The 112,557-nt window shown below is 64.7% G+C and carries 105 protein-coding genes and 1 tRNA gene (1 of these 106 only partly in view); 64 read left to right on the forward strand and 42 right to left on the reverse strand.

Annotated elements, in window-relative coordinates; genetic code table 11:
• The first annotated feature begins 483 nt into the window (after positions 1-483).
• From fliD to PCLY_RS00060, 8 genes are read left to right on the forward strand one after another with little or no spacing between them, the layout of a single operon-like run.
• On the forward strand, positions 484-1,779 hold the full coding sequence (gene fliD, locus PCLY_RS00025; RefSeq protein ID WP_061237104.1) for a flagellar filament capping protein FliD: 1,296 nt from the start codon (positions 484-486) through the stop codon (positions 1,777-1,779).
• Positions 1,779-2,177 (forward strand): flagellar export chaperone FliS, encoded by a 399-nt coding sequence (fliS, locus tag PCLY_RS00030; RefSeq protein WP_061237106.1) that lies wholly within the window; start codon positions 1,779-1,781, stop codon positions 2,175-2,177. Before fliD ends, fliS begins: the two co-directional genes overlap by 1 nt.
• Complete coding sequence (locus tag PCLY_RS00035) at positions 2,161-2,478, forward strand: hypothetical protein (protein ID WP_061237108.1); 318 nt, start codon at positions 2,161-2,163, stop codon at positions 2,476-2,478. The genes fliS and PCLY_RS00035 overlap by 17 nt, the downstream gene beginning before the upstream one ends.
• 3 nt (positions 2,479-2,481) lie before the next feature.
• Positions 2,482-3,555, forward strand: a complete 1,074-nt coding sequence (locus PCLY_RS00040) for a flagellar hook-length control protein FliK (RefSeq protein ID WP_061237110.1) — start codon at positions 2,482-2,484, stop codon at positions 3,553-3,555.
• A gap of 28 nt (positions 3,556-3,583) precedes the next feature.
• On the forward strand, positions 3,584-4,054 hold the full coding sequence (locus PCLY_RS00045; RefSeq protein ID WP_061237112.1) for a flagellar basal body-associated FliL family protein: 471 nt from the start codon (positions 3,584-3,586) through the stop codon (positions 4,052-4,054).
• Between the two features lie 16 nt (positions 4,055-4,070).
• A complete protein-coding gene (locus tag PCLY_RS00050) occupies positions 4,071-4,805 on the forward strand; it encodes a FliA/WhiG family RNA polymerase sigma factor (RefSeq protein WP_061237114.1) in 735 nt (244 codons plus the stop codon).
• Position 4,806: 1 nt separating this feature from the next.
• Complete coding sequence (gene motA, locus PCLY_RS00055) at positions 4,807-5,679, forward strand: flagellar motor stator protein MotA (protein ID WP_061237116.1); 873 nt, start codon at positions 4,807-4,809, stop codon at positions 5,677-5,679.
• Positions 5,676-6,617, forward strand: coding sequence for a flagellar motor protein MotB (locus tag PCLY_RS00060; RefSeq protein WP_061237118.1), 942 nt, complete (start codon positions 5,676-5,678; stop codon positions 6,615-6,617). Before motA ends, PCLY_RS00060 begins: the two co-directional genes overlap by 4 nt.
• 10 nt (positions 6,618-6,627) lie before the next feature.
• Here the strand turns inward: PCLY_RS00060 and PCLY_RS00065 are convergent, their stop codons facing one another.
• From PCLY_RS00065 to glcD, 10 genes are all read right to left on the reverse strand, one after another.
• Positions 6,628-7,104 (reverse strand): hypothetical protein, encoded by a 477-nt coding sequence (locus PCLY_RS00065; RefSeq protein WP_061237121.1) that lies wholly within the window; start codon positions 7,102-7,104, stop codon positions 6,628-6,630.
• Complete coding sequence (locus PCLY_RS00070; RefSeq protein ID WP_061237123.1) at positions 7,101-7,937, reverse strand: winged helix-turn-helix domain-containing protein; 837 nt, start codon at positions 7,935-7,937, stop codon at positions 7,101-7,103. Before PCLY_RS00070 ends, PCLY_RS00065 begins: the two co-directional genes overlap by 4 nt.
• A 325-nt stretch (positions 7,938-8,262) precedes the next feature.
• A complete protein-coding gene (gene lafA / locus PCLY_RS00075; RefSeq protein WP_037004255.1) occupies positions 8,263-9,162 on the reverse strand; it encodes a lateral flagellin LafA in 900 nt (299 codons plus the stop codon).
• 192 nt (positions 9,163-9,354) lie between these two features.
• Positions 9,355-9,522, reverse strand: coding sequence for a rubredoxin (locus PCLY_RS00080; protein ID WP_003242223.1), 168 nt, complete (start codon positions 9,520-9,522; stop codon positions 9,355-9,357).
• 113 nt (positions 9,523-9,635) lie between these two features.
• Entirely contained in the window at positions 9,636-11,336 is a 1,701-nt protein-coding gene (locus tag PCLY_RS00085; RefSeq protein WP_061237125.1) for an L-lactate permease, read from the reverse strand.
• A 268-nt stretch (positions 11,337-11,604) separates the two neighbouring features.
• Positions 11,605-13,782, reverse strand: coding sequence for a malate synthase G (locus PCLY_RS00090; protein ID WP_061237127.1), 2,178 nt, complete (start codon positions 13,780-13,782; stop codon positions 11,605-11,607).
• A gap of 109 nt (positions 13,783-13,891) precedes the next feature.
• Positions 13,892-14,290, reverse strand: a complete 399-nt coding sequence (locus tag PCLY_RS00095) for a heme-binding protein (RefSeq protein WP_061237129.1) — start codon at positions 14,288-14,290, stop codon at positions 13,892-13,894.
• Positions 14,291-14,379: 89 nt separating this feature from the next.
• On the reverse strand, positions 14,380-15,597 hold the full coding sequence (gene glcF, locus PCLY_RS00100) for a glycolate oxidase subunit GlcF (protein WP_061237131.1): 1,218 nt from the start codon (positions 15,595-15,597) through the stop codon (positions 14,380-14,382).
• Positions 15,598-15,600: 3 nt separating this feature from the next.
• Positions 15,601-16,656 (reverse strand): glycolate oxidase subunit GlcE, encoded by a 1,056-nt coding sequence (glcE, locus tag PCLY_RS00105; protein WP_061237133.1) that lies wholly within the window; start codon positions 16,654-16,656, stop codon positions 15,601-15,603.
• Complete coding sequence (gene glcD / locus PCLY_RS00110; protein ID WP_061237135.1) at positions 16,656-18,155, reverse strand: glycolate oxidase subunit GlcD; 1,500 nt, start codon at positions 18,153-18,155, stop codon at positions 16,656-16,658. The genes glcE and glcD overlap by 1 nt, the downstream gene beginning before the upstream one ends.
• A 237-nt stretch (positions 18,156-18,392) precedes the next feature.
• Here glcD and glcC point away from each other — a divergent pair, with 237 nt between their 5' ends.
• Positions 18,393-19,166, forward strand: coding sequence for a transcriptional regulator GlcC (gene glcC / locus PCLY_RS00115; protein ID WP_061237137.1), 774 nt, complete (start codon positions 18,393-18,395; stop codon positions 19,164-19,166).
• A gap of 98 nt (positions 19,167-19,264) precedes the next feature.
• On the opposite strand, the gene flgA is transcribed toward glcC, so the two are convergent.
• Positions 19,265-19,879: a flagellar basal body P-ring formation chaperone FlgA gene (flgA, locus tag PCLY_RS00120; RefSeq protein ID WP_269451507.1), complete on the reverse strand. Its 615-nt coding sequence runs from the start codon at positions 19,877-19,879 to the stop codon at positions 19,265-19,267.
• On the opposite strand from flgA, the gene PCLY_RS25100 reads away from it, so the two are divergent.
• From PCLY_RS25100 to madM, 24 genes are all read left to right on the forward strand, one after another.
• Complete coding sequence (locus tag PCLY_RS25100) at positions 19,878-20,072, forward strand: hypothetical protein (RefSeq protein WP_231740091.1); 195 nt, start codon at positions 19,878-19,880, stop codon at positions 20,070-20,072. The two genes, flgA and PCLY_RS25100, sit on opposite strands and share 2 nt — an antisense overlap.
• An 89-nt stretch (positions 20,073-20,161) precedes the next feature.
• Positions 20,162-20,515: a flagellar biosynthesis protein FlgB gene (gene flgB, locus PCLY_RS00125; protein WP_061237139.1), complete on the forward strand. Its 354-nt coding sequence runs from the start codon at positions 20,162-20,164 to the stop codon at positions 20,513-20,515.
• A gap of 2 nt (positions 20,516-20,517) precedes the next feature.
• Positions 20,518-20,946 carry a flagellar basal body rod protein FlgC gene (gene flgC, locus PCLY_RS00130; RefSeq protein WP_061237142.1) on the forward strand — a complete coding sequence of 143 codons (429 nt, stop codon included), beginning with the start codon at positions 20,518-20,520 and terminating at the stop codon, positions 20,944-20,946.
• The gene (gene flgD, locus PCLY_RS00135; RefSeq protein WP_061237144.1) at positions 20,946-21,623 is read left to right on the forward strand and encodes a flagellar hook assembly protein FlgD; all 678 of its coding nucleotides are present in this window, start codon (positions 20,946-20,948) and stop codon (positions 21,621-21,623) included. The genes flgC and flgD overlap by 1 nt, the downstream gene beginning before the upstream one ends.
• Before the next feature lie 36 nt (positions 21,624-21,659).
• A complete protein-coding gene (gene flgE / locus PCLY_RS00140; RefSeq protein ID WP_061237146.1) occupies positions 21,660-22,847 on the forward strand; it encodes a flagellar hook protein FlgE in 1,188 nt (395 codons plus the stop codon).
• Positions 22,848-22,856: 9 nt separating this feature from the next.
• Complete coding sequence (locus tag PCLY_RS00145; protein ID WP_061237148.1) at positions 22,857-23,588, forward strand: flagellar basal body rod protein FlgF; 732 nt, start codon at positions 22,857-22,859, stop codon at positions 23,586-23,588.
• A 129-nt stretch (positions 23,589-23,717) separates the two neighbouring features.
• Positions 23,718-24,503 (forward strand): flagellar basal-body rod protein FlgG, encoded by a 786-nt coding sequence (flgG, locus tag PCLY_RS00150; protein ID WP_061237150.1) that lies wholly within the window; start codon positions 23,718-23,720, stop codon positions 24,501-24,503.
• A 5-nt stretch (positions 24,504-24,508) separates the two neighbouring features.
• On the forward strand, positions 24,509-25,171 hold the full coding sequence (gene flgH / locus PCLY_RS00155) for a flagellar basal body L-ring protein FlgH (protein ID WP_061237371.1): 663 nt from the start codon (positions 24,509-24,511) through the stop codon (positions 25,169-25,171).
• A 9-nt stretch (positions 25,172-25,180) separates the two neighbouring features.
• A complete protein-coding gene (locus PCLY_RS00160) occupies positions 25,181-26,275 on the forward strand; it encodes a flagellar basal body P-ring protein FlgI (protein ID WP_061237153.1) in 1,095 nt (364 codons plus the stop codon).
• A 3-nt stretch (positions 26,276-26,278) separates the two neighbouring features.
• Positions 26,279-27,403: a lytic transglycosylase domain-containing protein gene (locus tag PCLY_RS00165; protein WP_061237155.1), complete on the forward strand. Its 1,125-nt coding sequence runs from the start codon at positions 26,279-26,281 to the stop codon at positions 27,401-27,403.
• Between the two features lie 3 nt (positions 27,404-27,406).
• Positions 27,407-28,774 (forward strand): flagellar hook-associated protein FlgK, encoded by a 1,368-nt coding sequence (gene flgK / locus PCLY_RS00170; protein WP_061237157.1) that lies wholly within the window; start codon positions 27,407-27,409, stop codon positions 28,772-28,774.
• Positions 28,775-28,797: 23 nt separating this feature from the next.
• Positions 28,798-29,715 carry a flagellar hook-associated protein FlgL gene (gene flgL / locus PCLY_RS00175; protein WP_082767984.1) on the forward strand — a complete coding sequence of 306 codons (918 nt, stop codon included), beginning with the start codon at positions 28,798-28,800 and terminating at the stop codon, positions 29,713-29,715.
• Positions 29,716-29,730: 15 nt separating this feature from the next.
• Positions 29,731-30,756: a hypothetical protein gene (locus PCLY_RS00180; protein ID WP_061237373.1), complete on the forward strand. Its 1,026-nt coding sequence runs from the start codon at positions 29,731-29,733 to the stop codon at positions 30,754-30,756.
• 301 nt (positions 30,757-31,057) lie between these two features.
• Entirely contained in the window at positions 31,058-31,840 is a 783-nt protein-coding gene (locus tag PCLY_RS00185) for a type IV pili methyl-accepting chemotaxis transducer N-terminal domain-containing protein (RefSeq protein WP_061237159.1), read from the forward strand.
• A 78-nt stretch (positions 31,841-31,918) separates the two neighbouring features.
• Positions 31,919-32,890 (forward strand): sensor domain-containing diguanylate cyclase, encoded by a 972-nt coding sequence (locus PCLY_RS00190; protein ID WP_061237160.1) that lies wholly within the window; start codon positions 31,919-31,921, stop codon positions 32,888-32,890.
• A gap of 105 nt (positions 32,891-32,995) precedes the next feature.
• Positions 32,996-34,657 carry a malonate decarboxylase subunit alpha gene (gene mdcA, locus PCLY_RS00195; RefSeq protein ID WP_061237162.1) on the forward strand — a complete coding sequence of 554 codons (1,662 nt, stop codon included), beginning with the start codon at positions 32,996-32,998 and terminating at the stop codon, positions 34,655-34,657.
• Positions 34,657-35,535: a triphosphoribosyl-dephospho-CoA synthase gene (locus PCLY_RS00200; protein ID WP_061237164.1), complete on the forward strand. Its 879-nt coding sequence runs from the start codon at positions 34,657-34,659 to the stop codon at positions 35,533-35,535. The genes mdcA and PCLY_RS00200 overlap by 1 nt, the downstream gene beginning before the upstream one ends.
• 1 nt (position 35,536) lies before the next feature.
• Positions 35,537-35,836: a malonate decarboxylase subunit delta gene (locus PCLY_RS00205; protein ID WP_061237166.1), complete on the forward strand. Its 300-nt coding sequence runs from the start codon at positions 35,537-35,539 to the stop codon at positions 35,834-35,836.
• Positions 35,829-36,680, forward strand: coding sequence for a biotin-independent malonate decarboxylase subunit beta (locus PCLY_RS00210; protein WP_061237168.1), 852 nt, complete (start codon positions 35,829-35,831; stop codon positions 36,678-36,680). Before PCLY_RS00205 ends, PCLY_RS00210 begins: the two co-directional genes overlap by 8 nt.
• A 2-nt stretch (positions 36,681-36,682) precedes the next feature.
• Complete coding sequence (gene mdcE / locus PCLY_RS00215) at positions 36,683-37,489, forward strand: biotin-independent malonate decarboxylase subunit gamma (protein ID WP_061237169.1); 807 nt, start codon at positions 36,683-36,685, stop codon at positions 37,487-37,489.
• Positions 37,490-37,498: 9 nt separating this feature from the next.
• Entirely contained in the window at positions 37,499-38,131 is a 633-nt protein-coding gene (locus PCLY_RS00220) for a malonate decarboxylase holo-ACP synthase (protein ID WP_061237171.1), read from the forward strand.
• Positions 38,128-39,054: a malonate decarboxylase subunit epsilon gene (mdcH, locus tag PCLY_RS00225; protein WP_061237173.1), complete on the forward strand. Its 927-nt coding sequence runs from the start codon at positions 38,128-38,130 to the stop codon at positions 39,052-39,054. Before PCLY_RS00220 ends, mdcH begins: the two co-directional genes overlap by 4 nt.
• Before the next feature lie 62 nt (positions 39,055-39,116).
• The gene (gene madL / locus PCLY_RS00230; RefSeq protein ID WP_061237175.1) at positions 39,117-39,518 is read left to right on the forward strand and encodes a malonate transporter subunit MadL; all 402 of its coding nucleotides are present in this window, start codon (positions 39,117-39,119) and stop codon (positions 39,516-39,518) included.
• A gap of 5 nt (positions 39,519-39,523) precedes the next feature.
• Positions 39,524-40,288 carry a malonate transporter subunit MadM gene (madM, locus tag PCLY_RS00235; protein WP_061237374.1) on the forward strand — a complete coding sequence of 255 codons (765 nt, stop codon included), beginning with the start codon at positions 39,524-39,526 and terminating at the stop codon, positions 40,286-40,288.
• A 90-nt stretch (positions 40,289-40,378) separates the two neighbouring features.
• Here the strand turns inward: madM and PCLY_RS00240 are convergent, their stop codons facing one another.
• Positions 40,379-41,056, reverse strand: a complete 678-nt coding sequence (locus PCLY_RS00240; RefSeq protein WP_061237177.1) for an RraA family protein — start codon at positions 41,054-41,056, stop codon at positions 40,379-40,381.
• 648 nt (positions 41,057-41,704) lie between these two features.
• Between PCLY_RS00240 and dctP the strand changes: the two genes are divergently transcribed.
• The 13 genes from dctP (at position 41,705) to PCLY_RS00305 (ending at position 55,112) form a co-directional block, all read left to right on the forward strand.
• Entirely contained in the window at positions 41,705-42,691 is a 987-nt protein-coding gene (dctP, locus tag PCLY_RS00245; protein ID WP_061237179.1) for a TRAP transporter substrate-binding protein DctP, read from the forward strand.
• 15 nt (positions 42,692-42,706) lie between these two features.
• Positions 42,707-43,228 carry a TRAP transporter small permease gene (locus tag PCLY_RS00250; protein WP_061237181.1) on the forward strand — a complete coding sequence of 174 codons (522 nt, stop codon included), beginning with the start codon at positions 42,707-42,709 and terminating at the stop codon, positions 43,226-43,228.
• Positions 43,225-44,523: a TRAP transporter large permease gene (locus PCLY_RS00255; protein ID WP_197432109.1), complete on the forward strand. Its 1,299-nt coding sequence runs from the start codon at positions 43,225-43,227 to the stop codon at positions 44,521-44,523. The genes PCLY_RS00250 and PCLY_RS00255 overlap by 4 nt, the downstream gene beginning before the upstream one ends.
• 4 nt (positions 44,524-44,527) lie before the next feature.
• The gene (locus tag PCLY_RS00260) at positions 44,528-45,466 is read left to right on the forward strand and encodes an SMP-30/gluconolactonase/LRE family protein (RefSeq protein ID WP_061237183.1); all 939 of its coding nucleotides are present in this window, start codon (positions 44,528-44,530) and stop codon (positions 45,464-45,466) included.
• 149 nt (positions 45,467-45,615) lie between these two features.
• Positions 45,616-46,320: an IclR family transcriptional regulator gene (locus tag PCLY_RS00265; protein ID WP_061237185.1), complete on the forward strand. Its 705-nt coding sequence runs from the start codon at positions 45,616-45,618 to the stop codon at positions 46,318-46,320.
• Between the two features lie 339 nt (positions 46,321-46,659).
• Complete coding sequence (locus PCLY_RS00270; RefSeq protein ID WP_061237187.1) at positions 46,660-47,640, forward strand: hydroxyacid dehydrogenase; 981 nt, start codon at positions 46,660-46,662, stop codon at positions 47,638-47,640.
• Between the two features lie 133 nt (positions 47,641-47,773).
• Positions 47,774-48,745, forward strand: a complete 972-nt coding sequence (locus PCLY_RS00275) for a Bug family tripartite tricarboxylate transporter substrate binding protein (protein ID WP_197432110.1) — start codon at positions 47,774-47,776, stop codon at positions 48,743-48,745.
• Positions 48,742-49,218: a tripartite tricarboxylate transporter TctB family protein gene (locus PCLY_RS00280; RefSeq protein ID WP_061237189.1), complete on the forward strand. Its 477-nt coding sequence runs from the start codon at positions 48,742-48,744 to the stop codon at positions 49,216-49,218. The genes PCLY_RS00275 and PCLY_RS00280 overlap by 4 nt, the downstream gene beginning before the upstream one ends.
• Before the next feature lie 15 nt (positions 49,219-49,233).
• A complete protein-coding gene (locus PCLY_RS00285; protein ID WP_061237192.1) occupies positions 49,234-50,718 on the forward strand; it encodes a tripartite tricarboxylate transporter permease in 1,485 nt (494 codons plus the stop codon).
• 2 nt (positions 50,719-50,720) lie between these two features.
• Positions 50,721-51,521: an amidohydrolase family protein gene (locus PCLY_RS00290; RefSeq protein ID WP_061237194.1), complete on the forward strand. Its 801-nt coding sequence runs from the start codon at positions 50,721-50,723 to the stop codon at positions 51,519-51,521.
• Between the two features lie 597 nt (positions 51,522-52,118).
• A complete protein-coding gene (locus tag PCLY_RS00295; protein ID WP_061237196.1) occupies positions 52,119-53,099 on the forward strand; it encodes a Bug family tripartite tricarboxylate transporter substrate binding protein in 981 nt (326 codons plus the stop codon).
• Between the two features lie 55 nt (positions 53,100-53,154).
• Entirely contained in the window at positions 53,155-53,598 is a 444-nt protein-coding gene (locus tag PCLY_RS00300) for a tripartite tricarboxylate transporter TctB family protein (RefSeq protein ID WP_061237198.1), read from the forward strand.
• A gap of 11 nt (positions 53,599-53,609) precedes the next feature.
• The gene (locus PCLY_RS00305) at positions 53,610-55,112 is read left to right on the forward strand and encodes a tripartite tricarboxylate transporter permease (RefSeq protein WP_061237200.1); all 1,503 of its coding nucleotides are present in this window, start codon (positions 53,610-53,612) and stop codon (positions 55,110-55,112) included.
• 12 nt (positions 55,113-55,124) lie between these two features.
• On the opposite strand, the gene PCLY_RS00310 is transcribed toward PCLY_RS00305, so the two are convergent.
• Positions 55,125-56,036, reverse strand: coding sequence for a LysR family transcriptional regulator (locus tag PCLY_RS00310; RefSeq protein WP_061237202.1), 912 nt, complete (start codon positions 56,034-56,036; stop codon positions 55,125-55,127).
• 340 nt (positions 56,037-56,376) lie between these two features.
• Here PCLY_RS00310 and PCLY_RS00315 point away from each other — a divergent pair, with 340 nt between their 5' ends.
• The 9 genes from PCLY_RS00315 to PCLY_RS00355 all read left to right on the forward strand — a co-directional run bounded on the left by PCLY_RS00315 (position 56,377) and on the right by PCLY_RS00355 (position 71,446).
• Entirely contained in the window at positions 56,377-56,982 is a 606-nt protein-coding gene (locus PCLY_RS00315) for a glutathione S-transferase (RefSeq protein WP_061237204.1), read from the forward strand.
• Positions 56,983-57,428: 446 nt separating this feature from the next.
• Positions 57,429-60,200 carry a bifunctional glycoside hydrolase 114/ polysaccharide deacetylase family protein gene (locus PCLY_RS00320; protein WP_061237206.1) on the forward strand — a complete coding sequence of 924 codons (2,772 nt, stop codon included), beginning with the start codon at positions 57,429-57,431 and terminating at the stop codon, positions 60,198-60,200.
• Positions 60,178-63,780 (forward strand): tetratricopeptide repeat protein, encoded by a 3,603-nt coding sequence (locus PCLY_RS00325; protein WP_061237208.1) that lies wholly within the window; start codon positions 60,178-60,180, stop codon positions 63,778-63,780. Before PCLY_RS00320 ends, PCLY_RS00325 begins: the two co-directional genes overlap by 23 nt.
• Before the next feature lie 27 nt (positions 63,781-63,807).
• Positions 63,808-64,326: a hypothetical protein gene (locus PCLY_RS00330; protein ID WP_061237377.1), complete on the forward strand. Its 519-nt coding sequence runs from the start codon at positions 63,808-63,810 to the stop codon at positions 64,324-64,326.
• A 5-nt stretch (positions 64,327-64,331) separates the two neighbouring features.
• The gene (locus PCLY_RS00335; RefSeq protein WP_061237209.1) at positions 64,332-65,699 is read left to right on the forward strand and encodes a PelD GGDEF domain-containing protein; all 1,368 of its coding nucleotides are present in this window, start codon (positions 64,332-64,334) and stop codon (positions 65,697-65,699) included.
• Positions 65,677-66,666, forward strand: a complete 990-nt coding sequence (locus PCLY_RS00340) for a HEAT repeat domain-containing protein (RefSeq protein WP_061237211.1) — start codon at positions 65,677-65,679, stop codon at positions 66,664-66,666. The genes PCLY_RS00335 and PCLY_RS00340 overlap by 23 nt, the downstream gene beginning before the upstream one ends.
• Positions 66,663-68,189 (forward strand): GT4 family glycosyltransferase PelF, encoded by a 1,527-nt coding sequence (gene pelF, locus PCLY_RS00345; RefSeq protein ID WP_061237213.1) that lies wholly within the window; start codon positions 66,663-66,665, stop codon positions 68,187-68,189. The genes PCLY_RS00340 and pelF overlap by 4 nt, the downstream gene beginning before the upstream one ends.
• Entirely contained in the window at positions 68,190-69,560 is a 1,371-nt protein-coding gene (gene pelG / locus PCLY_RS00350) for an exopolysaccharide Pel transporter PelG (RefSeq protein WP_061237215.1), read from the forward strand.
• A gap of 302 nt (positions 69,561-69,862) precedes the next feature.
• Entirely contained in the window at positions 69,863-71,446 is a 1,584-nt protein-coding gene (locus tag PCLY_RS00355; RefSeq protein WP_061237217.1) for an aldehyde dehydrogenase (NADP(+)), read from the forward strand.
• A gap of 112 nt (positions 71,447-71,558) precedes the next feature.
• On the opposite strand, the gene PCLY_RS00360 is transcribed toward PCLY_RS00355, so the two are convergent.
• The 23 genes from PCLY_RS00360 to paaF all read right to left on the reverse strand — a co-directional run bounded on the left by PCLY_RS00360 (position 71,559) and on the right by paaF (position 95,378).
• On the reverse strand, positions 71,559-71,753 hold the full coding sequence (locus PCLY_RS00360) for a hypothetical protein (RefSeq protein WP_061237219.1): 195 nt from the start codon (positions 71,751-71,753) through the stop codon (positions 71,559-71,561).
• Between the two features lie 278 nt (positions 71,754-72,031).
• Complete coding sequence (locus PCLY_RS00365) at positions 72,032-72,589, reverse strand: hypothetical protein (protein ID WP_061237221.1); 558 nt, start codon at positions 72,587-72,589, stop codon at positions 72,032-72,034.
• Between the two features lie 15 nt (positions 72,590-72,604).
• Positions 72,605-73,126 (reverse strand): methylamine dehydrogenase light chain, encoded by a 522-nt coding sequence (locus tag PCLY_RS00370; RefSeq protein WP_061237223.1) that lies wholly within the window; start codon positions 73,124-73,126, stop codon positions 72,605-72,607.
• Between the two features lie 16 nt (positions 73,127-73,142).
• Complete coding sequence (gene mauD / locus PCLY_RS00375) at positions 73,143-73,754, reverse strand: methylamine dehydrogenase accessory protein MauD (RefSeq protein WP_061237225.1); 612 nt, start codon at positions 73,752-73,754, stop codon at positions 73,143-73,145.
• Positions 73,755-73,757: 3 nt separating this feature from the next.
• On the reverse strand, positions 73,758-74,297 hold the full coding sequence (locus tag PCLY_RS00380; RefSeq protein WP_061237227.1) for a MauE/DoxX family redox-associated membrane protein: 540 nt from the start codon (positions 74,295-74,297) through the stop codon (positions 73,758-73,760).
• 9 nt (positions 74,298-74,306) lie between these two features.
• Positions 74,307-75,464 (reverse strand): amine dehydrogenase large subunit, encoded by a 1,158-nt coding sequence (locus PCLY_RS00385; protein ID WP_061237230.1) that lies wholly within the window; start codon positions 75,462-75,464, stop codon positions 74,307-74,309.
• A gap of 257 nt (positions 75,465-75,721) precedes the next feature.
• Positions 75,722-77,866, reverse strand: coding sequence for a methyl-accepting chemotaxis protein (locus PCLY_RS00390; protein ID WP_061237232.1), 2,145 nt, complete (start codon positions 77,864-77,866; stop codon positions 75,722-75,724).
• A gap of 47 nt (positions 77,867-77,913) precedes the next feature.
• Positions 77,914-79,239: an alginate export family protein gene (locus PCLY_RS00395; RefSeq protein WP_061237233.1), complete on the reverse strand. Its 1,326-nt coding sequence runs from the start codon at positions 79,237-79,239 to the stop codon at positions 77,914-77,916.
• Positions 79,240-79,463: 224 nt separating this feature from the next.
• Positions 79,464-81,524: a phenylacetic acid degradation bifunctional protein PaaZ gene (gene paaZ, locus PCLY_RS00400; protein ID WP_061237234.1), complete on the reverse strand. Its 2,061-nt coding sequence runs from the start codon at positions 81,522-81,524 to the stop codon at positions 79,464-79,466.
• 58 nt (positions 81,525-81,582) lie between these two features.
• Entirely contained in the window at positions 81,583-82,815 is a 1,233-nt protein-coding gene (locus tag PCLY_RS00405; RefSeq protein WP_061237235.1) for an OprD family porin, read from the reverse strand.
• Between the two features lie 28 nt (positions 82,816-82,843).
• Positions 82,844-84,487 (reverse strand): cation acetate symporter, encoded by a 1,644-nt coding sequence (locus PCLY_RS00410; protein ID WP_061237236.1) that lies wholly within the window; start codon positions 84,485-84,487, stop codon positions 82,844-82,846.
• The gene (locus tag PCLY_RS00415) at positions 84,484-84,792 is read right to left on the reverse strand and encodes a DUF485 domain-containing protein (protein WP_061237238.1); all 309 of its coding nucleotides are present in this window, start codon (positions 84,790-84,792) and stop codon (positions 84,484-84,486) included. The genes PCLY_RS00410 and PCLY_RS00415 overlap by 4 nt, the downstream gene beginning before the upstream one ends.
• Before the next feature lie 164 nt (positions 84,793-84,956).
• A complete protein-coding gene (gene paaE / locus PCLY_RS00420) occupies positions 84,957-86,033 on the reverse strand; it encodes a 1,2-phenylacetyl-CoA epoxidase subunit PaaE (protein WP_061237240.1) in 1,077 nt (358 codons plus the stop codon).
• A 51-nt stretch (positions 86,034-86,084) separates the two neighbouring features.
• Positions 86,085-86,609: a 1,2-phenylacetyl-CoA epoxidase subunit PaaD gene (gene paaD, locus PCLY_RS00425; RefSeq protein ID WP_061237242.1), complete on the reverse strand. Its 525-nt coding sequence runs from the start codon at positions 86,607-86,609 to the stop codon at positions 86,085-86,087.
• Positions 86,596-87,357, reverse strand: coding sequence for a 1,2-phenylacetyl-CoA epoxidase subunit PaaC (paaC, locus tag PCLY_RS00430; protein WP_061237244.1), 762 nt, complete (start codon positions 87,355-87,357; stop codon positions 86,596-86,598). The genes paaD and paaC overlap by 14 nt, the downstream gene beginning before the upstream one ends.
• A gap of 10 nt (positions 87,358-87,367) precedes the next feature.
• Positions 87,368-87,649 (reverse strand): 1,2-phenylacetyl-CoA epoxidase subunit PaaB, encoded by a 282-nt coding sequence (paaB, locus tag PCLY_RS00435; RefSeq protein WP_061237246.1) that lies wholly within the window; start codon positions 87,647-87,649, stop codon positions 87,368-87,370.
• Between the two features lie 50 nt (positions 87,650-87,699).
• Positions 87,700-88,692, reverse strand: a complete 993-nt coding sequence (paaA, locus tag PCLY_RS00440; protein ID WP_061237250.1) for a 1,2-phenylacetyl-CoA epoxidase subunit PaaA — start codon at positions 88,690-88,692, stop codon at positions 87,700-87,702.
• 414 nt (positions 88,693-89,106) lie between these two features.
• A complete protein-coding gene (paaK, locus tag PCLY_RS00445; protein ID WP_061237251.1) occupies positions 89,107-90,423 on the reverse strand; it encodes a phenylacetate--CoA ligase PaaK in 1,317 nt (438 codons plus the stop codon).
• Positions 90,424-90,594: 171 nt separating this feature from the next.
• On the reverse strand, positions 90,595-91,800 hold the full coding sequence (pcaF, locus tag PCLY_RS00450; protein ID WP_197432112.1) for a 3-oxoadipyl-CoA thiolase: 1,206 nt from the start codon (positions 91,798-91,800) through the stop codon (positions 90,595-90,597).
• A gap of 7 nt (positions 91,801-91,807) precedes the next feature.
• A complete protein-coding gene (gene paaI, locus PCLY_RS00455) occupies positions 91,808-92,257 on the reverse strand; it encodes a hydroxyphenylacetyl-CoA thioesterase PaaI (RefSeq protein ID WP_061237255.1) in 450 nt (149 codons plus the stop codon).
• A complete protein-coding gene (gene paaH, locus PCLY_RS00460) occupies positions 92,244-93,767 on the reverse strand; it encodes a 3-hydroxyacyl-CoA dehydrogenase PaaH (protein WP_061237257.1) in 1,524 nt (507 codons plus the stop codon). Before paaH ends, paaI begins: the two co-directional genes overlap by 14 nt.
• 4 nt (positions 93,768-93,771) lie before the next feature.
• Positions 93,772-94,563 carry a 2-(1,2-epoxy-1,2-dihydrophenyl)acetyl-CoA isomerase PaaG gene (gene paaG, locus PCLY_RS00465; protein ID WP_061237259.1) on the reverse strand — a complete coding sequence of 264 codons (792 nt, stop codon included), beginning with the start codon at positions 94,561-94,563 and terminating at the stop codon, positions 93,772-93,774.
• A gap of 41 nt (positions 94,564-94,604) precedes the next feature.
• Positions 94,605-95,378, reverse strand: coding sequence for a 2,3-dehydroadipyl-CoA hydratase PaaF (paaF, locus tag PCLY_RS00470; protein ID WP_061237261.1), 774 nt, complete (start codon positions 95,376-95,378; stop codon positions 94,605-94,607).
• Between the two features lie 398 nt (positions 95,379-95,776).
• Between paaF and paaN the strand changes: the two genes are divergently transcribed.
• The 5 genes from paaN to PCLY_RS00495 all read left to right on the forward strand — a co-directional run bounded on the left by paaN (position 95,777) and on the right by PCLY_RS00495 (position 100,678).
• Positions 95,777-97,486: a phenylacetic acid degradation protein PaaN gene (gene paaN, locus PCLY_RS00475; RefSeq protein ID WP_061237263.1), complete on the forward strand. Its 1,710-nt coding sequence runs from the start codon at positions 95,777-95,779 to the stop codon at positions 97,484-97,486.
• On the forward strand, positions 97,473-98,072 hold the full coding sequence (paaY, locus tag PCLY_RS00480; RefSeq protein ID WP_061237265.1) for a phenylacetic acid degradation protein PaaY: 600 nt from the start codon (positions 97,473-97,475) through the stop codon (positions 98,070-98,072). The genes paaN and paaY overlap by 14 nt, the downstream gene beginning before the upstream one ends.
• Before the next feature lie 91 nt (positions 98,073-98,163).
• On the forward strand, positions 98,164-99,087 hold the full coding sequence (gene paaX / locus PCLY_RS00485; RefSeq protein WP_061237267.1) for a phenylacetic acid degradation operon negative regulatory protein PaaX: 924 nt from the start codon (positions 98,164-98,166) through the stop codon (positions 99,085-99,087).
• A 74-nt stretch (positions 99,088-99,161) separates the two neighbouring features.
• Entirely contained in the window at positions 99,162-100,082 is a 921-nt protein-coding gene (gene feaR / locus PCLY_RS00490) for a transcriptional regulator FeaR (RefSeq protein WP_061237269.1), read from the forward strand.
• Positions 100,083-100,291: 209 nt separating this feature from the next.
• Positions 100,292-100,678: a c-type cytochrome gene (locus tag PCLY_RS00495; protein WP_061237271.1), complete on the forward strand. Its 387-nt coding sequence runs from the start codon at positions 100,292-100,294 to the stop codon at positions 100,676-100,678.
• Between the two features lie 111 nt (positions 100,679-100,789).
• Here the strand turns inward: PCLY_RS00495 and PCLY_RS00500 are convergent, their stop codons facing one another.
• The 3 genes from PCLY_RS00500 to PCLY_RS00510 form a co-directional block, all read right to left on the reverse strand.
• A complete protein-coding gene (locus tag PCLY_RS00500; RefSeq protein ID WP_061237272.1) occupies positions 100,790-102,277 on the reverse strand; it encodes an aldehyde dehydrogenase family protein in 1,488 nt (495 codons plus the stop codon).
• 142 nt (positions 102,278-102,419) lie between these two features.
• Positions 102,420-103,481 (reverse strand): extracellular solute-binding protein, encoded by a 1,062-nt coding sequence (locus PCLY_RS00505; protein ID WP_061237274.1) that lies wholly within the window; start codon positions 103,479-103,481, stop codon positions 102,420-102,422.
• A gap of 396 nt (positions 103,482-103,877) precedes the next feature.
• Positions 103,878-103,954, reverse strand: a tRNA-Arg gene (locus PCLY_RS00510).
• Positions 103,955-104,300: 346 nt separating this feature from the next.
• Here PCLY_RS00510 and gabD point away from each other — a divergent pair.
• Together gabD and gabT are read left to right on the forward strand one after the other, a co-directional pair.
• Positions 104,301-105,752 (forward strand): NADP-dependent succinate-semialdehyde dehydrogenase, encoded by a 1,452-nt coding sequence (gabD, locus tag PCLY_RS00515; protein WP_061237276.1) that lies wholly within the window; start codon positions 104,301-104,303, stop codon positions 105,750-105,752.
• Positions 105,753-106,012: 260 nt separating this feature from the next.
• Complete coding sequence (gene gabT, locus PCLY_RS00520) at positions 106,013-107,293, forward strand: 4-aminobutyrate--2-oxoglutarate transaminase (protein WP_061237278.1); 1,281 nt, start codon at positions 106,013-106,015, stop codon at positions 107,291-107,293.
• 204 nt (positions 107,294-107,497) lie between these two features.
• Here the strand turns inward: gabT and PCLY_RS25270 are convergent, their stop codons facing one another.
• On the reverse strand, positions 107,498-108,583 hold the full coding sequence (locus tag PCLY_RS25270) for a methyl-accepting chemotaxis protein (RefSeq protein ID WP_082767986.1): 1,086 nt from the start codon (positions 108,581-108,583) through the stop codon (positions 107,498-107,500).
• A 167-nt stretch (positions 108,584-108,750) separates the two neighbouring features.
• Positions 108,751-109,110 (reverse strand): cupin domain-containing protein, encoded by a 360-nt coding sequence (locus PCLY_RS00530; RefSeq protein WP_061237282.1) that lies wholly within the window; start codon positions 109,108-109,110, stop codon positions 108,751-108,753.
• A gap of 255 nt (positions 109,111-109,365) precedes the next feature.
• Here PCLY_RS00530 and PCLY_RS00535 point away from each other — a divergent pair, with 255 nt between their 5' ends.
• Both PCLY_RS00535 and PCLY_RS00540 read left to right on the forward strand, forming a co-directional pair.
• The gene (locus PCLY_RS00535) at positions 109,366-110,859 is read left to right on the forward strand and encodes an aldehyde dehydrogenase (protein ID WP_061237284.1); all 1,494 of its coding nucleotides are present in this window, start codon (positions 109,366-109,368) and stop codon (positions 110,857-110,859) included.
• 194 nt (positions 110,860-111,053) lie between these two features.
• Positions 111,054-112,211: an MFS transporter gene (locus tag PCLY_RS00540; RefSeq protein ID WP_061237286.1), complete on the forward strand. Its 1,158-nt coding sequence runs from the start codon at positions 111,054-111,056 to the stop codon at positions 112,209-112,211.
• A gap of 6 nt (positions 112,212-112,217) precedes the next feature.
• On the opposite strand, the gene PCLY_RS00545 is transcribed toward PCLY_RS00540, so the two are convergent.
• Positions 112,218-112,557, reverse strand: the 3' end of a protein-coding gene (locus tag PCLY_RS00545) for an aminotransferase-like domain-containing protein (protein WP_061237288.1). 1,115 nt of this gene lie beyond the right edge of the window; 340 of the gene's 1,455 nt are visible here — the last part of the coding sequence; the start codon falls outside the window, past its right edge — the gene reads right to left on this strand; the stop codon is at positions 112,218-112,220.

Below are 112,557 nucleotides of genomic sequence, written 5' to 3' on the forward strand. Positions count from 1 at the left end.
TAAGCGGCAGGTGTTGGAAGGCTTCAGTTGCGCTTGCTCAAGTCGCGGCGAAAGCTCCTCCCACGATTCGGCGCAGTCTTCCTTCCCGCCTCAGGCCCGCGTTTGTAGGAGCGGATTTATCCGCGATCAGGGGTCGCAGCGTTGTCCGCCGTATCGCGGCTGAAGCCGCTCCTACAGGGATGGGGGTGTTCGTTGCGCTTGCAGGCAGCGCGCTTGCTCAAGTCGCGGCTAAAGCCCCTCTCACGATTCGGCGCAATCTTCTTTCCCGCCTTTCCCTTAAGCCATGGCGCTGCTGTGTCGCCTGGGTAAGAAGCACGTCCGTCTTTTGCGCGATGCGGGCGGAAGCAGGCCTTCCGCTCGTTGTTCGTCGCCCAGTGAGCGGAAAGGATCTTTCACCTGGCGGTTCTCGGAAACCCCTCTAGATCAAGGGTTTCAGCTGTTGGCACCGCTATTGCTATCTCTCAGGAAAACGGGTGTCCGACTATGGCTATCGATTCAGATTACGTTCAAAGCATGGCGACCCAGCTGGCCCAGTATGAAGTTCAGGGCCAGTTGGCCAAGGCCAATCGCAACGAGGCGGCATACAAGGCGCAGCTAGGCGCTCTGACCACCCTGGACACCGCGTTGAAGACCTTCAAGACGGCTGCCAGTGGCCTCAAGCTGGCTGGCAGCAGCATGTTGGTCAACAGTGCGAGCTTCAGTCAGGAAGGCTATGCCAGCGCCACCGTAGGCACCAAGGCAGTGGCCGGCAGTTACGACTTCTTCGTTCAGCAGCTGGCCAGCAAGAGCCAGGTGACCTTGCAAGGCCTGCAGGACGGCAACCTGGGCAGCGGTAGCCTGACCATCGGCCAGGGCGGCGACTCGTTCAATATCGACCTCGGCTCCGTCGCCACCCTCGACGAACTGGCCGCGGCCATCAATGGCGCCGATGGCAATAGCGGTGTCAAGGCGACGCTGGTGCGCAGCAATGGCCAGGTCAACCTGGTGCTTACCAGCGAGAAGACCGGTGCCGACCAGGCCATCAACCTGAGCGCTGCGGGCAACGGCGCATTCGAGGGCGCGGTCGCCGCGCGTCAGGAGCTCTCGGTCGCCAAGGATGCCATCGTGCGTCTGGGCGGCGAGGCGGGTATCGAGCTGACCAGCACCAGCAACACCTTCGATAACGTCATCGACGGCGTCAGCCTGACCTTCAACAAGACACACAAGAGCGGTGACGCACCGCTGACCATGGCGGTTGGCCAGGACCAGAAAGCCACCAAGGAGAAGGCGCAAACCTTCGTCAGCGCTTTCAACGCGTTGATGAGCAGTTTCGACACGCTCACCGCCAGTGGCGGCGAAAGTGGTACCCGTGGAGTCCTGGCCGGTGATGCCAGCATTCGGGCTATCGAGAGCATGCTCAACCAGCTGGTGCGCACGTCCTTCGGTGGCGTCAGCCTGACCGAGTTCGGCATGGTCGCTGACCGCAACGGCAAGCTGACCATCGACAACGCCCGCTTCGAGAAGGCCGTGGCCGCCAATCCGGAAGGCTTCGAGAGGCTGTTCACCGACAAGGGCAACCTGCTCGACACCCTGGACAAGAACCTGGCGGTTTACACCAGCAGCGCCGGTGGCCTGCTGAGCAACCGCAAGGACACCCTCAACAGTCAGCTGCGGCGTGTCGATCAGCAATTCGACACCATCCAGAAGCAGTACGACTCCTACTACAGCCGCTATCTCCGTCAGTACACCAGTCTCATGCAGACCATGGCGGCGATGGAGCAGACCTACGGAATGTTCTGATGAGTGCCTACAACTTCAACGAAAGTTACGACAGCTATCGCACCGTGGACCTCGAGGCACGCGCCGCTGCGGCTTCGCCATACGAGCTGGTGCTGGTGCTGTTCGACGGCCTGCTCGACGAGCTGGCGCGTGCCCGTGGCCATATCGAGGCCAAGCGCTACCAGCAGAAAGGTCAGTCGCTGGAGAAGTGCCTGAACATCCTCAACGGCCTCAATGGCGCCCTTGATTACGAGAACGGCGGCGAGCTGGTACAGGGCCTGGCACGGCTCTACGACTACTGCATCTATCGCCTCTCCGACGTCAGCGTCAGCCTCTCGCTGGAAGGGCTGGATGAAGTGGTCGGCCTGCTCGGCGTGCTGCGTGAAGGCTGGGAAGGCGTGAATGCAACGCGCAAGTGAATTGCGTGCGCTGCAGCAGTTGCACGGCCAGCTGGCCGAAGCCCTGCAGCAGGGCGACTGGGCGCGACTCGGCGAGATCGATTCGCTGATCCGCACCTGCCTGAAGCTGCTGGCCGGGCTGCCGAGCCTCAGCGACGAGGTGCGCGAGGCCAGGGAGCAGTTGCGGCAGTTGCACGGGCAGGCGCGTATCGCCTGCGCCGAGGAATGCGAGCGGGTGCGTCGGCTGCTGCTGACGCACCTGGAATACGCCGAAGGGCGCAGCGCCTACATGCGCGTCGATCTGTACCAGGGTGGGAGATAAAGGGTGCTGCAACCGATCAATAGCAACGCTCAGGTCAATCTGAACGAGGCCGTCGGGCAAGGTCTGCCGGCCGGCTTCGCCCAGGTTCGGAGGAGCGCCGACGCGTCAGCGGCCTTCGATCTGCAGCTGGCCGTGCAGGCGTTCAGCGCCGCCGAGGTACAGGCCCCGCTGGGTGAGGATGGCGCTCCCGCTGCGTTCACTCTCAGCGAGGCCGATGCCGAGCAGTGGCTGGCCAGCGTGCTGAACCAGCAGGCGGCGCGTATCGAGGCCCGCGAATCGCCGGAGACGGCAGCGCATGAGCGCACGCATCAAGAAGAACAGGCCGAAGCCGTCGCACAATCGCCAGTCGCGCCGCTAGGCCTGGTGCAGGTATTGCCGCGCGAGCAACTGCCGGCTGATTCAGCACCTGTGGCGTCAGTGGCCGCTCAGCGCGCAATGCTCCCGACGACTCAGGCCCAGGCTGCACCGGCCGCGCAGATGCCCGTCGAGGCCATGCTTCAGGCGGCCTTGCCAGGCGCAGCGAGCGACATGATCGACGCGACCACCCTGGAGCGACTGCCAAGCCCGGCTGCCGAAGGCGACCGGTCCGCGCCAGTGACGGCCACCTCCAGCCAGGCGACGCCTGCACTGCTGACTGCCGAGCGCCACCTCAAGCTACAGGCGCCGCAGGCGCAATGGGGTGAGCAGATGCTGGCCAGTCTGCGTGAGCATGTCGACCTACAGATCAATCAGCGTATCCAGAACGCGACCATCCGCCTCGACCCTCCGGAGCTGGGCAGCCTGGAAATCTTCCTCAGCCACGAATCCGGCCGTCTGAGCGTGCAGCTGTCGGCCGCCAATGCCGATGTCGCTCGCCTGCTGCAGCAGACCAGTGAGCGCCTGCGCCAGGAGCTGGTCGGGCAGAACTTCGTGCAGGTCAATGTGCAGGTCTCTGCCGATGCCCAGGGCGGCCGCCAACAGGGCCAGCCGCGTCAGGCCTGGCCCGCAGAAGAGCCGGTGCAGGCCGCGAGTGTGGCTGCATCAGGCCGCGAGCGCGGCAACCCGGATTCCACCAGCGACGTGCTGGTCACCGTTTAACCCTTTGCAAGTGGATCGAGAATCAACCATGACCATGCCGCGCATCATCCTGTTGCTGCTGATCTTCAACACCCTGGTGGTGATCGGCGGTAGCGTCTTCAACTACGCGATGCTGCGCTCGATGCAGTCCGGGCAGCCGCTGCTCGGTCTGTCCACGGGCAGTGGCGAGGCCGAGGAAGCGACCAGCGAATACCGCTTCTTTCCCATCGAGAAGGTCATCGTCAGCCTGAAGGGCGAAAGCCGCGAGCACTACTTCGTGCTCGACCTGGTGCTGCAGGCCGACCTCGAAACCGATCCCAAGAAGCTCGAGCAGATCGATCCGATGGTGCGCAATTCGGTGGTCGCCCACCTGTCCGCGATGACCTTCGAGAGCCTGCGCGCGATGCCCATCCCCGAATTGCAGGGCAAGCTGGAAAGCGCGCTGTTCGATGACTTCGCCAGCAAGAAGCTGGCGATACCCTTCGCCAACGTGCTGGTCAGCAAGCTGATCGTCCAGTAGAGAGCAGGGCCTGCCCATGAACGCCAACTGCGCCGTCGACTACCGCTATGCCGCCGAACAGGGCGGTGCCGCGCTGTTCGCCCCCGGAGCCGAGCAGAAATGGCTGCTGCAGTACCTGCCGCTGGTCAAACGCATCGTCAGCCAGCTGGCGTTGCAGGCCAACCAGGTGCTCGATCGCGAGGACATGGAGCAGATCGGCCTGATGGGCCTGCTCGACAGCCTGCGCCGCTACGGCACGCCGGACGAGCAGTTCGGTCGCTTCGCCGCGCTGCGCGTACGCGGCGCGATTCTCGACGAGCTGCGTCGCCAGGACTGGCGCCCGCGTCAGGTGCGCCAGCAGACCCACAGGATTCGCGATGCCATCCGCCAGCTGGCGCGGCAGTTGGGCCGCGCGCCGCAGGAAGAGGAAATTCTCCAGGCCGCCGGCATCAGTGCCAAGGACTACCAGGAGTTCCTCCAGGCCGACGCCTGCGAGGCCATCGAGAGCCTCGACGAGCTGCTGCAGAACGGTCATGAGGGCTTCGCCTGTGGCGCCAGCGGCGTCGAGGATCGCGTGCTCAAGGAGCGCCTGCTGGCCCAGGCACTGAGTCAGCTCAGCGAGCGTGAGCGGCTGGTGCTGACCCTTTACTACCAACACGAGCTGAGCCTCAAGGAAATCGCCCTGGTGCTGGAGCTGAGCGACGCCCGCGTCTGTCAGCTGAGCAAGCAGGCGATCGCCAAGGCCAGCCGCTACCTGAACGAGAGAGGCTAGGGTGCAGAAGTTATTAGGTGCATTGATCATCGTCGCCTGCGTGCTCGGGGGCTACGTCATGGCCCATGGCGAGCTGGCCATGCTCTGGCAGCCGGCCGAGGTGATCATCATCGTCGGCGCAGGCTTTGGCGCCCTGGTGGTGGCCAACCCCAAGGACGTGCTGATCGAGATGCTGCATCAGATCAAGGGTGTGTTCGTCTACAAGAAGCGCGGCGAGGAGTTCCAGCGCCAACTGCTGATGCTGCTCTATGAACTGCTGGAGATGGTCGACGTCGGCGGTCTCAAAGTGCTCGACGCGCATATCGAGGAGCCGGAGCAGAGCGATCTGTTCGCCAAGTACCCGTTGATCCGCCAGGAAAAGAACCTGATGGCCTTCATCGCTGACAACTTCCGCCTGATGGCCATGGGCAAGATCAGCGCGCACGAGCTTGAGGGCTTTCTCGAGCAGGAACTGGAGGCCATGGAGCATGTGCTGCTGCAGCCCTCGCGTTCGCTGCACAAGATCGGCGAAGCCATGCCCGGTTTCGGCATTCTCGCGGCGATCCTCGGCATCGTCATCACCATGGGCAACATCGGCGGTTCGGTGGCCGAGATCGGTGCCCACGTGGCGGCAGCGCTGGTCGGCACCTTCCTCGGTATCTTCATGTGCTATTGCGTGATGGAGCCGCTGTCGAGCGCCATGGGGCAGTGCATCAAGACCGAGATGTCGGCGCTCGAATGCGTGCGCACCACCCTGGTTGCGCATGTCGCCGGCAAGCCCACGCTGCTGGCGGTGGATGCCGGGCGTAAGCTGATCGAGCAGGACGTCAAACCGGCCTTCAAGCAGCTGGAGGTCTGGGTCAACCGTTACGAAGATGAAAGGGACGCTGCATGAAACCGCGCGGCGGCGAAGGCCACGAGATCATCATCAAGCGGCGTGGCAAGAAAGGTGGCCACGACGAGCATGGCGGTGCCTGGAAGGTGGCCTTCGCTGACTTCACCATGGCCATGATGGCGTTGTTCATGGTGCTGTGGATCATCCAGCCGCAGACCCAGGATGCCAGCCGCGCCAATGCCGACATGCTGAACAACCCGTTGGTCGATGGTGGTGCCGGCATCTTCGACGGGACCAGCACCACGCCGCTGGACCTCGATGGCGTGCCGGTGCAGGTCGCCCCGCGCCGCGACCCCGAGAACCGTGCACGCACGCCGCAGGAAGATCCTGGCGCGGCCCTGGGCGAGGGCCAGCCCGGCGAGCCGCGGCGCCCGCATTTTGCCGAGCCGCTGCAGATGCAGGAGCTGGCCAAGCTGATGGAAGAGCTGGCGCTGCAACTGGATGCCGAGGCCAATATCGAAGTCCAGGTGGTGCCGCAGGGCCTGCGTATCCTGATCAAGGATGACCAGCAGCGTTTCATGTTCTCCCGCGGCAGCGCCCGTCTCGATCCACATTTCGAAAAGCTGCTGCAGCGTCTGGCCGGCATTCTGGGGCGGGTGGAAAACCACCTGATCATCAGTGGCCACACCGACTCCATGCCCTATCGCGGCGTGGTCGGCGGTTACAACAACTGGAACCTCTCCGGGGATCGTGCGCTACGGGCGCGCAACGTGCTGGTCGAGGCCGGCCTGCCGACCGGCCACGTGCTGCAGGTGGCCGCCCAGGCCGACGGCATGCCCCTTCTGCCGGATGATCCGGAGAACGGTGCCAACCGGCGCATCGAGCTGCTGCTGCTGACCAGCCAGGCCGAAGGCCTGTATCGCGAGTTGTTCGGTGAGGCGCAGGTGCGGGCGGAATATCGAAGCGATGGCGCCCGTTTCAGTGCGCCGGACGCCTGACATGTGCCCGTTACAGGTGCTTAGCGCCGGGAGCGGGGCAATAGATCTGGCGCGTTTCCAGGGCGTAGAGGCAGTCGTTGAAGCGGGCCAGGCGAATGGTCGAGCCCTTGTGCCGGCCATAGAGCAGATTGAACACCAGCTCGTCATCGGTTTCGCTGGACAGTCCGGTGACCTGGCCGTCCCTGACGCGCAGGCGGTAGTTGCCGAGAAAGCCGTAATCCACCACGCCCGAGGTCTCCAGAATGCTCGCGCCCTGACGGGTCATGGCGTAGAAGCGGCCGTTGCTGACCTGCAGGCTGTGGCTGATGTCCAGCACCTGGCCGTTGCTCAGTTGCACCTGGCCGCTGGACTGGTAGCGGCCATCGAGCTCGGTGCTGGACATGAAGCTCAGCCACAGGGCGAGCATGCCCAGCAACATCGCAATGGCCATGGCCAGTACGCTCAGCAGCCAGCCCCGGCGCAGTCCTCGGTGCACGCAGGAGGTCATGGCAGGCACCTGCTCAGCTGTGCGTCGGCCACCTGGTCGAGCTGGCTTTCGTGCAGCATCAGTGAGCGCACCGAGCCGTTATCTTGCTGGCAGAGCAGTTCGTAGAAGTCTCCGCGCAGGCTCAGTAGCAGATGGCTGGGTTTGTGCGCCAGCGCCGTCAGGCGACTGGTCAGGCCGTGAGTCTGCAGGATCAGTTGCTGCAGCCGTTGCGGGTCTCGATCGATGTACTGCACGTTGAGCGTGCCCAGGTTCATTTCGCTGCTGTGCAGATCCTCCGGTTTGCTGATGTGCTGGAGGAAGAGGAACTGGCCGATGCCCAGCACGCTGAACAGCGAGAGCAGCATGACCCAGGACGCGCGCTGGGTGCCATGACGATGCAGGAAGGCCGGTTGCGGCGGGTTTTGCTCGGCCGGATCGGCCACCTCGCCGATGTCGTCGATATTCGGTGGGTAGACCAGGTAATTGGGGTTGAGCAGGTAGCCTCGGCGCGGCAGGGTCTGGATGATTTCGCGACTCTTCTCGTCGCCGAGTACCTGGCGCAAGGTGTAGACCTGCTGATTCAGACTGCCCTGACCGACCACGCGATCAGCCCAGGCATGGCTCATCAGCTCTTCCCGCGACACCACTTCACCGGGCTCCTGCAGCAGGCGCTCGAGCAGGCGACTGCCGGAGTAGCCGAGATCGATCTTCTCCTCGATGCCGCCTTTGACCAGGGTGAGCTGGTACAGCGCTGGGTAGAAGTGCGCATAGCAGTCGCTGCGCCCGGTCTTGATGATCAGGCAGGCGATGCTGCTTCCCGGCTCGGCGGGTGGCGTATCGGCGCGGGAGTTCATGCGGTCCTTGAGGCGAATGGCATTCCGTTGGGAAAAATCCGGGGCGATAGGTGGTCGGCATTCTGGCGCCAGAAAAATGCAGTCGCAAGTCTTGTGCCAGCGATGGCTAGCCTGTAGCGACCTTGGCAGTCGCCCATGAGTCGATACTCGTCGGGCTTGGAACGCGCCGCAGAGGGTTGCCGGAACCTGGACGATCATGCGCCATCGGCGTGACGATTGATCGCGAGTCGGAAGCAGGAGCGCTGGCCGAGCGGCCATGAGAAACGCCCCGCAGAGGCGGGGCGTAGAGGGGTGGCGCAGTCTGTTGCGCCCGGATGACGCGGGATCAGCCCAGCAGGGACATGACCATGCCCGGCATCTGGCCGGCTTGCTTGAGCATGGAGATGCCGGACTGCATCAGCATGGAGTTCTTGCTCATGTTGGCACTTTCCTTGGCGAAGTCGGCATCCATGATGCGACCCTTGGCCATGTCGGTGTTGTCCTTCATGTTGTTCAGGTTGTTGGCGGTGTGGTTCAGGCGGTTGATGTTTGCACCAAACTGGGCACGCAGTTCGCCGATGCTGTCCAGCGCGTCGCTCAGGGTGTCGATCATGCCGTTGGCCGCGGTGCCGTCGGCGCCGGCGATCTCGGTGCCCGGAGTGGTGCTGTCCGGCGTAGCGTACTGAGCGGACAGGCCGTCCAGAGCGGTGGCCAGGTCGCCCAGCGGGGTGGTGACGTCCAGGGTCAGGGTCTCGGCGGCGCTGGCGCCGATCTGGAAGTCCATGGCTGCACCGAACTTGCCGGCGGTGCCGTCGGTGGTGGTGCCGTCGCTGAACAGGTTCTCGCCAGCGTACTTGGTGTTCTTGACGATGTTGCCCAGTTCCTGACCCAGTTGGTCGTACTCGGATTGCATCGCGTCGCGGTCTTTTTCGCTGGCAGTGGCGTTGGCCGCCTGGGTGGCCAGGTCTTTCATGCGCTGGACGATGTCGGTCATCTCGGTCAGCGCGCCTTCGGCGGTCTGCAGCAGGGAGACGGAGTCACCGGTGTTGCGGATGGCTACATCCATACCGCGCGATTGAGCGTTCAGGCGGGTGGCGATCTGCAGGCCAGCAGCGTCGTCGGCGGCGGAGTTGATGCGCAGGCCGGTGCCCAGGCGCTGCTGGTTGGTGCCCAGAGCGTTGTTGGTCTTGCCGAGGTTGGTCTGGGTGATCAGCGAGGAATAGTTGGTATGAATCGACAGAGCCATGATGATGTTCCTTCAGTTGAGTGAAGCTGGCTGTGATTGCCTGCTGTAAGTGAAGGGCGACCGGCTTATGGCGCTGATTAAATGGCGCTGAGGTTTTTTTCGCTGTCCGGCCAGTGGCCGCTCTGGCACGGGACGTCGGCCAATGAAAAACGGCGACCCTGGGGTCGCCGTTGTGTTGAAAAGCAGGCGTGATCAGCCGATTTCGATCATCTCGAAATCCATCTTGCCAACGCCACAGTCGGGGCATAGCCAGTCTTCCGGCACGTCTTCCCAGCGGGTGCCGGGAGCGATGCCGTCATCCGGCCAGCCCTGGCTCTCGTCGTAAATCAGTCCACAGACCACGCATTGCCACTTCTTCATATAACCCTCAGGCGTATCTCACGGTAGTGCGCGACGAACGCTACCGTAATTGCACCGATGCGCCAAGCAGGCGGGCGACGATCGTCGCCCGCCAGAGGCCAACCAAAGTAGGGTCATCCCGCGGCCAGCAGTGGGTCGCTGATGCCCATGACGTACATGCTGACCAGCGCGATACAGCCCGCAGCAGCGAGGTAGTAGAGCGTCGGCAGGATGGTTTTGCGCAGGGTGATGCCTTCGCGTCCCAGCAGGCCGACCGTCGCCGAGGCCGCCACCACGTTGTGGATGGCGATCATGTTGCCCGCTGCCGCCCCCACCGATTGCAGCGCCACCATCATCGCCCCGGATACACCCAGCAGCTCGGCAGCGTTGAACTGGAACTGCGACAGCATCAGGTTGGACACCGTGTTGGAACCAGCGATGAACGCGCCCAGCGCGCCCACGGCCGGGGCGAAGAACGGATAGATGCTACCGACGCTGTCGGCCACCAGTTGCGCCATGGCCACCGGCATCGAAGCCAGGTCGCTGCCATTGACCCCCGAGTTGATCAGGATACGCACCATGGGAATGGTGAAGATCAGCACGAAGCCGGCGCCGAGCAGGGTCTTGCTCGATTCGCCTACCGCCGCCTTGAGCTCGGAGAAGCGCATGCGATGGAGGAAGAAGGTCACCAGCACCACCATGCACAGGATGCCCCCCGGCAGGTACAGTGGCTCGATGGTGCCGGATACGCCGGTCTCACCGAGGATGTCCTTCCAGCCGAAGCTCAGGCTCATCAGCGCGGCCTTGAGTTCGGGGAAGATCCGCGACAGCACCAGGAACACCGCCAGCAGCAGGTACGGCGCCCAGGCCATGGGCACCGAGATCGGCGCCTTGCCGGCCACGTCGTCGAGTTTCATCTCGATCTTGCCCATCCACTCGGCCGGCCAGTCCTTGGCATCGGCGAAGTCCCAGGTCTCTTTCGGCAGCAGGAAGCCGGCCTTGGCTGCCGGTACCACGATGGCCAGGCCAACCAGGGCGCCGATCATCGAGGGGAATTCCGGGCCGAGGAACACGCCGGCCGCCATGTACGGCAGGGAGAAGGCGAAGGCGGTGAAGATGGCGAACGGCGCGATGGCCAAGCCTTCTTTCCAGCTGCGGTTCTTGCCGAAGAAGCGGGTCATGATCATCACCATGATCAGCGGCATCAGCAGGCCGATCACGCCATGGGTGATGGCCACCCGCGAGTAGATCAGATGGAAGAAGGTCTCCCAGGTGCTGCCGGTGGCCACCAGCTGTTCGGTGATGCCGGTCCTGTCCAGGCCGGCGCCGACACCCACCAGGATCGGGGTGCCCACCGCGCCGAAGGATACCGGCGTGGACTGCACCATCATGCCCAGCACCACGGCGGCCAGGGCCGGGAAGCCGAGGGCGACCAGCAGCGGTGCGGCGACGGCGGCCGGGGTACCGAAGCCGGAGGCGCCTTCGATGAAGCAGCCGAACAGCCAGGCGACGATCAGCGCCTGCACGCGGCGATCCGGGCTGATATTGGAGAAGCCCCGGCGAATCGCCGCAATACCGCCAGAGTGCTTGAGCGTGTTCAGCAGCAGGATCGCGCCGAAGATGATCCACAGGATCGAGGCCGTGAGAATCAGCCCCTGCAGGCTGGAGGCGATGACCCGGTTGAGGGACATGTCCCAGGCCAGCAGGCCGATCAGGGCGGTGAGGACGAACACCAGCGGCATCGCGTACTTGGCTGGCCAGCGAAAGCCGATCAGCAGCACACCCGCTAGTACCAGCGGCACGAAGGCCAGGATGGACAGCAGCGTTTGACTCATGGGTTGGTTCCTTCTTTTTCTTGTGAACCACAGTTTTCCGGGGCTTACCCGGCGCCACGCATCTGGAAGGGCCGGGCGCCACGGCACCGACCTTTCCGTGAGCCGCGACGGCTGGGATCTCCAGCGTCGCGCTCATGCCCGAAAGCCCCGACGGCCAGAAGCCGTCAGGGCTTGGTACTGCTCAGTGGGAGGGGCTGGGCGGTATCCCGCTTCAGCCGCGAGCTGTTTGTAGTGGGTTTGTCGCGGCTGAAGCCCCTCCCACAGTCGTTCAAACCTCCTCTTTGAAGCGCAGACGCCAGGCGTGCAGCAGCGGCTCGGTGTAACCGGACGGCTGCTCGCGGCCCTTGAACACCAGATCGCTGGCGGCGCGGAAGGCGTGCGATTGCTCGAAATTCGCGGCCATCGGGCGGTAAGCCGGATCGCCGGCGTTCTGTCCGTCGACCACCTGGGCCATGCGCTGCAGCGTCTCGCGCACCTGGGCCTCGTTGACCACGCCGTGGTGCAGCCAGTTGGCGATGTGCTGGGCGGAGATGCGCAGGGTGGCGCGGTCTTCCATCAGGCCGACGTTGTGGATATCCGGCACCTTGGAGCAGCCCACGCCCTGTTCGACCCAGCGCACCACGTAGCCGAGGATGCCCTGGCAGTTGTTGTCCAGCTCCTGCTGGATGTCTTCGGCGCTCCAGGGGCGCTCGGCGCTGACCGGCACGCTGAGCAGGTCACCGAGCAGGCTGTCGCGCTGGCTGGCCAGGTCGATCAGTTCCAGCTCGCTCTGCACCGCCTGCACGTCGATCTGGTGGTAGTGCAGGGCGTGCAGCACGGCGGCGGTCGGCGACGGCACCCAGGCGGTGTTGGCACCGGCTTTCGGATGGCCGATCTTCTGTTCGAGCATGGCCGCCATCAGGTCCGGCATAGCCCACATGCCCTTGCCGATCTGTGCCTTGCCACGCAGCCCGCAAGCCAGACCGACCAGCACGTTGTTGCGCTCGTAGGCCTGGATCCAGGCGCTGGACTTCATGTCGCCCTTGCGCAGCATGGCGCCGGCTTCCATCGCCGTGTGCATCTCGTCGCCGGTGCGGTCGAGGAACCCGGTGTTGATGAAGGCCACCCGCGCGCTGGCCGCCTCGATGCAGGCCTTGAGGTTGACGCTGGTGCGCCGCTCCTCGTCCATGATGCCCATCTTCAGGGTGTTGGCCGGCATGCCCAGCAGCTGCTCGACGCGGCCGAACAGTTCGTTGGCGAAGGCCACTTCGAACGGGCCGTGCATTTTCGGTTTGACGATATAGACGCTGCCGGTGCGCGAGTTGCCGCGGCGCTTGAGGTCATGCAGGGCGATCAGGCTGGTGACCACGGCATCGAGGATGCCTTCGGGGATCTCCTGGCCTTCGCCGTCGAGAATCGCCGGGTTGCTCATCAGGTGACCGACGTTGCGCACGAACAGCAGCGAGCGGCCGTGCAGGGTCAGTTCGCTGCCATCGGCTGCGGTGTAGACACGGTCCGGGTTGAGGCGACGGGTGATGCGCTTGCCGCCTTTTTCCATTTCCTCGGCCAGATCACCCTTCATCAGGCCCAGCCAGTTACGGTAGACCACCACCTTGTCGGCGGCGTCGACGGCGGCCACCGAGTCCTCGCAGTCCATGATGGTCGACAGCGCCGCCTCCATCAGCACGTCCTTCACGCCAGCGCCGTCGGTGCGGCCGATGGCGCTGCCCGCGTCGATCTGGATCTCGAAGTGCAGGCCATTGTTCTTCAGCAGCACGGCGCTCGGTGTGGCGCCATCGCCCTGGTGGCCGAGGAATTTTTCCGGCTGCGCCAGGGAAGTTTGCGCGCCGCCGTTCAGGGTCACCTGCAACTGGCCGGCGACCACGGTGTAAGCGCTGGCGTCGGCGTGCGAGCCCTGAGCCAGCGGCGCGGCCTGGTCGAGGAAGGCGCGGGCGAAGGCGATCACCTTGGCGCCACGTACTTCGTTGTAGCCGGGGCCTTTGCTGGCGCCGCCTTCCTCGCTGATTGCGTCGGTGCCGTACAGGGCGTCGTACAGCGAGCCCCAGCGGGCGTTGGCGGCATTGAGCGCATAGCGCGCATTCATCACCGGCACCACCAGCTGCGGACCGGCCTGGCTGGTGATCTCGCTGTCGACGCCTGCGGTGCTCGCCTTGACCTGTTCCGGCTGCGGCAGCAGATAGCCGATGGAGCCGAGGAAGGCGCGGTAAGCGTTCATGTCACGGATCGGCCCGGGATGGGCGCGATGCCAGGTATCCAGCTCGCTCTGCAGGCGGTCACGCTCGGCCAGCAGGGCGCGATTGCGCGGCGCCAGGTCATGCACCAGGGCGTCGAAACCGTTCCAGAAGGCCGCAGCCTCGATACCGCTGCCGGGCAGCACTTCGTTTTCGATGAACTGCTTGAGCTCGGCGGCTACCTGCAGACGCTGGCATTGCACGCGTTCGGTCATTTTCCTGTTCTCCTGTCTGCATCCGGTTGCCTGGGATGCCTATGAATTTCGTCTCGCCTCAATCAGCCCCTCTCCTGCAAGCGGGAGGGGAGAAAACGATGCGCGCTGCTTACAGCGCTGCGATACCTGCCTTGGCCACCTGCGCGTCCTGTTCGGCCTTGACCCCGGACACGCCCACGGCGCCGACTACCTGGCCTTCGACCACGATCGGTACACCGCCTTCCAGCGAGGTGATCAGTGGCGCGCTGAGGAAGGCGCTGCGCCCGCCGTTGACCATGTCCTCGTAGCCCTTGGTTTCGCGGCGGCCGATGGCGGCGCTACGGGCCTTTTCGGTGGCGATGTAGGCGCCGATGGGCGCGCAGCCGTCGAGGCGTTCCAGCGCCAGCGGGTGGCCGCCGTCATCGACCACGGCGATGGCCACGGCCCAGCCCTGTTGTTGTGCTTCGTTGCGGGCGGCCTGGAGGATCTGGGCGACTTCGGTCTGGCTGAGTACGGCTTTGTGGTGCATGGCATACCTCGTATTCGTGGTTTCGTAGCCCGGATGCAATCCGGGATTTACGGCGTTCGTTGTCCCGGATTTCATCCGGGCTACGGCGATCAGTGCATCGCCTCTTCGACGATCTCGATCCAGTGCCTCACTGGCGTGCGCCCGGCGCCGTCCAGATGGGTCTGGCAGCCGATATTGGCGGTGACGATGGCGTCCGGTTTGCCGCTTTCCAAGGCGTTCAATTTGTTGTCGCGCAGCTGCCGCGACAGCTCGGGCTGGGTCAGCGAATAGGTGCCGGCCGAGCCGCAGCACAGGTGGCCGTCCGGCACGGCAGTGAGGCCGAAGCCAAGGCGCGTCAGCACGCCTTCGACGGCGCCGCCGAGCTTCTGCGCATGCTGCAAGGTGCAGGGGCAATGGAAGGCCAGGCGCTGTTCGGCGCGCACCTGCAGCTTTTCCAGGTTTTCACCTTGCAGCACCTCGACCAGATCCCTGGCCAGGGTGCTGACCCGCGCTGCCTTGGTGGCGTAGGCCGAGTCGCCTGCGAGCAGGTGGCCGTAGTCCTTGACGAAGGCGCCGCAGCCGCTGGCGGTCTGCACGATGGCCTCAATGCCAGCCTCGATGGCCGGCCACCAGGCGTCGATGTTCTGCCGGGCGCGTTGCAGGCCGGCTTCCTGGGCGTTGAGGTGGTAATCGACGGCGCCGCAGCAGCCGGCTTCGCGGATCGGCGTGACGCTGATGCCAAGGCGATCCAGCACGCGCGCGGTCGCTGCGTTGGTGTTGGGCGACAGCCCTGGTTGCACGCAGCCTTCGAGCATCAGCACGCGGCGCGTGTGCTGCATGGTCGGGCGCGACTTGGCCGGGCGCACCTCGCGCGGCAGCTTGGCCTTGAGCGCCGCCGGCAGCAGCGGGCGCAAGGCCAGGCCGGTCTGGGTCAGCGCCTTGAACAGCGCCGGGCGCGGCACCACAGCGCGCAGACCCTGGCGCAGCAGGCGCTCGTTCAGCGGCCGCGGCACCGCCTGCTCGACCACTTCGCGGCCGATGTCCAGCAGGTTGTGGTACTGCACACCGGAGGGGCAGGTGGTCTCGCAATTGCGGCAGGTCAGGCAGCGATCCAGGTGCTGTTGGGTCTTGGCGGTGACCTCGCCGCCTTCGAACATCTGCTTGATCAGGTAGATGCGCCCGCGCGGGCCGTCCAGCTCGTCGCCGAGCAGCTGATAGGTCGGGCAGGTGGCGTTGCAGAAGCCGCAGTGCACGCAGGAGCGCAGGATACGTTCGGCTTCCTCGGCGCGCGGCAGGCGTTTGGCCTGTTCACTCAAATTGGTCTGCACGTCTTATACCTCGGCGTACATGCGGCCAGGGTTGAAGATGCCCTGGGGGTCGAGTTGGTTCTTCAGCTGGCGCTGGTAGCGCAGCAGCGGTGCCGCCAGCGGCTGGAAGGGCTGGGCGTGACCGGCGGCGAAGCAGGTGGCATGGCCGCCGAGCTTGGCCGTCACGCGCTGGATCAGCTCGCCGTCGGCGTCGGTTTTCAGCCAGCGTTGTGCGCCGCCCCAGTCGATCAGTTGGCGGCCGGGCAGGTCGAGGAGGCCACTGTTGGCCGGCAGCGACAGACGCCACAGCGTGCCGCTGGCGCTGAAGAACGGCAGGCGCTGTTCGCGCAGCTCATGCCAGTAAGCGTTGTCGATCTCCTCGCCACCCAGGCGCTGGCGCGCGGCCTGTACCGAGCCTTCGCCGCCTTCCAGGCGCAGGTGCAGGGCCGCACCGTCATGGCTGGCGGCGCTGATCGGCAGCGGTTGCTGGCCCCATTCGGCGAGTTTGTTCAGTGCATGCAGGGCGTCCACTTCCAGGCGCAGGCTGAGCACCTGGCGCGGCTTGGGCAGCACCTTGATCGATACCTCGGTGAGCAGGCCCAGGCAGCCGAAGCTGCCAGCCATCAGGCGCGACAGGTCGTAGCCGGCGACGTTCTTCATCACCTCGCCACCGAAGCGCAGCAGCTTGCCCTGGCCGGTGATTACCCGGGTGCCGAGCACCTGGTCACGCACCGACCCGGCCCAGGGGCGGCGCGGGCCGGACAGCCCGGCGGCGACCATGCCGCCAAGGGTGGCGCCATCGCCCAGGTGCGGCGGTTCGCATGGCAGCATCTGGTTATTGGCCTGCAGCGCTGCCTCGATCTCGGCCAGCGGCGTGCCGGCACGAGCGGTCAGTACCAGCTCGGTCGGGTCATAGCTGACGATGCCGCGGTGCATGCGGGTATCGAGCACTTCGCCGGTGGTGGCGCGACCCAGATGAGCCTTGCTGCCACTGCCCTGGATGCGCAGGGGCGTGGCGCTGTTGAGTGCGTGGTTGACCTGTTCCAGCAACGCGGCGCTGGCGTCGAAATCCTGCGACATCAGAAACGCTCCAGTTCCGGGAAGGGCAGTTGGCCGTGGTGCACGTGCATCGCGCCGAATTCGGCGCAGCGGTGCAGGGTGGGGATGTTCTTGCCCGGATTGAGCAGGCCGCCGGGGTCGAACGCCGCCTTCACCGCGTGGAACAGGGTGATCTCGTCGCTGTTGAACTGCGCGCACATCTGGTTGATCTTCTCGCGGCCCACGCCGTGCTCGCCGGTGATGCTGCCGCCGACCTTGACGCAGAGTTCGAGGATCTTGCCGCCGATGGCTTCGGCGCGCTCCAGCTCGCCGGGTACGTTGGCATCGAAGAGGATCAGGGGGTGCATGTTGCCGTCGCCGGCGTGGAACACGTTGGCCACGCGCAGGCCATATTCCTCGGACAGCTCGGCGATGCCGCGCAGCACGCCCGGTAGCTCGCGGCGCGGAATGGTGCCGTCCATGCAGTAGTAGTCCGGCGAGATGCGCCCGACCGCCGGGAAGGCGTTCTTGCGCCCGGCCCAGAATTTCACCCGTTCGGCTTCGTCACGGGCCAGGCGCACTTCGGTGGCGCCGGCTTTCTCCAGCACCTCGCGCACGCGCTCGCAGTCATCGGCGACGTCGGCTTCCACGCCGTCCAGCTCGCAGAGCAGAATGGCTTCGGCCTCCACCGGGTAGCCGGCGTGGATAAAGTCTTCGGCGGCGCGAATGGCCAGGTTGTCCATCATCTCCAGGCCGCCGGGGATGATGCCGGCGGCGATGATGTCACCGACCGCGCGGCCGGCCTTTTCCACCGAGTCGAAGGCGGCCAGCAGGACCTTGGCCACCTGCGGCTTGGGCAACAGCTTGACCGTCACCTCGGTGACGATACCGAGCATGCCCTCGGAGCCGGTGAACAGCGCCAACAGGTCGAACCCCGGCGCGTCCAGCGCGTCGCTACCGAGGGTCATGAACTCACCTTCGACGGTGAGGATGTCGACCTTGAGCAGGTTGTGCACGGTCAGGCCGTATTTCAGGCAGTGCACGCCACCGGCGTTTTCGGCGACGTTACCGCCGATCGAGCAGGCGATCTGCGAGGACGGGTCCGGGGCGTAATACAGCTCGAAGGGCGCGGCGGCCTGGGAGATCGCCAGGTTGCGCACACCGGGCTGGACCCGGGCGAAGCGGCCTTCGCGGTTGATCTCGAGGATCTGGTTGAAGCGCGCCATGACCAGCAGGATGCCTTTCTCCAGCGGCAGCGCACCGCCGGACAGGCCGGTGCCGGCGCCGCGCGCCACCACTGGCACGCCGCGGGCATGACAGAGCTTGAGCAACTGCTGCACCTGCTCGATGCGTTCGGGCAGCACCACCAGCATGGGCGTGGTGCGGTAGGCGGACAGGCCATCGCACTCGTAGGGCTTGAGGTCTTCCTGGGTGTGCAGGATGTCGAGACCGGGCAGGCACTGACGCAACTCCGTCAGCAGGGCGGCCTTGTCGACCTCGGGTAGCGCGCCGTCGACGCGCTCGTCGTACAGAATGCTCATGGCAGGCTCAATCGTGAACGTTGTTTTTATGGATGGTCATGCTGCGACCATGCGCCGCATCTTCAGCCTGCCTTCGTCTATCAGTCCATCGTCTTCCATACTGGTAGGACCAGTTTCTTTCTCCAGGCTTTCACACCAAAGTCTCTAAAGCGCTTATTCTCTTGAGCCTTGCTGGTCGATCCAGGGCGGATCGGGCAGGGTTGTTGAACTGGTACGACCAGTTATGACGAGGGCGAAATGGACGCGAATCTGAACGCCGCACGACGGCAGGTGAGTGATGTGGTCGCCGAACGTATCGAGCGGCTGATCGTCGATGGTGTGCTCAAGGTCGGGCAGCCGCTGCCATCGGAGCGGCGCCTGTGCGAGAAGCTGGGCATCTCCCGCTCGGCGCTGCGCGAAGGGCTCAAGGTGCTGCGCGGGCGCGGCATCATCGAGACCGCGCAGGGCCGCGATTCACGCGTGGCCAAGCTCAGCGGCGAGCGCGACGCCAGCCCGCTGATGCATCTGTTCGGTTCGCAGCCGCGCACGCTCTACGACCTGCTGGAGGTACGCGGCCTACTCGAAGGCGAGTCGGCGCGGTTGGCGGCGCTGCGTGGCACCGATGCGGATTTCGTCCTGCTGACCCGGCGTTACGAAGAGATGCTCGCCGCGCACACCCAGGAGAACCCGGTCGACCCGCGCGAGCATGCGCGTCTCGACCATGCCTTCCACCTGGCCATCTGCGAGGCTTCGCACAACCCGGTGCTGGTGCACACCCTGCAGTCGCTGACCGACCTGATGCTCAGCACCGTGTTCGCCTCGGTGAACAACCTCTATCACCGCCCGGCGCAGAAGCGTCAGATCGACCGCCAGCACTCGCGGCTGTACCACGCGGTGATCGAACGCCTGCCGGAGCAGGCCCAGCGTGCCGCGCGTGATCACATCAACAGCATTCGTGACAACCTGCAGGAGATCGAGCAGGAAGAGCAGCGCCTGGTGCGCGCCACCATGCGTCTGGAAGGCTGGGCGTAGGGCGGGTTAAACCCGCCCTACATATTTGTGGGAGGGGCTTTAGCCGCGACCCGCCAGACCCGCTCGCCGCTGAAGCGCCTTCCAGGTGGTGTGGCACTCTACCTGAAGGTGCTGGTCACCACGCCTTCTTCCACCACCTGCGCCTCGATCACTTTCTGGCTGCCGAGGTTGCGCACGCGGATCACTTCGCCTTCGCGACCATTGGCCAGCGCCTCGCCGGTGGCCGAGGCGGAGATGCCGTCCTGGCTGGCGACGATGGTCACCTGCTGGCCACGGCGAACCAGCAGCGGCGCGGCCAGCAGGTTCGGCGCGATCAACTGGCCGGCGCGCACGCGGCGCTTGGCGCCCTGACCGATGACATCGGCGGCGTCGCTGTAGAAGCCGCGCGGCGTCTTGCCGATATTCACCTCCTGCATCTGCAACTGCTCGGCCGTGATGGTCTGGCCGCGCTCGATCACGCGCGCGGCATGCACCACCGGCAGGAATACGCTGGCCTGCACCAGTGCGGTGACGCTCCAGCCCGGGTTGTCTGCACAGCTCAGCTCCAGACGTTGGCGTGACAGCGGCGAGAGATCGCTGCTGCTGGCCGTCACGCTCGGCATCTGGGTGCAGGCTGGCAGGCGGTCGGCGCTATTGAGCAGGCTGGTGTCGAGCCTGTGGCGTTGGCCTTGCCAGGCCTGGCGACTGGCTTCTTCGGCGAGCTTGTCCCGCATGTACGTGGCCACCGCCTGGTCGATCTGGCTGGCAGCTGTCGCCTCGACCTGCGCGGTCGCCGAGGTGCATACGGCGAAGAGGAAAAGCAGCGACGCGCAGGCGGAAAAAACCTTTCCGCTTTTATTCCTGGCGCCTGCTCGATGCGGAAAAAGGGCGACACAGAAGCCCCTGATTGATCTTGAAAATCCCTGATAAATCAATGGAATACGGCTCTCTCATGGGTTGGGCACGCTTTGTGCTCAAGGCACCTGGGCACAACCTTGGGTTAAGGGTACCGGTGAATGAGTATACGGATTGATGACGTGGTGGGCCTGCACTCGCGGGCCATCGAGCTGCGCATGCAGCGCAGCGAGATTCTCGCCGCCAACCTGGCCAACGAAGACACGCCGGGCTTTCTCGCCCGTGACATAGACTTCGCCGGCGAGATGCAGCGCCTCGACCCGCAGCAAGCGTTCACTGCCAGCACGGCGGATCTCAAGTACCGCGTGCCGACCCAGCCGTCGCAGGACGGCAATAGCGTCGAGTTGAGTGTGGAACAGGCCGCGTTCTCCAAGAACAGCATGGACTTCCAGACCAGCCTGACCTTTCTCAGCATGAAATTCCGCGGTCTGAAACAGGCCATCGAGGGACGCTGATCATGGCTTTCGACTCCATCTACCGTATCGCCGGCTCGTCGATGAATGCGCAGACCGTGCGCCTCAACACCGTCGCCAGCAACCTGGCCAACGCCGACTCGGCCGCGGCCAGTGCCGATGACGTTTACCAGGCGCGCAAGCCGGTGTTCGCCGCCGTCTACAACAACGACCAGCTGACCCGCAGCGCCGGTATGGGCGGCGCGCATGTGCAGGTGCTCGATGTGGTCACGGCCGGTCGTGAGCCGGTACGCCGTTATGAGCCGGACAACCCGCTGGCCGACGACCAGGGCTACGTGTTCTACGCCGATATCGACCAGATCGAGGAAATGACCGACATGATGTCGGCCACCCGCAGTTTCGAGACCAGTGTCGAGGTGCTCAACCGCCTGAAAAGCATGCAGCAAGGTCTGCTCAAGCTCGGAGAATCCTGATGGCAGCGGTCAGCAACAACAGCCAGAACAACCCTGCCTACGGTATCGACGAGGCGGTGAAACAGTCGGTCAACGTCAGTGACGCGACCCAGCTGGAAAACAACTTCCTCACCCTGATGGTCGCGCAGATCCAGAACCAGGACCCGACCAAGCCGGTGGACAGCACCGAGTTCCTCAACCAGTTCGCCGCCATGAGTCAGGTCAAGAGCCTGGAAAACATGGCCTCGCTGAGCAAGAGCAACCTGGTGCTGCTGGACAACCTGCAGACCCTCACCGCCTCAGGCCTGGTCGGCCAGGAGGTGAAGGTGGCGACCGAGCAGCTGGAGCTGAACCAGGACAAGGTCAGGGGCGAGATCAACCTGGAGCATGCCGCCGGCGCGTTGGCCCTGGTGCTGACCGATAGCAACGGCGTGAAGAAGGAGATCGACCTCGGCTCTCAGGCGCCGGGGAGCGTCCAGTTCGAGCTGGACCCCAAGGCCCTTGGCCTGGCGCCGGGCAGCTACAAGGTCGAGGTCAAGAGCGACAGTGGCGAGTACCCCAAGGTCGAGGTGGCCGGGCGCGTTACCCAGGTGCGCGTCAGCGCCGAAGGCCCGGTACTGGAAGTCGTCGGCGTTGGCTCCGTGCCCTTTTACAACATCACCGAATTCGGCCAGACGCAGACCGCCGGTCTGCTCTGAACCTTCCCGCTCGTTCAATTCAAGGGTCCAGTCGCCATGAGTTTCAATATCGCCATGACCGGCCTCAGCGCCGTCAACGAACAGCTCAACACCATCAGCCACAACATCGCCAACGCCGGCACCACCGGTTTCAAGTCGTCGCGCACCGAGTTCGGCAGCATCTACGCCGACAGCCAGGCGATGGGCGTCGAGGTGCTGGCCACCACCCAGAGCATCAGCCAGGGCGGTTCCCTGGTGACCACCGGGCGCAGCCTGGACCTGGCGATTTCCGGCGGCGGTTTCTTCGTCACCCGCGACACCAATGGCGACCTGAGCTACACCCGCGCCGGCGTGTTCGGCGCCGACAAGGACAACAACATCGTCAACGCCGCCGGGCAGACCCTGCAGGGTTATCCGGTGGACGCCGCCGGCAACCTGCTGGTCGGCGCCATGGGCGACCTGCAGCTGCAGAACGCCAACCTGCCGGCCCGCGCCACCGACACCCTGGCCTTCGTCATGAACCTGGACTCCAACCAGACGGTGCCGGCCACTGCGCCGTTCGACCCGGCGGACGTCAACACCTACAACTCCACCTACACCACCAAGGTGTTCGACTCCCAGGGCAAGGAACACACCCTCACCCAGTACTTCGTGAAGACCGGTGACAACACCTGGGCTGCCCATTACTACCAGGGCAACACTGCCGTCGGCGGCCCGCAGGCGTTGACCTTCGGCACCAACGGCACGCTGACCGCGCCGGCCGGTCCGGTCAACGTCGGTTTCGCCCTGCCCGGTGTCGACCCGATGGCGATCGCCATCGACTACAGCAACTCCAGCCAGTACGGCTCCGATTTCGTCGTCACCAGCAACCGCGCCAGCGGTTATGCCGCGGGCGAGCAGACCGGCCTGTCGGTGGAGAAGGACGGCATGGTCTACGCCAACTACAGCAACGGCCAGCGCATGCTCCAGGGCCAGGTGGCACTGGCCACCTTCGCCAATGCCGGCGGCCTGAAGAACATCAGCGGCACCGCCTGGGTGGAGACCGCCGATTCCGGCGCCGCGCTGATCGGTGTGCCGGGTGTCGGCCCATTCGGTGAGCTGGTGGCCGGTTCGCTGGAGAACTCCAACGTCGACCTGACGCAACAATTGGTCGGCCTGATGGAGGGCCAGCGCAACTACCAGGCCAACACCAAGGTGCTGACCACCAACAAAGAACTCACCCAAGTGCTGTTCGGCGCGATCTGAGGCTGACCCATGGACCGTCTCGGCTACACCGCCATGACCGCTGCCAGCCGCACCATGAGTTCGCTCACGGTGCGCGCCAACAACCTGGCCAACGTCAACACACCCGGTTTCCGCGCCGATCTGGAACAGGCCCAGGCCGTTGCCGTGGAAGGCTACGGCTACGACAGCCGGCACCTGGCGCGGGTCAAGAACAACGGCGTCAACCTGGCGCCCGGTGAGCTGATGGCCACCGGCCGCGACCTCGACGTGGCGATCCAGGGCCGTGGCCTGTTCGCCGTCGAGGGCGATGACGGCGCCGAGCGCTACACCCGCAACGGTGCGCTGCAGGTCGATGCCGAGCTGCGCCTGACCCTGAACGGCCGCGCCGTGCTGGGCGAGGGTGGCCCCATCGTGCTGCCCGAATACGACAGCCTGCATATCGGCCGTGACGGCACCGTGTCGGTGATCCCGCGCGGTGATTTCGTGACCGCCGAGGTCGACCGCATCCGCGTGGTCGACGTCGATGCCGCCGACCTGAGCAAGGATGCCAGCGGCCTGTTGCTGCGCAGCGATGGCCAGCCGGCCGAGGATATGGAAGCGCCGGTACTGGTGTCCGGCTACCTGGAAGCGAGCAACGTCGGTGCCATCGACCAGCTGGTGGCGACCATGAGCCTGAACCGGCTGTTCGAGACCCAGGTGAAGATGATGAAGGCCGCCGAGGACCTGTCCGAAGCCGGCAACCGGATGATTCGCGGCAGTTGATGGGGACGGCCGTAGGGTGGGTTTCAGCCCACCGGCTCGCCCTGGGGTTGAAAGCACACGACGAGTAGCCCGGATGCAATCCGGGAACGATTTCCCCGGAGCGCATCCGGGCTACAGAGGAGACACGACATGAGTTCCGCACTTTGGGTCAGCAAGACCGGCCTGGCCGCCCAGGACAAGGCCATGAGCGCCGTGGCCAACAACCTGGCCAACGTCAACACCAACGGCTTCAAGAGCGACCGCGTGGTGTTCGAGGACCTGTTCTACGCCATCGAGTTACAACCAGGCGCGCAGGCTGATGAGGTCAACACCGTACCCTCGGGCATCCAGCTCGGCAGTGGCGTGCGCGTGGCCGGTACGCAGAAGGTGTTCACCGAAGGCAGCATCCAGACCACCGGCCAGCCGATGGACCTGGCGATCATCGGTGCCGGTTTCTTCCAGGTGGAAGCGCCCAACGGCGACATCTACTACACCGAGAACGGCCAGCTGCAGCTCAACGCCGAAGGCATGATCGTCAATTCCCAGGGCCTGCCGCTGACCCCGGCCATCGAAGTGCCGGCCGGTAGCAGCCGCTTCACCGTGGGCAGCGACGGCATCGTCACCGCCGTGCTGGCGGGCGACACCCTGCCATCGGAGCTGGGCCAGATCACCCTGGTCAACTTCACCAATCCGGGCGGCCTCGAAGCCCTCGGCGGCAACCTCTACCGCGAGACGGTGGCCAGCGGTGAGCCGGTCGAAGGCGTGCCGGGCGAAGAGGGCCTGGGCAATCTCAAGCAGGGCGTGCTCGAAGGCTCCAACGTACAGGTGGTCGAGGCCATGGTGGCGATGATCTCCATCCAGCGCGCCTACGAGGCCAACGCCAAGGTGCTCGACGCCGCGTCGGGCATGCAGCAGTTCCTCAACCAGACCGTGTGATCGTCATGAAGCGCCTGATCCCGCTCGCTCTGTTTCTGGCCCTCGGCGGCTGCGCCAGTTTCAACGAGATGCTCCCCGACGAGGACTCCAGCCACTACGAGCCCTTGCCGCTGGACTACAGCGTGCCGCCGACCACCGGCGGTGGGCTGTTTCGCAGCGGCTACAGCGGCTCGCTGATCGGCGACAGGCGTGCGGTGCGGGTCGGCGACATCCTTACTGTGGTGCTCGACGAGTCCACCCAGTCGAGCAAGAGCGCCGGCACCAGCTTCGGCAAGAAGTCCGGGGTTTCCGTGGGCATCCCCACCGTGCTCGGCAAACAGTACGACCAGCTGGAGAGCTCCGCCGAGGCCGAGCGCGACTTCAACGGATCGGCGCGCAGCTCGCAGCAGAACACCCTGCGTGGCTCCATCGCCGTGACCGTGCACCAGGTGCTGCCCAACGGCACCCTGCTGATCAAGGGCGAGAAGGCCCTGCGCCTGAATCAGGGTGACGAGTACATCCGCCTGGTCGGCCTGGTGCGCATGGATGACATCAACCGCGCCAACCAGGTGTCCTCGCAGAACGTGGCCAACGCACGTATCTCCTACGCCGGCCGTGGCGTGCTCAACGACAGCAACTCGGCGGGCTGGCTGACGCGCTTCTTCACCCATCCGCTGTTCCCGCTCTGAGGCCCGAACATGCTCAAACGCACACTCGTCGTCCTGCTCCTGACCTGGCCGCTGTCGACCAAGGCCATACCCCTGATGGACCTGGTGGACGTCGAAGGTATCCGTGGCAACCAGCTGATCGGCTACGGTCTGGTGGTCGGCCTGGATGGCACCGGGGACAAGAATCAGGTCAAGTTCACCAGCCAGTCGGTGACCAACATGATCAAGCAGTTCGGCATCAACCTGCCGCCGAACGTCGATCCGAAGCTGAAGAACGTCGCCGCCGTCACCGTTACGGCAGAAATTCCGCCGTCCTACAGCCCGGGGCAGACCGTGGACATCACCGTTGCTTCGCTGGGCGATGCCAAGAGCCTGCGCGGTGGCCAGTTGCTGATGACCCCGCTGCAGGGCGTCGACGGCGAAACCTATGCCCTGGCCCAGGGCGCCATCGTCGTCGGTGGCCTCAATGCCACCGGGCAGAGCGGCTCCAGCGTGGCGATCAACTCCGCCAACAGTGGCCGTGTACCCAATGGCGCCACCGTCGAGCGGATGATCCCCAGCGATTTCAGCACCCGTGACGAGGTCATGCTCAACCTGCGCCAGCCCAGCTTCCAGACTGCCGCCAAGGTGGTCGAGGCGGTCAACGGCCGTTTCGGCAGCGGCACCGCCAGTGCCCTGAACTCGACCAAGATCGCCATTCGCGCGCCCGTCACCAGCACCCAGCGCATCGGTTTCATGGCCATGCTCGAAGGCCTGGAGGTGGAAGAAGGCCGCGAGCGGCCGAAGGTGGTGTTCAACAGCCGCACCGGCACCGTGGTGGTTGGCCAGGGTGTGCGGGTCAAGGCTGCCGCCGTGGCCCATGGCACCCTGACCGTGACCATCAGCGAGAACCCGCAGGTCAGCCAGCCCAATGCGTTCTCCGGCGGCCAGACCGCCATCACGCCGAGCTCTGACGTAGCCGTCAGCCAGGACAAGAACGCCATGTTCAAGTGGCCCGAAGGCGCCAGCCTGGACAGCATCATCAACACCGTGAACAGCCTCGGCGCCACCCCGGACGATGTCATGAGCATCCTCCAGGCGCTGGAACAGGCCGGTGCCCTCAACGCTGAACTGATCGTGATCTGAGCCATGAGCATCGTTTCCCTCGCCCAACACATGAACAGCCATCGTGGCAGCGCCGATGGCATCGGCACCGCCCGTGAGCAGCAACTGCAGGCCGCCGCCGAGCAATTCGAGGCGCTGTTCCTGCAACAGATCCTCAAGCAGATGCGCAAGGCCAGCGACGTGCTCGCCGAAGGCAACCCGATGCGCAGCCGCGAGATGGACACCATGCGCGACTTCTACGACGAAGTGCTGGCCGAGACCCTGGCCGGACGCAAGCAGACCGGTATCGCCGACATGCTGGTCAAGCAGCTGTCCGCTGGCGGCGACAGCGCGGCGGACCTGAGCGCGGCGGCCGCCGCTGCCCGTTCGGCGGAACTGCCGCAGCGCTCTTCCAGCAGCCTGCTGGAGCCGCTGCGCAGCACCTGGCAGCGTGGAGTCGACAGCCTCGGCAAGATCCTGGGCAAGGGCTCGGCGGGTTTTGTCGCGCTGGTCGATCGCGTCATCCAACAGGAGTCGGCCGGCCGTGTCGACGCTGTTTCGCCCAAGGGCGCACGCGGCCTGATGCAGCTGATGCCGGACACCGCGCGGGAAATGGCCGCCGAACTCGGTCTGCCGTTCGACGAGACGCGGCTGACCTCGGACGCCGCCTACAACAAGCGCCTCGGCAGTGCCTATCTGGACAAGATGCTGCAGCGCTACGACGGCCATCAGGCGCTGGCGCTGGCGGCCTACAACGCCGGCCCGGGTCGGGTCGACGAGTGGCTGAAGGTCAATGGCGACCCGCGCACTGGCGAGATCGCCACTGGTGCCTGGATCGAGCGCATCCCCTTTCAGGAAACTCGCGACTACGCGCGCAAGATCCTCGGTGATCTGGCCAGGACCGAGATGCCGACCAACAACGATGCTCAGGCCAGCAGCCCGCTCAGCGCGCAGACCCGCCAGCAGTTGGCCAGCGCGTTGAGCGCCGACAGCGGCCTGCTGCTGGGCGCCGTTGCCGGCAAGCAGGTACTGGCGCGCGACGAATTTAAGTCCGGCGACGATTCCGTCGCCCTGTCTTCGGTAACAGCCCAATTCGCTGCCGACGACGCCCGTGCGCCGCGTCTGGCGGCCTTCGCTCAGCCGATGCGCTTCGAGCGTCAGGAGTCCTGATTCGTGAGCATCCTCAACCAGATCGCCTACAGCGGTGTGCGTGCCAGCCAGGTAGCCCTGGCCACCACCGGGCAGAACATCGCCAACGTCAACACGCCGGGCTTCAGCCGTTTGCAGACCATCACCGGCTCGCTGGCCGGGCAGGGCGGTCTGAGCGTCGGTGGCGGTGTCGAGGTGATCAGCATCCGCCGCATGACCAGCGAATTTCATAACCAGCAGCTATGGCGCGCGACCACCGAGCAGAATTTCTACGGCGCCTCGCAGCAGTACCTGACTGCGCTGGAGGCGCTGATGTCCGGCACCGGTTCGAGCATCAGCGCCGGCCTCGACCAGTTTTTCGCCGCGCTCAGCGAAGCCAGTGCCACGCCAGGCTCGATTGCCCTGCGCCAGCAGATCATCAGCGAGGCCGGCAACCTGGCGCAGCGTTTCAATGGCCTGAGCAGCAACATCGACGCGCAGGTCAAGGCGCTGCAGGAGCAGCGCACGGCCATGGCCACCGAGATCAACGGCCTGACCGAGAACATCGCGCTGCTGAACAAGAAGATCGTCGAAACCGAGTCGGTCAAGGGCGACAGCACCGCGCTGCGCGATCATCGCGAAAGCCTGATCGGTCAGCTCAGCCAGTTCGCCAAGTTGCGCATCAACGAAGTGCCGGATGGCTCGGTCAGCGTTGCCCTGTCCAATGGCCAGCCGCTGGTGGCCGGCCCGACCGCCGGCCAGCTCAAGGTGGCGATGACTGCGAGCGGCGAGCAGGAAGTCAGCCTGGCGTTTGCCGGCACCAGCTTCCCGCTGCGTCAGGACGGCTTCGGTGGCGCCTTCGGCGGGCTTCACGATGTCGAGTACAACAGCCTGCGGCCGAATCAGGACGCCCTGCACGACATGGCCAGCCAGCTGGCGCAGATGGTCAACGACGTGTTGGCCAGCGGCTTCGACCTCGACGGCAACCCCGGCCAGCCGCTGTTCGTCTACGACCCTAGCAGCACCACGGCGCTGCTGCGCGTCGAGCCCCTGAGCGCCGAGCAGCTGGCGTTCTCCTCGGCGGCTGGTGAAACCGGTAACAACGAGGTGCTGCTGGACCTGCTCGGCCTGAAGAACCAGACCATCACCCTGAACGGCAGCCAGGTCACGCTCAACGATGCCTACGCCGGCCTGCTCGGCCAGGTCGCCAGCGACAGCCGGCAGAACCAGGCCGATTTGAAGTCCGCCACGGCCGTGACCCAGCAGGCGCAGTCGCAGCGCGATAGCGTCAGCGCGGTGAGCCTGGATGAGGAGGCGGTCAACCTGATGACCTACCAGCAGGCCTACCAGGCCAACATGAAGGTGATCAGCACCGCCAACCAGTTGTTCGACGACATGCTTTCCGCGTTCTGACGCGGCTTCGGAGAGATCCAGCCATGATGCGCATCACCAACTCGCAGATCACCTCGATGATGCACAGCTCGATGAACGCCAGTTCCGCCGAGCTGGGCAAGCTGATGCAGCAGATGGCGACCAGTCAGCGCATCCTGCTGCCATCCGATGACCCCATCGCCAGCGTGCGGGTGCTGCGCGTGCAGCGCGAAGAGGCGAGCCTGGAGCAGTTCCGCAAGAACATCGCCAACGTCTCCGGCAGCCTGTCGACCCAGGAGGCCAACCTCAAGTCCACCTCCGACGCCATGCTCAACGTGCGTGATCTGCTGCTGTGGGCGGCCAACGGCTCCAACACCAGCGAGGACCTGTCCGCCATGGCCGGTGAGCTGTCGATCATCGAGGACACCATCTTCAGCTTCGCCAACGTGCGTGACGAGGAGGGCCGCTACCTGTTCTCCGGCACCTTGAGCGACACCCCGGCGCTGGCCTTCGACGCTGCGACCCAGAGCTACAGCATCACCGGCAACGACAAGCACCGCCAGGCCGCCGTGGCCAATGGCGTGCTGGTCGACGAGAACGTCACCGCCGCCAGCGTTTACGGCGCGGGCGTGGGCGTGCTCAACGAGCTGCGCGGCCTGATCAACACCCTGCAGGACCCGGCGCTGGACGTCACCGACCCGGCCGTACGCCAGCAGATCGTCGCGACCCTGGGCGCTCTGGACGAGGCACATGGGCGCGTGATGGGCTCGATCACCGAACTGGGCGGGCGGCAGAATGCCCTGACCCTGCTGACCGACAGCAACGAGGACGTGTCGCTGGTCAACCAGAAGATCGAAGGCGAGCTGTCGCAGCTGGACTATGCCGGCGCCACCATCGACCTGAACAACTACCAACTGGCGCTGGGGGCGACGCAGAAGACCTATCTGAAGATCAACCAGATGTCGCTGTTCAGCCTGCTGTAAGGAGTGACATTGGTGATCAAGGTCGATAAGCAGCTTCCGCTCGTCACCGCGCTCGATCCGCAGGCGCGCCGGCCCGTGCAGGGCGAGCAGGCCGTGCAGCGCCAGCGCAAGCAGACGCCGGCTGCCGAGCAGGCGCCGCCGCCGCGCGCCAAGAGCGCCGCCTTCAACCTGCAGCTCAACCAGCAGCTGACCTCGATGCAGGCCGCCGACAGCTACCTGGGCGAGCTGGCCGGGCGCCTCGGTCAGCTCAAGCTCAGCCTCAGCCGTGAACTGAGCAACGCCCAGAGCGGCGAGCGTGAGGGGCTCAAGCGCGAACTGGAGCAGGTGCGCAAGCTGCTCGCCGAGCGTGGTCAGCGCTCCGCCGAGGCGCTGGATGCGGGCTTCAAGTTGCGTCTCAACGAGCCGGTGCGCAGCCGCTTCAGCCTGCAGGGCCTGGACTCCATCGCCACAGTGCAGCAGGCCGGCAAGGAAACCCTGCTGTTCAGTGCCGGTCGCAAGCTGGCCGAGCCGTTGGCGGTGGTGCTTGATGAAGGCCTGAGCGAGCAGCAGATTCTGCGTCGCTTCAATGCCGGCCTCGGCCCGGCGGGTATTCGCGCCGAACTCGATAGCGGCGGTGCGCTCAGGTTCAGCGCCCGTGAAAGCGAGTGGCAGCAACTCAAGGGCGAGCTGCGCGTGCAGGGTGAGGGCAAGCTGGCGCCGCCGGGTGCCGCGCCGCTGGCCAGCCAGGAAGAACAGCTGTTGCGCCTGCCCGATGCCGCGCGCCTGGAAGGTGCGCGTGAACTGCGGCGGGCACTGGATGAGGTGGTTACCGCGCTGGACAGGATCGGTGCGCTGCGTGAACAGCTCAGCCATCGCCAGGAGGAGATTCGCGAATTTCTCGCCCGCCATGCCGAGCAGAACGAGCGCGAGTGGGCGCGGGATTTTGCCGGCGAAGTGTTCAACCTGATGCGCCGCAGCCCCAGCAGTTATGCCGCAGTGACCCAGACTGTGGTGGCTCAGGCCAATATCAGCCGTTCCAGCGTGGTCAGTCTGCTGTCCTGACCGCTGCAATTTCGACTCTGGCCGCCAGTCGTTTCCCCCTTGCTTCACGACGACTGACGGCTTTTTTATTCGCGGCCGCTGCTGAGGCGGACGACCGGTCGTCCGCTTCATGACTGGTTGCACAGAATGATGGCGTTATACCAGCTATCATCGCGCCCTTTTTCGCAGCATCTGGGCCGTGCGCCCGTCGAAACTGCCCTCCCGCATTCCAATAAAAAACCCCGCATTCAAGGGTTCAACCCGTTACCGGTGGCGCGTGCCTCCGGTGCATTGCCTCGTTCTCGAATTTTGGAGTACCGACGTGTTGAAGAAGTACCTGCCCCTCATTCTGCTGGCCTGCTCAATGCTGGTCAGCACGCCCGGCCTGGCGCAGTTGAGCGATTCCGAGGCCATGAACATGGCCGGCCTGCAGCGCTCGCTCGGCCAGCGCATGGCCAAGGACTACCTGATGATCGGCGCCGACGTGCGCGTGGACGCTGCGCAGCGTCAGCTGCAGGAAACCGTTCAGCGCTTCGATGCCAGTCACAAGGCCCTTAGCGAATACGCCCCCAACGCCGAGATCAAAGCTGCGCTGGCTCAGGTCAGCGCCACCTGGGCGAACTACCGCCAACAGGTCGAAGCCAAGCCGGACCCCGCCAAGGCCGCGCAGGTGCTGGCCAACGCCGAAACCCTGCTGCAGCAGACCCAGGCCGTTACCGACGCGATGGCCAAGCACCTCGGCGAGATGGGCGCCACCGTCAATCGCAGCGGCTGGGCACGCGTACAGACCCAGCGTATCGCCATGCTCTACATGGCCAAATCCTGGAACGTGCAGTCACCGGATCTGGATGCCAAGCTGGACACTGCGGTGAACGACTTCGAAACCATCCTCAAGGAGTTGGAAGCTCGTGGTACGCCGAACGATGAAATCGCCAACGCACAGCGACGCGCTCGCGCCCACTGGGGCTTCACCCTCAAGGGTATCGACCTGCACGCCAAGCAGGACTTCGTACCGACCGTTATCACCGTCAGCACCGACTCGCTGTTCCGCCAGCTCAACGAGTTGACTCGTCTGTACGCCGGCCTGAAGGCCCGCGAGTCCTGATAGCCATTCGCCGGCTCGTCACCTTGGTTACCTGATTTTGCGTTATAAACAAACGCAATTAGGGCTGAGGTGACGGGTATGAGCGAGGCAACTGATCAGGCGGTTTACAAGACCCTGCTGGAGTCCACCCGGGCAATTCCCTGGAAGATCGACTGGAAGACCATGACCTTTGCCTACATCGGCCCGCAGATCGAAACGCTGCTGGGCTGGTCGCAGGCCAGCTGGGTCAGCGCCGAGGACTGGGCCACGCGCATGCACCCGGATGATCGCGAGAAGGTGGTGGAATTCTGCATCTCGCAGTCGCAGAACGGCGTCGATCACGAAGCCGACTACCGGGCGCTGACCGCCGCTGGCGGCTACGTGTGGATTCGCGACGTGGTGCATGTGGTGCGCGACGACACCGGCGAGGTGGACTCGCTGATTGGCTTCATGTTCGACATCAGCGAACGGAAGAAGACCGAGGAGCAGTTGCTGACCCTGCAGAAGCAGCTGGAGGAGTATTCCTACAAGGACGGCCTCACCGGCGTGGCCAACCGGCGCATGTTCGACACGGTGCTGGCCAGCGAGTGGGCCAATGCCCAGCGCACCCGGCAGCCGCTGTCATTGATCCTGCTGGATATCGATCACTTCAAGCAGTTCAACGACCACTACGGCCATATTCAGGGTGATGACTGCCTGAAGAGCGTCGGCCAGGCCCTGAGCCATGCGGTCAGCCGGCCACGGGATTTCGTCGGCCGTTTCGGTGGCGAGGAGTTCGTGCTGGTGCTGCCGGAGACCGACGAAGCGGCCGCCCGCCATATCGCCGAGCGCTGTCGCCAGCAGGTGCGTCAGCAGCGCATTCCCCACGAACGCTCTGCGGTGTCACCCATGCTCACCGTCAGCCTCGGTGTGGGCACCATAGTGCCGGGCGCGGGTGACCGTTCGCTGGATTTTCTCAACAGTGTCGACAAGCTGCTTTACCGGGCCAAGCAGCGCGGGCGTGATCGACTGGAGGTGGCCAGGATGTCCACCCACTCGACTCATGACGACACCGAAGACTCCCGTGCTTGAGCAATCGTTAATCTGAGCGTAACGATTGCGCTGGCTGCTTGATTGATGACTCCAGCGTCACGCTCCTAATGTGCTTCCACGACAGCGGAACTCGTGGAGTCTTCAATGACAACAACAATATCCCCACCGCCGCAGTGGTCGCGCCGGCGCGCGGAAAAAGCGCGGCGACTCGATCAGGTGCGCAATCTCGCCGATGGCGTGGTGCTGCCCAGCGACCAGATAGTCGCCGCCCTCGAAGCGCTGATCGCCCCAGGTGATCGCGTGGTGCTCGAAGGCAACAACCAGAAGCAGGCGGATTTTCTTTCCCGCTCGCTGGCCAAGGCCGACCCCGGCCGCCTGCACGACCTGCACATGATCATGCCCAGCGTCAGTCGCGCCGAGCACCTCGATCTGTTCGAGCGTGGCATCGCCCGCAAGCTCGATTTCTCCTTCGCCGGGCCGCAGAGCCTGCGCATTGGCCAACTGCTCGAAGACGGGCAGATGGAAGTCGGCGCCATCCACACCTATATCGAACTCTACTCGCGCCTGCTGGTGGACCTGATTCCCAACGTCGCGCTGGTCGCCGGCTTTCAGGCCGACCGCCACGGCAACATCTACACCGGCCCGAGCACCGAGGACACCCCGGCGCTGGTCGAACCCACTGCGTTTTCCGACGGCATCGTGATCTTCCAGGTCAACGAGATCGTCGACGAGCTGCCGCGCGTCGACATCCCCGCCTCCTGGGTCGACTTCGTGGTGGTGGCGGACAAGCCGTTCTACATCGAGCCGCTGTTCACCCGTGACCCGCGCCATATCAAGCCGGTGCACGTGCTGATGGCGATGATGGCGATCCGCGGCATCTACGAAAAACACAACGTGCAGTCGCTCAACCACGGCATCGGTTTCAACACCGCCGCCATCGAGCTGATCCTGCCCACCTACGGCGAATCGCTGGGCCTGAAGGGCAAGATCTGCCGCAACTGGACGCTCAATCCGCACCCGACGCTGATCCCGGCCATCGAGACCGGCTGGGTCGAGAGCGTGCACTGCTTCGGCACCGAACTGGGCATGGAGAACTACATCGCCCAGCGCCCGGATGTGTTCTTCACCGGCCGTGACGGCTCGATGCGTTCCAACCGCATGATGTGCCAGCTGGCCGGGCAGTACGCGGTCGACCTGTTCATCGGCGCCACCCTGCAGGTGGACGGCGATGGCCATTCTTCCACCGTGACCCGTGGCCGCCTGGCCGGCTTCGGCGGCGCGCCGAACATGGGGCATGACCCGCGTGGCCGGCGTCACTCGACACCCGCCTGGCTGGATATGCGCCCGGGCGACAGCGAAGCGCCGCTGCTCGAGCGCGGCAAGAAGCTGGTGGTGCAGATGGTCGAAACCTTCCAGGAAGGCGGCAAACCGACCTTCGTCGAGCAGCTCGATGCCGTCGACGTGGCCAAGAAAGCCGGCATGCCCCTGGCGCCGATCATGATTTACGGCGATGACGTCACCCATCTGCTCACCGAGGAAGGCATCGCCTACCTGTACAAGGCGCGCACCCTGGAAGAACGCCAGGCGATGATCGCGGCGGTGGCCGGCGTTACCGCCATCGGCCTGCGCCATGACCCGAAAGAGACTGCACGCATGCGCCGCGAGGGTCTGATCGCCCTGCCCGAAGACCTCGGCATCCGCCGTACCGATGCCAGCCGCGAACTGCTCGCGGCCAAGAGCATCGCCGAGCTGGTCGAGTGGTCGGGCGGCCTGTACAACCCGCCTGCCAAGTTCAGGAGCTGGTGATGAATGCACTGACTGCAATTCAGCCAACGCTCTCTTTAAGCGATTGGTTGGCCGACCTGGCGGTCGACGCGCTGATCGACGAGGCCGACCTGTCGCCCAAACCGGGGCTGGTCGACCGGCGTGGCAGCGGCGCCCACACCGACCTGCACCTGGGCCTGATGCACGCCTCGGCGCTGGCCCTGTGGCCGAGCTTCAAGGCCATGGCCGAGGCCGCGCAGCAATCTGGTGAGATCGATCAGGCGTTGCGTGAAGACGTCGGCCGCATCGGTCGCGAAGGCGAGGTGGAGATGCTGCGCGTCACCGGCGGCGTCAACACCCATCGCGGCGCGATTTGGGCTTTGGGGCTGCTCAGCAGCGCCGCCGCACTGGATGTCAGCGCGTCGGCAGCGGAGCAAGTAGCCCTGCGCGCCGCGCGCCTGGCCCTGCTCAATGACCGCGCGGCGCCCGTCACCGGCGACAGCCATGGTGCCCAGGTCTGTCGCCTGTACGGTGTGCATGGGGCCCGCGAAGAAGCGCAGCTGGGCTTTCCATCGGTGATCCAGCAGGCGCTGCCGCAACTGGCGCGCAGCCGCGCTGCCGGGGCAGGGGAGCAGAACGCCCGCCTCGACGCGTTGCTGGCGATCATGACCCAGCTGGCCGACACCTGCGTGCTGTATCGCGCCGGTATGGCCGGGCTGACCCGTATGCAGAGCGGTGCCCGCGCGGTGCTCGCCGCTGGCGGCTGCGCCAGCCTCGACGGTCGACGCCTGCTGCGTGATCTGGAACGCGACATGCTGCACCTGCGCGCCTCGCCTGGCGGCGCGGCCGATCTGCTCGCCGCCACCCTGTTCCTCGACCGCCTGCAGCATGGCCTGCCGGCGCAGCTTGGGAGTCTGTGAAATGGAAACCCTGTCTTTTCAATTCCCCGCCGGACAACCGGCCAAGGGCCGCGCGCTGGTGGGTTGCGTCGGCTCCGGCGACCTGGAAGTGATGCTCGAACCCGGCCAGGCCGGCACCCTCGCTATCGAAGTGGTCACCTCGGTCAACGGCAGCGCGCCGCGCTGGCAGCTCTTGTTCGAGCGCATGTTCGCTGAGCAACCAGTACCGGCGCTAAACATCGCCATCCACGATTTCGGCGCCACGCCCGGCGTGGTGCGCCTGCGCCTGGAACAGGGCCTGGAGGAACTCAATCATGGCTGAGCAGAACATTGCGCGCCTGTTGGCGCAGCGCAGCTTCACTGAACTCGGTGCCCGCGAGCGCGCCCGTGCATTGCTCGATACCGGCAGCTTTCGCGAGCTGCTCGATCCCTTCGCCCGGCTGATGTCGCCCTGGCTGCCCAAGCAGGGCATCGTGCCCCAGGCCGATGACGGTGTAGTGGTGGCCAAGGGGCTGATCGATGGCGCGCCTGCGGTGGTGATCGCCATCGAAGGCGCTTTCCAGGGCGGCAGCCTCGGTGAAGTGGGCGGGGCGAAGATCGCCGGAGCTCTGGAGCTGGCCGCTGAAGACAACAAGAGCGGCACGCCGACCCGCGCCGTGCTGCTGCTGGAAACCGGCGGCGTGCGCCTGCAGGAAGCCAACCTGGGCCTGGCGGCCATCGCCGAGATCCAGGCCGCCATCGTCGAGCTGCGCCAGTACCAGCCGGTGATCGGTCTGGTCGCCGGCCCGGTCGGCTGCTTTGGCGGCATGTCCATCGCCGCCGGGCTGTGCAGCTACCTGCTGGTGACCCGCGAGGCGCGCCTGGGGCTCAACGGCCCGCAGGTGATCGAGCAGGAAGCCGGGCTGGACGAATACGACTCGCGCGACCGTCCCTTTATCTGGAGCCTGACCGGCGGCGAGCAGCGCCACGCCAGCGGCCTGGTCGACGGCTATGTCGGCGATGACGTCGAGGCGATTCGCGGCGAGCTGCACCGTTTGTTTGCCCAGGGCAAACCAGAGATCGAGCGCAGCCGTCGCCACGCCTGGTTCCTGCGGCGCCTGGCTGATGTCGACACCGCCGTCCAGGCCGATGCCGCTGCCGTGCGCAGCGCTTACCAGGGAGCATGAACATGAGCACAGTCCAAGAACAACGTGGCCTGCACTGGTTCCAGGCCCTGGCAGGCGATGCCCGGCCGCAACAGGGTTTGCCGGCCTCGCTGCGCGTAGCCGATGGCGAACTGGCCGGTCAGGCGGTGCGCTATCTGGCGGTGATCGCCGATGCCGACAATCCCTTTCCCCGTGCCCGCAATGGCGAGGTCGGTCTGCTCGAAGGCTGGGGCCTGGCCCAGGCGGTGGACGAGGCTATCGAAGCCGACCGCGACCAGGTACACAAGCGCGCACTGATCGCCATCGTCGATGTGCCGAGCCAGGCCTATGGTCGCCGCGAGGAGGCCTACGGCATCCACCAGGCGCTGGCCGGTGCGGTGGATGCCTATGCCCGTGCTCGCCTGGCCGGGCATGCAGTGATCGGTTTGCTGGTCGGCAAGGCCATGTCCGGCGCCTTTCTCGCTCACGGCTACCAGGCCAATCGGCTGATCGCCCTGCGCGACGCCGGGGTGATGGTGCATGCCATGGGCAAGGCCGCCGCCGCGCGTATCACCCTGCGCAGCGTCGATGAGCTTGAAGCGCTGGCCGCCACGGTGCCGCCGATGGCCTACGACCTGGACAACTACGCCTCGCTCGGGATGCTTTCGGAGGTGCTCGATGTGGAGCAGGTGACGCAGCCGAGCGGCGCTGATCTGGCCCGCGTGCAGGACGCCCTGGGCCGCGCCCTGGCCGATATCGCCGGCAGCCCGCGCGATCTGAGTAACCGCCTGGGTGCTGCCAACCGCGCGGCGTCTTCGCAAGTGCGCGAACTGCTGCGCGCGCAGTGGTAGGAGCCGATCATGCATACCCCCCGTCCACATGACCTGCTCTGGGGCCTGCGCCCCGAGCAACTGCCGCAGGAGGCGCCGGCCTGGGCTCGCGCCGCCCTGGGTGCGCATGTGCCGGTGGTGGTGCGCCGTGCTCCGGCCGAGCCAGGCTGGGTCGCGGTGGGTGTCCGTGGCGCTGCGCGTGAACAGCGGCACGCCAGCTGGATGCGGGTGAGCGAAATCAGCCGGCTGGTCAGCCCGCAGGCGGTGGCACGGGCCGGACGCTGGCGCAGTCACGCGCAGCCACACTGGCCGGCGTTGCGCGCCCTGGGCCAGCTGGCGCCGCATCTGGATGCCCTGGGCGTGGCCTGGGGCGTCACCGGCAGCCTGGGTTTCGAGCTGGCCAGCGGCATCACGGCGGCGCACCCGGACAGCGATCTCGACTTGTCGTTACGTGCGCCCGATCTGCTTTCTCGCGCCGAGGCGCGGACATTGTGCGTGCTGCTGGACGCCGCGCCGGGGCGTATCGATCTGCAACTGGAAACCCCATATGGCGCCGTGGCCCTGCGTGAGTGGGCCGGCCAGACGCCACGTGTTTTGCTGAAAACCCAGAACGGCCCGCTGCTGGTCAGCGACCCGTGGCAGTTGCAGCAGGTGGCCGCGTGAGCACGCTCTGGGCCTTTCCCGGCCAGGGCGCGCAGCAGCCCGGCATGCTGCATGCCTTGCCCGCTGCCCCGGTGGTACAGGCCTGTATCGAGCAGGCCAGCGCCGCCCTGGGTGAAGACGTGCGCCTGTTGGACTCGCCCGAAGCGCTGCAAGCTACCCGCGCCGTGCAACTGTGCCTGCTGATTGCCGGTGTGGCGGCTTCGCGTCTGCTCAGCGAACGCGGCCATCGCCCCGACTACGTCGCCGGCCTGTCCATCGGTGCCTATGCCGCCGCCGTGGTGGCCGGTGCGCTGGACTACGCCGATGCCGTGCGCCTGGTCGCCCTGCGTGGCGAGCTGATGCAGCGCGCTTATCCTGATGGCTACGGCATGACCGCCATCCTCGGCCTCGACCAGAGCAGCGTCGAGCGCCTGCTGGCCGAAGCCGACGGCCCGGTGTACCTGGCCAATATCAATGCCGAAACCCAACTGGTGATCGCCGGCAGCGAGGCCGCCATGGCCGCCGTCGCCGAGCGTGCCCGTGCGCTGGGGGCGGGTGCGGCAAAGCGTTTGGCCATGAGCGTGCCGTCGCACTGCGAACTGCTCGATGCACCGGCTCGGGAGTTGGCGTCAGCATTCGCCAAGGTCGAGCTGCGGGCGCCGCAGGTACGCTACCTGAGCAGCAGCTCGGCGCGCCTGATCCGTGATCCCGAAGCCCTGCGCGACGACCTGGCCTGCAACATGAGCCGCGTCGTCGACTGGCAGGCCACCCTGGTCACCGCCTATGAGCGTGGCGTGGGCCTGCACCTGGAACTGCCGCCCGGTGGCGTGCTGACCGGGCTCGCCCGCCGCGTATTCGAACCCGGTCAGGCCATCGCCTTCAGCGGTGCCCGTCTGGATACACTCGACGCCATGTTGCGTCAGGAGGTAAGCCGCGACCGCTGAGCCGTAGCGTTTACCGAAGCACAAGAACAACAACTTCGATACGTAAGACGAGGACAACAACAATGATCATCTACGGTGTCGCCTTTCTGGCGTTCTGCACCCTGGCAGGAATCTTTATCGGTTCACTGCTGGGACAACTCATCGGCGTGCCCGCCAATGTCGGCGGTGTCGGCATCGCCATGCTGCTGCTTATCTTCCTCGGCAGTTACCTGAAAAAACGTGGCCTGTTCGTCGGCAAGTCGGAACAGGGCGTGGAGTTCTGGAGTGCCATCTACATCCCCATCGTGGTCGCCATGGCGGCTCAGCAAAACGTTTACGGCGCGCTCAGCGGTGGGCCGATGGCGATCATCGCCGGGACTGCCGCCGTGGTGGCCGGCTTCGCCCTGGTGCCGGTGCTCAGCCGTATCGGGCAAAAGAAGCCTGAAACCGATGCCACTTCCCCTCTGACCAAAGCGCCACGGTGATCAGCATGTACGAATCTCTGCTCAAGGTAGTCACCAGCTACGGCCTGCTCAGCGGCTTCGCCATCATCGGCATCACCATGTGGGTGTCCTACTGGATCTCCGACAAGTTCACCAAGGGCCGGCTGCACGGCTCGGCCATCGCCATCCTGCTCGGGTTGCTGCTGTCGTATATCGGCGGTGCCTATACCGGTGGGCAGAAGGGCCTGGTGGATATTCCGCTGTTCGCCGGCATCGGCCTGCTCGGCGGCGCCATGCTGCGCGACTTCGCCATCGTCGCCACCGGTTTCGGGGTCAGTGTCGAGGAGCTCAAGCGCGCCGGTGTCGCCGGGGTGCTGGCCTTGTTCGTCGGGGTGTTTTCGTCCTTCATCGCCGGTGTGGCAGTGGCCATGGCCTTCGGCTACACCGACGTGGTCAGCCTGACCACCATCGGCACCGGCGCGGTGACCTACATCGTCGGCCCGGTTACCGGTGCAGCACTCGGCGCCAGCTCCGACGTGATGGCACTGTCCATCGCCGCAGGGCTGATCAAGGCGATCCTGGTGATGGTGGCGACGCCTTTCGTCGCGCCCTACATCGGCCTGGACAATCCGCGCAGCGCGGTGATCTTCGGTGGTCTGATGGGGACTTCCAGTGGCGTGGCCGGCGGCCTGGCCGCGACCGATCCCAAGCTGGTGCCGTACGGTTGCCTGACGGCTGCGTTCTACACCGCACTGGGCTGCCTGCTCGGCCCATCCTTGCTCTACTTTCTGATGCGCGGCCTTCTGGGCTGACACTTCGCCCGCCTTCAAGGCGGGCTTTTTTATTCGCTCATCGTGGCGCGTTCCTGCCTGTGCCAGGCGCACAGGCAGGGGCAGGTGACCTTATTCGGGCAGTTGGCAGCCCTTCTGACGCAGCGATTCGATGACCCATCTGCGGTCGTTCTGGCCGGCGGCGATGCGTTCGAGCTGCGCAATTTCCGCGCGGTTCTTGGCGTCGGCGCGTTCATACACACCAGCGACTTCGTCGTAGGGCACGCACAGCAGGCCATCGTCGTCGCCGATCAGCAGATCGCCCGGCTCGATGACCATGCCGTCGATGGCGATTGGTACATTGATTTCACCCGGGCCGTCCTTGTACGGGCCGCGATGGGTGATACCGGCGGCGAACAGGGGGAAGTCACCGGCGCGGATGGCTGCTGCATCGCGGATCGCCCCGTTGATGACGATGCCGGCAACTCCGCGCGTGGCGGCGTAGGCCACCATCATTTCGCCGATCAGGGCGTTGCTCAGGTCACCGCCAGCGTCGACCACCACCACGTCGCCGGGTTCGGCGATATCCAGTGCATGGTGCAGCATCAGGTTGTCACCCGGACGGGCCTTGACCGTCAGCGCCGGGCCGGCCAGGACGCCGCCGCCATGCATCGGACGCAGACGTGAGCCACCGGCGGTCATCCGGTTCATCGAGTCGCTGACGCAGGCGACAGGAACGTGGCGGAAACGCTCGACCCACTCCGCGCTGACTTTGCGAGCGGCAGGCAGGACCCTGAATCCGATGGACATGAATTGATACCTCGTGATGATGATAGTCATTGTGGGTTTATGAAATGTCATTTCATAAATATCATTGAGAGGTACGGGTATACAACAGTCGCACAGGCGATTGCTGGGTCAATTTGGGTGTTTTTTGGGTCGTCTCGCGGGTGAAGGGCCTGTGCATGGCCGATTGTCGTCAGGCAAAAAGCTCTTATTGAAATGCCATTTCTTTATGCTAGTCTGGATTGACCGTCGCCGGGCTGCCTCCCGGAAGCAGACGAACCAACAAGAACAAGGTACGCACCATGACTCGAAGCACCCTGGGCAGCAGCCCGGCGCTATCGCCATCTGCCATGGCCTTTGCCGCCGCAGCGGCCGTCAAGCGCTCTGCGACCCGGCCCCATGGGCTGTCCGCCGAACTTCCCGCCCCCATCGCCGCTGACCAGTCTTGGGCTGTCACCGCCCGCCTGGGAATGGTCAGCCCTGAGTTGCCCTGCGCATCGCGCTCGCCCTTGCCGCGAAGTCACGCGCCCCGCGCCATCCGCGCAAGGCACTGACCCCGTTCGATTACAACAAGACGGCTTTTCGCGGTTGGCGGACGGCGCGCAGCTCTGCGCGGCGCTCTGGCACCTCGTCAGGCCCCGGCCATACAGACGTTGTCACGAGGAACTGATCATGGGATTCGCCAAACGCTATCTGCTTTCCAGCCTGGTACTGATCGGTAGCGCCGCTGCCGCTGTGGCGCACGCCGCCAACTGGACTGGCTACACCTATTCCGCCGTATCCACCACTGCCGCGGTGCAGGGCATGGAGCGGATTTCCCAGCGCATCAAGGCGGATACCGACGGAGACCTGTCGATCACCCTGCACCTGGGCAAGACCCTGCAGATTTCGTCGACCGATATCACGCAGGCTGCCGGTGACGGTATCGTCGATTTCGCCGCTGACCTGTTCTTCTCCGGCAACGTGCAGATCGCGCGCATCCTCAACCTGCCGATGTTGATCAACAACGCCGAGGAATGGGACAAGGCCTACAAGGTCATGGAGCCTTACCTCAAGGAGGGTTTCGCCAAACAGGGTGTGGCCTATCTGGGCAGCTACCGCTACCCGCAGCAGACCCTGTTCACGCGTTTCGAGATGCACGGCCTGGACGACCTGGCTGGGCGCAAGATTCGCGTCACCTCGCCGGAGCAGGGCGCCTTCGTCGAGGCCTTCGGTGGTTCGGCGATCACCCTGGCTGGCACCGACGTGCCCAGTGCTCTGGAGCGCGGGGTGATCGACGGTGTGCTGACGGCCAGCGCGGGTGGGGCGAAGAACTGGCACGAATTCCTGCCGAACAACTACCGCCTGCCGGTCAGCTACGCCTTCAGTGCGCTGATCGCCAATCAGGATTCCTACGACGATCTGTCCGACGCCACCCGCGCCAAGCTCGATGCCATCGTCGCTGACGAAATCATCAAGATCGACCAGGGTTTCATCGAAGACGAGGAAGTGCAGAAGCAGAGCCAGGCCAAGGCCGGGATGAAGATCGTCGAGGTCGATGCGGCGACCGTCGCTGCCGCGCAGCAGAAGCTGGCGCCGTTCTGGCGTGAATGGGCCAAAGGCGCTGGCCCGCAATACGAGAAGGTCCTCGGCGAAGTCCTGCAAGCCCTTGGTAAGTAAGAGCCGGAGCCGACCATGAGCGAAGTAGATCTGCAGGCAGGGCAGCCGGTTTCGGCTGGCCGCCTATTCGATGGCGTGGCCGCGCTGGTGCGCTTCATCACCGGCCTGGCGCTGGTCTCGCTGGTGCTGCTGGTGTGCGCGGAGATTGTTTCGCGCTCGTTCTTCAGCTACTCGCTGAAGGTCATGGAAGAGCTGGCGGGTTACCTGGTGGTCGGCCTCACCCTGTTCGGCGCCAGTCTCAGCCTGCGCAGCAATAGCCTGTTCCAGGTCGGCTTCGTTCTGCATGCGCTGCCGGCAGCTCTGCAGCGCGTGCTCAACCTGCTGTTCCAGTTGATCTCGCTGGGCGTTTGCGCGGTGCTGATCTGGCAGACCGGCAAGCTGGTGCTGAGCTCCTATGCGCGTGGCAACGTTGCCCCCACCACGCTGATGACGCCGCTGTGGATTCCGCAACTGTTGGTGCCGCTGGGCCTGTCGATGATTGCCATCTTCATCATCGAACAGCTGATCGTCACGCTGCGCGCCAAGAGGGCTGAATGATGGATGCTGCCATCGCTTTCATCGTGCTGCTGGTGCTGATCATCGGCGGTCTGTGGGTGCAGTTCGCGGTCGGCGCAGCGGCGCTGATCTACCTGTTCCTGTTCAAGGGCGTTACTGGCTGGAAGGCACTCGGCCTGGTCAGTTGGGGTTCGGCCAACAGCTTTACCCTGGCTGCCATTCCACTGTTCATCCTGATGGCCGAGATTCTCCTGGCCAGTGGCCTGAGCGGGCGTCTGTACAACGGCATCGCGCCGTTCGTGAAGCGCCTGCCTGGCGGCCTGCTGCATACCAACATCGTCGGCAGCGGCGTGTTCGCTGCCGTGGCGGGCGGCAGTGCGCCGACGGCGGCGGCCATGTCTACCGTGGCCTTGCCGGCGTTATCCGCGCGCGGTTACAACCGCCGGCTGGTAGCCGGTTCGCTGGCCGCTGGCGGCACCCTGGGGATTCTCATCCCGCCGTCGATCACCATGATCATCTACGCCACTTTCACCGAAACCTCGATCGCCAAGTTGTTCGCTGCCGGCCTGATCCCGGGCATTCTGCTCGGCGCCTGCTACAGCCTGTTCATCATGGCGCGTGCGCTGCTCAACAAGGATCTGGTGCCGCGCGACACGCAACAGCGCTCGCTGCGCGATTACCTGCAGGCACTGAGCGACGTGCTCCCCTTCGGCCTGTTGATCCTGATGATCCTCGGCAGCATCTACAGCGGCCTGGCCACCCCGACCGAGGCCGGAGCACTGGGCGTGGTCGGCGCGATGTTGATTGCCGCGCTGTACCGTCGGCTGAATCTGGCCATGCTGCGCTCGGCCATGTCGCGCACCCTGCTGATGAGCGGCAACGTGCTGTTCATCGTGTTCATCTCGATGATCTTCGCCTACGCCACCGCGCTGTCCGGGGTGGGGGAACAGATGGTCGACTGGGTGGCGCAGGCCGGCCTGTCCAAGGTCGGCCTGTTGCTGATCCTGATGCTGGTGTTCGCCATTCTCGGCTGCTTCATGGAAGGCCTGGGCATGATCGCCATCATCGTTCCGGTGATTTTCCCGACGCTGATGGCCATGGGTGTGGATCCGATCTGGTTCGGCATCTTCGTCGTCGTGCTGGTGGAACTGGGCCAGCTGACCCCGCCGCTGGGGGTGATCCTGTTCGTGGTCGCCGGTTCGGACAAGGACACCAGGGTGGAAGATGTGGTGATGGGCGTGCTGCCCTATTTCATCATCATCCTGGCCTTCCTGTTGCTGCTCATCGCGCTGCCCGACATCGCGCTGTGGTTCCCCAATCTGACCGTTGGAGGTTGATAGCATGGCCTTTCCCCATCCCGATCCGCTGCTGATCGAGGCCGAAGTCTTCACCAGTCTGCCGCCGGCGCTGCGCCGTCCCGCTGCGCGCTCCTACTGGGCCGACAAGAATCGTCGCGGCGCACCGGTGGACAGCTTTATCGAAGGGCCGTCGTTCGATCTGCAGGGCAACCTGTGGTTCGTCGACATCCCCTTCGGGCGCATCTTCCGCGCCTCGCCGGGCGGCGAGGTGGAACTGATGGCCGAGTACGACGGCCAGCCCAACGGCCTGAAGATCGATGCCCACGGGCGCATCTTCATCGCCGATTTCCGCAACGGCATCATGAGCCTCGACCCGGCCAGCGGTCAGGTCGAGACCGTGCTCGGCGATGCCGACAGCGAAGGCTTCAAGGGCTGCAACGATCTGCACTTCGGCCCTGATGGCGCGCTGTATTTCACCGATCAGGGGCAGACCGGCCTGCAGGATCCCAGTGGGCGTGTCTATCGCTGGTATCCGGACAGCGGCCGCCTGGATTGCCTGATCGACAAGGTGCCGAGCCCCAACGGTCTGGTGCTCGATAGCAGCGGGCACACCCTGTACGTGGCGGTGACCCGCGCCAATGCGGTCTGGCGTCTGCCGCTGTCGCAGAGCCAGCGGGTGGTCAAGGCCGGGCTGTTTCTGCAGTTCTCCGGCGGCCGCGCCGGGCCGGATGGCCTGGCGCTGACCCGCGACAACGGCGTGGTGGTCTGCCAGACCGGCATGGGCCTGGTGTGGGTGCACGATGCCCTCGGCATTCCGATTGCGGTGGTGCGCTCGCCCAAGGGCCTGGGTACCACCAACTGCGCTTTCGGCGGACCGGACGGGCGCACGCTGTACATCACCGAGTCCGACTCGGGCTCCATTCTGCGCGCCGAGCTGCCGGTGGCGGGGCAGCCGATGGCCTCGGGCTGGGGCTTGCGCTAGGTCATCGTTCGCGGCGCGGCGCCGTCGCCAGGAGGGGGGCGCCGCGCGCCTCATCTTCACGCCATGCGCTACAAATGTGGCGCATCCGGTCGTCGGGGCTCGATAATGCTCGGCAAACTGCTAAATCGTCTGTCGATGAGGAACTCTTGATGATCAAAACACGCCCTCGCCCGGCCGTCAGTGGCGTCGCTTCGGCCGACCGCGTTCTGACCGTGTTGACCGCGTTTCAGGTGGGTGATGTTTCGTTGGGGCTGGTCGAGCTCGCCGAGCGCACCGGCCTGAACAAGAGCACCATCATGCGCCTGACGGTATCGCTGGAAACCTTCGGTCTGATCAATCGCATGGCCGATGGGCGCTACCAGCTGGCCAGCGAGGTCATGCGCCTGAATGCCGTCTACCAGGACGCCCTCGACCTGGAGCGGCATGTCATGCCGGTGCTGCAGGCGCTGACCGACGAAACCGGCGAAACCGCCTCGCTCTACGTGCGCCATGGCGCCTATCGCCTGTGCCAGTATCGGGTCAACTCGCCGCATCGCCTGCGTCTGCACCTGCAGCCAGGCGACATGCGGCCTATGGACAATGCTGCCGGCGCCCAGGCGCTGCGTACCAGCATCGACAAGGCGCGAACCCTCACCGAGCCGTTCTACTCCAGCGGGGTCACCGACCCACATGCGGCGGCCATGGCGCTGCCGATCTTCGGCGCGGGTGATGAGATGGTCGGTGCGCTGATGATCTCCGGGCCTGCCAGCCGGCTCACCGAGGAGCGTGCCGGCATTCTGCGCGAGGCGTTCTGCAAGGCAGCGGCCGATCTGGCTCGCAGCCTGGGTTGCAAGGTCGATTTCACCTGGGGCTGAAGGCGGCTGAGCTGTGGTAGTGCGTCGGTCTGTCTGACCGCGTGCGGCCCATGAGTGAGCAGATACTCCGCGAAACGCCCCTCTGGCCCATGGCCTTGCTGGCTTAGGGTCGGCAGGCTACACGCCTTGCCATTTATCGAAATGGCATTTCTTTTTTGTATTTTTAATTGCGCTGATCTCGTCATGAATCTGGGTTTTTGCTCGGTTTTGTTGTGGTTTCGCTGGAGTCTTCTTTTCCTTTTTCTTATTTTTGAAATGCCGTTTCTTTATGGTAATCTGCCTACTGCTCCGGTGGGGTAGCCCCGCCGTTGGTGAACATAAAAGAACAAGGTACGCACCATGAATCGAAGCATCCTGGTTACAGGTCCGGCGTTGTCGCCTTCTGCCATGGCCTTCGCCGCCGAACAGGGCGTCAAGGTCATTCCGACCCGGCCTTACGCGCCGCTCGACGAGCTCCTCGCCATCATCGCCAGCGAGCAGCCGGGTGCGGCCATCGTCCGTCAGGGCAAGTTCGCTCGCGAACTGATCGACGCTGCGCCCGATCTGAAGATCATCGCCAAGCATGGTGTGGGCTACGACACCATCGACATTCAGGCTGCAGCCGCACGCAATATCCCGGTGACCATCGCCCTGGGTGCCAATGCCCAGTCGGTGGCCGAGCATGCCTTCGCCCTGATGTTCGCCGTGGCCCGCCAGGTGGCCTGGCTGGATGGCCGTATGCGCGCCGGTCACTGGGACAAGGCCACCGCCAAGGGCGTGGAGCTGTCCGGCAAGACCCTGGGCCTGGTCGGCCTGGGCTCGATTGGCGGGATCCTGCTCGACCTGGTCGCGCCGCTGAAGATGCAGGTGCGTATTTTCGATCCTTACCTGAAGCATCTGCCTGAGCGTGACAACGTCAGTCGCGAGAGCGACTTCCAGCGCCTGCTCGAAGAGTGCGACGTGATCAGCCTGCACTGTCCGCTGACCGCCGATAACCGCCACCTTATTGGCGCCGAGCAGCTCAAGCTGATGAAGCCCGAGAGCATTCTGGTCAACACGGCGCGTGGTGAGCTGATCGACAGTCAGGCGCTGGCGGCCGCGCTGCGTGCCGGCGAGATTGGCGGGGCCGGCCTGGATACCTTCGAGCAGGAGCCGCCAGCAGCCGACAGCGAGCTGTGGTCGCTGGGCAATCTGGTGGCGACCCCGCATGTGGGGGCCAACACGCAGGCGTCGCAGGATCGTGTAGGCCTGCTTGCGGTGCAGCAGATCGTCGCCCACTGGGCCGGCGAAGCGCTGGAGCCGCGTTGCGTGGTCAACCGCCACCTGCTGCCAGGGGGCTGAGCAGCACTGCGGGCCGTTGACACGAGCCGGCCCGAGCGGGCTCGCTAGCGCCCCGAACTGACACCCAGCTTCACACTGAGCGCCGCATGTGTGCGGTGTTCGCTATTCCCACAATAAAAACAAGGGAAAGCTCATGAAAACGCTGCTTGCGAAGGTTGCACTTCGCCATGGCCTTCTGGCTGCCACTGCCCTGCTGATGTCGCTGCTGCTGCCCGTGGCGCAGGCTGCGGACTATCCGAGCCGGGCCATTTCGCTGATCGTGCCCTACGGCGCGGGTGGTACCACGGATATTTCCGCCCGGCGTCTGGCGGCTCTGGCCGAGCCACTGCTGGGCCAGCCGGTGGTGGTGGAAAACCGCCCCGGTGGCGGTGGCATCAATGCCATGCGCGCGCTGGCGGCGGCCAAGCCTGATGGCTACGCGCTGATCGCCACCACCTCGTCGCCGCTGTTCGTGACCCCGGCGCTGCGTCCGGTCGGCTATGACCCGATTGCCGATTTCGTCTCGCTGATGAATTACTCCGGCCCCTATCACGGTGTGCTGGTGCGGGCCGACAGCCCCTATCACTCGCTGGATGAGCTGATCCGCGCGGCAGCGTCCGGCAAGCGCCTGACCTACGGTACGGCGGGGGCGCTGAGTGGCCCGCGCCTGACCTTCACTGCGCTGGCGCGCAAGGCCCAGGCGGACCTGCAGCACGTGCCTTTCAGCAGTGCTTCCAGTGTCACCGCGGCGCTGCTCGGCGGGCATATCGACATTGCTCTGGTGCCGGCTTACCGCGATATGGTCAGGAGCGAGCGCCTGCGTCTGCTGGGTGTGCTCGACGACAGTCGCGACCCGGATTTTCCGCAGATTCCGACCCTGACCGAGGCCGGCTATGCCATCGAATTTCCCTCCATCGTCGGCCTGATGGTGCCGCGTGGTGTGCCGCCCGAGCGCGTCGAGCGTCTGCGTGCAGCGTTCGCCGAAGCGGCGGCGTCGGAATCCTTCGCCCGTGACATGGACAAGCTCAGTCAGCCGGTACGGATCATGTCCGGCGCGCAGATGGACGAGGTGATCGAGCGCAATCTGCTGGTCTACCGCAACCTGGCCGAGGAGCTGAAACGATGAGTGCCAAGCTATCCGGCGGTGCGTCCGCCAAACCCTGCCGTTTCGGCCTGCAGAGCCTGGCTACTCTGATCATTCTGCTGCTGGCGCTGGCCGGCTTGCTGGCCCTGCAGAGCCAGGTGCTGGTGTTCGACTTCGGTGACAGCGGCCCGGATGCGCGTTTCTTTCCACGGCTGATTCTCGCCTTGCTGGTGCTGGCCACCGGTCTGCGTCTGTGGTTGCGGCGAAGTAGTGTCGAGGATGCCCCCGGCCCGGTGGTGCACTGGGGTCGTGTGCTGCTGATCGGCCTGCTGATCGCAGGCGCCGTGCTGGCCATGGATGCGCTGGGTTTTCTGCTTTGCGCGGCGGCGGTTGGTGTGCTGCTGGCCTGGGTGCTGGGCGAGCGGCGGGTGCTGCTAGGCGTGCTGCTGCCGCTGGTAGTGGCTGTGCTGGTCACCTTCGGTGCGCGCTACGCACTGAACATTCCCCTTCCCTGACTGGCGGAGCCTGCCATGCTTCTCGAAGCCTTTTACGCATTGTTCGACATATGGGTGCTGGTCGCGGCTGTCTGCGGTGTCGTCGTCGGCATCATCATCGGCGCCATTCCGGGCCTCGGCCCGACTATGGCCATCGCCCTGCTGATTCCGGTGACCTTCGGCATGTCGCCGGTTCCGGCGATCATCCTGCTACTGGGGGTCTACCAGGGCGCTATCTTCGGCGGCTCGATCTCCGCCATCCTGCTCAATGTGCCCGGTACGCCGTCCTCGGCGGCCACCGTGCTCGATGGTTACCCCATGGCGCGTCAGGGGCGCGCCGGCGAAGCGCTGCGCGTGGCGCTGTATTCCAGCGTGTTCGGCAATCTGTTCAGCTGTGTGGTGCTGATCCTGCTGGCGCAGCCGCTGGCAGCCTTCGCCCTGGATTTCGGCCCCGCGCAGATGGCCGCGCTGATGTTCTTCGCGCTGTCGATCATCGTACTGTTCGGCGGTGGCTCGAAGCTCGACTCGGCGATCATGGTGCTGGTCGGTATCGCCGCCAGCATCGTGGGTCTCGACCCCATCGAAGGCCTGCCGCGCTTCACCTTCGGCAGCTTCGCCGCCGAGGATGGCCTGCAGCTGATTCCGGTGTTGATCGGTCTGTTCGCCATGTCCGAGGTGTTGCAGCAGGTGTTCGAGCGTCGCCGTGGCGAGCGCGCGGCGGTCGAGCCGGTTTCGGTGGATAGCGGCAAGGTGGGCTTTCTGGCCATGTGGCGGATGCGCAGCACGCTGCTGCTGTCGTCGTTGATCGGCACCTTCGTCGGCATCCTGCCGGGCATCGGCTCCACCGTGCCGGCGTTCGTCAGCTACAACCTGGCGCGCTCGCGTTCGCCACGCAAGGAGGCCTTCGGCAAGGGTGAGGCAGAGGGCGTGGCCGCGCCGGAAGCAGCCAACAATGCCGTGACTGGCGGGGCGCTGGTGCCGACGCTGGCGCTGGGTATTCCTGGCGACGCGGTGACGGCGGTGATCCTCGGCGCCTTCATGCTGCAGGGTCTGACTCCGGGGCCGTTCCTGTTCCGTGATCACGGCGTGGAAGTCTATGCGATCTTCCTGGCGCTGATCCTGCTGTCGATTCCCTGCATCATCTTCGGCCTGGCGATGTTCCGTGGCGCGGTGCACGTGATCCGCATCCAGGCTCGTCACCTCTATCCGTTGATCACCATTCTCGCGCTGTTCGGCGCCTACTCGGTGAACAACAGCCTGTTCGATGTCGGCGTGATGCTCGCGGCCGGTGGTGTCGGCTTCGCCTTGCGCCGTGCCGGGTTCCCGCTGCCGCCGTTGCTGATTGGCCTGATCCTCGGTCAGTCGCTGGAGCAGAGCCTGCGTCAGGCATTGCTGGCCGGTGGTGGCAGTGCCGACATCTTCCTCAACTCGCCCATCGTCCTGGCGCTGCTCGGGGTGACCCTGCTGTGCGGGCTCGGTGCCGCCTGGCAGCACCGGCGCCAGGCCGTTCGAGGAGCTTGAGCATGCGTCCGCCCGTTGCAGCGCCGCTGTGCGATTGCCACATTCATGTGTTTTCGCCGGATCGCGTCTATGCCGAGGCCAGCTACCGGCCGCCGCGCAAGAGCATCGAGGCGTTTCGCCGGGAGGCGCAGGTTGCAGGCATGGGCCGTGCCGTGCTGGTGCAGGCGTCGATCGATGGCAGCGATAACAGCCATCTGCTCGAGGTGCTGCGCAATACCACGGATATCGAGTTGCGCGGCGTGGCGATGATCGACGAGCACAGCCAGAACCTCGCTGAGCTGGATGCTGCTGGCGTACGCGCGATCCGCATCCAGGATCGCAGTCGTCTCGGTATCAACGACCTGCCACGCCTGCCGGCGCTGGCTGCGCGGGCGGCCGAGCAGGGCTGGCATGTCGAGCTGAATACCGAGCCGCAGCGCTACGCTGCGCTGCAGGCAAGGCTCGGCGAGCTGCCGGCAGGGCAGGCGCTGGTGCTCGATCACTTCGGCCAGATCGCTCCGGACAGCACTGCAGATCTCGCCGGCCTGAGTCGCCTGCTCGACAGCGGGCGGGTCTGGGTCAAGCTGGCGCCGACCCGTGTCAGTCGTCAGCCTGGCCGGTATGACGACCTCGCCGCGCCGTTGCGTCATCTGCTCACGCAGTACACCGAGCGCTGCCTGTGGGGCAGTGACTGGCCGCATGTGATGACGGCCGAACCGCTGCCGCAGTCAGCGGACATGCTGGCGTTTCTCCAGCGCGAGCTGGACGCGCGTCAGTTACAGGCCTGCCTGGTGGACAATCCGGCGCGACTCTATCGTTTCTGAGATCTTATTTAATAGAACGATATTTCTATTTATAGATTTTAAAGCCCGCGGCTGGAGTCGCCTTTGGCTCGCTTCAGGCGGTCGCGGCTGAGAGCATGCCGAGAAAGCACACAGTTTACGGTGCTTTTTAGAGCTATTTATCGCTGTTTGAGTGCGTGGTGACGCACTCTGCAGCATTTTTCAGGGTGTGAGCTGGGTGAAGCTGAAATGGCATTATTGAAATGACATTTCTATATGTTAGGCTTCAGCCTATTCGCAGCAGGCCTGACCTGCCCCTGGTGAAGTAGAACAACAAGGTCCGCACCATGAGTCGAAGCATCTCCCTGCCGGGCGCCTGGCTGCGTCCCTGCATCCTGCCCCTCGGCGCGACTGCGCCAGGTTTTCAGCTCCGCACCTCATTCGTCTTTTGCCTGGCGCCGCTGCCTGTGTCGGCCGCTGCCCGGCCGGCCCATGCCTGTTTCGGTTCGACTGCCTGATCGGCCTGCCTGCCGATCGTCAAAACGGCGCCCCGGGTTTTGCGAGGCGCCACTGTGTAGAGAAGAAGAGCCAAGGCAGCAGTGCCGCGGCTATCAGGAAGCCCCAACGAGGATCGTCCCCATGATCGGCAAAATCACAAGAAAGCTAACCGCCAGTGCCCTGGTTGCCCTGGCCATGTCGACTCTCCCGGCTCACGCGGATGATTATCCGCAGGGCAACATCGGTTTCATCGTGCCGTTCCCGCCTGGCGGTGGCACCGATATCTCCGCGCGTCAGCTGACCCAGCAGATTGGTGAAAGCACCGGCTGGACCTTCGTGGTCGAGAACCGTCCCGGCGCCGGCGGCAACATCGGCCTGGCGCAGCTGGCCCGGGCCAAGGCCGATGGCCTCAGCCTGGCCATCGGCCAGACCTCCAACCTGGCGGTCAACCCCAGCCTGTACAAGGACATTCCCTACGACCCGCTGAAGGACTTCCGCCAGATTGCGGTGATCTCCACCCAGCCGATGGTCATCGTTACCCGCAGTGATTCGTCGATCAAGGATCTGCCCAGCTTCCTCGCCGATGCCAAGGCCGAGCCGGGCAGCCTGCTGTTCGGCACGCCGGGCTCGGGCACCGTGGCTCACCTGTCGCTGGAGCTGCTGCAGAGCAAGGCCGGCATCGAGCTGACCCACGTGCCGTACCCGGGCATCGCCCAGGCCATCAGTGACGTGATGGGGGGCGTGGTCGACATCTACATAGGCAGCATGCCCAGCGTCCTGCCACATATCCGCGCCGGCTCGCTGCGGCCGCTGGCCGTGACTTCGGCGCAGCGCAGCCCGATCCTGGCGGACGTGCCGACGGTGGCCGAGAGCGGCTTCGCCGGCTTCGAGACCGCCGACTGGAAAGCCGTGGTCGGCCCTGCCGGGCTCTCCGACGAGCGTGTTGCCCAGCTCAATCAGGTGATCAATGAAGCCCTGCGCTCGGACAAGGTGCGCAAGGCCATGGAAGCCGAGGGCAGCACCGTGCTCAACGAAGACAGCGCCTACTTCACCACTTTGCTGGGTGAGGAAATCGAGCGCTGGCGCGAAGTGATCAAGGTCTCCGGCGCCACCGTCAACTAAGGCTGCAACTGCCGGGGGCTGCCCGTCTAGCTCCTGGCCTTTCGAGGAATTCGCAATGTCACAGCGTAACTATCAGGACGCGATCAGCGGCCTGCTGATTGCGGTGTTCGGCGTGGTGATCGCGCTTTACGCGGTCAACCACTACAACATCGGCAGCATTCAGCGCATGGGCCCGGGCATGTTTCCGGTGGCCATGGGCAGCGTGCTGGCGGTGCTCGGCGCGCTGCTGGCCCTGTTCGCCTGGCTGCGTCCGGGGCTGCGCGAGGGCATGCCGGTGCAGTGGCGCCCGGCGCTGCTGGTGCTTGGCGCCATCGCGTTCTTCGCGCTGGCGGTGACCTACTCCGGCCTTATCCCGGGCGTGCTCGGCGTGGTGCTGATCTCCGCCATGGCCGATCGCAAGACCCGCGCGAAACAGGCGTTGCTGCTCAGCGCCGCGCTGGTGCTGCTCGCTTACCTGATCTTCCAGCTCGCGCTGGATATGAACTTCGACCTGTTCTGAAAGGTGCCGGAATGTCCTTCGCTGACAATCTGCTGATCGGCATGGAGACCGCCTTCTCCTGGTACAACCTGTTCTATTGTTTCGTCGGAGTGTTCATGGGCACCCTGCTCGGGGTGATTCCGGGCATTGGCGTGCTGGCGGCCATCTCCATGCTGTTCCCGATGACGTTCCACCTGGAGCCCACCGCCGCGCTGATCATGCTCGCCGGCATCTGGTACGGCACCAGCTACGGCGGCAGCACGGCGTCGATCCTGCTCAACGTGCCGGGCACGCCGTCCAGCGCGGTAACCTGCCTCGACGGCTACCCGATGGCGCAGCAAGGGCGCGGCGGCGTGGCGCTGCTGATGACCACCGTGGCGTCGTTCTTCGGCGGTTCGTTTGGCATCATCCTGCTGATGAGCCTGGCCTCGACCATCAGCCACTACGCCCTGAGCTTCTCCTCGGCGGAGTACTTCGCGTTGATGCTGCTAGGCCTGGTGGCGGCCTCGAACATTTCCGGCGGCTCGCTGCTCAAGGGCCTGATCATGGTGGCCTTCGGCATCCTCTTTGGCACTGTCGGCAGTGACATCTATACCGGCACGCGGCGCTTCGACTTCGGTGTGCTCGACCTGGCCGACGGCATCAACCTGGTGGCGCTGGCCATGGGGCTGTTCGGTGTCGCCGAGGTGATCGCCAGCATCGGCAAGGTCGACGGCGGCCAGGTCGATCGCAAATCTCTGCGTCTGGCGGCGATGAAGCCCACCCGTGACGATCTCAAGCGCTCCTGGTGGCCGATGCTGCGTGGCTCGAGCATCGGTTCGTTCTTCGGCACGCTGCCGGGCACTGGTCCGTCCATCGCGGCGTTTCTCGCCTATGCCACCGAGCGTCGTCTGGCCCGTGAGCCGGAGCGTTTCGGCAAGGGCGCCATCGAGGGCATCGTCGCGCCGGAGTCGGCCAACAATGCGGCCGACCAGACCGCCTTCATCCCCACCCTGGCATTGGGCATTCCCGGCAGTGCGACCATGGCGCTGATGCTCGGTGCGCTGATGATCCACGGCATCGCCCCCGGCCCCCAATTGATGACTGACCAGCCTTCGCTGTTCTGGGGCCTGGTGATCAGCTTCTGGATCGGCAACCTGCTGCTGGTGATCCTCAACGTGCCGCTGATCGGCCTCTGGGTGCGCCTGCTGATGGTGCCGTACCACCTGCTGTTCCCGGCGGTGCTGATGTTCGTCTGCATCGGCACTTACAGCGTCAACCACAGCGCCTTCGACGTGCTGGTGGTGACCCTGTTCGGCGCCTTCGGTTACGCCATGCGTGTGCTTGGTTTCCCTGCTGCGCCATTGCTGCTGGGTTTCGTCCTCGGGCCGATGATGGAGGAGCACTTCCGCCGCGCCATGCTGCTGTCGCGTGGGGATTTCATGACCTTTGTCGAGCGGCCGATCAGCGCCACCGTGCTGGCCTTTACCGTCCTGGTGTTGCTGCTGGGCTTGCGCCCGCTGCTAATGGCCTGGCGCAAGCCCCGCTCGGCCTGACCGCCTGGTGCTTTACGACTGCCGGCTATACATCCGGCATTCGGCCAGCAGCGCCAGCAGGTTCGGGTCACGCTCCTTGGCCTTGAGGAAGACCACGCCGATATGCTGCTGCAGGTGGTACTTGGCCTGCAGCGGGATCAGTTTCACCCGGTTTTCGTACACCGCCGCCACGCGCCCGGGTAGCAGGGCGTAGCCGACGCCTGAGCTGACCATGCTGAGCAGGGTGAAGATGTCCTTGACCTGCATCGCCACCTTGGGCTCGAAGCCGGCCTGCTGGAACACCCGCTCGCCGTCGCGGAAGGTGGCGTAACCCTGGGTCAGGGTGATGAAAGTGTCGTTGCGCAGGTCGGCCAGGTCGACTTCGGGGTGATCGGCGAAGGGCGAGTCGTTGGGCGCGGCGAGAAAAATGTCGTCGGAGAACAGCGCCAGCTGTTCGCAGTCCGGGTCGCTGATGCTGTCGTCGAGGGCGATCAGAATCGCGTCCAGCTCCATGTTCTTCAGCTTGTACAGCAGGTCGACGTTGGAGCCGAGCACCAGGTCGATGTTCAGTTCGCTGCGGCGCAGCTTCAGGCCCATGATCAGTTGCGGCACGGTCTTCACCGTCAACGAGTAGAGCGCGCCGAGCTTGAAGCGTTCGGCGCCGAAGCCGGCTGCCTCGCGGGTCAGGCGCACCATCTCCTGAGCGTCGTGGATCAGCTTCTGGGCTTTCTCTTCCAGCACATAGGCGCTCTCCAGCGGAATCAGGTTGCGCCCCTCGTGCTTGAACAGTGGGCAGCGCAGCGCGCTTTCCAGCGAATGGATGGCGCGGTGCACGCTGACGTTGCTGGTCTGCAGCTCGCTGGCGGCGCGCGCCAGGTTGCCGCTGCGCATGAAGGCCAGGAAAACCTCCAGCTTCTTCAGGGTCAGTTCTTCATCGATCAGCATCGGCCAGTCCTTTTTCAGCGATGGCTGATTGTGCCGTATCCGCGTGGCGCGGCGGGGTGCGACTTTGGTTGCAGGGCCGTGGTGTCGGGAACGCCTCTTTATCTGTAATCCTAATAATGCTGATGTGATCAGTGGTCGGGGCCGCCGTATCAGCAGTCCAGTGATGACGGATTTCGCTTCTCTGCCTGCGATATCAGACCTGAAAGCCCTGCAGCCTTGATGCGCGGTGAGCTACCGGCACTACCCATCGGCGAGGCCATGGGATATTCGCGCTGGATGACGTGACGCTCAGCCTGGGGCGTCAACCAGCCTCCTCACAACCTGACACAGGAACACGCGCATGCAACTGATCTACGCCGCCGCTTCACCCTTCGCCCGCAAGGTTCGTGTGCTCGCCCATGAGACCAGCCTGCTGGAACGTATCGAGTTGCTCGACACCGCCGTACTGCCGACCACGCTCAACGAGCGGGTCAATGCGCTCAATCCGCTGGGCAAGATTCCGGTGCTGCTGAACGGAGAAGGCGAGGCGCTGTACGACAGTCGAGTGATCTGCGAGTACCTCGATACCCTGCATCAGGGCCAGAAGCTGCTGCCGGAGGGGGCTTCGCGCTGGCAAGTGCTGCGCCTGGCCGCGCTGGCCGATGGACTGATGGATGCGGCCCTGCTAGCGCGTTACGAGCGCGGTGTGCGTCCGGAGCAACTGCGGTGGGCGGCCTGGCTGGATGGCCAGTTGGGCAAGGTGCAGCGCGCCCTGGCCGAGCTGGAGCGCCAGGCCGCGCAGTTGCAGGGGCCGCTCGACCTGGCGCAGATCGGTGTGGCCTGCGCCCTGGGCTATCTGGATTTTCGCTTTGCCGACCTCGACTGGCGCGCCGCGCATCCGCGCTTGACCGCCTTCCAGCAGGCCTTCGCTCTGCGCGCGTCGATGCAGGCCAGCGAGCCGGTGTGAGCTTTTGTGCTCCGGCGCTGCCTTCCCGGCAATGTGCCGGCGTCCTGCTAGGCTGCATTAGGGGGCGTTCTTGAGGTTGCCCGCTACCGTCCGTCGGCGGAACGAACAGTGGTGTGCTCATTTTTTGCCCTCTCGGCATGTTTCTGGCGCCCGCTTGTGGTGCGCCTTTGTTGTTGATATCAAAGGGCTATCTCAAGTGGGATGTCCGTCACATCGGGTTTCGCCGTTAATTTGACTGATTTTCGTGGTGTTCGATTTTGCGTACATCGAATGATCAAAAAATTGACATATCAAGGGCCGGTTGATTCAATGCGCAGGCTTTTTGATGTCAAGTTTCTCCTTGGTTCCCGTCTGTTGGGGCCGGTTTCCTGACGTTGTGGGGGAAGTATCATCATCGGCTTCTATCAAGCAGTAAGCGCGCATGCGCTATTTCAGTGCAGTGGGTTATGCAGGTGAAGTTCTCAACGGGAATTGCCAGACTTTTTGGTCTGGCCTTAGCATTTTTCGCTTCTACGCCATTTGCCCAACCTGCCAGCGTGGCCTTCTGGTACGCCGATCAGTTGCCCCTGCCTGAGTTGTCGCAGTTCGAGTGGGTGGTCGTCGAGCCGGACCATGTCTCGCCAGGCGATCTTGCTTACCTCCAGAAGCAGGGCAGTGAGGTCTTCGCCTACCTGTCCATTGGCGAATTCGCCGGTGACGTTGCCCAGGCTGGTTTGAGCGAGGCCACCAGCGTTGTGCGCAACGATGCCTGGAACAGCCAGGTCATGAATTTGGCCTCGCCGGTATGGCGTGAACATCTTTTCAAGCGCGCCAGTACCCTGCGCCAGCAGGGTTACACGGGCCTTTTCCTCGACACGCTGGACAGTTTCCAGCTGCAAGCACAGGACCTTCAGGGTAGCCAGCGTGAGGCGCTCAAGAGCCTGCTGAGCGAACTGCATCGGCGTGAACCGACACTCAAGTTGTTCTTCAACCGTGGTTTCGAGGTACTGCCGGAACTGCCGGGCGTTGCCTCCGCGGTCGCCGTCGAGTCCATTTATGCGGGTTGGGACGCGGGCGGTGGTTACAAGGAGGTTTCGCAGGGGGATCGTGACTGGTTGTTGCCGCGCCTCGATGCGGTGCGCAAACAGGGTGTTCCAGTGGTGGCGATCGAGTATCTGCCGCCCGAGCAGCGCGAACAGGCACGCAAGCTGGCTACGCGCCTGACCCAGGAGGGCTTCATTCCCTATGTAACGTCCCCGGCGCTGGATGCCATCGGCGTTGGCGGCGTGGAAGTCCAGCCTCGGCGTATCGCGCTGGTCTACGATGCGCGCGAAGGTGAGCTCGAAGATAACCCGGGGCACGTGCACCTGGGCGGTTTGCTCGAGTATCTGGGCTACCGGGTCGACTATTGGCCGGCCGACACCACGTTGCCGCAGCGTCCTCTGAAAGGGCTCTACGCCGGTATCGTGGTGTGGATGACCAGCGGCTCGCCAGTGGATCGCGATTACTTCGAGAACTGGTTGGGCCAGCGACTCGATGAGCAGGTACCGCTCGCCTTTATGGCTGGGATGCCCACCGAAAACGACAGCCTGCTGGACCGTCTGGGCATTCGCACGCGTTCGCAGCCGGTCGGCCAGGATGCTGTGCTGCTGTCCCATGACGCTGCGCTGGTCGGTGGCTTCGAAGCGCCGCTGCGCTTGCGCACGCGGGATGTCCCGCCGCTGACCGTGACCGCCCCCGAGCGTACCCAGGCCGCGCTTTCCCTGCAGAGCGGTGACCGGGTCTATGTGCCGGTGGCGACCGGGGACTGGGGCGGCTATGCGTTGGCGCCTTATGTGTTCGAAGAGGGGCTCGATCATCGGCGCTGGGTGCTCGATCCCTTTGCCTTCATTTCCCGTGCCTTCAAGCTGCCGGCGTTGCCGCGTCCCGATACCACGACGGAGAACGGCCGCCGCATCGCCACCGTGCATCTGGATGGCGATGGCTTCGTGTCCCGCGCCGAAGTCCCCGGCTCACCTTACTCGGGTATCCAGGTACTGGAGGACTTCATCAAGCCATACCCGCTGCTGACCTCGGTGTCGGTGATCGAGGGCGAAGTCGGCCCACGCGGCATGTACCCGCATCTTTCGCGGGAGCTAGAACCTATCGCCCGCGAGATTTTCGCCAACCCCAAGGTCGAGGTCGCCAGTCATACCTTCAGTCACCCGTTCTTCTGGCAGCCGGAAAAGGCTACGAAACGGGAGAACTTCGAGGCGGAGTACGGCTACATGATGGCCATCCCGGGGTACAAGACGCTGGACATGCAGCGCGAGGTCGTCGGCGCGCGTGACTATATCAATCAGCGCCTGACCACCCCGAAGAAGCCGGTGAAGATGATCTTCTGGTCCGGCGATGCCATGCCCAGCGCCGAAACCATCAAGCTGGCCTATGACAGCGGGCTGCCGAACGTCAACGGCGGCAATACGGTACTGACCAAGGCCTATCCCTCGCTGACCGGGCTCTATCCGCTGATCCGACCGACCACTGGCGGTCTGCACTTCTATGCGCCGGTGATCAACGAGAACGTCTACACCAACCTGTGGACCGGGCCGTACTACGGCTTCCGTGACGTTCAGGACACCTTTGCACTGACTGACAGTCCGCGCCGCCTGCGTGGCTTCCACCTCTATTACCACTTCTACTCGGGGACCAAGCAGGCCTCCATCCGGGCCATGCGCCAGATCTACCAGACCATTCTCGATGGCCAGCCGCTGTCGTTGTGGATGAGCGATTACATCAAACGGGTCGAAGGGCTGTACCGCGCGAGCCTGGCCAGACGCAGCGACGGAACCTGGCAGGTCAAGGGCCTGGTGGGCATGCGCACGCTGCGTCTCGATCCTTCTCTGGGCTGGCCTGATCTGGCTCGCTCCCAGGGGGTTGCCGGTGTGCGTGATCTACCACAGGGGCGTTATGTGCACCTGACCGGCGCCGATGCGGTGCTGGCGTTGCGTGAGACCCGTGACCCGCGTCCTGCGTTGGAAGAGGCCAATATTCCACTGACCGGCTGGCGTTATCTGGATGACAAGCGCGTGACGTTCTCTTTCCAGGGTGAGTTCCCGCTCAGTTTCAGCGTGCGCTCGGCCGGAGCGTGCCACGTGACGGCGGGGGGCGGCCGGTTCAGCGGTACGCATGACAATGGCGTATGGCATTTCGAATTGCCGATGAAGCAGGTGAGCGATGCACAACTCGTCTGCAACTAAGAAGAACGTACCGCGTACGCGCTTGCTCAACCCCTGGATGATCCTGCTGGTTGCCGGGTTCGTGGTGGCCTTGCTGGCGCTGTCCTACAAGAGCGAGGAGGTGTTCCTGCCGAGCGCGGACGATACGCCGGACGCCGTCGCCATCAGCTATACCGAGCTGCTGATCAAGGCTCACCCGGAAGACGACAAGCTCAAGCTGCGCCTGATCGATCAGCTGATCCAGGTCGGTGACTTCACCCGTGCTCGCGAGTACCTCGAGCAATTGCAGGGGCGCCTGCTGGCCGTTACCCCCTTCTACTCGGCGATGCTCGATGTGCTGCGTGCCCAGGCAGACCCTGAAGGGATCAGCGACGAGCAGCGCGCCGCGCTGGTAGACGAACTGCGCAGCCTGAAAATCGCCGATCTGGACAATGGCATGCTGGAGCGCCTGGCGCGCTACTCGCTGGAAATCGGCGGGCTGGATGTCGCCGTAGTGGCGTACCGGGAGCTGGCCGAGCGCGACAGCGAGCGGCGCAAGCACTGGCTGGACGAGGCGGCGATCTGGAGTCTGGCCAATAACGACCAGAGTGGCGCGGCGCAGGTCTACCAGCAGCTGGCGACCGAAGAAAGCGACCAGCAGGCGCGCATGGGCTACCTGCGAGAAGCGTTCGATGCCCTGCTTGCGGCGGGTCATCCCGATCAGGCGGCGCAACTGCTGGCTCAGCACCTGGACGAACTCGACGCGCAACAGGCATCCCTCGACTGGCTGGCAGCCGGTGTCGATGCTGCCCAGGGTGGGCTCCGTTATGACCTGGCGGAGACCTTCATTCAGCGCTGGCTTAGCCTGAAGAGGGATGACCCGCGTGCACTGACCGCCGATTTCCACCTCAGCCTCGCCTCCGGTGCGGTCGACCGGGCGTGGCAGTTAGCGCCTGAACTGCTGGCGCTGACGCCCGATGACTATGACATGGTGGCGGAAGTTGCGCGCCTGGCCGAGTGGACCGGGCACACCCAGCAGGCGCTGAGTTACTGGATGCAGATGCTGGCGCAACGTGAAGATCCGGAGCTGCGTGACCGGGTCTGGCGTTATGCCCTGCAACTGTTCGATTTCGATCAGGTGATCGCGACGCTTTCCACTATCGAGGCGCATCGGCAGATGAGCGATGTGGAAATCGACACCCTGGTCTACAGCCATGAAACCCGAGGCACTCCAGAGCAGGCTGAAGCCTGGCTGCGGGCCTACCTGCAACGCTATCCCAACCATCTGTTCGCGCGTCAGCGCCTGCGCATGCTGCTGGAAAACACTCAGCAGTTCAGGAAAGAGGTCGAGCAGTGGCAGGCCCTGGCTGCCCGCGGGCCGCTGACGATCAAGGAGCGTATCCGCTGGGCCAAGGTGCACTGGAATCTGTTCGAGCCGGACCAGGCCTGGCAGGTACTGACGGCGGCCGACTCACCCGAGGTCGACGATCCCGAGTTCTGGAAGCTGCGCGCCAATCTGGCCTGGGAGCTCGAACAGGATGCAGAGGTGCGCGCTTCGTACGATCATCTGCTGAGCCTCAACGTGGCGCTGGGCCTGGAGGATGAGGACCGCCTGATTCGTCTGTACTGGGATCTCGATCCCAAACGTTCCCTGCAGATTCTGGTCGATAGCTGGCAGCGCACCGGCAGGGTCACGCGTCTGATCGTCGCGCTGCAACTGGCCGAGACGTTGCGTGACTGGGACACCTTGAGATCGCTGCTGGCCGACGCGGAGAAGTCGCCCAACGGACGCGACAACTCGCAGTACTGGATTGCCCGGGCCGCGCTGGCCTCCCAGGACGGCAATTACGACCAGGCACGGGCCTACTACAAGCAGGCCCTGGCACTGTTCCCCGACGACAATCTGGTGCGTCAACGCATCCTGTGGTTCTACATCGACAACGCGCAGCGGGACTCGCTGGCGCAACTGTTGCCGGAATGGCGCGCCCGGGCCGTCACGGACAGCCGGCTGTGGTTGCCCTATGCCACCGGCTACATGTTGCTCAACAACACCCAGGAAGCCTTGCGCTGGTTCCGTCAGCACCTCAAGTCCAATCCAAGCGATCGCCTGGTGCTCGCGGCCTATGCCGATGCTGCCGAGGCCGCTGGCTACGAGGACCTGGCCTGGCGTCTGCGCCGCCAGCTGCTGCGTGACTTCAATCTGCAGCGTGTCACCTCGACCCCCGAGGGTTATGCCATGTACCTGCGTCTGCTGGCTGGGTCGCAGGGTACGCTGACTTCACTGGCACAGGCCAAACGTCTCTGGAACGGCGAGCCGGCGACGTTGCAGCTATGGTTCGAACATTTCCTCGAGCGCCTCGACGCCGGTAACCAGTCGGCGCTGAAGGACGACTGGCTGGCCTGGGGCGCAGCACGCGGTCTGAAAGCCGGCAACTATGACGAGATCCAGCAGGCGCTGCGCAACGACAACCACGCGCAGATGCAGCGCCTGCTCGAGCATGGCGGGCTCGATGCCGCGCATACGGTGGAAGTACTCTCGCGTCTCGGTCATGAGGGTGAGGCACTGGCCTCGGGGCTCAGCAGTCAGGGCGATGAGCAACCCGATTCGATTCGCCAGCAATTGCTCTACCAGACCACCGGGATGCTCGAGAGCTCACCGCAGGGCCTGCAACTTGGCTGGCGCAAGACGGACTACGGCGACCTCGACTTCAAGGGACCGCGCCTGCAGGTGGCCCGTCACCTGGGTGACGACTGGTATGCCGATCTGCAGCTCGAGCAGGGGCGCTACAACAGCTCGAACCTGAACAGCGCGGTGCTCGGCAACGAGCGCAACGTCAAGCTGGAAGCGCGCCGCAAGTTGGATGATGGCGACCTGCGCTTGATCGTCGACAGCAGCCTGCGTGACGACGATGACCGCCACGGCCTGGGTATCGAGCGCAGCTGGCGCCTGAGCTCGCGTGATGAACTGGGGTTGGCTTTCGACTGGCATCGTGAGGCCGAGGACACCGGCCTGCTGCGTGCTTTGGGCATGCGCGATGGCGTGCGTCTCAGAGGGCAACATGGTTTCTCTGCGCGTGACCAGTTGACCTGGTCGCTGACGCACAATCGCTATAGTTCCAGGCAGGGCGACGCCATTGGCAGCGGCCAAGGCGCATCGCTGGAATGGGGCCACATGGTGTTCTTCGATGACCCGTCCTGGTTGCTGCGTTCCGGTGTGGATTACCAGCGCAACAGCGCGAAGAGCACGGTTGCCGATGATCTGCTCAGTGCCAATGGCGGTGCCTACATTCCGTTCGACGATGATCCCGAGGCGACGATTCGGGGCGACGAACTGCTGCAGAGCCGCTATGGCCAGCTTTATGTCGCCAGCACCTGGCGTCGTGGCTTCCCTGGCGCCCTGAACAGAACCCGGCCGCAGTTCACCTGGATGATCGACACCGTCGCTGGCTGGCAGTGGACGGAGCGGCAATTCAACTACGGCATTAACGTTGGCGTCGGCGTCGAACTGTTCGGCGACGATGAATTGGCCCTGACCCTGGGTTACCAGTCCGCGCCCAGAGGCGGGGAAGGTGATCCCGGTGGTTCGCTCGGTATTACCTACAGCACCCGCTTCGGGCGCTAAGCAAGGATTCTCAAAGGAGGAATGAAGATGCAAAGCATACGTTGCCTGGCCCTGGTGGCCATTGCACTGGTCGTCGCGGGTTGCTCCAGTTTCAGCGGCGGTGGTAGTCCAACCTTGTCACGTGATGCCTCGTGGGGCGTCGCGCCGCTGGTCAACTTCGCGCAGGCGCCGCAGGCTGGCGAACGCGCCGAGCAGATCCTGATCAGCATCCTGGCTGAACAAGGCGTAACCCCGCTGATGTACCCGCAGCAACCGCAGAAGGACCTGCTGCTGCAGGACGACCGTGAGCGTCAGAGCCAGGCGCTGGCCTGGGCGCGTGAGCAGAAGCTGGCTTACGTGATCACCGGCAGCGTGGAAGAGTGGCAGTACAAGAACGGCCTGGACGGCGAGCCGGCAGTCGGCATCAGCTTGCAGATTCTCGAGCCGGCTACCGGGCGTGTGGTCTGGAGCTCCAGCGGCGCACGTGCCGGCTGGTCGCGTGAGAGCGTTGCGGGTGCTGCCCAGAAGGTTCTGCGCAAGCTGGTAGGTAACCTCGACTTCGAGTGATAACGATGCAGTCTGCCCATAAGGATTTCAATCTTGCGCCAAGGGCCAGCGGTCGCGTTTCCTGGTGGGAAACTTCGCTGCTGACGCTCCTGGCCCTCGGTTTCGGTTACTGGTTGTCGCCGGCTGACCCGCTGCTCGTGGCAGCGTCATTCCCCTGGATGATCCTGGTACCGATACTGCTCGGCGTGCGCTACGGATTCCTGCAAGGGCTATTCAGTGCGGCGCTGCTGATCGCCGCGCTATTCGTGCTGCGCATCGCGGGGCACGAGTTGTATGCCGATACACCCGCCTCCTTCATCGTGGGCATGCTGCTGTGCAGCATGCTGGTCGGTGAGTTCCGCGATATCTGGGAACGGCGCCTGGAGCGTCTGAGCCTGGCCAACGAATACCGCCAGTTGCGTCTCGACGAGTTCACCCGCTCCCACCACATCCTGCGCATCTCCCATGATCGCCTGGAGCAACGCGTGGCGGGCAACGACCAGAGCCTGCGCAGCTCGCTGCTCGGCCTGCGCCAGCAATTGCGTGCGCTGCCGGGGGATCAGGACGCGCTGAAGTCGCTGGCCGATACGGTGCTGTCATTGCTCGGCCAGTACGGTTCGCTGAGGATCGCGGGGCTCTATCGGGTCATCGACAACCAGCGTATCGCGCCACAACCGCTGGCCGTGCTGGGCGAGATGGGCGAGCTCAAGGACAACGACATCCTGTTGAAACAGTGTCTGGAGCGTGGCGAACTGGTCAGTGTGCGCTCCGAAGTGCTCGACCGCGGCGAAGGTGCGCGTCACTCGGTGTTGCAGGCCTGTGTGCCGCTGATCGATACCGAGGATCGCATCCTGGCGGTGCTGGCCATTCAGCAAATGCCCTTCTTCATGTTCCATGAGCGCAGCTTCAGCCTGCTGGCCATCCTTGCCGGGCATATCGCCGACCTGCTGATGAGCGATGCGCAGGCCCTGCAGCTGCCGGATGCCGATGCCCAGCAGTATTCGCAGCTGCTCAAGCGCTCGCTCACCGATGCACGTGACCACCGCCTGCCCGCCAGTCTCTTTGCCTTCGAGCTGGCCGAGGACAATGGCGAGGAGGTCCAGCGTCTGCTCGAGAGCAGTCAGCGTGGCCTGGACGTGCAACTGAAGGTCATCAACGGGCGCGGCAGTCGCCTGGTGCTGGTGTTGCTGCCGCTGACCTCGGGTGAAGGCTCCAAAGGCTATCTGGTGCGTCTGAAACAGCTCTTTGCCGAACGCTTCGGCCAGGGACGCGAGCTGGATTCCCTGGGCGTGCAGACCCATCAGTTCCTCTTCGAAGGCGGCGCCGAGCGTGATGCGCTGCGCCATTTCCTGTTCAACGAGTGTGCCCTGAATGATCAGCAAGTGGCTGTTTAGCGGCGCCGCGCTGCTCGAACTGGGCAGCTGGGCCAGTGCGGTCAGCGATCTGCCGGCACACCAGGCCGCGCTGCTGTATGCCTCTGCCCATGGCCTGGGCAGCGCCATGCTGACAGCCGGTATCTGGCTGTTGCTGCCTCGGCGCTATCGCTTTCCGTTGCCCTGGAGCCCGCTGTTCATCTTCAGCCTATCGTTCTTCATTCCGCTGATCGGCATGATCGGTGTGGCCCTGGCCCTGTTCCCCGCGCTCTACCTGCCGCGCAAGCGCAAGGTCCAGCCCTGGGAAGCGACTGCGGTACCCGACCTGCCTTTTCGTCCTCGGGAGCGTACGCGCGAGCTGATGTTCAACGATGGCGGCCTGCAGGACGTGTTGCGCCATGCGCCGGACCCGGACCAGCGTCTGACGGCGATCTTCGCCACGCGGCGCATGCGCAGCAAGGAAGCCATCCCGATTCTCAAGCTGGCGCTGCGCGATCCGTCCGATGACGTGCGCCTGCTGGCCTACTCCATGCTCGACCAGCGTGAAAGCCGCATCAACCAGCGTATCGAGCAGGCGCTGGCAAGCATGGAAACCACCAAGGCCGACCGCAAGTTTGCCCTGCATGGCCAACTGGCGCGCTGGTACTGGGAGTTGGCCTACGTCGGCCTGGCCCAGGGCAGTGTGCTCGAGCACGTGCTGCAGCAGGCCTGGAGCCATGTCGGCAGCGCGTTGCAAGGCGAGCCCAGTGGCGAGCTGCACCTGCTGGCCGGGCGGATTGCCATGGAGCTGGGCAACCTGGACGAAGCGTCTGCGCAGTTCGAGCAGGCGGCGCACACCGGTACGGGCCCCGCGCAGCTGGCGCCCTATCAGGCCGAGATCGCGTTCCGCCGACAGCGTTACGACGACATCCCGCAGATGCTGGCCAGCATGCCGGCCGACATGTTGCAACGTCCCCCCTTCGCGGCATTGGCAAGATACTGGCTATGACTGAGAAAACTCCTGTTCCCGACGTGCCGAGCGTCGATGTCTGCCTGTTGCTCGAAGGTACCTGGCCATACGTGCGTGGCGGCGTTTCCAGCTGGATCAACCAGCTGATTCTGGGCTTGCCGGAACTGACCTTCTCGGTGCTGTTCATCGGCGGCCAGAAAGAGGCCTACGGCAAGCGCCACTACGCCATTCCTGACAACGTCGTGCACATCCAGGAACACTTCCTCGAGGACGCCTGGAGCGCCATGCCCGCGACCAGCTCGCGGGCGACGCCGGAACTCGCCGAGCTGATGATGGACGTGCACCGCTTCCTGCATTACCCGGACGAGCCGGGCAGCGAGCAGGGCGATGCGTTCGTCGATACCCTGGCGGTGGGACGCATCGGCCGCGAGGCGTTCCTGCAGAGCCGGGCCAGCTGGGATGCCATCGTCGATGGCTACACCCAGCACTGCGCCGACCCTTCGTTCGTCAACTACTTCTGGACCCTGCGCTCCATGCAGGCGCCGCTGTTCATGCTTGCCGAGGTTTCCAGAAGCCTGCCACGGGCGCGCATGCTGCATTCGATCTCCACCGGTTATGCCGGCCTGCTCGGCAGCGTGCTGCAGCGCCGCTGGGGTTGCCACTACCTGCTCAGCGAGCACGGTATCTACACCAAGGAGCGCAAGATCGACCTGGCCCAGGCGGGCTGGATCGCCGAGAGCCCGGACGAGCGCCTGAGCACCGGCCTGGATGCGGAGGTGAGCTACATCCGCCGCTTGTGGATCCGCTTCTTCGAGCGCATCGGCCTGATCACCTACCGCTCGGCACATTCGATCATCGCCTTGTACGAAGGCAATCGCCTGCGTCAGGTCAGCGATGGTGCGCCGGCCGAGCGTACCCGGGTCATTCCCAACGGCATCGACCTCGACAGCTGGGACCAGGCGCTGGCCAACCGCCCCGAGGGCGTACCTGCGGTCGCAGGGCTGGTCGGGCGCGTGGTGCCGATCAAGGACGTCAAGACCTTCATCCGCGCCATTCGCGGGGTGGTCAGTGTCATGCCGGAGGCCGAAGGCTGGATCGTTGGCCCGGAAGAGGAAGACCCTGACTATGCCGCCGAATGCCATAGCCTGGTGGCGAGTCTCGGCCTGCAGGACAAGGTGCGCTTTCTCGGTTTCCGCCAGGTGCGCGAGGTCGTCCCGCAGCTGGGCGTGATGGTGCTGACCTCGATCAGTGAAGCGCAGCCGCTGGTGGTGCTGGAAGCCTGGGCGGCCGGTACGCCGGTGGTTACCAGCGATGTCGGCTCCTGTCGCGAGCTGGTCGAGGGCTCCAGCGAAGAGGATCGACAGCTCGGTACGGCCGGTGAGGTGGTGGCGATTGCCGACCCCCAGGCCACTTCGCGGGCCATCCTTTCCCTGTTGCGCGATCCGCAGCGCTGGCACGCCGCCCAGGCGGTCGGGCTCGAGCGCGTGCGGCGTTACTACACCGAAGAACTGATGCTCGCCCGTTACCGCGAGCTGTACCGCGAAGGCACGGAGAGCGCATAGATGGCAGGCATAGGTTTTGAACTGAGGAAGATCCTGTCCAAGGACTCCTACACCTCGACGATGCGTGCGTACCTGTATGCCGGCCTGATCAGCTCTGGCCCCTGGGTGCTGTCGATCATCAGCGTGATGCTCATCGGGGTACTGAGCCTGGGGGCGGTGCTGCCGGAAACGCTGATTGGCCAGTTCCTGGTCACGGTGACGTACCTGATGGCCTCCTCGCTGATCCTGACCGGCGGCCTGCAACTGTTCTTCACCCGCTTCGTGTCCGATCGCCTGTTCGAAAACCGCCTGGATATGATCCTGCCCAACTTGCTGGGCATCCTGCTGCTGGTGACGGTGTTCTCCGGGCTGCTGGCCATCGTCGTGCTGAGCCTGCTGTTCGACCAGGGGTTTTCCTACCGCCTGCTGGTGATGGCCAACTTCGTGGTGCTGTGCAACCTGTGGCTGGTGATCATCTTCCTGTCCGGGATGAAGGCCTACAACCGCATCCTCGGCGTGATGTTCCTCGGCTACTCGCTGATGGTGGCCTCGGCCTACCTGCTGCGCTTCCTCAACATCGACGGCCTGCTGCTGGGCCTGCTGATCGGCCACTCCAGCCTGTTGTTCATCTTCCTCTTCGACATCCTGCGCGAGTACCCCGCCGAGCGCCTGGTGGCCTTCGACTTCCTCAAGCGTCGCCAGGTGTTCGTCAGCCTGCTGCTGACCGGCCTCTGCTACAACCTGGGCATCTGGATCGACAAGTTCATCTTCTGGTTCAACCCGGCCACCTCGGAAGCGGTGATCGGCCCGTTGCGTGCTTCGATCCTCTACGACCTGCCGATCTTCCTCGCCTACCTGGCGATCATCCCCGGTATGGCGGTGTTCCTGGTGCGCATCGAGACGGATTTTGCCGAGTGGTACGAGCGTGTCTACGACGCCATCCGCGGCGGTGAAACCCTGCAGCACATCGGCTGGCTCAAGGAGCAGATGATCCTGGCGATCCGTCAGGGGCTGATGGAAATCTGCAAGGTGCAGGGGCTGACGCTGGTGCTATTGTTCCTGCTGGCGCCGCAACTGCTGTCGTGGCTGGGCATTTCCCACTACTACCTGCCTTTGTTCTACATCGACGTGATAGGGGTGAGCATACAGGTCGTGTTCATGGCCCTGCTCAACGTGTTCTTCTACCTGGACAAGCGCGCCATCGTGCTCGAACTCTGCGTGCTGTTCGTGCTGGCCAACGGCGCGCTGACCCTGTTCAGCCAGATGCTCGGCCCGACCTTCTTCGGCTACGGCTTCACCCTGTCGCTGCTGCTGTGCGTGTTGCTGGGGCTGTACCGGCTCAATGACGCACTGGAAGATCTGGAGTTCGAGACCTTCATGCTCGGTCGCTGATCAGCTCCCCTCGATAGCCCCGGGCAGGCCACGCCAGTGGCGCTGCCCACCTGCCTGCCGCCAGCTCGGCCACAAGGCCGTGCGGCGCATCCTCTGCAAACGTCCGTCAGCTCTCCCGCCCCTGAGCCGCGCGTCTGATCGCGCGCAGAAGCTCCAGCCAATAGATCGAGGACGACAAAAGCTTAGTCGTCACTTATCATACGTCCTACAACTGCGCAGGCGGTTGTGAATCCCGGCACTGCAGCCGGGCCTCATTCATTGTCCTGGGGCGGCGCCGCCGTCCCTCCTGACAGGAGAACGCCATGCTGAGTCTGACTGGCCACAATTACATCGGTGGTGAGCGCCGCGCCGCCGGCACCGTGCAGCACAAAAGCCTCGACGCCAGCAGCGGTGAAGCGCTGCCGTACACCTTTATCCAGGCCTCGCCGGAAGAAGTCGACGCTGCCGCCCAGGCTGCTGCCGCCGCTTACCCGACCTATCGCAACCTGTCGGCCGTGCGCCGTGCCGAGTTCCTCGAGGCGATTGCCGACGAAATCGATGCCCTCGGCGACGACTTCGTGGCCCTGGTCACCCGTGAAACCGCACTGCCGGCTGCCCGCATCCAGGGCGAGCGTGGTCGTACAAGTGGCCAGATGCGCCTGTTCGCCAAGGTGCTGCGTCGTGGTGACTTCTACGGTGCGCGCATCGACCGCGCCCTGCCGGATCGCCAGCCACTGCCGCGTCCGGATCTGCGTCAGTACCAGATCGGCGTTGGCCCGGTTGCCGTGTTCGGCGCCAGCAACTTCCCGCTGGCGTTCTCCACCGCCGGTGGTGACACCGCCTCGGCCCTGGCTGCCGGTTGCCCGGTGGTGTTCAAGGCGCACAGCGGCCACATGGCCACCGCCGAGTGCGTGGCCGATGCGATCATCCGCGCCGCCGAGAAAACCGGCATGCCCAAGGGCGTGTTCAACATGATCTTCGGCGGCGGCGTTGGCGAGATACTGGTCAAGCACCCGGCCATCCAGGCAGTCGGCTTCACCGGCTCGCTGAAAGGCGGTCGTGCCCTGTGCGACATGGCCGCTGCCCGCCCGCAGCCGATTCCGGTGTTCGCCGAGATGTCCAGCGTCAACCCGGTGATCGTCCTGCCGGGCGCCCTGAAAGCGCGTGGCGCCACCGTCGCCAGGGAGCTGGCAGGCTCCGTGGTACTGGGTTGCGGCCAGTTCTGCACCAACCCGGGCCTGATCATCGGCATTCGCAGCGCCGAGTTCAGCGAGTTCGTCGCCGGCCTGGCCGACGCCATCGCCAGCCAGCCGGCGCAGACCATGCTCAATGCCGGCACCCTGCGCAGCTACACGGGCGGCCTGGCTCAGCTCAACGCCCACCCGAAGGTCACGCACCTGGCCGGTAACGAGCAAACCGGCAATCAGGCGCAGCCGCAGCTGTTCAAGGCTGACGTGAGCATGCTGCTCGAAGGCGACCACCTGCTGCAGGAAGAAGTCTTCGGCCCGACCACCATCGTCGTCGAAGTTGCCGACAGTGCCGAGCTGAGCCGTGCCCTGCAGAGCATGCACGGCCAGCTGACCGCCACGCTGATCGCCGAGCGTGACGACCTGAGCGCCTTCCGCGACCTGCTGCCGCTGCTGGAAGTCAAAGCCGGCCGTGTGCTGCTCAACGGTTACCCGACTGGCGTGGAAGTGTGCGACACCATGGTCCATGGCGGCCCTTACCCGGCCACCTCCGACGCCCGTGGTACCTCGGTCGGCACCCTGGCGATCCACCGCTTCCTGCGTCCGGTCTGCTACCAGAACTACCCGGACGAAGTGCTGCCGGAAGCGCTGCAGAACGCCAACCCGCTGGGCATCCAGCGCCTGGTCGACGGCGTGCACAGCCGTGACGCGCTGAGCTAATCCGAGCGCTGTAACGAACAATGCCGCACCCTGGGGTGCGGCATTGTTCGTTCAGGCGACTGCAACCGTGCAGGCGTTGAGGCTGGGAATGATCTGAGGCGAGGACGGTGGATCAATCACCACCGCCGCCGCCCCCATCGCCGCCTCCACTGTAGTCGAAGCCCCCGTCACTGAAACCTGAGCCGGAGTCCTGTCCGTTCAGGCCGCTGCGCTTTCTCTTGCGCGCTAGAGGCTTGGGACGTGAGCGTCGCCAGCAATAGATGAAGAGCACCACGAAGGCGACGGCGATCAGTAACAGAATGTCCATAGGTGCTCCTTGCAGGATCGGGCGCTCACATCCTATGGGGAATGACGCGCGAAGTAAGCACTGAAAGACCGCTAAAAGCGTGGAAAGCCGCACGATCTACAGATCACCCGCTCTCTACCCTGACTGACGGCCCGTGGCGATGGCGCAGGAATGCGACAGTGACGAGAGAAAAGGCCAGCGCGAAGTGCTCGTAATGATCAGTAGCACCGAAGCCAGCAACGACCTGCTCATGTCATGAGCAGATCGCTGCTTGCAGGTCACCGTCCACAAACAACGGCCTATTTCAGACTTCCCTGGGGGGTGGGATCTGACGACGGATGTGCCATGCCGTCGTCGATTTCGATGGACTGTTCGACCATCTGATGGATCAAACCGGCCCGTACATCAGGCAGATTGAGCAGCGAAGCCTTGCGGATTCTGGCCACTTCTTCCTCGGTATAGGGCTGGTAGTGCTCCGGCATGCTGGCACCCGCCATGCCGTTCTTGTCCAGCAACCAGTTGAGCAGGTCGGCCAACTGCGCATTGTTGAGCGCAGATTGCGACATGCCGGGTACGCGCACCAGGAACTCACGCCCGCCCTCGACCTTGAGGAAGTTGCCGACGAAACCCTTCATCTTCGGCGTGTCGTTGGCCTTGGAGCCGGTGCCATCGCTGAGATGGCAACCGGCGCATTGCAGTTGATAGTTCACTGGCGTGCTGTAGCCCGCTTGTGAAATCGGCTTCTGCGGTGCTTCGTTACCTGGCGCGTGCTTCTGATTCGGATCCGGGATGGCACGTGCCATGGCCTGTGGAAGGACCATGGCAGAGGCCAGCGCAATGATCAGTGGCAAACGCATGGCAGTGCTCCTGGCTCAGATTGCCACGCCACGGATGATCGAGACCGTGCAGTGGTAAATGTGCGACTTGGCCGCGAGGCACCAGTTCACGTCGTTGTTGTTGAACGGTCGGTACAGCGGCTCTTCACTGTCGTTGCGGGTGCAGGCGCATTGGGCACAGCTGTGCTTACCGCAGCAGTCGTTGTAGGAAATGATGTAGTCCTTGCCGTCCGCCGGGTTGCGGCAGGTGCCGATCCAGGTCACCTGAGAAGCTTCGGTGCCCGGTGGGCAGGAGGTGACGGAGCCGCCGCAGCAGCTGCAGAGGAAACCGTCGATGGAGCAGTAGCGCCAGTAGTCGCAGCTATTGGGGTCGCCCGGATCACCGGCCTGCGGGTTTTCGGCGGCCAGGGCCTTGCTGGTGCGGTCGATGGGCAGCAGCACGGGCAGGGCGGCGCCGGCGACCATCATTGAGCCGAGGCGACCGAGGAAGTTACGCCGCGAGGTAGTATCGGCCACGTGGCGAGTGGAGCGTTCGAACAAGCGATCTAGCAATTTCATGTCAGGGCTCCCTGGCTCAGTGGTTGTGCGCGCCGTGGGCGTGCTGGCTGTTGTGCAGGTACTGCTGGAGGGTGGCGCTACCCAGGTGCTCGGTCTCGAACAGGCTGTCGAGGTGCTCGCGGGAGTTGACCAGGCCCTTGGCGCGCAGCACGCCGGCGTTATCGATCAGGGCGGCGTAGGGCAGCTTGCCGATCTGGTAGGTCATGCCCACTTCCGGGCCGACCACGTAGGTGGCGTCTTCGAGCTTGTGCTCGGCGATCAGCGCTTTTTGCGCGTCCATGTCACCGTCGCTGACGTAGATCACGTCGAGGCGATGGGCCTGTTCCTTGGCGATGGATTTGATCGACGGCAACAGCGACTTGCAGATCGGGCAGGTGGGCGAGAGGAAGAACAGCAACTGCGCTTTCTCGCCGGCGTAGCCGAAGTTCACCGGGCGACCAACGCGGTCGACGGCAGTCACTTGCGGGGCGGGCTCGTTGACGGCCACGCCCTTGTCGACCATCAGCGCGCCGGCGGGCGCCAGGCGACCATGCAGCACGCCGATCTGGCGTACCAGGCCCATGACGGCGAAGGCCAGAGCGATCAGCAGGCACCACAGCAGAATGTTAGAAACGATCAGAGCTTCCATGATTCACCTTCCGATGAGTTTGAGCAGACGGGGACCGTTGGCCAGCAGGCCTTCGGCGGTGACGTAGATGAGCAGGGCCACGGCACTGGCGGCGATGACGACGAAAGCGTCGAACAGTCCCAGGCTGCGGCTCAGTGGCGGCAGGCTCGCAACCAGCGCCAGACCTACCAGAACGGCATTGCGTGCCAGCAGCACCGGGCGGATTGGCTGAGCTTGCTCCGGGCCCGAGCAGCCGCAGTCGATATCGCGCCGGCCGCGCCACAGGTTGATGGCGATGGCCAGCGCGTAACTGGCCAGCAGTGCGGCGGCGCCGAGTGCCGCCAGGTGGCGAGTGGCCGGAACCAGCAGAGCGAAAGCCAGGGCGGCCTCGATCCAGGGCAGTGTCCGGGAAACCGGACGTACCAGGGTCGAGGGCAGCAACTGGTAATCCTCCAGCTGATTGGCGAAGCGGGCTGGCGCACGCAACTTGTGGGTCGCGGCGCTGGCCAGGATCACCGTCACGGTGAGCGCGGCGGTGATGATGAAGATCGGATCAGGTTGCATGGGGGCACCTCACCAGTGGCTGAGGATCTGAGTCGCGGTCTTTTGGATACCTTCCATGGTGCCGGTATGTTTGCCACTTTTCAGATCGAAGACTTCCAGGCCGCCGCTGATGTTGGTGCCGAGCAGCAGGGGCTTGTCGTCGTTGGTGGCGTTCAGGCTCCAGATCGGGTTAGGTGCCTCCAGTGTGCCGACACGTTTGTGCGTCTTGAGGTCGAAGGCCCAGATGACCGTGCTCGGGTCTTCCCATTTCATCGGCTCATGGGCGTCGTGCATCAACACGTAGAGACGATTGAGCTTGGGTGCCACGGTGATCAGTTGCCAGCCGCCCGGTGCCCAGCCAGCCTTCTTGTCGGCGGCGTCGGTCACCAGTTCCCAGGCTGGCAGAATCTTCGGCTTGTCGCCGGAGAAATCCACGCCGCGCACGGTGCCGGTGGTGCTGACGAAGTAGTAGGTGTCGCCTACCGCGTAGGCGCGTTCCACCAGCTTCTCGGCGTTGGGGTCGAAGAAGGCGGTATTGCTGCGGGCGATCTCCTTGCCTTCGTCGTTCAGTGTCACCACCTGCAGGTTGCCATCACCGCAGAGGGCGGCGAAGCGGCGCTTGCCGACCGGGTAGTTGAGTACGCAGCCGGGCATCGCGATCTCGCCCGCAACGACCTTGGCCTTGCTATCCACCACGGTCACCGAGGTGGACGGGGTGAAGTTGAAGACGTAGACGAAGCGGTCGTCGCTGCTGGTGCCCAGGGAATAGCGCTGGGTCAGAGCCTGGATGCGTTTGCTGGGAATCACCACTTCCCAGTCCGGGGACAGGGTGCTGCTGTTCCAGGCGGTGAGCACGTCGGTGCGTGTGCCACGTGTGCCACGTGAATAGAACAAGTCGGCGGAGTACAGGTACTTGCCATCCCGACTCAGGGTCGAGGGCGCGGCGAAGCCGGTGCTGACCATCCCGAGCATTTTCTTCTTGTCCGGATCGACGACAACCACACGACCGGTCACGAAGTTATCGAACTCGACATCGACGATATAGGCGCGATGAGGCTCGGGGGGGAAAGGGAGGGTGGTCTGTCCTATACCTGGGTCAGCCGGTAACTCGGCGTGGGCATTTCCCAGGCCGATGAGCGTGATGCTCAGTGCAAGCGAGGCGTGGGTGAGGATCCTGTTTATTCGCATAGGGGGGCTCCCTGATTTTTTGAATGGATCACGACGGCGAAGTGGGGCCGCTAGTTTTCAGTATGCTGCTGGCCCTCTTTTCGAGTTTTAGTGTCCGTGCCATTCACTTGCGCACTTGTGCCAAGACTCCAGCTCCAAGGCGCGCTCAGTCACCTGCCCAGGCCAGTGGGGCCTTACTGGCGCAACGGGGGCATTGCAGCCCCCGTTGGTTTTCCGCCTGAAATCAGGATGTCAGTTTCCATCCATTCTAGTCGCGCTCAGGTGCGGAACTGTTGCATCAGTTCCTGCTGGTGGTTGGCCAGTTCGTTGAGTTGCTGACTGACATGAGCCGACTGCTCGGCCTGACCGGACAGGGACTCGGTGACGTTGCGGATCGCCTCGACATTGCGGTTGATTTCCTCGGCCACGCTGCTTTGTTCCTCGGCGGCGCTGGCGATCTGCAGGTTCATCTCGGTAATGAGGTTGACGGCCTTGTCGATGCGCTCCAGCGCGGCCACGGCCTGTTGCACCTGGCTGACGTTGCGCTGCGCCTGGCCATGGCTGGCTTGCATGCTCTGACTGACTTCATGGGTGCCGTTCTGCAGGTTTTCGATGACCTGGCGGATCTCTTCTACCGAGTCTTGCGTGCGTTTGGCCAGGTTGCGGACTTCATCGGCGACCACCGCGAAGCCGCGGCCGGCCTCACCGGCACGGGCTGCCTCGATGGCGGCGTTGAGGGCCAGCAGGTTGGTCTGCCCGGCGATCGAGAGAATCACCTCCAGCACCGAACCGATCTGTTCGCTGCTTTGCGCCAGGTTCTGCAGCTGCAGCATGCCCTCGCTCATTTCCCGGGCCTGGGCCTGAATCGCTTCGGTGGTCTGGATGATCACCCCCAGTCCTTCGCGGCTGGCCAGGTCGGCATTACGCGCCGCCTCGGCTGCCTGCGCCGCGCTCTGCGCCGAGGTGTTGGCTGTCGCGGACATCTCGTGCAGGGCGGTGGCGACCTGATCGATCTCGCGAAACTGTTGCTGCATGCCTTCGCTGGTCTGGTGCGCGATCTGTGCCGATTGATCGGCGGTTTTGCGGGCGTCGCGCACCGAGCCTTGAACCTTGGCAATCACTGGCTGCAGCTTGTCCAGGAAGCGATTGAAGGCCAGGGCCAGCCGGCCGAGTTCATCGTTGCGCGCGTAGCTCAGACGGCGGGTCAGGTCGCCCTCACCGTCGGCGATGTCTTCCAGCATCCCTGCCAGGCGCAGCAGCGGGCGAGTGATCCCGCGTGCGGCCAGCCAGATGATCACCACACCCAGCAGCGCCGCGGCCAAGCCCAGGGCGAACTCCAGGATGGAGCGCTGCACCAGCTCCTGTTCCATGCGCACCTTCATGGCTTCGGCAGGCGCCTGAAGAACCTGCTCGGGGACTTCCAGCAGCACGCCCCAGGGCTTGCTGCCGGTCACCGGGATCAGAGGTTGAAGCACGCCGAGACGGCCATTCAGCGAGAGGGTCTGCGGTTGGTTCTTGGCCAGTGCGGAAAACACTTCGCTCGCCTGGTCTGGCAGTACCTCCTGCAAGGTCTTTCCCAACTGTGCAGCATCCCGGCTATGGGCGGCCAGCAGGCCGGAGGGACTGATGATGCTGACCGATCCGTGGCCTTCGTACAATTCGCTGCTGGCGGTCAGGGCGTCCTGCTGCAGGCTGTCGAGGCTGATGTCGAGGCCGATCACCGCCACGACCTTGCCGTTCTCCAAGAGCGGAAAGGCGATGCTGGTGACCAGTCTTCGGGTACCTGATGAGTCGTCGAAATAGGGCTCCAGCAGGCAGAGTTGGCCGCTATCTCGCGGGCATGTGAAGAACGCGTTGAACGGTGCGCCGCTCGGGCCGGGGGAGGTATCGGCCAGAAGCGACTCGTCGCCCATTATGGGCTGCAGCTCTCCGGGTTTGGCCTGCAGCCAGTAGAGGGCGAATCGCCCGGCATCGTTGCTGCCCAGATCGTTCTGCCCACGGAACTGGCCGTCCTGGCCATCGAGGGCGTCGGGCTGGAAGATGAGGAACAGGCCGAGCAGCTCCGGGCGCTGCTCCAGGGCCTTGCGCAGCTCGCTGGTCAGCCGGCTGCGCAGTTGCTCGGCGGGCATCTCGCCCTGTGCTGCCAGCTCGCGCAGGTACATCAGGTGCCGTGCCAGGCCCAGGCCGTATTCGTGAGTGCGAGTGAAGGTACGCTGGATGCGCAGCGCCTGTGCCTGACCCTGCGCCTGCAGGTTCAGGCGCGCGGCCTCGGCGAGCATCTCCGAGCTGGACTCCTTGACTCGTTCAGTGCTGGCGCGTGTCTCATAAAGAGACAAACCCACCAGCATGGCCACTATCAGAATCAGGCAAAAGCTGACTAGCAGGGTGATCTTGCTTTGGATGCTCAAATTGGTTCCGGGCATTTTGGAGCGCTCCGCAAGAGCGCGGGGCGTCAGCGCCCCGCATACAGTCAGAATTGAGTGACGAACACCAGTTGGCTATAGAGGTTGCGGTTGTCGTTGCCGAGCTGGGTACCACCCTGGTTTGCCTGGCGGTCCGGTTGGTACAGGCCCACCACCGGCATCACGATCAGGTTGTCGCTGACGGCCCATTCCGCATAGAAATCTAGTTCACGTCCGTCGAAATTACCCAGGCTGCGGTCCAGGGTATTGAAGTCGAACCAGAGGGCGCCGATGCTGAGGTTCTCCAGCGGCGACACCTTGACGGCCACGTGATGGACCTGGGTATTGCTGTTGAATGGCCCGGAGTAGTTGGCCGCGACTTCGCCCTGGAACCAGGTGCCATAGCCCCGGCTGAAACCGAAGAACAGCGGGTCGTAGCCTTCCGAGAAGCGGCTGTAGCGGTAGTTTACGCTGGGGCTCCAGGCCACGTCGGAAAAGGTCCAGCCGGCTTCCAGGTACCAGGCGTCTTCCTTGCCGCCGCTCTTCCTGTCCTGCCAGGCATATTCGCCGGAGAGGAACAGGTCTTTGACCCCTGCATTGCCCTGGCCGCGCACGCTGTAGGTCTTCATGCCGTCACGTCCAAGTTGCGCGGGCGAGGCGTACTGCTTGTCGATATCGCGAATATCGATCACGGTCAGGCCCAGGGTACCAGCGTCGGAAACATGCTCCAGGGTGCCCACCAGCATTTCCGGCTTGGCCTGGGCGCGGTTGTCCGACTTGAGCCACATCAGGTCGCCACGCAGGCCCTGGTTGCCGCCCAGGCGCAACACGGCGGTCTGGTCGAAGGCCTTGCGCGCCGCCAGCCAGTAGGCGCCGCCACGGTCGTACTCGCCATCGGCCAGGCCGTTGCCCAGGTTCAGGGCGTCGCCATTGATCAGGAACCCATCGCCGACGCGGACGTTCTGGCGGCCGAAAGACAGATCCACGCCGTCTTCGCCGAGGGCCTCGAAGAGGTTGCCCGAACGCCAGCCCAGGTAGGCGTCCTCGATCTTGGTGGTGCGCTCGGAGCCGTCGGTGAAACCGGCGGCATCACCGTCGCCCCAGGTGCCCGAACTCAGCAGGTTGAAGGCGCCGTAGCCGGTTCCCGAGCCGGCCAGGCCCTGGTCGAAGCTGATGCCGTACTTCACGTAGCCTTCACGCCAGGAGGACGAGCCCGCGTTCTTGCTGCCGCTGGTGGCGTAGTTTTCCCGGCTGTGGAACAGGCCGAAGGCGGCTTCGAGGTTGGCGTTCAGATGAGTGTCATCGTCCGCATATAGCTCGTAGGCGCTGGCTTGAGTCGCGGTGCCGATCAGAAGGGCGAGAGAGGAGAGTCGTAGTAGACGGGACGTGTGCATGGCGGCTTCCTTTTTTTCTTAGTATGAGTGGAGGTGTGTGGCTCTGACTCGATACTAAGACGTTGTGAAGAACCCACCTTGTGCGTCTTTGCCAAGGACTTGATCCTCTGTGCCAGATTAGCCTAGCAGGGCGTGGGTGAGAGCATGGCGAGCCTGCCCGATTGAGGGGGCGGGCGATGCAGAAACCGGCCCGAGGGCCGGTTGTTCAGCGGTTGTAACCTGCGTTACTGCGCCTGTGGACGTTTCAGTACCAGGGTCAGGATGTCGTAGCTGGCTACCAGTTCGCCGAGCTGGTTGCTGACTTCCACGTCCCAGGCCACCACGCCCTGAGGCTCGCCTTTGGGGCTCTTCTTGCCCTGGTCGATCTTGCGTTTGCAGGTCAGGCGCGCCTGGATGGTGTCGCCGATGCCCACCGGGTTGATGAAGCGCAGGGTGTCCAGGCCGTAGTTGGCCAGTACCGGGCCCGGTGCCGGGGAGACGAACAGGCCTGCGGCAGCGGAGAGCACGAAGTAGCCGTGGGCGATGCGTTTGCCGAACTGCGACTCCGTGGCTGCCAGCTCGTCGAAGTGCATATAGAAGTGATCGCCCGACAGGCAGCCGAAGTTGACGATGTCCGCTTCGGTGACGGTGCGGCGGTGCGTCAGCAGGGATTCGCCGATCTGCAGTTCGTCGAAGTAACGGCGGAACGGATGCACCTCGGTCTCGATCACCTGGGCACCGCGCACGTGCTCGCGGGTCACCGCGGCCAGCATGCTCGGCGAGCCCTGGATGGCGGTGCGTTGCAGGTAATGCTTCACCGCACGCACGCCGCCCAGCTCTTCGCCGCCGCCGGCCCGGCCCGGGCCGCCATGCTTGAGCACCGGCAACGGTGAGCCGTGGCCGGTGGATTCGGCAGCGGCTTCGCGGTCGAGGATGTGTACGCGGCCATGCAGGGCGGCCATCACTGGCACTGCACGGGCGGCGACGGCCGCATCCTTGGTGACCAGGCTGGCCACCAGGCTGCCCTTGCCGCGGGCGGCCAGGGCGATGGCTTCGTCCAGGTCGTCGTAGGCCATCAGGGTGCTGACCGGGCCGAAGGCCTCGATGTCGTGGGCACCGCCTTCGGCGTGCGGATCGCGTGCACGCAGCAGGGTGGGGGCGAAGAAGGCACCTTCGCTGACGCCCTCGCCACGGGGGGCGAAGCCGTCCTGGGCGCCGAACAGCAACTCGCTACCGGCCAACAGGGCTTGCAGGCGCTCGCCAACGTCAGCCTGCTGCGCGTGGGAGGCCAGCGCGCCCATCTTCACGCCCTCCACCGAGGGGTCGCCCACCACTACCTTGGCCAGGCGCTCACGCAGGCGCTCGGCCACGGCGTCGATGTGTTTCGCCGGGACGATGGCACGGCGGATGGCGGTGCACTTCTGCCCGGCCTTGACGGTCATCTCGCGGGCCACTTCCTTGACGAACAGGTCGAACTCCGCATCGTCCGGGGTGACTTCCGGGGCGAGGATGGCGCAGTTCAGCGAGTCGGCCTCGGCGTTGAAGGGGATCGAGTTGCGCACCAGGTTGGCGTTGACCCGCAGCTTGGCGGCGGTGTCGGCGGAGCCGGTGAAGGTCACCACGTCCTGGCCTTGCAGGCGGTCCAGCAGGTCGCCGGTGCCGCCGATGATCAGTTGCAGGCTGCCTTCGGGCAGCAGGCCGGACTCGTGCATCAGGCGCACCGTGGCTTCGGTCAGGTAGCTGGTGGCGCTGGCCGGTTTGATGATGCAGGGCATGCCGGCGAGGAAGGTGGGGGCGAACTTTTCCAGCATCCCCCAGATGGGGAAGTTGAAGGCGTTGATGTGCACGGCCAGGCCGCCGCGCGGCACCAGGATGTGGCTGCCGGCGAACAGGTTCTTCTTGCCCAGGGGCATGACCGGGCCTTCGTGGACGATGTTGCCGGAGGGCAGCTCACGGGCGCCGACGCCGGCGTAGGCGAACAGGGTGCCGGTGCCGCCCTCGATGTCGATCCAGCTGTCGGCACGAGTGGCGCCGCTGTGCTGGGAAATGGCGTAGAGCTGTTCCTTGCGCTCGTTGAGGTACAGCGCCAGGGCCTTGAGGCACGCGGCGCGCTGCTGGAAGTCCAGGGCCATGAGCGCCGGGATGCCGCGCGAGCGACCGAAGTCCAGGGCTTCGGCGAAGTCCAGCGCCTCTTCGTGGGTGTGGAACAGGGGCTGGCCGTTGACCGCACTGCGCAGTAGCTGGGCGCCGTGTTGGCCGATCCAGCGGCCACCGATGAAGCTTTGCAGGGTGGGGGCGTTGCTCATGGGAATTCTCCGTGACAAAGGCCAGCACCTGGGGTGCCGGCCGGGGTTCGTGGTTGGCCTACCAGAGGGCGAGGGTGTAGCCGAGGATCAGGCGGTTCTCGTCGAGGTCGGTGCTCAGGCCGTTGCCCGAGCGGAAGGTGACGTTGCGCCAGCGCAGGCTCAGGCCCTTGAGGGCACCGCCCTGGATGACGTAGGCGAGGTCGCTGTCGCGTTCCCACTCTTCGCCGTGATCACCGCTGGCGGTCTTGGCGTTGCGGCCGTCGACGTAGCGGGTCATGAAGCTCAGGCCCGGCAGGCCAACGGCGGCGAAGTCATAGTCGTAGCGCAGTTGCCAGGCGTCCTCCTCGGCGCGGGTGAAGGTGTTGTAGGTCACCAGGTTCACCACGTAAGGGTCGCCGCCGTTGAGGAAGGGAAAGGCGCTGCTGCCGGACATGCGCTGGAACGCGGCGCTGATGCGGTGCCCACCCTGGCTCAGGCTGAACATGGCGTTGAGGTTGCGGTTGTCGATGCGCCCGGCACGTGCGGCGCCGTCGCCACGGCTGTCGAAGTAGCGCAGGTCGCTCTTCAGGCTGAAGCCGCCGGGCAGCGGCAAGCTGTGCACCAGGCCGGCGAACTGCTGACGGTAGATGTCGTCGAGCTTGCCGTAGTAGTAGCTGACCGCCAGCTGCGGGCTGATGGCGTAGGTGCCGCCGGCGAAATCGAAGGCATCGCTGCTGACGGCGCCGTAGCCGATGTCGTCACGGCCGGAGGAGTCGCGCAGGTTGACGCGGGTCAGGCGGCCGCCGTTGAGGGTCAGACCGTCGACCTCCTGGCTGGTCAGCATCCCGCCCTGGAAGGTGGAGGACAGCAGGCGGGTGTCGTTGTAGCTGACTACCGGTAGCTGCGGCTGCAAGGTGCCCAGGCGCAGCACGCTGTTGGCAGCGCGCAGCTTGGCGGTCAGCCCCAGTTCGCTGTAGTCGTCCACCGGCTGCTTGTCGGCGGGATCGAAGGGCAGCAGGCCGGTGCCACGGCGGTCGCGGCTGGAATCCAGCTTGACGCCCAACTGGCCGATGGCGTCGAGGCCGATACCGACGCTGCCTTCGGTGAAACCGGAACTGATCCGCGCGGTGAAGCCCTGGGCCCATTCTTCGGCCTTGGACTGGGCCGCGCCGTGCTGGCGGAAGTCGCGGTTGAGGTAGTGGTTGCGTAGCTCCAGGCTGGCCTTGCTGTCGTCGATGAAGCCGGCCAGGGCCGGCGTGGCCAGAGGTAGGGCCAGGGTGGCGAGTAGTGCGGTGGTGCGGTTGAGGTTCATTGTTGTTGTGTCCGTCAATCCGTTGGAGTCAGTGGCGGCTGGCAGCACTGGCGCCGATGCCGGTCATGGAGCGGATGAACTGCGCCAGGTAGCGGCCGCGTTCCTGCCGGGCGCGCTCGGAGGTGTCGGTCACCGAGAGCAGCCAGGCACTGAAGAAAGCCAGGGTCATGGAGAACAGCGCCGGGTTGGCGTAAGGGAACAGCGGCGTTTCGTGGTGCAGCACGTTGACCCACACCGCCGGGCTCAGCACCAGCAGGACGATGGCCGAGAGCAGCCCGGCGAGGCTGCCGGCGACCGCGCCCCGCGTGGTCAGGCCCTTCCAGAACATGGAAAGGAACAGCACCGGGAAGTTGACCGACGCGGCGATGGCCAGCACCAGGCCGGAGAGGAAGGCGATGTTCTGCGACTCGAAGAGCAGGCCGAGGATCACCGCCAGCACGCCGATGCCGAGGGTGGCGATACGCGAGACGCGCATTTCCTCGCGCTCGCTGGCCTTGCCCTTGCGCAGTACGCAGGCATACAGGTCGTGGGACACCGCCGAAGCACCGGAGAGTGCCAGCCCGGCCACCACGGCGAGGATGGTGGCGAAGGCCACGGCGGAGATGAAACCGAGGAACAGGCTGCCGCCCACCGCCTGGGACAGGTGCACCGCCACCATGTTGCCGCCGCCGATGATGGCGCCAGCGGCGTCGCGGAACTCGGGATTGGTGCCGACCATGACGATGGCGCCGAAGCCGACCACGATCAGCAGCAGATAGAAGTAACCGATGAACCCGGTGGCGTAGAACACGCTCTTGCGCGCTTCACGGGCGTCGCTGACGGTGAAGAAACGCATGAGGATGTGCGGCAGACCGGCGGTGCCGAACATCATGCCCAGGGCCAGGGAGATGGCGTCGATGGGGTTCGACAACAGTCCGCCCGGGGCCATGATCGCGCTGCCCTTGGCGTGCACCTCGGTGGCGGCGGCGAACATCGCCTCGGTGCTGAAACCGAAGTGGCGCAGCACCATGAAGGCCATGAAACTGGTGCCGGAGAGCAGCAGCACGGCCTTGATGATCTGTACCCAGGTGGTGGCCAGCATGCCGCCGAAGGTCACGTAGAAGACCATCAGCACGCCCACCAGCAGCACGGCTTGCAGGTACGACAGGCCGAACAGCAGCTCGATCAGCTTGCCGGCACCGACCATCTGCGCCACCAGGTAGAGCAGCGCCACGGTCAGGGTGCCGAAGGCGGCGGTGATGCGGATCGGGCTCTGCTCCAGGCGGTAGGACACCACGTCGGCGAAGGTGTACTTGCCCAGGTTGCGCAGGCGTTCGGCGATCAGGAACAGGATGATCGGCCAGCCGGCGAGCACGCCCAGGGCGTACAGCAGGCCGTCGTAGCCGTTCATGAACATCATCGCCGAGATGCCCAGGAAGGACGCCGCGCTGATCATGTCGCCGGCGATTGCCAGGCCGTTCTGGAAGCCGCTGAGGCCGCCGCCGGCGGTGTAGAAGTCGGCGGTGGAGCGGGTGCGCAGCGCGGCCCAGCGAGTAATACCGAGGGTGAACAGGACGAAGGCCAGGAACATGTAGATGGCCGTCCAGTTCAGCGGGCGGCCGCTGTCGGCGGCGAAGGCCAGCGGCGAGGCCAGCAGGCCGGCGCCGAGCAGCAGGGAAGTGAGTGCTTTCATGGGGCGAGCACCTCTTTGACCTTGTCGTTGAGCGGGTCGATGACGCTGTTGGTCTGCGCGACGTAGATGCCGGTCAGGGCGAACGACAGCAGGATCACGCCGACGCCCACCAGCATGCCGACGCTGGTGACGCCACCGCTGAGGGACTGGCCGAGCGCGCCGGGAGCGAAGGCCACCAGCAGCACGAAGCCGTAGTAGATGACCAGCATGGCGGCGGTGAGTGACCAGGTGAGGCGCTGCTTGCGCCGTACCAGCTGGATGAAGTCCGGGTGCTGGCTGATGCGTTCGAGGTCGTGCGGGCTCATGTTTGCTCTCTCTTGTTGTGGTTGTAGAGGCGGTGCGACGCAGGTGAAGCGGGTGGAGTCCTTTGTAGGAGCGAGCTCTGCTCGCGAGCGAACACATGCTCGAGCCAACGTTTCGCCAGCAGAGCTCGCTCCTACGATTCGGGTGAGGCCTTGGCAGGGCGCTGTCAGAGTTGGTCGAAGTCGAGGACGACCTTTTCGCTGACCGGATAGGACTGGCACGAGAGCACGTAGCCGGCGGCCACCTCGTAGTCCTCCAGGGCGAAGTTGCTGTCCATTTCCACCTCGCCTTCGATGACCTTGCACTTGCAGGTGGAGCACACCCCGGCCTTGCACGAGTAGGGCAGTTCCAGGCCCTGGGCGTTGCCGGCGTCGAGCACGCTCTGGGTGTTGCGTGGCAGCTCGAAGTTCAGGGCGCGGCCGTCGCTGATGACGGTGATCTGGCTGCTGACGCTGTCGGCGCTGCGGGCTGCCTCGCGTGCTTCGCGGCGAGCGGCGCCGCCTTCGCTGGCGAACAGTTCGAAGTGGATGCGCTCGCTGGGCATGCCGTGCTCGCGCAATTGCTCCCGCACGGTTTCAGTCATGCTCTGCGGGCCGCAGATAAAGGCGGCGTCCAGCGCATCGACCTGGATCCAGCGGCTGAACAGCTGGCTGCATTTGCCGGCATCGATATGACCGTTGTACAGATCCACGTCCTGTTGCTCGCGGCTGAACACGAAGATCAGGTTGAGGCGTTGCAGGTAGCGGTTCTTCAGATCCTCCAACTGCTCACGAAACAGTGCCGAGGCGCTGGAGCGGTTGCCGTAGAGCAGGGTGAAGCGGCTTTGCGGTTCGCGCTCGAGGGTGGTCTTGATGATCGACAGGATCGGCGTGATGCCGCTGCCGGCGGCCACGGCCAGGTAGTTGCCGCGACGGCTGGGCTCGATGGGCACGAAGAAGCGGCCATCCGGCGGCATGACTTCGAGCTGCTGGCCGACCCGTAGCTGGTCGTTGGCGTAGCAGGAGAAACGGCCACCGGCGACGCGCTTGATGGCCACCCGCAGCTCGCCATCGCCGGTGCCGGTGCAGATGGAGTAGGAGCGCCGTACTTCCTCGCCGTCCAGCTCGGTGCGCAGCACCAGGTACTGGCCCTGGGTGAAGTGGAAGGCGTCGGCCAGGTCGCCGGGAACGTCGAAGGCGATGGACACCGCGTCACGGGTTTCGGCGCGGACGTCCTTGATGGTCAGGCTGTGGAACTTGCTCATTGTTGTTCTCCGGCGGAGAAACATTGCGCTCGCGACGTTTCTCCCGCTCCTCTAGATGCACTTGAAGTAATCGAATGGTTCCAGGCAGTCCTTGCAGCGGTGCAGGGCCTTGCAGGCGGTGGAGCCGAATTCGCTGAGCCGTTCGGTGTGAGCACTGCCGCACTGCGGGCAGCAGATCTCCACCTCTTCGCCGAGCAGGCTGCGCTTGCTGGCGCTGCCCTGTGGCGGGGCGATGCCGTAGGCGCGCAGTCGTTCACGGCCTGCGGCGCTGATCCAGTCCGTGGTCCAGGCGGGCGTCAGGCAGCGCTCCAGGCGCGGGGCGAAACCCGCCTGCAGCAGCGCCTGCTCGATGTCCCGTTCGATGACCTCGGTAGCCGGGCAGCCGGAGTAGGTGGGAGTCACCAGCACATGCAGGGTGCCGCCGTCGGGGCTCAGCGCGCGCACGATGCCGAGGTCGACCACGCTGACCACCGGGACTTCCGGGTCCATCACCGCGTCCAGTACCTGCCAGGCGCGATCGACGTCACCGGCCCCCAGGGGCGCGCGGTCGCTGGCGATCAGCTCACCAGCTGGCATCGGGGTAGGCCCGCTGAAGGAACTGCATTTCGGCCAGCAACAGGCCCAGGTGCTCGGTATGCAGGCCGCGGCGCCCGGAAAGGTAGAAGTGGCTGGCCGCTTCCGGCACGGGCAGGGTGGCGCGGGCGAAGGTGTCGGCCACCTTGGCTTGCCAGCCGGCGGTGACGTCCTGCTGGGCGGGCGCGATGCCGGCCTCGCACAGGCGTTGCTCGAGGTCGTCGGCATTCACCAGCTCGACGCTGAAGCGCCACAGTTCCTGCACGGCGGTGAGCATGCGCTGGTGGCTGTGCTCGGTGCCGTCACCCAGGCGCTGCACCCACTCGCTGGAGCGGCGCAGGTGGTAGGTGACTTCCTTGAGGGCCTTGGCGGCGATGCCGGCGATGCGTGCATCCGTGGAGCTGGACAGGCCGTGCAGCACCTGGAAGTGCCAGGCGTCGTAGAGGAACTGCTTGGTCATGGTGACGGCGAAGTCGCCGTTGGGCTGCTCCACCAGCAGCAGGTTGCGATAGGCGCGCTCATCGCGGCGGAAGGCCAGGTGATCGGCATCGCGGCCATCGTTGAGCAGTTCGGCGGCATATTCCAGCCAGTTGCGGGCCTGGCCCACCAGGTCGAGGCCGACGTTCATCAACGCCAGTTCCTCTTCCAGGGCCGGGGCGCGGCCACACCATTCGCACAGGCGCTGGCCCTGGATCAGGGCACTGTCGCCGAGGCGCAGGAGGTATTCGATCAGATCGTGCTGGGCGGTCATGGCTGGTGCCTCACATGTGGCCGACTTCGGCGGGCAACTCGTAGAAACTGGCGTGGCGGTAGACCTTGTCCTGGGATGGGTCGAACAGCGGCTCTTTCTCATCCGGGGAGGAGGCGGTGATCAGTGCCGAGGGCACCACCCACAGGCTCACGCCCTCGTTGCGTCGGGTGTACAGCTCGCGGGCGTTCTCGATGGCCATTGGCGCATCGGCGGCATGCACGCTGCCGACATGCTTGTGGTTGAGGCCGTGCTTGCTGCGGACGAAGACCTCGAAAAGGGTCCATTCACTCATGTGCGTATCTCCTCGCGCTGGCCCGCATTGGCGGGGCAGGGGTTGTCGGTTCAGGCGGCGTCGAGTTTGTGTTGTTGTTTGCGCGCATAAGCCACGGCGGCTTCACGCACCCAGGCACCGTCTTCGATGGCCTTGCGGCGGGTGGCGATGCGTTCGTGGTTGCACGGGCCGTTGCCCTTGAGCACGGCGTAGAACTCGCTCCAGTCGATCTCGCCGAAGTCGTAGTGGCCGCGTTCTTCGTTCCACTTCAGGTCGGGGTCGGGGGCCGTGCAGCCGAGCAGCTGCAGTTGCGGCATGGTCTGGTCGATGAAGCGCTGGCGCAGCTCGTCGTTGCTCTGGCGCTTGATCTTCCAGGCCATGGACTGGGCGCTGTTGGGGGAGTCGGCATCGCTCGGGCCGAACATCATCAGGGCCGGCCACCAGAGGCGGTTGATGGCGTCCTGCACCATGTCCTGCTGCGCCTGGTTACCGTGACGCATCATGTGCAGGAGGATTTCGTAGCCCTGGCGCTGGTGGAAGGACTCTTCCTTGCAGATGCGGACCATGGCGCGCGAGTAGGGGCCGTAGGAGGTGCGTTGCAGCACCACCTGATTGACGATGGCAGCACCGTCCACCAGCCAGCCCACGGCACCCATGTCGGCCCAGTTCAGGGTCGGGTAGTTGAAGATGCTCGAGTACTTCACCTTGCCGGCATGCAGCTTGGCGATTTCCTCGTCACGGCAGGCGCCCAGGGTTTCCATGGCGCTGTACAGGTACAGGCCGTGGCCGGCTTCGTCCTGGATCTTGGCCATCAATTGCAGCTTGCGCTTGAGGGTCGGGGCGCGGGTCACCCAGTTGCCTTCGGGCAGCATGCCGACGATCTCCGAGTGGGCGTGCTGGGACATCTGCCGGATCAGCGTCTGGCGGTAACCGTCGGGCATCCAGTTCTTCGGTTCGATCTTGATTTCAGCGTCGATCTTTTCCTGGAAGGCGCGTTCCTCGGGAGGCATTTCCTCCAGCGTCTTCACGCGCTTCACGCCGGTCTCAACCAATTGTGCGTACATGCCGTTCTCCAGCTGTGCGGGGTTCGTGGGGTGGCGTTGCCATGGTGATATTTTTAAATGATACGTAAAAAAATATCAAACACTAAAATGTGTATCGGATTAGATTTTTGTATCGTATCTGAAAGCCGTCCTCATGCTTTCTGGTCATGAGCGAGGAAGGGGAAAGCGTCATAAGTGCGCTTGGAGTCCGATAGCGTCTAGCGGCAATAGAATTTTCCGTGGCGTAGATAGCGCCCAGAGCCGTGGCACGGGATGCTCTATAAAGAGACACAAAAATATATTCTTGTTTTATATTTCGGTTTTATTTGATGAGCGAATGCAGCCGTGAGGCAGTCGGCTGCATCTCGGGTTGTTGTCGGTGAGGGGGTAGGCGTGCGAGGCGCTGGCAATGCAGCGCCTCGCACAGTGGTGCGCTTACAGGTTGCGCTTGTCGTACACGTGGCAGGCCTTGCCTTCGGAGCGTTTCAGCGAATAGCTGGGACGCAGGACGATGCGCGAGCTGATGCCAATGTAGGTCTTGATGTGCTTCGACAACTCGTTGCACAGGGACTGCTGCTGGGCTTCGCCCAGGCCATCGTGCTCGTGCTTGAGTTCGACATGGATCTCGATGCTGTCCAGATTGCCGTTGCGGAACAGGTGGATCTCATAGTTCTCGGAGAGCTGGCGAACCTTCAGCACCTGCTCTTCGATCTGGGTCGGGAACACGTTCACGCCACGGATGATCAGCATGTCGTCGCTGCGGCCGGTGATCTTGTCCATGCGCCGCATCGGGCGTGCGGTTCCAGGCAGCAGGCGGGTGAGGTCGCGGGTGCGGTAGCGGATCATCGGCAGCGCCTCCTTGGACAGGGAGGTGAACACCAGCTCGCCGTACTCGCCGTCCGGTAGCACCTGGCCGGTCACCGGGTCGATGATCTCGGGGTAGAAGTGGTCTTCCCAGATGGTCGGGCCATCCTTGCTTTCGGCGCATTCCATGGCGACACCTGGCCCCATGATTTCCGACAGGCCGTAGATGTCCAGGGCGGTGATGCCCAGGCGCTCCTCGATGGCCCGGCGCAGCTCGGCCGTCCAGGGTTCGGCGCCGAAGATGCCGAGGCGCAGCGCCAGCTTGTGCGGGTCGATGCCCTGGCGCTCGATCTCGTCCGCCAGGTTCAGCATGTACGACGGCGTGACCATGATGATGTCGGGCTGGAAGTCGCGGATCAGTTGCACCTGCTTCTCGGTCTGGCCACCGGACATGGGGATCACGGTGCAGCCCAGGCGCTCGGCGCCGTAATGCGCGCCGAGGCCGCCGGTGAACAGGCCGTAGCCGTAGGAGACATGCACCTTGTCGCCCTTGCGCCCGCCGGCTGCGCGAATCGAGCGCGCCACCACGTTGGCCCAGGTGTCGATGTCGTTCTGCGTGTAGCCCACCACGGTCGGTTTGCCGGTGGTGCCGCTGGAGGCATGGACGCGCACGACCTCGCTCTGTGGCACGGCGAACATGCCGAAGGGGTAGTTGTCGCGCAGGTCACCCTTGCTGGTGAAGGGGAACTTGGCCAGGTCGTCCAGTGACTTGAGGTCGTCCGGGTGTATGCCGGCCTCGTCGAAGCGGCGGCGGTAGAGTGGCACGTTGTCGTAGGCGTGTTTCAGGCTCCAGCGCATGCGCTGCAGCTGGTGCTGGCGCAGTTCATCGACGCTGGCGGTTTCGATCGGGTCAAGCAGGGCACGTTGGGCATCATGGTACATGTTCATGGTTTCACTCGAGTTGTTCTTGTACGCCAGCCCGGCAGGGGCCGCGAGTGTCATGAGGGAGCATAGCGCTCCCGGTTCTTGGGGTAGTTCGCGCTCCGTGTCAGAGTCTTTGCTGTGCCTGCCAGTCCGCCGCTTTCACGATGAATGGCAGGGCGTGCGCTCCTTCGTGAGTCAAATTCGTTCGATGATCAGGGCGATGCCCTGGCCGACGCCGATGCACATGGTGCACAGGGCGTAGCGGCCACCGCGTTCTTCCAGTTCATGCAGGGCGGTGGTGACCAGGCGGGCGCCGCTCATGCCCAGTGGATGGCCGAGGGCGATGGCGCCGCCGTTGGGGTTGACCCTGGCGTCGTCGTCGGCCAGGCCCAGTTCGCGCAGCACGGCCAGGCCCTGGGCGGCGAAGGCTTCGTTGAGTTCGATCACGTCCATCTCGGCCAGGGTCAGCCCGGTCAGCTCCAGCACCTTGCGGGTGGCTGGCACCGGGCCGATGCCCATGATGCGTGGCTCGACCCCGGCGCTGGCCATGCCGACCACTCTGGCGCGGGCCTCCAGCCCGTGCTGGCGGGCGGCGGCGGGGCTGGCCAGGAGCAGGGCGCAGGCGCCGTCGTTGACGCCCGAGGCGTTGCCGGCGGTGACCGAGCCGCCGGCGCGGAACGGCGTGCCCAGTCTGGCCAGTTGCTCCAGGGTGGTGTCGCCACGCGGATGTTCGTCCTGGCTCACTACCTTGGGTGGCCCTTTGCGCTGGGCAATCTCCACGGCGACGATCTCTTTCGCCAGGCGTCCGTTGGCCTGGGCGGCGGCGGCGCGCTGTTGGCTACGCAGGGCGAAGGCGTCCTGGTCGGCGCGGGAGATGGCGAATTGCGCGGCGACGTTTTCGGCCGTCTCCGGCATGGAGTCGATGCCGAACTCGGCCTGCATCAGCGGGTTGACGAAGCGCCAGCCGATGGTGGTGTCGAACAGCTCGGCCTGGCGCGAGAAGGCGGTTTCCGCCTTGCCCATAACCAGTGGCGCGCGGGACATGGACTCGACGCCGCCAGCGATCATCAGTCCGGCCTCGCCGCAGCGCAGGGCGCGCGCCGCGCTGCCCACAGCATCGAGGCCGGAACCGCACAGGCGGTTGAGGGTGGTGCCGGGCACGCTCTGCGGCAGGCCGGCGAGCAGCGCGGCCATGCGCGCGACGTTGCGGTTGTCCTCGCCGGCCTGGTTGGCGCAGCCGTAGATCACGTCGTCCACCGCGTTCCAGTCCAGCTCCGGGTGGCGCTCGCGCAGGGCGCGAATAGGGATGGCGCCGAGGTCGTCGGCACGCACGCTGGCCAGCGCGCCGGCATAGCGGCCAATGGGGGTGCGCACGGCGTCGATGATCAGGGCATCGTGCAGTTGGGCGTCATTCATCAGGGGTCTCCTGCGCCAGCACTGTGCCGCGCACTCTGTAGGATTTGCCGTGGAACAGGGCGATCAGTTGCCCGTTCTGGTTCTCGATACGCACGTCGTAGTTGCCGGTGCGTCCGCTGCGGCTCTGCTCGCTGGCCTGGGCGGTAAGGGTGTCACCCAGGCTGGCCGGGGCCACATAGTCGATGCTGCAGCCGATGGCCACGGTGGCCTCGTTATAGCTGTTGCAGGCAAAGGCGAAGGCCGAGTCGGCCAGGGCGAACAGGTAGCCGCCGTGGCAGGTGCCGTGGCCCTGGACCATGTCGGCGCGCACGCTCATGCCGACCTGTGCCTGGCCGGGTGCCACGGAGATCAGGCGCATGCCCATGGCCTGGCTGGCGCTGTCGCGCTCGAACAGCGCGCGGCCGCACTCCACTGCCAATGACAGTGCTTCATAGTTGGTCATGGAAGACCCTCCCTTCGACGGCATGACGCCGCAGCAGCAGTGATGGGCGGTAGCGGGTTTCGCCGTAGGCCGCCTGCAGGTTGTCGAGAATGCGCAGCACGCTCGGCAGGCCGATGGCGTCGGCCCAGGCCAGCGGCCCCCGGGGGTAATTGACGCCGGCCTGCATGGCCAGGTCGATGTCCGCCGCCGAGCCAACGCCTTGCAGCACGGCATCGGCGCCCTCGTTGGCGAGCATGGCGACGGTGCGCAGTACGGCGAGGCCCGGCAGGTCGGCCAGCGGGCTGGCCGTGATGCCGGCGCGTTGCAGCAGCGCCACGGCCTGGTCGCGGGCGAGTTTGGAGGTGTCGGCTGCCCAGCTGATGCCGAGGCGGCTGGCCTTGGCGTAGTCCAGCGCCAGATCCAGCAGCACCAGGTTGGCCAGGCCATCCTCGCGGGCACGCTGGCTGGCCAGGCGCCCGTCGGAGAGTGCCAGCACCGCGTCACCGACCCGCAGCAGGCCGGCGCCGTCACGCCGGGTCACCGCCAGACCGGCCGCCTGCAGGCGTGCCAGCAGCGGCTCGGCCGCACCCAGGTCGCCCTCCACCACGCAGCCGTCGACGCTCAGGTCGCTGCTCAACTCGCTGGCGTTGGGGCGCTGGGCACCTTCGGCGTAGTCGTAGAAGCCGCGACCGCTCTTGCGGCCCAGGCGGCCGGCGTCGACCAGTTCCTTCTGGATCAGCGAAGGCTGGAAGCGGAAGTCGCCGTAGTAGGCGTCGAACACCGAGCAGGTGACGGCGTAGTTGACGTCATGGCCGATCAGGTCGGTGAGCTCGAAGGCGCCCATGCGAAAGCCACCGGCATCACGCAGCAGCGCATCGAGCGTGGCGCAGTCGGCGGCGCCTTCCTGCAGCAGGCGTAGGCTTTCGGCATAGAAGGGGCGCGCCACGCGATTGACGATGAAGCCCGGAGTGGAGCGGGTGTGCACCGGCTTCTTGTTCCAGGCTTTGGCGGTGGCATGCAGGCTGTCGGCCAGCGCAGGGTCGCTGTCCAGGCCCGATACGATCTCCACCAGAGCCATCAGCGGTGCCGGGTTGAAGAAGTGCATGCCGATCACCCGACCAGGGTGCTTCAGGCCGGTGGCCAGGCTGGTGATCGACAGCGACGAGGTGTTGCTGGCGAGGATGCAGGTGGGGGCGCACAGCGCTTCCAGTTCGCGCAGCAGGCTGCGTTTGACCTCCAGGTTCTCGACTATGGCTTCGATCACCAGGTGGGCATCGGCCAGCTCTTGCAGTGCGTCTGCAGGTTGCAGGCGAGCGACGATGGCACGTTGTGCGTCGGCGTCGAGCTTGCCTTTCTCGACCAGGCGAGCGAGCTGGCGGGCGATGCCCTCCACGGCCTGGGCGGCGGCGCCGGGGCGGTTGTCATAGAGGCGCACCGGATGGCCGGCCTGGGCCGCCACCTGGGCGATGCCGGCACCCATGGCGCCGGCGCCGATGACGGCGACGAGTGAGGTGTTGGGCAGGGCAGGCATGGGCTCAGCGTCCTTTGAAGGCAGGGGTGCGTTTGGCCATGAAGGCGCTGACGCCCTCGCGGTAGTCCTCGCTGCGACCGGCCAGGCGCTGCAGATCGCGCTCCAGTTCCAGTTGCTCGTCGAAGCCGTTGTTCAGGCTGGCGTTGAGGCTGCGCTTGATCAGCGCCAGGCCGTAGGTGGGCTGGGTCGCCAGATGGCGGGCCAGCTTGAGGGCTTCGTCGCGCAGCTCGGCGTCGTCCACCACGCGGTAGATCAACCCCCACTGCTCGGCCTGCTCGGCGCTGAGGCGCTCGCCCAGCAGGGCCAGGGCCTTGGCACGGGCCATGCCGACCAGGCGTGGCAGGGTCCAGGTGCCGCCGGAGTCGGGGATCAGGCCGATCTTGCAGAAGGCCTGGATGAAGCTGGCGGAACGGGCGGCCAACACCAGGTCGCAAGCCAGGGGGATATTGGCCCCGGCGCCGGCGGCGACGCCGTTGACCGCGCAGATCACCGGCATGGGCAGGTCGCGCAGGGTGCGGATCAGCGGGTTGTAGAACTGCTCGATGGAGGCGCCCAGATCCGGCGCGGCGCTGTCCGGCGCGACGTTGCGGTCGGCCAGATCCTGACCGGCGCAGAAGCCACGGCCCTCACCAGTCAGCAACAGGACGCGAACCTCCGGGTTCTGGCGTACCTGCTTGAGGGCTTCGCGGACTTCGCCGTGCATCTTGGCGTTGAAGCTGTTCAGTTGCTCTGGGCGATTGAGGCTGAGGGTGGCGACACCCGCCTCGATGGCAAAGAGGATGTGGTCGAAGGTCATGTCTCGGGCGCTCCGGTGCGGCGGGAGAGGGTGGCCAGTGGTCACTGGCCGGTGAAGTCGGGACGACGCTTTTCCTGGAAGGCGCGGATGCCTTCGTCGCGGTCGCGGGTGCCGGCCAGCAGGGTGAAGGCGTGGCGCTCGAAGCGCAGGCCGCTGGCCAGGTCGGTGTCCTCGGCCTTGAGCACGGCCTCTTTCGCCAGGCGCACGGCCAGCGGCGCCTTCTGGGCGATCAGGCGGGCGATGGCCATGGCCCGCTCGACCGTGAATTCAGGCTGGGTCACTTCGCTGACCAGTCCGGCACGCAGGGCGTGGCGGGCGTCGATGGACTCGCCACCGAGCACCATCTGCATGGCCAGGGATTTGCCCACCGCGCGTAGCAGACGCTGGGTGCCGCCAGCGCCGGGCATGATGCCGAGGTTGATTTCCGGCTGGCCGAAGCGCGCGTCCTCGCCGGCGATGAGGATGTCGGCGTGCATGGCCAGCTCGCAGCCTCCGCCCAGGCAGAAGCCATTGATGGCGGCGATCAGCGGTTTGCTGAAGCGGGTGATGCGCTGCCAGTGCGCCAGGCGTGGGTCATTGAGGATGCCCACCAGATCGCGCTCGGCCATTTCCTTGATATCGGCGCCGGCGGCGAATGTCTTGCGGCTGCCGGTGATGACCACCACGCGGGTGTTGATGTCCTGCTCGGCGAGATCCAGTTCGCTGGCCAGCTCGGCGAGCAATTCGGTGTTCAGCGCATTGAGCGCCTCGGGGCGCTGCAAGGTGATTAGGCGGACGCCCTGCTCTGGCTGCAGGACGGCAAGGGTACGAGGCATGGCGAACGTCCTCTGCTGCACGCGCGGCTTGGTGCCAGCCGCTCTTATTGATTAGTGGCTCGGGGCGGTGCCCTTCGCGGAGACGAGCCGCTAGTTCACGGCTCGACCTGGCTTCGAGTATATGCACAAAGCGATACAAAACAAGAGTGAAAAATAATATTTACGTGTCTTTTTGTGGTGAGAATGGCGCGGGCATGCGGTCGTGGGATTCCCCGAGCCATGCTCAGGGCTAGCTTTATTCGGCGTTCTTGACGTGTTTATGGGGTTTGCGCAGGGGTGCCTGGCATCCGATACAGAAACTGGCGCTTTTCTATGTTTTTCTTATGTGATACAAAAAATGAAACGAAGCGTGTTTATTTGCGCCATTTTCAAGGCCTGTATGGGTCGAGGAGTTCTTCATGTCCACGCAAGCCCAGGTTGCCGCTATCGAGTTGTTCGAGCGTCACCGCCCGACCCTGCAACGTGCCGTCGAGGCCATTGGCGAGCGGGGCTACTGGTCGCCGTTCCCCGAGAGCCTCAAGCAGTACCCGGAGGCCTCGGTGCAGAACGCGCAGGCGCAATTCGAGGCGCTGCTGGGGCGGCATTTCGAGCTGGAAGGGCCGGACCCGCTGGCGCGAGTAGGGAGCGAGCGCTCCCCTTATGGGCTGGAATTGGGCGTGAGCTACGACCAGTACGATGCCGATGCGCTGATGACGCGCCTGCAGGCGGCTCTGCCGGCCTGGCGTGATGCCGGGCCGCGCGCGCGCCTGGGGGCCTGCATGGAAATACTGCAGCGTCTCAATGCGCTGAGCCCGACGCTGGCGCATGCCGTGATGCATACCAGTGGGCAGGCCTACATGATGGCGTTCCAGGCTGGCGGGCCGCATGCCCAGGATCGTGCTCTGGAAGTGCTGGCCTATGCCTGGCAGGCCATGGCCGCGGTGCCGGAGACTGCCAGCTGGATCAAGCCACAGGGCAAGCAGGCGCCGCTGCTGTTGAACAAGCGCTGGCACATCGTGCCGCGTGGCCTGGCGTTGGTGATCGGCTGTTCCACCTTCCCGACTTGGAACACCTACCCCGGGCTGTTCGCCAGCCTGGTCAGCGGCAACCCGGTCATGGTCAAGGCGCACCCGGGCGCCATCCTGCCGCTGGCGATGAGCGTCAAGGTGGCGCAACAGGTGCTGGCTGAGCTGGGCTTCGATCCGGCCCTGGTCAGTCTTGTGGTCGATACTCCCGAGGCCCCCGTGAGTCAGCGCCTGGCGCTGGATGCGCGGGTGAAGTTGGTGGATTTCACCGGCTCCAGCGCCTTCGGCAACTGGCTGGAGGCCAATGCGCGGCAGGCTCAGGTCTTCACCGAGAAAGCTGGCATCAACAGCGTGATCATCGACAGCGTGCGGGATTTCCAGGCCGTGGCGCGCAACCTGGCGCTCTCCCTGAACCTCTATTCCGGGCAGATGTGCACCACCCCGCAGGCCATCTACGTGCCACGCGGCGGTATCGCCACTGCCGACGGCCATCTGTCCTTCGACGAGGTGGCCCAGGGCCTGGCTGGCGCCATCCGTGACTTTCTCGGCGACAACGAGCGCGCCTGCGCGGTGCTCGGCGCCATCCAGTCGGACGCTACTGCCGAGCGTATCCAGGCTTGCCGGAGGCTGGGTGAACTACTGCTCGACAGCGAAGTTCGCGAGCATCCGCAATTTCCGGGGGCGCGCGTGCACACGCCGCTGCTGTTGCAGGTCGATGCCAGCGCCAGGGAGGCCTATGGCGAAGAACGTTTTGGCCCCATCGCCTTCGTCATCGCCACCGACGACAGTGCCCACAGCCTGCAACTCGCCGGTGAGCTGATCGCCGAGAAAGGCGCCCTGACCCTGGGCGTCTACAGCACCGACGACAAGGTGCTGGAGCGTGCCGAAGCGCTGTCCCAGGAGGTGGCGGTGGCATTGTCGATCAACCTCGATGGCGGCGTGCTGGTCAACCAGTCGGCTGCCTTCAGTGACTTTCATGCCAGCGGCGGCAACCCGGCGGCGAACGCCTCGATTACCGACATGGCCTTCGTCGTGCGGCGTTTCGTCGTGGTGCAGAGTCGCCGTCATGTCGCTGCCTGGGAGCGTGCCGATGACCTGCTATAGCCTCGATGGCCTGGTGCCTGTGGTGCACCCCACGGCCTACGTACATCCCAGCGCGGTGTTGATCGGCGACGTGATCATCGGCCCGGGCTGCTATGTCGGGCCGTTGGCCAGTCTGCGTGGCGATTTCGGCCGGATCATCCTCGAAGAAGGCGCCAACATCCAGGACACCTGCGTCATGCATGGCTTTCCCGACAGCGACACCGTGGTCGGGCGCAATGGCCATATCGGCCACGGCGCCGTGCTGCATGGCTGCCAAATTGGCGAAGACGTACTGGTGGGCATGAATGCCGTGGTGATGGATGGCGCCGAGATCGCCGCGCGCTCCTTCGTTTCTGCCACTGCCTTCGTCAAGGCAGGTTTCAGCTGCCCCGAGCAGTCACTGGTGATGGGCGCGCCGGCGCAGGTCAAACGCAGCCTCAGCGATGAGGAAGTGGCCTGGAAACGCACAGGCACCCATGAATACCAGGTGCTGGCTCGGCGTTGCATGGAGAGCCTCGCGGTCTGCGAACCGCTGCCGGCCGTCGAGGCGCAGCGGCCACGCATCGCCGACCGGGGACTGCGGCCCAAGGGGAGTTCGTCGCCATGAGCCCGCTGAACTCGAAACGGCGCCCCGCGCCGATGGTCATGCCGAAGTACCAGCGGGTATATTCGGCATCTTTTCCGCTTCCAGAATGCCCATGACTTCGCTTGCTCCCTTGGACCAACTCATCACCCGCTTCCAGCAGCAGACGCCGATTCGCGCCAGCTCGCTGATCATCACCCTGTACGGCGATGCCATAGAACCCCATGGCGGTACCGTGTGGCTGGGTAGCCTGATTCAGTTGCTCGAGCCCATGGGCATCAACGAGCGGCTGATCCGCACCTCGATCTTTCGTTTGACCAAGGAAGGCTGGTTGAGCGCCGAGAAGGTCGGGCGGCGCAGTTACTACAGCCTGACCGGCGCCGGTCGGCGCCGCTTCGAGAAGGCCTTCAAGCGGGTCTACAGCTCCAGTGTGCCGGTGTGGGACGGTGCCTGGTGCCTGGTGGTGCTTTCGCAGTTGTCGCAGGACAAGCGCAAACAGGTGCGCGAAGAGCTGGAGTGGCAAGGTTTTGGTGCAATCGCGCCGACGGTGCTGGCCAACCCCCGCTGCGACCGGGTCGACGTCAGCGCGACGCTGCAGGAGCTCGATGCCCTGGACGACAGCATCATCTTCGAGACCCGCACCCAGGATGTCCTGGCTTCGAGAGCGCTACGCGCCCAGGTTCGCGAGAGCTGGAACATCGATGAGCTGGGCAGGCATTACAGTGAATTCATCCAGCTGTTCCGCCCGCTGTGGAAGGAGCTGAGGGAGCAGGAAAGCCTGAAGCCTGCAGACTGCTTTCTGGCGCGAACCTTGCTGATCCATGAGTATCGCCGGTTGCTGCTGCGCGATCCGCAGTTGCCGGATGAGCTCCTCCCGGGCGACTGGGAAGGGCGTGCTGCACGTCAGCTGTGTCGCAATATTTACCGTCTCATCTATTGCAGTGCCGAGGCCTGGCTGAATGCCACGCTGGAAACGGCCGATGGCCCTCTGCCTGATGCCAGTGAAAGTTTCTATCAGCGTTTCGGAGGGCTAAAGTAGTAACTGCTGACGGTAACAATCTGGCACAGCGGCAACCTATAACAAGATCCAGCCGAGTGTGAGGCTCTAAAGCCATGACGATCTTACGAGCAGAAATAGCCGGCCGCTTCGATGGCTGGCTGCATGACGTCAATCAAGTGTGCGGGCATTTCGATGCCCAATGCCTGGGTGAAGGATTCTCCGGCTCCATCCGTGAGCACCAGACGGGTGCGCTGAGATTGAGTTTCGTTGACATTACCCAGGCGCGCCTGTTTCGCTCGTCGAAGGAAATAGCGCAGAGTGACTGCAAGCATTTCTACCTGGTGTCCCAGTTGTCGGGGCGTGCAGGCATGGAGCAAGCGGGTAACTGCGTGGAAATGCAGCCAGGCGATATCACCCTGATCGACTCCAGCGTGCCGAACAATTTTCTCTACGAGGATTCTTCGCGGCAGATCTCCCTGATCCTTCCGCGCCACCTGCTTGAGCAGAGTCGGCGCTTCACCGAAGTGCATTGCGCTCAGCGCATTCCCGCCAGCGCGCCGATGGCGGCAATGGCCAACCGCCTGATTCTCGAGTCGACCCAGCAGGGTGCGCTGAGCGTCAGCGAGAGCGAGGCGACCCTTGAGGCGCTGGTCAGCCTGTTGCGGCCCGTATTGTGTGCCAGCGACAGCGTTCCCGACGCCCACGAGCGGCTGTTCCGCAAGACGCTGCGTTTCATTGACGAACATATCTGCAGCGAGGAGCTCTGCCCGGAGGCCATCGCCCGGGAGGTGGGTGTTTCGATGCGGGGTCTGTATCGCATGTTCGCCAAGAAGGGCCTGGTCGTGGCGCAGTACATCAAGAACCGGCGCTTGGACTTCTGCGCCGAGACGCTGCGTCAGGCCGGCAGCGAGCAGAAGCTCTCGGCTCTGGGCTACGAATGGGGTTTTACCGACTCCAGCTACTTCTCCACGGCCTTCAAGGCGCGCTTCGGGGTATCCCCGAGCGATTACCGCAAGCGCTACAGCGGGCGCTAGGCGCAGCCTGTATCAGTCGTGCGCGTGGCCGCCGGCCTCTGTCAGGGGCTGGCGCGGCGCTTTTCCCATTTTGGCAAGTTGGCAAAGGGGCCTGGCACAGGCAATAAAACCCCCTCGCTGCCGAGCGAGGACAATCCAGAGGGCAAACGGCTGAGTTTGGCGACATCGCCGCTGGCCTGTTCAGAAACTGGATGATGTGAGGTTCTGCTTTGAAAACCCTAACCAAGCTGGCCGGCCTTGGCTGCCTGCTGCTGTCTGCGCCTGTGTTCGCGGCGCAATGCACCACTGCGCAGCAGCACAAGGGTGAGGCGCTGTTTACCAGCGAATGCTCGGTGTGCCATTCGGTCGCCGTGGGCGGTGCCACCAAGATGGGGCCGAATCTCAAGGGCCTGTTTGGTCGAACCTCGGGGAGTCTGCCTGGTTTCAGCTATTCCCAGGCGATGAAGGCGAAGGCGGTCGAATGGCAGATGCAAAGCCTGGAGCAGTTCATCGCTTCACCTCAGGCATTCGTGGCCGGTACCTACATGCCCTACATGGGCCTGGCGAATGCCGAGGATCGCCAGGCAGTGGCGTGCTTCCTGAGCACGCAGAAGTAACCCGAGCAGCGGGCACTGCAGCGCAACTGCCCGTCGTTTCAATCTCATCGGCTGCACCCGCGCGCATGCAGCAAGGCGCCCGACCAGCGAATCTGGCCGGGCGCCCTACCCTCAGTAGCGAATGAGCACCGACTTCAGCTCGGTATAGTCATCGATGAAGGCGCTGCCGAACTCGCGCCCCATGCCGGATGCCTTGATGCCGCCGAAGGGCACCGATGGGTCGAGGAAGGTGTGCATGTTGACGTAGACCGTGCCTGCCTCGATCTGCGGGATCAGGCGCAGCGCACGGGACAGGTCGTTGGTCCAGATGCTGGCGGTGAGGCCGAAGGGCGAGTCATTGATCAGTGCCGGCAGTTCATCCACTTCGTCGTAAGGCACTACGCAGAGAATCGGGCCGAAGGTTTCCTCGTGCAGGAAGCGATCCTGCGGGCCGTTGGCCAGGAGCACGGTGGGTTCGACGTAGAAGCCCGAGCCCGCAAGCGGGTTGCCGCCACAGATGACCTGGTTGTCATGGCGGGCCGCGGCGAGAAATTGCGACACCTTGTCGAACTGCGGCTTGTTGGCCAGCGGGCCGAACTGCACGCTCTCGTCCAGTGGCGAGCCAATGCTCATGCCCTTCACCGCTGCGGCGAACTTGGCCAGGGTTTCATCGAGCTGCGAGCGGTGCACATAGATGCGCTCCGGCGAGGCGCAGACCTGGCCCTGGTGCACGTAGCCCGTCTGGATCAGGCCGGCCACGGCGGCATCGATATCCGCATCGGGCAAGAGTGCGGCGGCGTTCTTGCCGCCCAGCTCCAGGGTCACGCGGGTCAGGTTGGCGGCCATTGCGCTCTGACCGACCTTGAGGCCCGTTGGGACCGAGCCGGTGAACGAAACCTTGGCTACCTTGGGGTGTTCGATCAGCTGGGCACCGACTTCACCCGTACCGTTGACCACGTTCAGTACGCCTGCCGGTAAGCCTGCTTCTATGGCCAGTTCGGCCAGGCGCAGCAGGGTGATCGGGGTGAATTCGCTCGGCTTGAGGATCAGCGTGCAGCCGGTTGCTAGGGCTGCGCCGAGCTTCCAGATGGCGATCATTACCGAGAAATTCCAGGGCACGATGCCCGCGACCACGCCGACTGGCTCACGGCGCGTCATGGCGGTGTACTGCTCGCCGGCCATGGACGGGAACGACGGGGTCATGGTCTCGCCGCTGATCTTGGTCGCCCAGCCGGCGTAGTAGCGCAGGAAGATGGCGCTCTGGCCGACTTCGAACATGCGCGAGAGGTGGATGGATTTGCCCGAGCACAGGGTTTCCAGCTGCGCCAGTTCCTCGCCGTTGGCTTCCATCAGGTCGGCCAGGCGGTTGAGGACCACGCCGCGCTGATAAGGCGAAGTCTGTGCCCACTCGCCCTTGAAGCTGCGCCGGGCGGCCGCGACGGCCGACTCGACCTCGTCGGCGGTGGCGCAGGTGATCTGTGCGATCACTTCGCCGTTGGCCGGGTTGACGATGGGAACGTGCCGGCTGGAGGTGCCCGCGCGGTACTGGCCGTCGATGAAGTGGCCGTGATCGCGTTGCAGGTATTGGCGTACTTTGGGCAGTAACTGAATTTCGCTCATGGGGTCTCCTGAGGGGCTTGAGTGGCCCGAGCTTGTTGGTATTGGCGGGGCCTCGTAGGGGAATTTGCTGCTTTGTCGCTGTGCTGCTTGCCGCGCCCTATCCAGGGCGCGCATGCCGAGAGCGCCTCAATCGCCTGGGGCTTCAATAGCGGTTCCTCTTCAGGTCCTGCCAGGCTTCATCGAGGATCTTGCGTTGTGAGGTGGGCACGCTCTCGAGCAGATAACTGCGTCGTCTTTGATCGGTCGTCAGCACCTGTGCCGGGTGCGCTTTTGCGAAGCTCTGCATGGCTGGCGTCTCGTTAGGCAGCGGTGCATAGAAACGAGAGTTGAGCGCGTTGCGCAGTGCGATTGGCGGGTCGATCAGGAAATCGAGCAGGCGGTAGGCCAGTTGCGGGTTGGCGGCATCGCTCGGGATCGCCAGGGTATCGATGAAGATCGCCGCGCCTTCTTCCGGAATGCGGTAGACGAGCTTCGGATTGTCCTGCATCGCACGCACGGCATGGCCGCTCCAGGCCATGGCCAGACACAGCTTGCCGTTTATGAGGTCGTCGACGAAGTCCCAGTTGTTCATCGTGCGAATGAACGGCGTGACGGCCTTCAATCCGTCCAGTTGCTTGATCAACTGGCGGTTGGTGATACGCGACAGGCGCCGCCCGCGGTAGTTGAGCAGCACTGATGAGGTCTCATCGGAAGCGTCCAGCATCGCTACGCCGCATGTGCTGAGCCGTTCTGTTTCGGCGGCCTCGAACATCAGCTTCCAGCTGTTGGGCGGGGGAGCGCCGTAGCTGGCTTGCGCCAGGTCTGGGGCGATTACCAGCCCGGTGGAGCCCCATAGATAGGGCACCGCGTAACGGTTGGCCTGTGGCAGGCCGGCGAGAATCGTCAGCAGCCAGGGGTCGAGTTCGGCGTAGTGCGTCAGCTGCCCGGTATCCAACGGCGTCAGCCGCTGCTCCTCGATCAGTTGTTCGAGCATGAAATGGCTCGGCATCACCAGGTCATAGTGCGAGCCATCACTGAGCGCCTGGCGCAACTCGTCGGTGCTGGTATAGGTCTGGTAATCGACGGTAATACCGGTTTGCTGCTGAAAATCTCTGAGCACGTCAGGGGCCAGGTAGTCCTTCCACCCGTACACGCGCACTACCTGTTCGGCATGCGCCTGAGCGATGGTTGCCAGCAGAGCGAGCAAGGCAAGCAGTACTTTCATCGGGCACCTCCGCAGGCATTGACGTTCGTCCAGCGTTCAAACTGCCGAGTGCTGGACTTCTGCAAGCCATTTAAGCCAGATCGGCCCGCTGGAGTTTGCTTCTGGGTGCCAAGTTCTGGTGTCGGTGTGCCAAACGATCACGGGTTGCGGCCGGGGCGATAAGCACCTGCATGCGGGCAGGCCAATGCGCGTGCGGCCCAGTTGCTGCTTCTGGAGAATGAGCGAGCTGCTTTGGTATGGCGGTAGCCGGAACGAGCAGGAGATGGGCAACGAGTTAAAAGGCGCGTCGCGGGCGGATCTCATCGTTGCCGTATGACGTCTATCAGACGGCGCCTTGAGTTGAGTGGCTGCAGAAACAAAAAGGCCCCAGATTTTCATCTGGGGCCTTTCGCTATCTGGCGCACTCGGCGGGATTCGAACCCACGACCCCTGCCTTCGGAGGGCAGTACTCTATCCAGCTGAGCTACGAGTGCGTTGCGGGGCGCAATCATACGCATCTCGGCGGTTAGCGTCCATTCTGCATGGCTGTGCATTATTTAAAACGCACTTTACACTTTTGCGCTGCCAGAACGGCCTTCTGAGAAGTTTTTGCCATTATTTTATGGATTTTCCTTGGCCGCCTATTGCCCTTTACCCTTGCCGATCCTAGGATTCGTTTGAGATTTCAAACGGCGTGTTCAGTCATTCTGAACCCTCGCACGTTCAACGGTTCTGAATCCATTATCAGGCCCCGCACGGCTCGTTTCGACCTTGCGGGCTCTGCCCGTGACTCCAACGACTTACGCCGACGCCCGGGTGTCGGAACTGAAGGAGACTGCCATGCAACTGAAAGACCCCCAGCTGCTGCGCCAACAGGCTTATATCGATGGCCAGTGGTTGGACGCCGACAGCGGTCAGACCATTGCCGTGAACAACCCGGCCACTGGCGAGATCATTGGCCATGTGCCGAAGATGGGCCGTGCTGAGACCCGCCGCGCCATCGAGGCCGCCGAGAAGGCGCTGCCGGCCTGGCGTGCGCTGACCGCCAAGGAGCGTGCGAACAAGCTGCGTCGCTGGTTCGAGCTGCTGATGGAAAACCAGGATGACCTCGGCCGCCTGATGACCCTGGAGCAGGGCAAGCCGCTGGCCGAAGCCAAGGGCGAGATTGCCTATGCTGCGTCGTTCATCGAGTGGTTCGCCGAAGAAGCCAAGCGCGTCTACGGCGACGTGATCCCGGGCCACCAGCCGGACAAGCGTCTGATCGTGATCAAGCAGCCGATCGGCGTCACCGCCGCCATTACCCCGTGGAACTTCCCCGCCGCGATGATCACCCGCAAGGCCGGTCCGGCACTGGCCGCCGGTTGCACCATGGTGATCAAGCCGGCTTCGCAGACCCCGTTCTCCGCCCTGGCCCTGGTCGAGCTGGCCGAGCGCGCCGGCATCCCCAAAGGCGTGCTGAGCGTGGTCACCGGCAGCGCCGGCGAAGTGGGTGGCGAGCTGACCAGCAACCCGATCGTGCGCAAGCTGTCCTTCACCGGCTCGACCGAGATCGGTCGCCAGCTGATGGCCGAATGCGCCCAGGACATCAAGAAGGTGTCGCTGGAACTGGGTGGTAACGCGCCGTTCATCGTCTTCGATGACGCCGACCTGGACGCTGCCGTCGAAGGCGCGCTGATCTCCAAGTACCGCAACAACGGCCAGACCTGCGTCTGCGCCAACCGCATCTACGTGCAGGACGGTGTCTACGAGGCCTTCGCCGAGAAGCTGATCGCCGCCGTGGCGAAGCTGAAGATCGGCAACGGTCTGGAAGACGGCACCACCACCGGTCCGCTGATCGACGAGAAGGCCGTGGCCAAGGTTCAGGAGCACATCGCCGATGCCGTGAACAAGGGCGCCAAGCTGGCCCTGGGCGGTAAGCCGCACGCCCTCGGTGGCACCTTCTTCGAGCCGACCATTCTGCTCGACGTGCCGAAGACCGCCGCCGTGGCCAAGGAAGAGACCTTCGGCCCGCTGGCGCCGCTGTTCCGCTTCAAGGACGAGGCCGAGGTGGTCGCCATGGCCAACGATACCGAGTTCGGCCTGGCCTCCTACTTCTATGCCCGCGATCTGGGCCGCGTGTTCCGCGTGGCCGAGGCGCTGGAGTACGGCATGGTGGGTATCAACACCGGCCTGATCTCCAACGAAGTCGCGCCGTTCGGCGGTGTGAAGGCTTCCGGCCTGGGCCGCGAAGGATCCAAGTACGGGATCGAGGACTATCTCGAGATCAAGTACATGTGCCTGGGCGGCATCTAGTCGCTGCTGCACTCGGTCGGGCGTCGTTGGTGCAAACTGGAAAATGCTCATTGGCTACAGCCAACTGCGCTTTTCCCGCTTGCGCCGCCTAGCCCGACCATCGCTCGCGACGCGCCTGGCGCTTTGAGCTGGAGCGTAGCGAGCCAGAATTTCCCCCGCCTCCGGCGGCCCGACGCAGTCGATCATCGTATGCTGCGGCGAACCACCTCCAGAGGCATTTCCTTGCAACCGAGCCGCCCGATGACGGCCATGAGGACACCATGAGCAAGACCAACGAATCCCTGCTGCAACGCCGCCAGGCCGCCGTACCGCGCGGTGTCGGTCAGATCCACCCGATCGTCGCCGAGCGCGCCGAGAACGCCACCGTGTGGGACGTCGAAGGCCGCGAGTACATCGACTTCGCCGGCGGCATTGCGGTGCTGAACACCGGCCACCTGCACCCGAAAGTGGTCGCCGCCGTTCAGGAACAGCTGACCAAGCTGAGCCACACCTGCTTCCAGGTGCTGGCCTACGAGCCCTACATCGAGCTCTGCGAAGAGATCGCCAAGCGCGTGCCGGGTGACTTCGCCAAGAAGACCCTGCTGGTCACCTCCGGCTCCGAAGCCGTGGAGAACGCGGTGAAGATCGCCCGTGCCGCCACTGGCCGCGCCGGCGTGATTGCCTTCACCGGCGCCTACCACGGCCGCACCATGATGACCCTGTCGCTGACCGGCAAGGTGGTGCCGTACTCCGCCGGCATGGGCCTGATGCCCGCTGGCGTGTACCGCGCCCAGGCGCCGTGCCCGCTGCATGGTGTGAGCGAGGACGAGTCCATCGCCAGCATCGAGCGCGTCTTCAAGAACGACGCGCAGCCGCAGGACATCGCCGCGATCATCATCGAGCCGGTGCAGGGTGAGGGTGGCTTCTACGTCAACTCCAAGCCGTTCATGCAGCGCCTGCGTGCCCTGTGCGACCAGCACGGCATCCTCCTGATCGCTGACGAAGTGCAGACTGGCGCTGGCCGTACCGGCACCTTCTTCGCCACCGAGCAACTGGGCGTGATCCCGGACCTGACCACCTTCGCCAAGTCCGTTGGCGGCGGCTTCCCGATCTCCGGTGTATGCGGCAAGGCCGAGATCATGGACAAGATCGCCCCCGGTGGCCTGGGGGGCACCTACGCTGGCAGCCCGATTGCCTGCGCCGCGGCCCTGGCCGTGCTCAAGGTGTTCGACGAAGAGAAGCTGCTGGAGCGCTCCAACCTCGTCGGCGAGAAGCTCAAGGCGGGCCTGAACAAGATTGCCGAGAAGCACAAGGTGATCGGTGATGTGCGCGGCCTGGGTTCGATGGTCGCCATCGAGCTGTTCGAAGGCGGTGACCACAGCAAGCCGGCTGCCGAGCTGGTTGGCAAGATCGTCGCCAAGGCGCGCGACAAGGGCCTGATCCTGCTGTCGTGCGGCACTTACTACAACGTCATCCGCTTCCTGATGCCCGTCACCATCCCTGACGCGCAGCTGGAGAAGGGCATCGCCATAGTCGCCGAGTGTTTCGACGAACTGGCCTGAGTCGTTCCTGCTGTACCTGCGCCCGTGGCTGACCGCACCGGGCGCACCTGAGACCCGCCGCGTGCGGGTCTTTTTGTCTGGAGCCAGGGGCTTCGGCCCTGGCCAGTCGCCGCTGAAGCGCCTGCCACAGGTGCGCTACAGCCTGTGGGAGGGGCTTTAGCCGCGACGGATTCCCTACCCGCTGCATCCGGGCTACGGCTGGGCTCAGTGTCCTCGGCTCAGCGAGTCGAGTTGCTGGCTGACGTCATGGCTGGCTCGCTCCATCTGCGCCACAGCCTGCAGGGTGCGCGACCAATCCTGGTTCTGCGCGGCGTGCAGGGCTTCGTGCGCAGCCTCATGCACCTGGCGATGTGGAGCCTCCAGTTGCTGATAACCGCGCGTCTTGCCGTAACGAGCGACGGTTTCGCCATCCTGATACCAGCGGCCCAGGCGGCAGCTCTGGTGGTCGGTCATCCCGGTATTGCTGTCGTTGCGCAGCAGGCGCTGGTAGACCTCGAACTTGAACAGCAGGTGGTCGAGTTTGACCGCTTCGCAGAAGGAGCCGAGGGCGATGCGCTCGATCAGGGCATTCATGTGCTCGCCCAATTCGACCATCCGATCTAGTGTGCTCGCCGACTGCGAGACGTCACCGGACAGCCGTGAGGCCTCGCTGGACAGTTGACCGATGGCACTGCTGGCGCGCTCGGTTTCCTGGTTGATGCTGGCGACGAGCTGGCTGATCTCCTGGGTGGCCTGATGGGTGCGCTGCGCCAGGGCCCGCACCTCATCAGCGACCACGGCAAAGCCACGACCCTGCTCGCCGGCGCGGGCCGCTTCGATGGCGGCGTTGAGGGCCAGCAGGTTGGTCTGGTCGGAAATGGCCTTGATCAGCTCGACGATGCGGCTGATGTCGCCGACCCGCCCCTGCAACAGTTCGACGCTCTGCACGCTCTGCACGCCCTGCTCGGACATGCCGCCGAGTGCGTTGGAAAAACCGGCGAGCAGGGTCGAGGTTTGCTGGAACACGCCTTGGTGCTCACGCTGCTTTTCGACCTCGACACGCAACTGTTCCGCTTGCGCGACTACGCCGTCACGGGTGGCCGAGAGTGACTCCTGGAAGTTGTTCAGTTCGACCTGCAGTTGCTCGCGAAAGCGGCTCATGGCGTTGAGTCGATGCTGCTCCTGCTGCGTCTGTCGCTGCAGTTCGCGGGCATCCTCCAGCTCGCGCTGCATGGCCTGCTTCTCGGCAACAAGACGCTCGACCTGATTCTGTAGGTCTTGGCATTGCTGGCGCAATTTACGGTCGAACATGGGGTGCTACTCCAGGCGGGAAACTACGGATGACGTTGGTCTTTGTTATCGGTATCAAATTATCGAGCTGTAGCCCGTACGCCGCATTGACGCCGAGCAGCAATGCAGACGGAAAAAAGCCCGCACATGGCGGGCTAGAGGGAGACACGCAACTGGAGTTCGGGAACTTACTTGGGCTCGAAGATTACATACACCTTGCGGCAGGTTTCGAGTACTTCCCAGGTGCCGGAGAAACCGGCGGGAATCACGAAACGGTCGCCAGCGCGTACGGTCTTGGCATTGCCGTCGGCGTCACGCAGCACGGAAACGCCCTGGAGAATCTCGCAGTATTCGTGTTCGGTGTAGCTCACCTTCCACTGACCGACTGCGCCTTCCCAGATGCCGGTGCTGAACTGGCCGCACGGGCTGCTGTAGTGATTGCGCACGCTTTGCTCGGGGTCGCCCTTGAGCACCTTTTCTGGCGCCGGGCGGTAGTGTTCGGCGGCCGTGCCGGCCTGGGCGAAGTCGACGATCTGCTCGATGTTCATCTGGCTGTTCCGTGGTTTCGGTGGCGGCTACCGCGCGATCGGCAGGGCGGCCGCGGGTGAAATCGTGGTAGCAGTCTATGTTTAAAAAAACGAACATGACAAGGGCTTTTTCCAGTCTTTGTCAAAAATATTGAAAAGCCACAGCCCTCTGGTTTAGTGTGGCGGACAGGATTTGGCCAGCGATCTGGCCTTGCAGAATTATTGACAGTGCGCGCCCCTTTGGGCGCCGCTTCCACCCATTGAGAGGATGCCGGAATGACTAGCCTGACTCGTGCCGACTGGGAACAGCGTGCCAAGACCCTGACCATCGAAACGCGTGCGTTCGTACATGGTGAGTACCGTGCCGCCGCGTCCGGCGCCACCTTCGAATGCATCAGCCCGGTCGATGGCCGCTTGCTCGGCCTGGTGGCCAGCTGTGACCAGGCCGACGCCGACCTGGCGGTCAAGGACGCCCGCGCCACCTTCGACTCTGGCGTGTGGTCACGCATGGCGCCGGCCCAGCGCAAGAAGGTGATGATCCGTTTTGCTGCGCTGATCGAGCAGCATGGCGAAGAGCTGGCTCTGCTGGAAACCCTGGACATGGGCAAGCCGATCAGCGATTCGCTGAGCATCGACGTCAGCAGCGCGGCCAATGCCATTCGCTGGAGCGGCGAGGCCATCGACAAGGTCTATGACGAAGTCGCCGCCACGCCGCATGACCAGCTCGGGCTGGTTACCCGCGAGCCGGTGGGTGTGGTCGCCGCCATCGTGCCGTGGAACTTCCCGCTGCTGATGTCCTGCTGGAAGCTCGGCCCGGCGCTGGCCACCGGTAACTCGATCATCCTCAAGCCGTCCGAGAAATCGCCGCTGACCGGCATCCGTGTCGCCCAGCTGGCCATCGAGGCGGGTATTCCGGCGGGCGTATTCAACGTGCTGCCTGGCTTCGGCCACACCGTGGGCAAGGCTCTGGCCCTGCACATGGACGTCGACACCCTGGTGTTCACCGGGTCGACCAAGATCGCCAAGCAACTGATGGTTTACGCCGGCGAGTCGAACATGAAGCGCGTCTGGCTGGAAGCCGGCGGCAAGAGCCCGAACATCGTCTTCGCCGACGCGCCGGACCTGCAGGCCGCAGCCGAGTCAGCCGCCAGCGCCATCGCCTTCAACCAGGGCGAAGTGTGCACCGCCGGCTCGCGCCTGCTGGTGGAAAACAGCATCAAGGACCAGTTCGTGCCCATGGTGGTCGAGGCGATCAAGGCCTGGAAACCGGGCAACCCGCTGGACCCGGCGACCACCGTTGGCGCGCTGGTCGACACCACGCAGATGAACAACGTGCTGAGCTACATCCAGGCTGGCCATGACGATGGCGCCAAGCTGGTGGCCGGCGGCAAGCGAGTGCTGGAAGAGAGCGGCGGCACCTACGTCGAGCCGACCATCTTCGACGGTGTGAACAACGCCATGCGCATCGCCAAGGAAGAGATCTTCGGCCCGGTGCTGTCGGTGATCGGTTTCGACAATCAGGACGAAGCCATCGCCATCGCCAACGACACCGTCTACGGCCTGGCCGCAGCGGTATGGACCAGCAATCTGTCGCGCGCCCACCTGGTCGGCAAGGCGCTGCGCGCCGGCAGTGTGTGGATCAACCAGTATGACGGCGGCGACATGACCGCACCGTTCGGTGGCTTCAAGCAGTCCGGTAACGGCCGCGACAAGTCGCTGCATGCGTTCGACAAGTACACCGAGCTGAAGTCCACCTGGATCAAGCTGTAAGGATAGCGGGGCGATCTACTGGTCGTCGGCCAGGTAATCGGCTTCCCTCTCCCATTCATGGCAGAGGGGCTGGGGGAGAGGGCCGAGAACGCAGCGACACTACTGGCTATATCGCTCCCGAAACCTGCGGCCGGGCTCCCTTAGGGAGTCCGGCCGTTGTCTTTGCAGCCGCTCGTCAACCAAGGAATTTGGCAATGCGTTGGGGCACCTATTTCGCCGTCTGCTCGGCAGTCATCAGCATCGGTCTGGCACTGGGCGTGACCATGCCACTGGTCTCGTTGCGCCTGGAAAGCTGGGGCTACGACTCCTTCGCCATCGGCGTGATGGCGGCGACTCCGGCCGTCGGCGTGCTGCTCGGCGCCTTGCTGGCCGGTCGCCTGGCGGCGCGCTTCGGCACCACCGTGCTGATGCAGCTGTGCCTGCTGCTGGGCGCACTGTCGGTAGCGGGGCTGGCGCTGGTGCAGAACTACGCGGTGTGGGTCGGCCTGCGCCTGTTCATCGGTGTGGCCCTGACCGTGGTGTTCATCCTTGGCGAAAGCTGGATCAACCAGCTGGCGGTGGAGAAGTGGCGCGGTCGGCTGGTGGCGCTGTACGGCACCGGTTATGCCCTCAGCCAGCTCAGTGGACCGTTGTTGCTGACGGCGCTCGGTACGGCCACCGACGCCGGTTTCTGGACGGGCGTATGCCTTTTGATCGGCGGCTCGCTGATTCTGCTCGGGCGCAGTGGCGCACCCCAGGTGGACGCGCACAGCGCTTCGGGGCGCGGGTTGCTGGTGTTCTGCCGCAAGCTGCCGGCGATTGCCTGGGCGGTGATGCTGTTCGCTGCCTTCGAAGCCATGATGCTGACCCTGCTGCCGGTCTATGGCCTGCGTCAGGGTTTCACCCAGGAGGTGGCGCTGTTCATGGTCAGCGTGGTGGTGGTCGGCGATGCGGTGTTGCAACTGCCCATTGGCTGGCTGGCCGACCGCATGTCGCGACAGTTGCTGTTCCGCGCCTGCGGCAGTGTGCTGCTGGTCTCCAGTCTGGCGATTCCGCCGTTGCTGCATACGCCGATCATCTGGCCGGTGCTGGTGGCCTTCGGGGCCAGTGCGGGCGGTCTGTTCACCCTGTCGCTGATCATGATCGGCGAGCGCTATCGCGATGACGAGCTGGTGCGCGCTAATGCCCATGTCGCCCAGCTGTGGGGCCTGGGCTGCCTGATCGGGCCGCTGACCACCGGCGCGGTCAGCCAGTGGCTGAGCGGCCACGCGCTGCCGCTGCTGATGGCCGTCGGGGCCTTCGTGTTCATCATCCTCGCCAGCCGGCAGGGCGCCTTCAGCGAGATAGAAACGGCGGGTGCGGCGCGCTCCTGACGCGGTTCAGCGCCACTGCCCGAGGTCCTGCGTCTGCTGCAGGTCGGCCTCTTCGATCAGCTCGGCGATGGTCGCGCCGATCTGCTTCACCGCCGCCTCGATCACTTCGCTCGGCGGTTCGGCGTAGTTGAGGCGGATGCAGTTACGGTATTTGCCCGCCGCAGAGAAGATGCTGCCCGGCGCGATCTGAATCTTGTGCGGCAGCAGGGCGCGATTGAGCTTCAGGCTGTCGAAACCCTGCGGCATCTCCACCCACAGCATGAAGCTGCCCTGCGGGCGACTGACCCGCGTGCCGGCCGGGAAGTAGCGGCTGACCCAATCCACCATCAGGTCGCGGCTGCGCAGG

This window comes from Ectopseudomonas composti (genome assembly GCF_001567565.1).
GTDB classification, from domain to species: domain Bacteria; phylum Pseudomonadota; class Gammaproteobacteria; order Pseudomonadales; family Pseudomonadaceae; genus Aquipseudomonas; species Aquipseudomonas composti_A.

What these genes read in the sequence shown, in the direction of transcription:
- dctP (WP_061237179.1), top strand. Translation starts at nt 41,705, where the DNA reads ATGGGATTCGCCAAACGCTATCTGCTTTCCAGCCTGGTACTGATCGGT.
- flgH (WP_061237371.1), top strand. Translation starts at nt 24,509, where the DNA reads ATGAAGCGCCTGATCCCGCTCGCTCTGTTTCTGGCCCTCGGCGGCTGC.
- paaF (WP_061237261.1), bottom strand. Translation starts at nt 95,378, where the DNA reads ATGCCTCGTACCCTTGCCGTCCTGCAGCCAGAGCAGGGCGTCCGCCTA.
- PCLY_RS00340 (WP_061237211.1), top strand. Translation starts at nt 65,677, where the DNA reads ATGATCAGCAAGTGGCTGTTTAGCGGCGCCGCGCTGCTCGAACTGGGC.
- PCLY_RS00370 (WP_061237223.1), bottom strand. Translation starts at nt 73,126, where the DNA reads ATGAAATTGCTAGATCGCTTGTTCGAACGCTCCACTCGCCACGTGGCC.
- PCLY_RS00160 (WP_061237153.1), top strand. Translation starts at nt 25,181, where the DNA reads ATGCTCAAACGCACACTCGTCGTCCTGCTCCTGACCTGGCCGCTGTCG.
- mdcE (WP_061237169.1), top strand. Translation starts at nt 36,683, where the DNA reads ATGAGCACAGTCCAAGAACAACGTGGCCTGCACTGGTTCCAGGCCCTG.
- PCLY_RS00280 (WP_061237189.1), top strand. Translation starts at nt 48,742, where the DNA reads ATGAGTGCCAAGCTATCCGGCGGTGCGTCCGCCAAACCCTGCCGTTTC.
- PCLY_RS00310 (WP_061237202.1), bottom strand. Translation starts at nt 56,036, where the DNA reads ATGCTGATCGATGAAGAACTGACCCTGAAGAAGCTGGAGGTTTTCCTG.
- glcE (WP_061237133.1), bottom strand. Translation starts at nt 16,656, where the DNA reads ATGTCGCAGGATTTCGACGCCAGCGCCGCGTTGCTGGAACAGGTCAAC.
- paaN (WP_061237263.1), top strand. Translation starts at nt 95,777, where the DNA reads ATGTCCACGCAAGCCCAGGTTGCCGCTATCGAGTTGTTCGAGCGTCAC.
- PCLY_RS00205 (WP_061237166.1), top strand. Translation starts at nt 35,537, where the DNA reads ATGGAAACCCTGTCTTTTCAATTCCCCGCCGGACAACCGGCCAAGGGC.
- PCLY_RS00295 (WP_061237196.1), top strand. Translation starts at nt 52,119, where the DNA reads ATGATCGGCAAAATCACAAGAAAGCTAACCGCCAGTGCCCTGGTTGCC.
- PCLY_RS00390 (WP_061237232.1), bottom strand. Translation starts at nt 77,866, where the DNA reads ATGCCCGGAACCAATTTGAGCATCCAAAGCAAGATCACCCTGCTAGTC.
- PCLY_RS00405 (WP_061237235.1), bottom strand. Translation starts at nt 82,815, where the DNA reads ATGAACCTCAACCGCACCACCGCACTACTCGCCACCCTGGCCCTACCT.
- PCLY_RS00330 (WP_061237377.1), top strand. Translation starts at nt 63,808, where the DNA reads ATGCAAAGCATACGTTGCCTGGCCCTGGTGGCCATTGCACTGGTCGTC.
- paaX (WP_061237267.1), top strand. Translation starts at nt 98,164, where the DNA reads ATGACTTCGCTTGCTCCCTTGGACCAACTCATCACCCGCTTCCAGCAG.
- mauD (WP_061237225.1), bottom strand. Translation starts at nt 73,754, where the DNA reads ATGGAAGCTCTGATCGTTTCTAACATTCTGCTGTGGTGCCTGCTGATC.
- paaB (WP_061237246.1), bottom strand. Translation starts at nt 87,649, where the DNA reads ATGAGTGAATGGACCCTTTTCGAGGTCTTCGTCCGCAGCAAGCACGGC.
- PCLY_RS00070 (WP_061237123.1), bottom strand. Translation starts at nt 7,937, where the DNA reads ATGAACTCCCGCGCCGATACGCCACCCGCCGAGCCGGGAAGCAGCATC.
- PCLY_RS00220 (WP_061237171.1), top strand. Translation starts at nt 37,499, where the DNA reads ATGCATACCCCCCGTCCACATGACCTGCTCTGGGGCCTGCGCCCCGAG.
- flgG (WP_061237150.1), top strand. Translation starts at nt 23,718, where the DNA reads ATGAGTTCCGCACTTTGGGTCAGCAAGACCGGCCTGGCCGCCCAGGAC.
- flgC (WP_061237142.1), top strand. Translation starts at nt 20,518, where the DNA reads ATGGCTTTCGACTCCATCTACCGTATCGCCGGCTCGTCGATGAATGCG.
- PCLY_RS00415 (WP_061237238.1), bottom strand. Translation starts at nt 84,792, where the DNA reads ATGAGCCCGCACGACCTCGAACGCATCAGCCAGCACCCGGACTTCATC.
- paaD (WP_061237242.1), bottom strand. Translation starts at nt 86,609, where the DNA reads ATGCCAGCTGGTGAGCTGATCGCCAGCGACCGCGCGCCCCTGGGGGCC.
- PCLY_RS00085 (WP_061237125.1), bottom strand. Translation starts at nt 11,336, where the DNA reads ATGAGTCAAACGCTGCTGTCCATCCTGGCCTTCGTGCCGCTGGTACTA.
- PCLY_RS00265 (WP_061237185.1), top strand. Translation starts at nt 45,616, where the DNA reads ATGATCAAAACACGCCCTCGCCCGGCCGTCAGTGGCGTCGCTTCGGCC.
- pelF (WP_061237213.1), top strand. Translation starts at nt 66,663, where the DNA reads ATGACTGAGAAAACTCCTGTTCCCGACGTGCCGAGCGTCGATGTCTGC.
- flgE (WP_061237146.1), top strand. Translation starts at nt 21,660, where the DNA reads ATGAGTTTCAATATCGCCATGACCGGCCTCAGCGCCGTCAACGAACAG.
- PCLY_RS00290 (WP_061237194.1), top strand. Translation starts at nt 50,721, where the DNA reads ATGCGTCCGCCCGTTGCAGCGCCGCTGTGCGATTGCCACATTCATGTG.
- lafA (WP_037004255.1), bottom strand. Translation starts at nt 9,162, where the DNA reads ATGGCTCTGTCGATTCATACCAACTATTCCTCGCTGATCACCCAGACC.
- PCLY_RS25100 (WP_231740091.1), top strand. Translation starts at nt 19,878, where the DNA reads ATGTACGTGGCCACCGCCTGGTCGATCTGGCTGGCAGCTGTCGCCTCG.
- PCLY_RS00535 (WP_061237284.1), top strand. Translation starts at nt 109,366, where the DNA reads ATGACTAGCCTGACTCGTGCCGACTGGGAACAGCGTGCCAAGACCCTG.
- PCLY_RS00325 (WP_061237208.1), top strand. Translation starts at nt 60,178, where the DNA reads ATGCACAACTCGTCTGCAACTAAGAAGAACGTACCGCGTACGCGCTTG.
- fliD (WP_061237104.1), top strand. Translation starts at nt 484, where the DNA reads ATGGCTATCGATTCAGATTACGTTCAAAGCATGGCGACCCAGCTGGCC.
- PCLY_RS00240 (WP_061237177.1), bottom strand. Translation starts at nt 41,056, where the DNA reads ATGTCCATCGGATTCAGGGTCCTGCCTGCCGCTCGCAAAGTCAGCGCG.
- PCLY_RS00210 (WP_061237168.1), top strand. Translation starts at nt 35,829, where the DNA reads ATGGCTGAGCAGAACATTGCGCGCCTGTTGGCGCAGCGCAGCTTCACT.
- gabD (WP_061237276.1), top strand. Translation starts at nt 104,301, where the DNA reads ATGCAACTGAAAGACCCCCAGCTGCTGCGCCAACAGGCTTATATCGAT.
- fliS (WP_061237106.1), top strand. Translation starts at nt 1,779, where the DNA reads ATGAGTGCCTACAACTTCAACGAAAGTTACGACAGCTATCGCACCGTG.
- PCLY_RS00355 (WP_061237217.1), top strand. Translation starts at nt 69,863, where the DNA reads ATGCTGAGTCTGACTGGCCACAATTACATCGGTGGTGAGCGCCGCGCC.
- PCLY_RS00530 (WP_061237282.1), bottom strand. Translation starts at nt 109,110, where the DNA reads ATGAACATCGAGCAGATCGTCGACTTCGCCCAGGCCGGCACGGCCGCC.
- PCLY_RS00385 (WP_061237230.1), bottom strand. Translation starts at nt 75,464, where the DNA reads ATGCGAATAAACAGGATCCTCACCCACGCCTCGCTTGCACTGAGCATC.
- PCLY_RS00305 (WP_061237200.1), top strand. Translation starts at nt 53,610, where the DNA reads ATGTCCTTCGCTGACAATCTGCTGATCGGCATGGAGACCGCCTTCTCC.
- PCLY_RS00260 (WP_061237183.1), top strand. Translation starts at nt 44,528, where the DNA reads ATGGCCTTTCCCCATCCCGATCCGCTGCTGATCGAGGCCGAAGTCTTC.
- PCLY_RS00250 (WP_061237181.1), top strand. Translation starts at nt 42,707, where the DNA reads ATGAGCGAAGTAGATCTGCAGGCAGGGCAGCCGGTTTCGGCTGGCCGC.
- PCLY_RS00315 (WP_061237204.1), top strand. Translation starts at nt 56,377, where the DNA reads ATGCAACTGATCTACGCCGCCGCTTCACCCTTCGCCCGCAAGGTTCGT.
- paaK (WP_061237251.1), bottom strand. Translation starts at nt 90,423, where the DNA reads ATGAACATGTACCATGATGCCCAACGTGCCCTGCTTGACCCGATCGAA.
- flgB (WP_061237139.1), top strand. Translation starts at nt 20,162, where the DNA reads ATGAGTATACGGATTGATGACGTGGTGGGCCTGCACTCGCGGGCCATC.
- PCLY_RS00395 (WP_061237233.1), bottom strand. Translation starts at nt 79,239, where the DNA reads ATGCACACGTCCCGTCTACTACGACTCTCCTCTCTCGCCCTTCTGATC.
- paaG (WP_061237259.1), bottom strand. Translation starts at nt 94,563, where the DNA reads ATGACCTTCGACCACATCCTCTTTGCCATCGAGGCGGGTGTCGCCACC.
- flgD (WP_061237144.1), top strand. Translation starts at nt 20,946, where the DNA reads ATGGCAGCGGTCAGCAACAACAGCCAGAACAACCCTGCCTACGGTATC.
- paaC (WP_061237244.1), bottom strand. Translation starts at nt 87,357, where the DNA reads ATGACCGCCCAGCACGATCTGATCGAATACCTCCTGCGCCTCGGCGAC.
- paaE (WP_061237240.1), bottom strand. Translation starts at nt 86,033, where the DNA reads ATGAGCAAGTTCCACAGCCTGACCATCAAGGACGTCCGCGCCGAAACC.
- PCLY_RS00145 (WP_061237148.1), top strand. Translation starts at nt 22,857, where the DNA reads ATGGACCGTCTCGGCTACACCGCCATGACCGCTGCCAGCCGCACCATG.
- PCLY_RS00035 (WP_061237108.1), top strand. Translation starts at nt 2,161, where the DNA reads ATGCAACGCGCAAGTGAATTGCGTGCGCTGCAGCAGTTGCACGGCCAG.
- gabT (WP_061237278.1), top strand. Translation starts at nt 106,013, where the DNA reads ATGAGCAAGACCAACGAATCCCTGCTGCAACGCCGCCAGGCCGCCGTA.
- paaA (WP_061237250.1), bottom strand. Translation starts at nt 88,692, where the DNA reads ATGTACGCACAATTGGTTGAGACCGGCGTGAAGCGCGTGAAGACGCTG.
- flgL (WP_082767984.1), top strand. Translation starts at nt 28,798, where the DNA reads ATGATGCGCATCACCAACTCGCAGATCACCTCGATGATGCACAGCTCG.
- mdcA (WP_061237162.1), top strand. Translation starts at nt 32,996, where the DNA reads ATGACAACAACAATATCCCCACCGCCGCAGTGGTCGCGCCGGCGCGCG.
- PCLY_RS00090 (WP_061237127.1), bottom strand. Translation starts at nt 13,782, where the DNA reads ATGACCGAACGCGTGCAATGCCAGCGTCTGCAGGTAGCCGCCGAGCTC.
- PCLY_RS00065 (WP_061237121.1), bottom strand. Translation starts at nt 7,104, where the DNA reads ATGACCTCCTGCGTGCACCGAGGACTGCGCCGGGGCTGGCTGCTGAGC.
- paaH (WP_061237257.1), bottom strand. Translation starts at nt 93,767, where the DNA reads ATGCCTGCCCTGCCCAACACCTCACTCGTCGCCGTCATCGGCGCCGGC.
- PCLY_RS00410 (WP_061237236.1), bottom strand. Translation starts at nt 84,487, where the DNA reads ATGAAAGCACTCACTTCCCTGCTGCTCGGCGCCGGCCTGCTGGCCTCG.
- pelG (WP_061237215.1), top strand. Translation starts at nt 68,190, where the DNA reads ATGGCAGGCATAGGTTTTGAACTGAGGAAGATCCTGTCCAAGGACTCC.
- PCLY_RS00165 (WP_061237155.1), top strand. Translation starts at nt 26,279, where the DNA reads ATGAGCATCGTTTCCCTCGCCCAACACATGAACAGCCATCGTGGCAGC.
- flgA (WP_269451507.1), bottom strand. Translation starts at nt 19,879, where the DNA reads ATGCGGGACAAGCTCGCCGAAGAAGCCAGTCGCCAGGCCTGGCAAGGC.
- PCLY_RS00300 (WP_061237198.1), top strand. Translation starts at nt 53,155, where the DNA reads ATGTCACAGCGTAACTATCAGGACGCGATCAGCGGCCTGCTGATTGCG.
- PCLY_RS00095 (WP_061237129.1), bottom strand. Translation starts at nt 14,290, where the DNA reads ATGCACCACAAAGCCGTACTCAGCCAGACCGAAGTCGCCCAGATCCTC.
- PCLY_RS00335 (WP_061237209.1), top strand. Translation starts at nt 64,332, where the DNA reads ATGCAGTCTGCCCATAAGGATTTCAATCTTGCGCCAAGGGCCAGCGGT.
- paaI (WP_061237255.1), bottom strand. Translation starts at nt 92,257, where the DNA reads ATGACCAACTATGAAGCACTGTCATTGGCAGTGGAGTGCGGCCGCGCG.
- PCLY_RS00540 (WP_061237286.1), top strand. Translation starts at nt 111,054, where the DNA reads ATGCGTTGGGGCACCTATTTCGCCGTCTGCTCGGCAGTCATCAGCATC.
- PCLY_RS00380 (WP_061237227.1), bottom strand. Translation starts at nt 74,297, where the DNA reads ATGCAACCTGATCCGATCTTCATCATCACCGCCGCGCTCACCGTGACG.
- PCLY_RS00360 (WP_061237219.1), bottom strand. Translation starts at nt 71,753, where the DNA reads ATGGACATTCTGTTACTGATCGCCGTCGCCTTCGTGGTGCTCTTCATC.
- PCLY_RS00045 (WP_061237112.1), top strand. Translation starts at nt 3,584, where the DNA reads ATGACCATGCCGCGCATCATCCTGTTGCTGCTGATCTTCAACACCCTG.
- PCLY_RS00500 (WP_061237272.1), bottom strand. Translation starts at nt 102,277, where the DNA reads ATGAGCGAAATTCAGTTACTGCCCAAAGTACGCCAATACCTGCAACGC.
- PCLY_RS00270 (WP_061237187.1), top strand. Translation starts at nt 46,660, where the DNA reads ATGAATCGAAGCATCCTGGTTACAGGTCCGGCGTTGTCGCCTTCTGCC.
- PCLY_RS25270 (WP_082767986.1), bottom strand. Translation starts at nt 108,583, where the DNA reads ATGTTCGACCGTAAATTGCGCCAGCAATGCCAAGACCTACAGAATCAG.
- PCLY_RS00190 (WP_061237160.1), top strand. Translation starts at nt 31,919, where the DNA reads ATGAGCGAGGCAACTGATCAGGCGGTTTACAAGACCCTGCTGGAGTCC.
- feaR (WP_061237269.1), top strand. Translation starts at nt 99,162, where the DNA reads ATGACGATCTTACGAGCAGAAATAGCCGGCCGCTTCGATGGCTGGCTG.
- PCLY_RS00365 (WP_061237221.1), bottom strand. Translation starts at nt 72,589, where the DNA reads ATGCGTTTGCCACTGATCATTGCGCTGGCCTCTGCCATGGTCCTTCCA.
- PCLY_RS00255 (WP_197432109.1), top strand. Translation starts at nt 43,225, where the DNA reads ATGATGGATGCTGCCATCGCTTTCATCGTGCTGCTGGTGCTGATCATC.
- paaY (WP_061237265.1), top strand. Translation starts at nt 97,473, where the DNA reads ATGACCTGCTATAGCCTCGATGGCCTGGTGCCTGTGGTGCACCCCACG.
- madL (WP_061237175.1), top strand. Translation starts at nt 39,117, where the DNA reads ATGATCATCTACGGTGTCGCCTTTCTGGCGTTCTGCACCCTGGCAGGA.
- madM (WP_061237374.1), top strand. Translation starts at nt 39,524, where the DNA reads ATGTACGAATCTCTGCTCAAGGTAGTCACCAGCTACGGCCTGCTCAGC.
- PCLY_RS00080 (WP_003242223.1), bottom strand. Translation starts at nt 9,522, where the DNA reads ATGAAGAAGTGGCAATGCGTGGTCTGTGGACTGATTTACGACGAGAGC.
- PCLY_RS00060 (WP_061237118.1), top strand. Translation starts at nt 5,676, where the DNA reads ATGAAACCGCGCGGCGGCGAAGGCCACGAGATCATCATCAAGCGGCGT.
- PCLY_RS00320 (WP_061237206.1), top strand. Translation starts at nt 57,429, where the DNA reads ATGCAGGTGAAGTTCTCAACGGGAATTGCCAGACTTTTTGGTCTGGCC.
- glcD (WP_061237135.1), bottom strand. Translation starts at nt 18,155, where the DNA reads ATGAGCATTCTGTACGACGAGCGCGTCGACGGCGCGCTACCCGAGGTC.
- PCLY_RS00285 (WP_061237192.1), top strand. Translation starts at nt 49,234, where the DNA reads ATGCTTCTCGAAGCCTTTTACGCATTGTTCGACATATGGGTGCTGGTC.
- PCLY_RS00050 (WP_061237114.1), top strand. Translation starts at nt 4,071, where the DNA reads ATGAACGCCAACTGCGCCGTCGACTACCGCTATGCCGCCGAACAGGGC.
- PCLY_RS00200 (WP_061237164.1), top strand. Translation starts at nt 34,657, where the DNA reads ATGAATGCACTGACTGCAATTCAGCCAACGCTCTCTTTAAGCGATTGG.
- paaZ (WP_061237234.1), bottom strand. Translation starts at nt 81,524, where the DNA reads ATGAGCAACGCCCCCACCCTGCAAAGCTTCATCGGTGGCCGCTGGATC.
- PCLY_RS00275 (WP_197432110.1), top strand. Translation starts at nt 47,774, where the DNA reads ATGAAAACGCTGCTTGCGAAGGTTGCACTTCGCCATGGCCTTCTGGCT.
- PCLY_RS00505 (WP_061237274.1), bottom strand. Translation starts at nt 103,481, where the DNA reads ATGAAAGTACTGCTTGCCTTGCTCGCTCTGCTGGCAACCATCGCTCAG.
- glcC (WP_061237137.1), top strand. Translation starts at nt 18,393, where the DNA reads ATGGACGCGAATCTGAACGCCGCACGACGGCAGGTGAGTGATGTGGTC.